Origin of the sequence: Acinetobacter sp. ANC 4654, assembly GCF_002135425.1 — a bacterium.
In the GTDB taxonomy this organism is placed as follows: Bacteria; Pseudomonadota; Gammaproteobacteria; order Pseudomonadales; family Moraxellaceae; genus Acinetobacter; species Acinetobacter kyonggiensis.
Genome location: NZ_NEGL01000006.1, coordinates 1 through 115,343, shown reverse-complemented (window position 1 = coordinate 115,343; position 115,343 = coordinate 1). Strand labels below are relative to the sequence as shown.

Sequence of the window (115,343 nt, the reverse complement as noted above, 5' to 3'; positions counted from 1 at the left end):
GGTTCAGGTTTGGGTCCATTGCACCTTGACTATGTACTTGGTATCACTAAAGCATATACAACACGTGTAGGCGCAGGTCCATTCCCAACAGAGTTGGTTTATGATGCTGCAAATGACGTAGGTGATGCGATTGGTAAACACCTTGGAACTAAAGGTTCTGAATTTGGTGCGTCTACTGGTCGTCAACGCCGTTGTGGTTGGTTTGATGCAGAAATTCTACGTCGCTCTGTAGATGTAAACTCACTTTCTGGTATTTGCTTAACTAAACTTGACGTTCTTGATGGTTTAGAAGAAGTGAAAATCTGTATCGGTTACGAAGCTGCTGATTCTGGTTGTGTTGGTTCTTCTGATGCACTTGCATTTGAAACGTTAAAACCAATCTATGAAACAATGCCAGGTTGGTCTGAGTCGACTTTCGGTGCAAAAAGCATGGAACAATTGCCAGCAAATGCAATTGCTTATGTAAAACGCATTGAGCAGTTAATTGAATGTTCAATCGACATCGTTTCAACTGGTCCAGACCGTGAAGAAACCATTGTATTACGTCATCCTTTTAATGCTTAATTTAAGCGCATAGAAAGATGGTAAAAAAAGCCTCGCAATATGTGAGGCTTTTTTATGTTCCCTTTTTTTAACAAGATGATAAGTGGATATATGCTGGTGAAAATTCTGCAAGACTAAAGTTGCATCAGAGAGTACTGTTTAAATCATTGGCAGTTGCTAAAATACAAAACATAAGATAAATAGCGGGTTGTGCGGATGCATAAAAATATTTCAGGAACGATTTTTTATTCCTTACTTTTTGCAATGGGTGGAGCACCGACCATTGCGATGCTGATTATTCAAGCACAAACTCAAGATCCTAATATTGTCTATGGGGTATTTATTGGTTTAAGTGTCATTATTGCGTGTATTTTGGTGCCATTAATTTTAATTCAAAATGCATTTTTATTTTTTAAACGAAAAAATGATCAACTTGAGCAAAAAATCAAACCACTTTGCCAAGTGTATTTGGTTCTGAATGCTTTATGTCTTATTTATTGGCTTAGTTTTCAGTTTCTTAAATAAGCGCGGTTACATAAATGATATGAATGTGGATTGAATAATAATTTAAAGCTGATCGACAATTCCATATAATCGCCTTAAAACAGATATCTATTTTTAAGGTGGAGATTATTATAATGAACAGCAAGTTTATTTTGAGTTTATGTGCAGCAAGTGTGATCACTATTTCGGGTTGTACCACTGTTGCGGAAATGGCAGGGGCGGATTCATCCACATTAAATGTAGCTGCGGCACAAGGCTTTAATAAAACAGTTCAAGAAGCAAGTGCAAATAAAACCTTAGATACTTCATCTGCGACGTATAAACGTATTAATGCTGTATTTTTGCGTTTAAAACCGTATGCAGATCAAGTGAATCAAACGGGTCAGAAGTTTAGTTGGCAACTGGCAGTTTTGAAATCTGATCAGGTCAATGCCTATGTCGCACCTGGTGGTAAAGTTGTGTTCTATACAGGTATTGTCAATAAGCTAAACCTGACAGATGCAGAAATTGCGGCAGTGATGGGGCATGAAATGGTACATGCTTTAGAGGAACATTCTAAAAATAAAATTGGTGCTCAAGCCTTAACTGATTTAGCTTTAAATATTGGTTTAAGTGCAGCAGGAAACAATGTTGGACAATTGGGTACAGCAGCAGCGCAGTTAGGGAGTCAAGTCGGGATAGGGTTGCCTTATTCACGTAGTCTTGAAAGTCGTGCCGACCAAGGTGGATTACTTCTTATGGCGCGTGCAGGTTATAACCCGCAAGCAGCAATTACGCTTTGGGAAAAAATGAATAAATTAGATGGTGCAGGTGGTTCATCATTCTTGTCTACTCACCCTTCAAATAGCCAGCGTATTGAAGCAATGCGTAAAAATTTGCCTACTGCTCAAGCAATTTATAATAAGCGTTAATAAATAGTTAGGTTTAAAAAAGGATGCGATAGGCATCCTTTTTTATATAATTTTTTGATTTTTGAGCATCATAAATTATTGATTTAAATACTGAATAAAGAATAAAGCAGCGCTTTATTCAGGGTGCAGGGTTGGGCTGTTGACGATGGATGTCTTCAATGCCTTGTAAAATGTCTACAGATAAATCAATGTCAAAAGCTTGGATGTTTTCTTTGAGTTGATCCAAATTTGTTGCACCAATAATAGTGCTGGTCACAAAGAATTGTTGCTTGATAAATGCCAATGCAAGCTGAGTGAGGGTTAAGCCATGTTGCTCCGCAAGTTGAGCATACTGTTCGGTTGCCCATTCACTTTCTGGATTGCTATAGCGGTTAAAACGCGAGAATAGTGTGACACGAGCATTGGCGGGACGCGCGCCATGACGGAGTTTACCCGTCAAATAACCAAAAGCTAAAGGGGAATAGGCCAGCAATCCTACATTTTCATAATGGGCAATTTCTGACATGCCAATTTCATAGGTACGGTTTAATAGGTTGTAGGGGTTTTGCACACTGACAAATTTTTCTAAACCTAATTTTTCTGCCAAGTTTAAAAATTTCATGGTTCCCCATGGCGTTTCATTGGACAGTCCAATATAACGAATGCGTCCTTTTTTAATTTCATCACTTAAAGCGGTCAGGGTTTCTTCTAAAGCTGTAATTTCGCTATTTTGCTGTGCTTCACTGTTGCCATAACCGAGTTTACCAAAGAAGTTGGTTGGTCGTTGTGGCCAATGCAGTTGATAGAGGTCGATATAATCGCTTTGCAGGCGTTGTAGGGAGTCATCAATGGCAGAAGCAATCTCTGCTGCTGTAAAGCGTGTTTGCCCATCACGGATCTGGCTGCCGCCTTGTGAGGGACCTGCTATTTTTGAGGCGATAAATAATTGATCTCGATTGCCACGTTGTGCAATCCAATTGCCCAATATTGTTTCAGTAGCACCTTGAGTTTCAGGTTTGGGTGGCACTGGATACATTTCAGCGGTATCCCAAAAGAACAAACCTTGATCTAAAGCATATTCAAGTTGTTGGAAGGCCTCTGCTTGGGTATTTTGCTCACCAAAAGTCATGGTTCCTAAACAAATTTCAGGAACCAATATTCCTGTATTGGCTAAAGGTTTCAGTTGCATCGAGGTTTATCCTTTAATTTTTATCATGGCATTTTAAGTTGTGTACAAGACTACCTGATTTAGTCATAAGAGTTAAATCATGAATAGTTTTAAAGTTGTCATAAATGTGACAAAAGAATAAAAAATGAAAGCATAAAAAAGCAAATCATAAGATCTGCTTTTTTATTGAATTGGCAAAGATAAAAAGCTTATTCTTCGTCGTCATCCTTCTCTGAAGAAACATCAGTTTCTTCAGGTGTAACATCAAAAATAAGAATGGCTTTACCATCTGTTTCGATCATGCCTTGTTCTTCAAGCGTTTTTAAAACGCGTCCAACCATTTCGCGAGAACAACCAACAATACGGCCAATTTCTTGACGAGTAATACGGATCTGGCGACCATTTGGAAGAATCATGGCTTCAGGTTGTGAAGAAAGATCAATTAAACAACGTGCAATACGACCAGATACATCTATAAATGCAAGGTCTGTGACTTTACGTGTGGTATTTTTTAAACGGCGCACCAGTTGAGCAAATACAGCATAGCTAAGATCTGGATATTGTTTGCTTAATTCATGAAAATTTTCATAGGTAATTTCAGCAATTTCACATACGTCACGTGTACGAACTTCTGCAGTACGTTGTGGATTTGCTTCAAATAAGCCCATTTCCCCAAAAAAGTCACCGGCATTCAAATATGCAACTACAATTTCGCGCTCATCATCTTCGCGTAAAATAATGGATACTGAACCTTTTAAAATCAAATAAAGAGACTTTGATTCAGTGCCTGCATCTATGATTGCAGTGCGTTTTGGGTAGCGGTTGATATATGCACGTTTTAGTAATGCTTTTACTGACTCTGGTAGCTGGCCAGGAGAAAGCGCATCAGTGCTAAGTTGTGAAAAGTTTGCAGTCATGCTAACGGTTCCGAATATGGATAAGTAATAGATCGCACAAGACCTAAAATGAACTTGTCACATAGAAGAGATGAAATTCCGTATCAACTCAATTTATGTTAGTGTACAGGTACGTCGTAAATTTATAGCTTTTTTCAGGTAGTTGCAATGCAAACAAGTGTTCATTGGCTAGAGAATGTTGCTTTTGAAGCCAAATCAGAGAGTGGTCATCAAATTGTCATGGATGGGGCTGAGGCATACGGTGGTGAAAACCGTGGCCCACGTCCTATGGAGCTTATATTAATGGGACTTGGTGGGTGTGCTTCCTTTGATATTGTGACTATTTTAAAGAAATCACGCCAAGATGTGACAGGGGTCGTATGTCAGTTGAAAGCGGATCGTGCTGATAGTATTCCTGCTGTGTTTACCAAAATCCATTTACATTTTGTGGTAACAGGTAAGGCAGTAAAAGAAAAACAGGTGGCTAAAGCCGTTGAGCTTTCTGCTGAAAAATACTGTTCAGCAAGTAAAATGTTGTCAGATGGTGGTGTTGAAATTACTCACGATTTTGAAATTATTGAAGCTGAGTAATGAAAAAATGGATGGTAATTCATACGTGAGTTGCCATTTTTATAAGTTATATAAGCTGTATCCTTTTTAAGTTAAAAATTTACAAAATTGAATAAAATAGTCTTAGCTCAATCCAAATTAAGAACTTTAATAACAACGTTAAGCAACCTTGTTCACGTGTTGCTTTATATTCATTAACTTTCTGGTCTTTAATGGCATTAAATTTTTTTATTGCTTAAATAAACTGCATAAATAAGTTTTTAAACCATCAAGTATGAACACATGGTGTTTTATGCTGTTGCTCAAAATGAGTCAGATAATATATTTTAAATAGAATTTGATACATAAGATATCAAATTGAACTTGAAAAACCTATGATATATACCCATATTATAACTGAGTTATATTTTTTGTCTTAATGACTTTAATTATTGAAAATTAAAAATATTTTTTAATAAAATTGTTGAAAAATATCAAACCATTCCCATCTATTATCCAAGTACAAAATTTGTTGTGAGGAAAATAAGAATGCGTTTTGAAAAATTTACAAATCGCTTACAGCAAGCCTTATCAGATGCCCAATCTTTAGCTATGGGTAAAGATAACACCGCAATTGAAGGTATTCACATTCTATCTGCACTATTAGAAGAATCATCTAATATCAGCTTGTTACAACAGGCAGGTGCAAATTTAAGAGACCTTCAAACCAAGTTGCAGCAGGCATTAAATAATGCCGCAACGATTGCTAACCCAACGGGCGATATCAATTTAAATCCAGAAGCTGTACGTGCATTGAATCTAGCGGATAGTTTTGCACAAAAAGCGGGAGATGAATTTTTATCTACGGATTGGGTTATTTTAGCGCTCGCTGAAACAGGTGCAACGAAAACACTACTCAATAGTGTAGGTGTGACGACAGATAAGCTGCGTAAAGCAATTGAAAATATACGAGGTGGTGACAAAGTTATGGCAAATAACCACGAAGATCAACGTGATTCTCTGAATAAGTATACGGTTGATTTAACTGAACGTGCCATGTCTGGCAAGCTTGATCCAGTTATTGGGCGAGATGAAGAAATTCGTCGAACGATTCAAGTTTTATCACGTCGTACTAAAAATAACCCTGTGCTTATTGGTGAACCAGGGGTGGGTAAAACTGCGATTGTAGAAGGCTTGGCACAACGTATTGTCAATGGTGAAGTGCCTGAAGGCTTAAAAGGTAAACGCGTTTTATCTTTAGACTTAGGGTCGTTATTGGCAGGTGCGAAATATCGTGGTGAGTTTGAAGAACGTTTAAAAGCCGTTCTAAAAGACCTTGCTAAATATGATGGCGAGATCATCTTATTTATTGATGAGCTACATACGCTTGTCGGTGCTGGTAAAGGTGATGGTGCGATGGATGCAGGGAATATGTTAAAACCTGCATTGGCGCGTGGTGAGCTTCGCTGTGTGGGTGCAACCACTTTAGATGAATATCGTCAGTTCATTGAAAAAGATGCAGCATTGGAACGTCGTTTCCAAAAAGTCTTGGTCGATGAACCGAGTGTAGAAGACACCATTGCAATTTTACGTGGTTTAAAAGAGAAGTATGCAACACATCATGGTGTGCAGATTCTTGATTCGGCAATTATTGCTGCTGCGAAAATGTCACATCGTTATATTACAGACCGTCAATTACCAGATAAAGCCATTGATTTAATTGATGAAGCTGCATCGCGGATTAAAATGGAAATTGACTCGAAACCTGAGCCACTTGACCGTTTAGACCGCCGTCTTATCCAGTTGAAAATGCAATTGGAAGCGGTAAAACAAGATGCTGACTCAGTCAGTAAAGCTGAAGTTGAATATTTGGAAAAGCAAATTGAAGAAGTTCAACGAGAATACAACAATTTAGAAGAAGTGTGGCGTGCTGAAAAAACCTTAGTTGAAGGGACGAATCAGGCGCAAGTCGAGTTAGATAAAGCTCGAACTGCTTTTGAAAAAGCACAGCGTGAAGGTGATTTGGCTGAAGCAAGCCGTTTGCAATACGGTGTGATTCCTGAATTGCAAAAACGCCTTGCAGCGGAAGAAGTGGCTGAAGAAAGTAGTGAAGAGCCAAAATTGATTCGTACTAAAGTGACCGAGAACGAAATTGCTGAAGTGGTCAGTGCTGCAACGGGTATTCCTGTGACAAAAATGTTGCAAGGTGAACGTGAAAAACTTCTTCATATGGAGGATTTTTTACATAACCGTGTGGTTGGACAAGATGAAGCGGTTGTTGCTGTATCGAATGCAGTCCGTCGTTCACGCGCCGGTTTATCTGATCCAAATCGACCAAGTGGTTCATTCTTATTCCTTGGGCCAACAGGTGTGGGTAAAACTGAATTGACCAAAGCTTTGGCGAATTTCTTGTTTGATAGTGACGATGCCATGGTTCGTATCGATATGAGTGAGTTCATGGAGAAACATTCTGTGAGCCGCTTGGTTGGTGCACCTCCGGGCTATGTTGGATATGAAGAAGGCGGTATCTTAACCGAAGCTGTGCGACGCAAACCATACAGTGTGGTGTTGTTTGATGAAGTGGAAAAAGCACATCCTGACGTGTTTAACATCTTATTACAGGTGCTTGATGATGGTCGTTTAACGGACTCTCAGGGACGTGTCGTTGATTTTAAAAATACAGTCATCGTGTTGACTTCAAACTTAGGTTCACAAGATGTACGTGAGTTAGGTGGAGGTGCTACAGAGGATGAAGTTCGTACGGTAGTGATGAATGCGGTATCGCAACATTTCCGTCCAGAATTCATTAACCGTATTGATGAATTGGTGGTTTTCCATTCATTGAAAAAAGAGCAAATTCGAGGTATTGCAGATATTCAGTTGGATCGTTTACGCTCACGCTTAAGCGAAAAAGACATGAGTCTTTCTGTCGAGGATAGTGCTTTTGATCAATTAATAGATGCTGGTTTTGATCCTATCTATGGTGCTCGACCACTGAAACGTGCAATTCAACAACAAGTCGAAAACTCGTTGGCACAAAAAATATTAAGTGGTGAGTTTCTCCCAGGCGATACTATTTTGATTAAAGCTGAACATGGTCATCTTGAGTTTGAGAAAATGAAATTGAGTTAAAAGTTTAATTCGTTTTCAATCGCAAAATAAAAAACCTAGCTTCGGCTAGGTTTTTTATTGAGGAATAGAAATGTTAAAAATGACATTTTAAAGTCAAAATGTGACGTAAGTTTTCACATTTTTGTGATGGAAATATCATCTAAGTGCTTTATTTGCAAAATAATTATCTTTATTTAATGATTCTCTTTATAATTTATTTTAATAACAAATAAACAACTTGAGATAGGGAAAATGACTAAATTAAAGTGGGGTATTGGAGGCGTACTTACGCTTACTGTGGTCGCAGTAGCAGGTAATCTTTATGCGGATAAAAGTTTGAAAACTTATTATCAGCAGGGCAGCAAGCAATCAAATAATTTGACTTTAGAGTATCAACAATTTCACATGGGGTCGTTAAAAGGCGATGCTAAATGGATTGCCGAATTAGTACTAGATCCATGTAAACCCAAAGAAGTGATTCAATTTAGTGGTCAGGATAATATTAAACGTAGTTGGAATGGATACGCTATTGATTCAGAGATTAAAATTATTCAAGCACCAGCTATGCTTAAGTCCTTATTAAAGGAACCTCTTAAAGTACAAACGACAGTCAATTGGTTGGGAAACATGAATACCACGTTGACTACGCCAGTCATTACACGAAATGAAGCCCAAATACAGTCTAGATTAGATCCGATAAAATTAAAATTTCGTGCAAAACCTGTGGATCAACAGTTGAATATACAAAACTTACAACTGGAAATTCCAAATTTGACAGTCACTGATACAGACATGAATTTTCAAATGGTTGGATTAAAGCTAGAAACCAACCAAGGGCTTAATGGTGAGTATCTGGAAGAGGGGAAAACCCAAATTCAGATGGACTTGCTAAAAATGTCAGATCGAGATATCAATAAACCAATAAATGTTGAACTTAAGAACTTTAGTGTCGAAACTGCAAGTAAATTGACGGATCGGGTTTTTAACACTGAAATGTTGTTGCGGTTAGATGAAATGAAAATGCCTTTTGTGCCAGCAATGCAGAAAGTGCAGTTTAATTTTAATGTGATTGATTTGAATCGACAAAAATTACAGAGTTTTTTTGATATCTTGGCGAAAGGTGAAAACAGTTGCGTGGCTAAAGAAGCACTGGTGAAAGATATAGAACCTGCTTTATTGGCGGTGATCAATGAAGGTTTTCGTTTTGAGTCAAAAGATAATCAGTTTGCTATAGGGCAAGGCGTTGCTCAGGGGAGTATGGCAGGGCGTATTATGCCGAGTCATCAATCCACCATGATGGGTATGGTCAAAATGATACCAAGTTTAATGGAATACAAAGCAGATGTTCAGTTTGATAAAAATATGATGTCGAGTGTAATGAATAATTATATGCAAAAGGGCGGAGCTACCATGTCTGATCAAAATATCGAAAATATGTTGTCTACTATGCAGCAGTCAGGGCAGGTGAAACGCGAAGGTGATATTTTGAAAATGTCAATTGAATACAAATATGGGCAGAAAAAGTTCCTGACTGAATAATGCTGTGTGATTAGGTGGGGCATAAAAATGGGACGAATTACGTCCCATTTTTATGCTTGAAAACTTTCCAAGGCAAATCTCAGCAGAGATGAAATGCGATGTCGTATTTCATCTCCAGTGCATTAGCTTTTTGGATGGGTAATTTTCCATGCGCGGTGAATTTTGGTATTGCGTTTGAAGTCAGTACCAATGGTTTCGTTGGTAATTTCTTCAACATCAAAGAAGGCCAAAATTTCATCATCCATTTCAAAACCACGATAGTTATTTGAAAAGTATAACGTACCTTCTGTGGTTAAGCGGTTCATTGCGCGTTTGAGTAATGACAAATGGTCACGTTGCACGTCAAAAGTACCGTGGAACTTTTTCGAGTTAGAGAATGTTGGCGGGTCAATGAAGATCAGGTCGTATTGTTCATGACCTTCTTTTAACCATTCAAAACAGTCGCTCGAGAAAAACTGATGTTGTTGGTCAGCATGATCGACAGTTAAGCCATTCAGTACAAAGTTTTCTTTAGACCAGTTTAAATAAGTATTCGATAAATCGACACTTGTAGTACTTGCAGCACCGCCTAAAGCAGCATGAACACTGGCAGTAGAGGTATAGCTATACAAGTTTAAGAAGTGTTTACCTTTCGATTCAGCCGCAATACGTAAACGCATTTGACGATGGTCAAGGAACAAGCCTGTATCTAAATAATCCGTTAAGTTGATTAAGAATTTTGCTTTGCCTTCTTGCACAATAAAACGTTTAGATGCCGTACTTTGTTTTTCATACTGCGTTTTACCTTCCTGACGTGCACGGGTTTTAATGAAGATCGCATCACGACCTAAACCTGTTACTGCACGAATAGAAGCAAGCGCTAAATTAAAACGTTTTTTTGCTTTTTCAGGATCAATGATTTTTGGTGGTGCATATTCTTGGACGTGTAAACGATCGCCATATAAATCCACTGCAACATTAAAATCAGGCAGATCGGCATCATATAAACGTAAGCAATAAATATTTTCTTTGACTGCCCACTTTTTCAATGCCTGCATATTTTTTTGCAAACGATTGGTAAAGTCTTCAGCACCTTCAATTTTTTCAAATTGTTGTGGCTGCCAAACAGCAAGGAAAGGTTGAGTTGCCGTAGCGGGTTTAATTTGACCCGAACGAATGTAAATTGGCAATTTACCATTCATTAAACGTAAAGTTTGTGGATCATTAAATGCTAAAACGTCCGCTTGCTCAATTTGAGAGGCAATAACGGCTGCTGTTTGATTTGGGAAGTGTTTTTGCAATAGAGCAGATAGACCTAGGTATAAAGCACGATTCGAAGCTTTTTCACCTAAACGCTCACCATAAGGTGGGTTAGTCACAATAAATGCTTTTTTACCCATTGCTGCAAAATCGGGCCAGTCAGCCAGAGTACGTTCTTCAATTTTGATGTGATCAAGCAATGACTCAAAACCTGCGGCAATAATATTTTGCTTGGTCGCTTTCACCGCTTCCCAGTCAGCATCATAAGCATAGAACTGAGGTAATGGTTTTTCTAATGCAGCTTGGTGACGTTCAGTGGCTTCTGCTTTGATTGACATCCATAAATCATGGTTATGACCATTCCAACCATTGAAACCAAAGCGACGCACTAAACCAGGTGCACGATCAGTCAACATCATCAGTGCTTCAATGATGAATGTACCTGAACCACACATTGGGTCTAAAATAATGTCTGGATTACATTGGAGTAATTTGGCTTTTTGCAGAATTGCTGCTGCAAGGTTTTCTTTAATTGGCGCATCGGTCATAAAGTGACGATAGCCACGTTTATGTAAGGAATCACCTGATAAATCTAAGCAATAAGTGTGCTGAGTTTTACCCGCAAGCACATATAAAGTAATTTCTGGTTGTTTAATATCAACACTTGGGCGTTTGCCGACAGCTTCCATAAAGGAATCGACCACACCATCTTTCACACGTAAGGTCGCAAATTGACTATTTACTTTAATGTCACGTTCTACGTGCAAACGAATGGCAAAGGTACTTTGTGGTGCAAAAATGAGAGACCAGTCAAAGTTCATTGCACCTTCATACAGCTCTTCTGCCACATCACGTGCATCATGCGTGAAGTCCAATTCATGGGTATGAATAGGCGTCAGTACACGAGATGCTAAACGCGACCAAATACAAATACGGTATGCATTTTCTAGCGTGCCTTGGAAAACTAAACGTCCTGGAAAGCGTTCAATATTTTGAACACCTAAACCTTCCAATTCTTCTTGGAGTAAGGTTTCAAGTCCATCTGCACAGGTAACCCAGTATGTAGAAAGACGTAGTTTCGAATTCATGCAAATTTCCAAAAGCAGCTAAGCAATCTAATATTTTAACGTATTTTAGGGCTTAAAAGTTTTTAAATTATGGTAAAGCCTAAGTCTGAGGCAAAAATATCGACTTTTTATCTGTTTGGCGCTCATATTTGGTATGTATTTTGCTGATCAATATATTGATTGGTGATCAGTCAGGTGTTTTGGCTGAAAGCGTAGTTTAAAATTGATTTGATGGGGGCATTCATGACGGATTTAGTTTATAAAGGTTTTAAGGAAAATGGCGATGCATTTTCAGTTGCAACACTTATTTATGCTCGATTGAGACGTGTGGCTGGGCGGGTAATTGATGTCATGTATTTGGTGCATAATAAGGATTATGCCCAATATGTTGTTGGGTTGGCGCAGGCGGAAAAAGATGCCGAATTAGACCGACATGCGGCACGTTTAAATGCTTTAATTCTTGCTGAACGTGAGCCTGAGATTGCAGTCATTCAGCCAGAAAAGAAAGTGGTTGTTGAAATTGTGCAAAATGAAGTTGAGGTTACAGAAGACGAAATTTATAGAGCGCAAGTTTCACATCATTATATTGGTGCATTGCGCTGATAAATAAGGCTCTAAATCATCGCATTCATTTAGAGCCTATTTTGTATACACAGGAGAGGTGGTGATTGTTTAATTAATACTAATCCTTTTACATCGCTAGAGCAGAATGATTCAATAGAGAGCTACAAATACTCAGCTTAAAAATTTTTAATGTTTTTATTGGGTTGATACTGCATAGAAATTTTATTTGCGCTGTGTTGGACGTATTTTCGTGAATAAGAGAAGCCAGATCAAAAATTTAAATTGACTAAAAATTGCTTGATCGTGCGCATTGGTCTCGGATTATGCAGAATAATATCTGTATAATAGTTCAACTTAACCGCAAGGGAATCTCTCATGCACTTGGCAGCATTGCATACTCCGAGCCAGATTCAACTCAATCAACAGGGTAATCTTAAACATTTCTTGACCATTGAAGGTCTTTCCAAAGAAACCCTGACAAAAATTCTTGATACCGCTAATTCTTTTTTCAATGAACAAAATCAATTGATTACGACTCCACTTTTGGAAGGTCGTACAGTCATGAACCTATTTTTTGAAAACTCAACACGTACACGTACTACTTTTGAAGCAGCAGCAAAGCGTTTGTCGGCAAATGTTTTGAATATTGATATTGCGCGCTCAAGTACATCGAAGGGTGAAACGCTACGTGATACGCTGTGGAATTTAGAAGCCATGGCGGCGGATATTTTCGTGGTGCGTCATTCATCTTCAGGTGCAGCACATTTTATTGCACAAACGGTCTCGCCACATGTTGCGATTATTAACGCGGGTGATGGTCGTCATGCGCATCCAACTCAAGCCATGTTGGACATGTTGACGATTCGCCGTGAAACGAAAAAGCCATTCGAAGCTTTAAGTGTTGCAATTATTGGCGATATTAAACATTCACGTGTGGCACGTTCAGATGTGGTGGCATTGCAAACCTTGGGCTGTAAAGACATTCGCGTTATTGCACCCAATACTTTGCTTCCATACGCTTTTGATGAATACGGTGAAGAGATTCGTCTATTTAATAACATGGAAGAAGGCATCAAAGACTGCGATGTGATTATTACCTTACGTATTCAAAATGAACGTATTGATTCGCCTGCACTCGCGTCGCAAGCTGAATTTTATAAAATGTATGGCTTGAATAAAGAACGTCTAGCAATGGCAAAACCAGATTGTATCGTGATGCATCCGGGGCCAATGAACCGTGGTGTAGAAATTGATTCCAGTATTGCCGACGGTCCACAAGCGGTTATTTTGCATCAAGTGACCAATGGTATTGCTGTACGTATGGCAGTGCTTGCCTTGTCTATGCAAGGTCAGTTGCAGGAAAAAGGTTTAATTGAAGCGATTGCGGGATAAGGAAAAGTCATGAGTATTGTAAAAATTGAAAATGTCCGTGTCCTCGATCCAATCAAGCAAACGGATAGCGTAGAAACAGTTTATTTAGAACAGGGTAAACGCGTTGCGGCAACAGATCATGTGAGCGAAATCATTGATGGACAAGGTAAATGGTTGATGCCAACCATGGTCGATTTATGTGCACGTATGCGTGAACCCGGTCAGCAACAGCATGGTACGTTAAAGTCTGAAGGTCGTGCAGCACGTAAAAATGGTATTCTACATATCTTTACACCACCGGATTCCAAACCAATCGTGCAGGACAATGGCGCATTGATTCACGGATTAGTAGAAAAAGCCATGTTAGATGGTGGAATTTACTTAAAAGTCATTGGAGCACAGACTCAAGGTTTGCAAGGCAAACAACCTGCAAATATGGCCAGTTTGAAAAAAGGGGGGTGTACAGCGGTATCTAATGCCAATGCTCCCTTTGCGGATGATGATGTTGTACTTCGTACGCTGGAATATGCAGCTGGTTTGGGTATGACCGTTGTGTTTTATGCAGAAGAACATCAAATTGCCAAAGATGGTTGTGTACATGAAGGTTTTGTTGCCTCACGCCAAGGTTTACCGATGATTCCAGCCTTGGCTGAAACAGTGGCGATTGCAAAGTACCTGTTGATGATTGAAGCCACTAAAGTTCGTGCCCATTTTGGTTTGTTGTCCTGTGGGGCTTCTGTTGAGCTCATTAAGATTGCCAAAGCTAAAGGCTTACCTGTCACTGCTGATGTTGCAATGCACCAACTGCATTTAACTGAAAGTTTAACCGATGGTTTTAACTCGTTGGCACATGTACGCCCGCCATTACGTGCTGAAAAAGATAAACAGCTATTACGTCAAGGCGTGAAAGATGGTGTGATTGATGCAATTTGTACCCATCATGAACCCCTGAGCAGTTCTGCAAAATTAGCGCCATTTGCTGAAACCGAACCAGGTCTGACCGCTTTTGATACTTATGTTGCTTTTGGTGTTCGGCTGGTTAACGAAGGTTTGTTTGAGCCTTTAGAATGGGTAGAAAAAGTCACACTGGCTCCAGCAAAAGTGGCCAATATGGTTGATCGTTGGGTGGACGAGTCTGGTTGGGCTTTGGTTGACCCTCAACTCGAATGGTTGGTCGCTAAAGATTCAATTCTTTCACAGGGTAAAAATACACCGCTTATTAATCAGAAAGTTGTGGGTAAGGTCGTTCAAACTTTTGCGGCTTAATTGATTTCACATTTTCTAAAAGTCAGCTTCGGCTGGCTTTTTTTGTCTTTGAAAAACAATTGTATTTTAAACAATACAATTATTTACACTGCTTAAAAAACGAACAGATAAACTAAAAATTAAGCATGATAAAACGAGAATAAAAGGAATAATGGATGAATATTAATCTGATTGACTTACTTAAGAAAAAAGTATCTGCGATTGTCCTTGAGGGTGAAACGGAATATCTTAGTGAAAAGAGTCAGGCATTAACTAGTTTTTTCCCAATCCTATTATCAATCTTTAAATCTCAGCCAGAGCTTATTGGACGTTTACAAAATCAATTAAATCCAAGATTAACCGATATTTTTACAAATAATCCTGCTTTAAAACATCAATTTTTAGAACAAATTTCAGGTACTGTCCCCACAGGGGCTATGGAATCTACCTTAAATCGCTCAATTGCATTAGTGCTTGGCGTGCTAGAGATTGAAGCGGGTTCTGCTGAGCCAAGTGCGATTGTACATCTGATTGAAACACACTGGTCAGCGGTGTCGAATGCCTTACCATATTGGGCTACGGCACTTTTAACTGCTTTAGGGGGTGGCGCTGTATCTGGACAAGCTTTGCACCAAGCTCCTGAAGTTGCATCTTCTCAAAATATTGAGGAAAAAAAGAAATCAGGTTTTTTATTACCCTTGATTGCTTTTATTATTTTAGCAGTGTTACTGGCGTTAATTTTTAGGGCGTGTTCGGGTAAAAAAGAAACTGAATCAGTAGGAGGTCTTGCTACACAAACAACCAGTAGTGAACCTGCTAAATTACAGCTAAGTACTGGCGCGGCAGGATATTTAACAACGTGTCAGTTATATTCTGGTAATGCGAATTATATCAATATTTTGCAACAGGAAATCAAACAAATTTTTAATCACACCATGGGTTGTGGTGTCGAGACCAATGCCAATTACCATACCGAATTTATTGATCAAGATGCTATTCCAAGCGTATTAAAACTGGTCAAGGGCGTGCCAAATACCTCATTAACTTGGATGGGAAATCAACTTTCTATTCAGACTGCTAATCCTATAGATGCACAACAACTGGCAGCTAAAATTCAACCACTGGTTAAAAATATGACCGTGATGGTGCAAGCAGCCACCAATAACGCTCCACCTGTAGACAGTCATGCTGTAATGAGTACGGGCAATAGCAATGCGGAAAAAGCTTTGGCGGAAATTAACCCAGATCATATTCGCGCCTTAGATATTGCCACAGCACTGAATATGCAAATTATTAATTTTGATACAGCACGTGCCAATATCCCTGAAGCAAATAAATCGATTTTAGATCAAGCCGCGGCTTTAATGAAACGTGCGCCACAAGTGAAGTTAACCGTTAAAGGTCATACGGATGCTGTAGGCAATGCTGCAACAAATAAGACCTTATCCCAAAAACGTGCGCAAGCTGTTGTGGATTATTTAGTGAAACAGGGTGTTGATCCTGCACAATTACAAGCAGTTGGTTATGGTCAAGAACAACCAATCGCGGATAATTCAACAGCGAATGGTCAGTTTAAAAATCGCCGTATTGAATTTGAAGTCCTCAATACTGAAACTGGAGTAACGCGTGAAGTGAATGAGCAAGGAATTAAAAAACAGTAAATTATCTGATAATTTAAGAAGAAAAAATCTCTGGCTAAAAGCGGAGATTTTTTTATTGGAACTCTCGCTAAATGGATCACTTTTTGCTTAAATACGCAGCGAAAATTATAAATAATGTGGTTAACAACATAATGATGAATAAAACAATACTTTGCAGCCTAATTGTCGCGACAACTTTAATTTCGGGTTGTGACTATTTTAAAAATAAGAAGAGTGAACCTGTTGAGGAAAAAGTTGAAACCTCAAATTGGAGTTGTACTGATGCAAAAAATATCGGACAAGTTGAAGCATATCTAAAAGCTGAATATTTAAAACAGTTAGATAAGCAATTACGTCATTCGAGCTATGACGCAGATCAAGAATTATTAAAGAAAATCACGCAAAACGTGAAGTTTAAAATTAAGAATGTCACCACAATCACGGATGATCCAAGCACCGTCAAAAACTTAGCCTGTAGCAGTGATCTGGTGGTTCAATTGCCTAAAGGCTTACAAAAACGTGCTGAAAATGCCTATTTAGAAGCACCTTGTGAAGATTGTGAAGGTGAAGAACAGGCATCGACATCAACTTTACGTGATTATTTGGAAAGTGGTGAATCTAATTTAACGCTTGGTGATGATCAACTGAGCGGTGCTTATAGTTATGATATTACCAAGACTGATAAAGAAGGTTTAACCATTAGCGCGGAAAACCAAAATGCAGTGATTGATGGTATTGTTTTTGTGACAGTGAAAGCGGTGGAATATGAATCCTATGTCAAACAAAATAGTGAAAACCGCGAATATTCAGAAAAGTATTCACAAGAACATGCAGCAGAAGTCGCTTTAGCACAAAAGGTGATGGATATTCGTCAAAAAGAATTAGATGCAGACAAAACTAAAGTGGTTGAACGCTTAAATCAGATTTGGGATCAATTCTCTGTTGAACAAAAGCAGCAGTTGCAACAAGATCAATCCGATTGGTTTGAAAAACGTGATGTAGATTGTAAAGTCATTGCACAAAAGAATGTAAATCAGCTCGCTGATAATGATAAAGAAATCTATCAAAAGAAATCTGATTATTGGAATGATGCAATGTATCAACAAAATGAAGCGATGCAATACAGCAAATGTTTTAATCAGAAAACCAGCGAGCGTATAATTTATTTAAATAACATTTTTAACTAAACTGCCCGATATAAACGCTATTAATAAAAAGGACGAATTGATTCGTCCTTTTTTTATTGGCATGCTGTGCTGAACAGTAAAGTGTGAAAGCGTATGCGAATTAGTTTTATGGGTGCAGGGCGGGTTGCGCATCATCTTGCTCATGTATTAAGCCAACATCATCAAATCGTTCAGATTTATAGTCGAACTTTAGCAACTGCACAAACTTTAGCGACACAAGTGAAGGCAACGGCAACTGCGAATATTGAAGAACTTAATCCCGAGATTGATTTGGTTGTTATTGCGGTGAGTGATCAGGCGATTGCTTCGGTTATTAGCAATGTCCATCAACAATTACCCAATGTTTTGATTGTGCATACTTCAGGCAGTACAGATATTGAAGTCTTGGCACATATCCATGCACGGGCAGGTGTATTTTATCCGTTGCAAACCTTTAGTTTGGATCGGGACATTCCGTGGTCGGATACGCCTATTTTTGTAGAAGCCAAGTCTGAAGATGATTTGGTGTTATTGGCGGAACTCGCTAATCAGTGCAGTACTCGCGTTTATTCATACACTTCCGCACAACGTTTAAGCTTACATTTGGCCGCCGTGTTTGCTTGTAATTTTAGCAATTATTGTTATGACATGGCACAGCAAATTGTGGATGCGCAGCAAGTGGATTTCTCCTTACTGTATCCGCTGATTTTAGAAACTGCCAATAAAGCCCTACATGGTGATCCGAAATTGATGCAAACTGGCCCAGCCATGCGCGGTGATCAAAATATTTTAAAGATGCACGAACAGATGTTGCAAAAGGGGCAACGTGAAGATTTAAAAAATATATATCACCTCATGAGTCAGCAAATTTTACAATCACATGAGACTCAATCTTAATTTTAAATCAGACTTAATTTTAAATCAGAATATTACTTTCTTAGATTAATATTTGAATAATCGATAAATAAGGGGGAGTAAAGCAATGGCAAAGGATTTTAACAGTCAGCATGTGGTTGATGGTTATGATGTACATATTCGTAAACTTATTCCAGGCTACGAAGTGGTGCATCAACAGATTCAAGCATTGCTAAAAACTTATGTCAATGAACATGCTCATGTCTTGATTGTAGGTTGTGGTACAGGCTATGAACTGGGTTATTTATTGCAATTGTTTCCAAATTGGTCTTTTACTGCCACTGATTTATCGGCAACCATGTTGGATAAAGCCAAACACTATATTCAGCCATTAGATGCAATGCATCGAGTGGAGTTCGTATTGGCTGATGTTGATCAGTTAAAAACAGATTCAATTTATGATGCAGCACTTTCCATTCTTGTTACACATTTTGTTCCTTATGCGCATAAACCAGAGTTCTTTAAAGCAATTGTTTCGCGCTTAAAGCAGCACGGTGTGTTTATTGGTTTTGATTTGACTGAAATGAATACCGATCAAGAGCGAGGCATGCTTCAGCATATCTGTGAGGCAAATGGCTTAAGTACAGCGCAATCTACGGCAATGTTAAATCGCTTGGCAGATGACTTTTACCCATTGTCGGAACAAGAAACATTTGAACAATTAAGCTTGGCAGGTTTTGGTTCTGTACAACGCTTTACCCAAATTTTATCTTATCAAGGTTTTATGGCGCTGAAGGTTTAATAGCTTGCATTAAAAATGGCTCATATCTGAATGAGCCATTTGTTAACTTATATTTAAAATTTACTTGATTTTCTTAAATAGAAAATCATTAATTTTATGACCTTCCTCTAAACCACGACGTTCAAATTTGGTTTGTGGACGCCAGTCTGGGCGTGGGTAGCTATTGCCTTGACCTGCCATGTTTTCAAGATTTGGACGATTATCCAATACGTCTAACATCCATTCAGCATACGGTTCCCAATCTGTAGCAGAATGGAATGTACCGCCCATTTCCAACTTTTGTTCAACCAATGGCATACGATCATGCGATACAAAACGACGTTTGAAATGACGTTTCTTTTGCCACGGATCTGGGAAATAAAGCTGTACCGCATTAATGCTATTGTCTGGCATTTCACGTAGTACTTGAATGGCATCTGCATCAAGTAAACGTAAGTTGGTTAAACCCGCCATACCTGCTTCATAAACGCATTGTGCGATACCGGGTACATGAACTTCAATACCGACATAGTTGCGTTCAGGATTCGCTTTTGCCATAAGCACTAGCGAACGTCCCATACCAAAACCAATTTCAACGGTCAAAGGGCGTTCTGGATGTTCAAAGTGCTGACGTAAATCGCCCACAGGATATTCCAAAATGAAGTGACCATATTGTTCAAGCGCAGTACGTTGAGAGGTATTCAGCGGAGATGAACGACGCATAAAAGTAACAATTTCGCGATGTTCATTCAAGTTGTCCAGTTCGACGACTTGCTGGTCTAATTGATCGTTCGACATAACTTTGGCAAATGTAAAAAATTCGAATGCGGTATTTTAAGTCTTAAGGGGTGTAAGTCAAATTTTTTACTGGGTTCAGTCCAATTTAATTGCTGAATAAAGTTGTGCCATATAAAAAAGCGCCTAAATAGATAATGCTGATCAGTTAAGAAATTGATAGGCTTTTTTATTTTAAATTCATAATGTTATTCGATACGCGGAAACGTCATCTGCAACTTGAGCAATAAATAAAGCACGGCTTTATTTTGCAGCGCAAGGTATGACTACATGGGTAACATATTGTTTTTGCAATTTCTTTGTTAATTTTCGGTAGTTGGCGAGTTTTGCGGATGACAAATGTTTTTGGTTCTTTTGGCGTAACAAAAGAACAAACGAGCTTCAAGTATTTGATTATGAAAGGTAAGACTCCACCGTGAACAACTAAAAAGCTAAGGGCTTTATTTCAAAAATCCTTAACTGACTGGCATTACCTAAATAGACGCTTTAAAAATGATCAAAACGAATTGGAACTGTAACGGTCAACTAAAGTGCTGCTCGCTTCATTTAAGCCAATAATATTGACTTCAATATTTTGCGCTTTAAATTTCTGCACCACATTATTGAGCATATTGACCGAGGTAATATCCCAGATGTGCGCATGGGTGAGATCAATTTCAACCTTGCTTATATTTTCTTTAAAGTCAAAAAACTGAAAAAATTTATCTGAACTGCTAAAGAAAATTTGCCCTGAAATGCTGTAGTAACGAATATTGTTGATCAGCTCAGATTGAACTTTGACTTCACGCTCTAATTTATTGATTAAAAATAGCGCTGAAAGTAATACACCAAGTAATACACCCAGTGCAAGGTTATGCGTTGCTAAAACGACAATCACCACAGCAAGCATAACAAGATTGCTTTGTTTGGGGTGTTTACTAAAATTGCGCACTGAATCCCAGTTAAAGGTGGTGAATGACACCATAATCATAATGGCAACCAAAGCGGCCATAGGAATATATGCCAGCCAATCTTTTAAAAAGACCACCAAACACAGTAAAAATACCCCAGCCGTTAAGGTGGATAACCGAGTACGCGCACCTGACGAGACATTAATAATTGATTGGCCAATCATGGCACAACCTGCCATGCCACCCATGAAACCGCTGACAATATTGGCATAACCCTGACCGCGGCATTCTTGATGACGATCACCTTCAGTTCCAGTGACTTCATTGACAATAGTCGTGGTCATCATGGTTTCTAATAAACCCACAGTCGCTAAAGTCACAGCGTAAGGGAAAATAATTCTGAGCGTTTCAAAGTTTAGTGGAATGTCAGGAATCAGGAAAATAGGCAGGGTGTCTGGGAAGTGACCTAAATCACTGACTGTACGCATATCGGCACCTAAAAAAAGTGCAACTAAACTTAGAACAATAATGCAAATCAGTGGAGAGGGAATGAGTTTGCCAATTTTAGGAATGTAAGGAAATAAATAAACGACAGCCAACCCTAGCCCGACAAATAAATAGCCTAAGCTATCCATTTTGTTCAGCTCAGGAAGTTGAGCGGCAAAAATCAAAATCGCGAGGGCATTTACAAAGCCGTAGACTACAGATTGAGAAATAAAGCGCATTAACTTTGCCACTTTAAAGTAACCAGCAATGACTTGAATGATTCCTGTAAGCACTGTGGTTGCTAATAAATATTGCAGACCATGATCTTTTACAAGGGTGATCATCAGTAAAGCCATAGCACCCGTGGCAGCAGAAATCATGGCGGATCTGCCGCCAAAAAATGCAATGGTGACCGCTATGCAAAATGAAGCATATAAGCCGACTTGTGGATCGACACCTGCAATAGCTGAAAAAGCGATTGATTCAGGAATTAGCGCTAAGCCAACCACCAAACCTGCTAAAACATCGGTACGGATATTGGAAAACCATTCTTCTTTTTTCAGGCTAATCACAACGTTAATTTTCATCAAACTTTAAAGTTGGCTATGTTAAAACATCTTTATAAAAAAAAGCACATTAGATTGACTTGAAAAAAGCGAGATTTTGGACAATATTCAGAAAGGTAAATATTTTTTATTCATTGATGCTTTTTTGCAATTTATAGGTTTGATCACTTGAAAGTTTGTTAGAAGAGATTTAAAACAGTTAATAGTTAGATAACAAGGATCAGATATGAAGCTTTATTATTCTCCAGGTGCATGCTCTTTGGCTGCTCATATTATTTTAAATGAAATTAACGTCGATTTTGATTTAGAACGTGTCAATTTAAAAACACATAAAACAGAAAAAGGGGCTGATTATTACGCTATTAACCCTAAGGGTTATGTTCCTGCTTTAGAAATTAATCCGGGCTTGATTCTAACTGAAAATGTGGCAATTTTACCGTTCCTTGCACAGCATGATCCAAAACAAGATTTAATTCCACCATCGGGTTTAGGGCGTGCCAAAGTGCTTGAATGGCTCGGTTATTTAAACTCTGAATTACACGATGCTTATGCCGTATTCTTTGGTGCACCATTATCTGCTGAAGCGAAAGAAAAAGCATATGCAGAAATTGATCGTTTATTAACTTATATTGATAAAGCAAAGGGTGAATCTGACAACGACTATTTGGTCGATGATAATTTTGGCCCAGCAGATGCCTATTTATTTGTACTGACAAATTGGTCAAATGGAATCGAACACGATTTAGCTCCTTATAAAAATATTATTGCATTACGTCATAAAGTGGCTGAACGCCAATCGGTGCAAATAGCTATGCGTGATGAAGGTTTGATTGCTTAAGTAAATTTGGATTCAATTTAAAAGTGCCTGAGGGTGCTTTTTTTATGTCTATTGAATTGGATTTTTGGTGTTTACTTTGCGTGCTGCATTTTGCACAACTATTTCCGATTATTGAGGTGGGATTTTAGATTAAGAAAAAATGATTTTGAAATGAATTTTTCTTATTGTTGATTTTTTATCAATAATATTTTGCAGTTTGATGAATTTTTATCAATAAAAATCTCAAGTATATTGCTTGCTGAAAATGAATCTTTTAAGGTTAAGTAATGAGTAATATCCTGATTATTAATGGCGCTAAACAATTTGCACATTCTAATGGAGAGTTAAATGACACTTTGACAGAGCTGGCAAATAAGGTACTTTGCGAACTTGGTCATACCGTTCAAATTTCACGTGCAGATAGTGACTATGAGATTCAGGCAGAAATACAAAAATATGTATGGGCCGATGTGGTGATTTATCAAATGCCTGGTTGGTGGATGGGCGCACCTTGGACGGTGAAAAAATATATCGATGATATTTTTACAGAAGGGCATGGAACTTTATATGCAAGTGATGGTCGATCACGCACAGATGCATCAAAAAAATATGGTTCTGGTGGTCTCATTCATGATAAAAAATATATGTTATCACTTACATGGAATGCACCTATGGCAGCATTTACTGAGCAAGACCAATTTTTCCATGGTGTTGGGGTAGATGGTGTGTATTTACCCTTTCATAAGGCAAATCAGTTCTTGGGTATGCAAAGCTTAGAAACTTTTATTGCCAATGATGTGATTAAAGCGCCTGAAGTTGAAGCCTATATGGCGCAGTACCGTGAACATTTAACGCAAGTTTTTGCTTAATTGGGAGACGTGACCATGTTAACTGTGATTGCTGAAATTATTTGTCATACTGAACAAGATTTCAAAACGGTACTTGATTCATTTCACAACATCCGTGAACAGGTATTACAAGAGTCTGGTTGTCATCTCTATGACGTGCATATTGATCACCCTGCAATTGAGAGTGCATTACAGACCAAAGTGCCATTTTCAATTATGATGTATGAAAAGTGGGAGAGCATGCCGCACTTAGAAACACATATGCACAGTGTCAATATGCAACAACATGCGAAAGCAACCGAAGGTGTGGTTGCTAACGTGAAAATTCGTATTTTAGAAGCACAGTAAGCTGCGCATCTGAGTTTAAAAGAGTCTTCAATGGCTAATTTTATTCAAACTCATGTGGTTCATTGAACTGAACCTGTTCGAGTTTCAATGCATAGCGACGTTTTAATGTCGACCATTGAACTTTGACAGGTTGCGTGCTTTCTGCAAACTCATTTTCACCTGTCGTAGTTTTCACTTTATTGGTCATAAAGTTAATACTTCGCGCTGTGATGTCGCCTGATGCACGATGGAAATCATTTACATCATAGCCAATCAGCTTAAATGTGCGGTCTTGGTATCGAAAGGCATAAATATGATTGGTCACATACCATGAACCACAGCTTAGCCAATAGTGCAGATGAATTTTGAGCACACCTTTTTGTATGCTCAAAGCTTCAGATTCACCGAGCGGGTCAGCCAGACAAGGGGACTCTACATCACCTTCAGTCGGCAAAGTGCTATTACTAGCTGCAAGTTGATAACCATTAGCTTGCTTCAATAGAATCAAAAGCTTTCGTTTATTGCTATTGAGTACGTCAGTACCTAAGCCTGCATTGGCAACGAAATTGTCTGGATTGGTGTCTTCAATAATCAGGGCAATATCCGCTTGCTCATCTTGGTTTAAATCGCCTTGTACTTTTTCCAAGATTTTCCAGTTTTTTGGAACAAAGGATTTGTAGTTTGCTTTGAGATTGGTTTTTATCTCTATTTCTGCCCAAGCACTGTTTGTTAGTGTGATGAAAAATAGGGTGTTGAGCATGAGTAAAGGTTTGATAAGTTTTAGCATGGGGTTAAATTCCTCTCATTTTTATATTGTTATAGATGGTCAAAGATAGAGGTTGTTGAGTTTATTTAGATGTGTTGATCGAGCGAATCTAAACATTGAATAATCATAAAGTACTGTTTTATATTTAGATGAATAAAAAGGACTCCGCAGAATCCTTTTTAATGCTTAGAGCAGATCAGGTCATTATTTAAAGAAATAGCCTGTTTCTGGCGAACTTGCATTGGCCATACGTTTACGGGGCATGCGACCTGCGAGGAACGCCTCACGACCTGCTTCAACCGCTTTTTTCATCGCAGAGGCCATTAAAATTGGATTTTGTGCAGCAGCAATGGCTGTATTCATCAACACGCCGTCACAACCCAGTTCCATCGCAATCGCAGCATCGCTGGCTGTACCGACACCAGCATCAACAAGTACAGGAACTTTAGCATTTTCTTTGATAATTGAAATGGTATGCGGATTTAAAATGCCTAGCCCAGAACCAATCAAACTACCTAAAGGCATAATGGCTACGCAGCCCATACTTTCAAGTTCTTGCGCCACAATCGGGTCGTCAGAGGTATAGACCATAATCTCAAAACCATCGTCAATCAGCGTGCGTGCTGCTTTTAAGGTTTCTGTGATATTTGGGTATAAGGTTTTTTCATCACCTAAGACTTCAAGTTTAACGAGGTTATGACCATCTAATAACTCGCGTGCAAGCATACAGGTGCGCACGGCACTATTGGCATCAAAACAACCTGCTGTATTTGGCAAAATCGTATATTTTTCAGGAGGGACAACAGAAAGTAAATTCGGTTGATCAGGATGCTGTCCAATGTTTACTCGGCGAATGGCAACAGTGACAATTTCTGCGCCACTGGCTTGAATTGCTAGATCAGTTTCAGTTAAATCTTTGTATTTACCTGTACCAACCAATAAGCGCGAATTAAATGTACGCGAACCAATTATAAGTGGGGTATCTTCCATGGGAGCTCCGAATTAGCCGCCACCGACGGCATGAATAATTTCGATATGATCTTCAGCACAAATCAGCGTTTGTGCCAATTTACTTTTGGAGATGATCATTTCATTCTGTTCTACAGCAAAGCGTTTGCCTTCAAGTGCTAACTCTTGAACCAATGCTAATAAATTGCTACATGACGTATTTTTTGATTCGCCATTTAAATAAATATGCATACTGATGTCCCTATTTTTACTTTATTTCGCGTATTTAAATGCATTCCAAGCAAGTAGCAGCCAACCTGCAATCATGAGTGCACCACCAATGGGTGTAATGGCACCTAAAATACGCGGTAAGCCTAACGCCATGACATATAAAGAGCCACAGAAAAATACAATCCCGATTTGAATGAGTAAAAAACTGGCTTTAATTGGAAGCTGAGGAATAACTCTGGTTAAAATGGCAAGTGCCAAAAGCCCAAGTGCATGATAGAAAAAATAATCAGTCGCTGTTTGCCACCATGCCAGTTGAGCTTCGGTCGCATGTGCTTTTAAGCCATGTGCACCAAATGCGCCAAGCATGACCGCAAGTGCTAAGTTAAGGGCTGAAATTGCAATCCACATAAGCAATTGTCATATGAGTAAATTTGCGCCTAACCTTAACATATTTTAGGCTTTACACGAAAGGCGAAAAGCAACAATGCTTATTGCTAAATATAAAGAAAGGGCACGCAGCCCTTTCTTTAATGATGGAATAAAATCAGTCCAATGGTTTAATTAGAAGACATTGCAACTTTAATTTTTTCCATTGCATTTTTTTCTAACTGACGAATACGTTCGGCAGAGACATTATATTCAGCAGCCAATTCATGTAGTGTCGATTTTTCATCGTCTAACCAGCGGCGCTGTAAAATGTTGCGTGAACGATCGTCAAGTTGGTCCATTGCACTATGAAGGGCGGAGCTACTTTGTTCCTCGTAGTCTTCTTCTTCGGCAAGACGCGCTGGATCATAGCGGTTATCTTCTAAATACAATGCGGGTGCAATATGCGTTGAACCTTCATCGTCATCATCACCTTGTGCTTCAAAGGCAGCATCGTAGGCAGTGAGTCGACCTTCCATTTCCAAGACTTGTTCAGGTGTCACATTTAAGTCATTGGCAATAGATTTTGCTTCATCGAGTGTGAGTTTTTTACTCGATTTTTTTAAGCTGCGTAAATTGAAGAAAAGTTTGCGCTGAGCTTTGGTCGTTGCAATTTTAACAATGCGCCAGTTACGAATCACATATTCATGAATTTCAGCTTTAATCCAATGCACTGCAAAAGAGACTAAACGCACGCCCATATTGGGGTCAAAGCGCTTAACGGCTTTCATTAGACCTAAGTTGCCTTCTTGGATTAAGTCGCCCTGCGGCAAACCATAGCCTGCATAACTACGGGCAATATGAACCACAAAACGCAAATGCGACATCACCAGCATTTTTGCTGCGTCTAAATCTTGCTCGTAATAATAGCGTTCAGCCAACTCTTTTTCTTGTTCAGCCGTTAAAATAGGAATCTGATTGACAGTACTGATATAAGCACCGAGATTTACCCCTGGCGCCGATAATGACAGGGGCATCAATTGATTGCTGCTGTCACTCATGTGTTCTCCTTTAAATGGGATGACATAACCAACTTAAATTTTATCTTAATCTAATATTTTTGTGAATTAAGGAAAATTGGGTAGAGAAATGTAATTTTTTATGCAAATTTGAAAAGCGATAGTCTAATTGAAAATAATTAAGATTCAATTAAGTAGTGATATTCCGAATCGGAAATTGTTGTCATGATGCATTTGAGCTGATGCATTTGGCAATAGCGCATGACATCTTGTTGACTATGTGGATCTGAAGATTTTAGCAAAAATAGATGATCTGATTTATTCTTGAGTGCTCGCTTCAGCATCAATAAGGGCATGGGGCAAGGTTTTCCCATTGCATCTATAATCATCGCTGTATTTGCTAGATCATTCATCTTATTTAATATCCAGTAAAACTTTCTTAAATGTTAGCAAATTTAGCGCCAAACAAAAATAAAATTATTGAATCACAACATCAAGATACTTTTATAAAAGTAAGAAATAATCAGTAAAAAAATAGCTGAATTAATAACGCAGATTAATCAAAAAAACAGTATGAATTGTTAGAAACCCGTGTTAAGCTCTTTGCGTATTCAAAATAATGACAACACTTAAATTTGTCTTAAAATTGAATACAGTAATGGATGTAACCGGGATTTTGTTAATAGTAATACAGAATGATTACAAGCTTAGAAATAATAAATATTTTTAAACCTTGTTTACTCTGCTGTTTGCAACACCGGGTGGTCCTTCTATTAAATACAATGAGGATTAACTTATGACAGCTCGTGAACAAGGCGTAGTTAAATGGTTCAACGACACTAAAGGCTTCGGCTTTATTCAACGTAATGGCGGCGACGACGTATTCGTTCATTTCCGCGCTATCCAAGGTGACGGTCACCGTTCACTTCGTGACGGTCAACGCGTTGAATTCAGCGTAGTTAAAGGTCAAAAAGGCTTCCAAGCTGAAGAAGTACAACCTTTAGACTAATCGCCTGATTATTCATGAGAACGCCCCAATGTAATTTGGGGCGTTTTTGTTTATAATAGGCTGCTATTTTCCTGATTATTAAGTTAGAGCACATTTTTATGTCATCTGGTTTTGAAACCTTAAATTTACATCCGAAACTTAAACAAGCTATTGATGCTTTAGGTTTTAAAGAAATGACGCCCATTCAGGAAAAGGTTTTAAAATTCACTTTGGCTGGACATGATGCGATTGGTCGTGCGCAGACGGGTACGGGTAAAACAGCTGCTTTTCTCGTCAGTGTAATTAATGATTTACTCAATAATCCGATTAAAGAACAACGCTTTCGCGGTGAAGCACGTGCACTTATTCTTGCACCAACGCGTGAGTTGGCTTTGCAGATTGAAAGTGATGCTAAAGATTTAACCAAATTTACAGATTTACATTTAGTTACTTTGTTGGGTGGTGTAGATTTTGATAAGCAAAAAGCACAACTTGATAAGCAATTCGTCGATATTATCGTGGCAACACCAGGTCGTTTAATTGATTTCGTTGAACAAAAAGAAGTTTGGTTAGACCAAATTGAATTTTTAGTGATTGATGAAGCAGACCGTTTATTGGATATGGGTTTCATCCCATCGGTAAAACGAATTGTTCGTTATTCACCGCGTAAAGAGCAGCGTCAAACGCTGATGTTTTCGGCAACCTTTAGTTATGATGTTTTAAATTTGGCACAACAATGGTTATTTGAACCAGTGACTGTGGAAATTGAGCCAGAAAAGAAAACTAATGCAGATGTTGAGCAGCGCGTTTATATGGTTGCAAAAACAGATAAATACAAGTTATTGCAAGAAATCTTGCGCGATGAACCGATTGAAAAAGTCATGATTTTTGCCAATCGTCGTGATCAAGTGCGTAAACTGTATGATCATTTAAAAAGAGATGGTTATAAAGTGGTGATGTTGTCTGGTGAAATTGCACAAGACAAACGTATAAAAATGTTAGATCAATTTAAAAATGGTCAGCATAATATTATGATTGCAACCGATGTTGCAGGTCGTGGTATTCATGTGGATGGTGTTTCACATGTAATTAACTTTACTTTGCCAGAACAGTCTGATGATTATGTGCACCGTATCGGTCGTACAGGTCGTGCAGGTTCAAGTGGTGTGAGTATTAGTTTCTTGTCTGAAGATGATGCGTTCTATCTTCCAGAAATTGAAAAAGCCATTGGTCAAAAATTACCTTTAACGCGTTTAGATGGTTATTGTTAATTTAAAAACCCAATCACATTAAATGTAAAAAGCTGCTTATTTAAAACTAAAGCCAGTCAGTTAAGAAATTGACTGGCTTTTTTTATTTAAATTTATGGTGCTGTTTTATGCGTGGAAATGTCATCCTTATCTTGCGAACTCACAATATATTTTAAGGCTTCTCATTTAAGTTTATTTAAGGTAATGAATTAAATTAAAAGATTTGATTTAAAATTATAAATAGACTTCTTTCATAATCCATTTTTTAAACAATAATAAATTCACAATGGATATTCCCTCTCCTTTTAAGGAGACTTGCGCGGAATACCGCTCAGGGAGGGGATTTTATTAAAAAACCCCCTCATCCTAACCTTCTCCCTGAGCCATATATGGCGCAAGATAAGGAGCTTTCAATATTAATTTCACTGCCAATTGATGATTATTTGTTGATTTATGAAAGAGGTCTAATAGCTGTGTTAAATAACTAAAAAAGCTAAGGAGTTTATTGTAAACCCCTTAGCTGATTAGTATTACTTAATTTAAAGCGGCTTTTTGAAATGCTTTAAGTATCATTGATGTCTTACTGGGGTTAAGTGGTTGTGCAATTGCTTAGTTTGTTCGACATTTAAAAGTGAGCGTGGTTTGATAGTCTTCATCTCGAGCAAGACTGCCATTTTTTCCTGCTAAAGTGCCTATAACACTCGCGGCAGCTTGAATCATTTGTCCAGTTTGTTCATCAACAACACCTTTTAATGCACCGTTATATTCAGTTTTTTCATCAACAATGACAGCAGTGGCTTTTTTACCACAGGTCGTGTTTGCGGCAGCAATCGCATTGTTTTTAGCAATTAAATTACTTTTCCCCACACCTGTGACTTCATATTGATTATTTTCTTTTTGAATCGCTAAGGATGCAGTTGGGTTTGATGCACAGGCAGTTAATACTAGAGTAGCGATAGCTGTAGAACATAGTGCGAAAAATTTATTCATTTTTTCCCCTTATTTATTTTCAAAACAATAAAAGGTATTTGAGCATAACTTTTTGGATGATTTTTGAAAGACTTGTATAAAATATGCAGTTTTATATGGGCACTCTGTGACTGATTAATTTGTAAGATTGGGGTTGAGTAGAGCACATTGGTTTATCGCTCTAGAGAATCTGAATAAGAGTGTGCTAATCTTATTGAAATATTTTAGTACATAGATATAGAAACCAATGACGGATTCAGTGGTAGATACGGTTCATTATAATATTCATCAACGTCAGTCGATTGGTCATTTGGTCGAGCCGGCACCGAATGCAGAGCAGTTAGAAAAAGCTTTTCAAGCGGCACTCACTGCGCCAGATCATCATCGTTTAAAGCCGACTCGTTTCATTGTTATTCCTAATGATCAGCGAGGCGCTTTTGGTGAGTTGTTATCTAAAGCTTTGGCAGATTTGGGTGAGACTGATCAGACTCAGTTAGAACGGGTTAAAAATCATCCATTTCGTGCGCCACTTTTGGTTTTGGCATTGACTCAGTTTCAGCCGCATCCGAAAGTTCCTAATTTTGAGCAAACCTTAAGTACAGGTGCCGCGATACAGAATTTTCTGTTGTCACTGCAAGTTCAAGGTTTTTCAACGATGTGGCGTAGTGGTGCTGTAGTTGAGTCTAATTTATTTAAACAACTTTTAGGCCTAACGAAAGATGATTTAATTTCTGGAATTATTTATATTGGAACGGCAGTTAAAGCTATTCCAGCACGTGCAGAAATAAATACACAAAATTATGTCAGTTATTGGAACAAATAACTTTATTGAAGAATGAGTTGAGATATAAAAATAATGTCAGAGTTAAAATTTTCAGATCTTGTTGAACCTGTTTCAGTGGATCAAAAAACTGCGTTACGTGTAACCGTTTTGGGTGGTGGTAGTTTCGGTACTGCAATGGCCAATACAGCAGCTCGAAACGGCTGCGATACCATGATTTGGATTCGGGATGAAGCGGCAGCCGCAGAAATTAATCAAACGCATATAAATAAACGCTATTTAGCTGATTTTACTTTAGAGTCTGGTTTAAAAGCGGTGACAGATTTAGAAACGGCAATTTGTAATCGCGATATTATTTTGGTGGCGATTCCAAGTCATTCTTTTCGTAATGTGCTTCAACAAATTAAGCCATTTATTACTTCTCAGGCGGTTGTGTCCTTAACCAAAGGGATTGAAGCTAAAACCTTTAGCTTTATGAGTGACATCATTCGTGAAGAATTACCTGAAGTTCCTTATGGTGTACTTTCAGGACCAAATTTAGCCAAAGAAATTATGGCAGGGCAGCCAGCGGGAACTGTGATTGCAAGTCAGTCGGAACTGGTGCGTTATGCAGTACAACAAGCTTTACACAGTGCATTATTCCGTGTCTTTGCCAGTGATGATGTGCATGGTGTGGAACTTGGTGGTGCTTTAAAAAATATCTATGCTGTTGCAATGGGGATGGCAGCTGCTTATAAAGTGGGTGAAAATACCAAAAGTATGATTTTAACCCGTGCACTGGCTGAAATGAGTCGTTTTGCGGTTAAATTGGGTGCCAATCCGCTGACATTCTTGGGTCTGTCTGGTGTGGGGGATTTATTTGCGACTTGTAGCAGTCCTTTAAGCCGTAACTATCAAGTGGGCTTTGCGCTAGGTTCAGGTAAAACATTGGAACAAGCAACCACTGAGTTAGGTCAAACGGCAGAGGGTATTAATACCATTGTACAGGTGCGAAGCCGTTCGGAAGAATTGGATGTGTATATGCCGATTACCAGTGCTTTATATAATGTGATTTTTGAAGGCGCACCACCTTTAACCATTGCACTTTCATTAATGAAAAATGGGCATCGTAGTGATGTAGAGTTTGTTTTGCCGCACAATGAAGTGTGATTTTTAATATAATTGAATAAATTCGCGCTGTCATAAAGCTCAGGTATAATCGCTACATCTTGAAAATAAGGAAATTTTAATGCAACTCACTTTAGTCCGTCATGGTGAGGCCTCTCCATCGGTCAATGGGAATGATGATAAACGTCCATTAACTGAGCGAGGGCATAGACAAGCACAGCAAGTTGCAGAGTATTTAAAGGATGTGATTCAGCCCGATGTATTTGTGGTCAGTCCTTTGTTGCGTGCACAAGAAACCTTGGCACATCTGCAACATTATTTTTATGATGTGCCTGTAATGTTGTGCGATAAAATTAAGCCTGAAGATGATGCGAAATTGGCGATTGAATGGTTGTCTCAATTGCCTTATGAATCTATTGTTGTGGTTTGTCATATGAATGTGGTTGCACATATTTCATCATTATTGACCGCGGAATCTTTTTATCCTTATGCTTTGGCTGAAGCGCGTATTTATGAGCAAGCAGTCATTACAACTGGGTTGTCTACGCAGTTAAAAAGTTTTATTCCAAACACATAAAATATTAATTAAAATGGCAGAAAAACATTAATGTTGTATTTATGGATGCCTGAAGCCAATGGGGTTTGGCAATGGTCGACTGGAGAGAGCTGGTATCAAGCCTCTAGTCTTGAGCATTTAATTCAAGAGACTCAAGCCTATCATGGTGAAGAAGCGGTCGCGTTTTTTCCAAGCCGTGATGTGCAAATGCTGCAACAAATCTTTGCCAAGCCACAATATAAAAAATTAGGTGTAGATGGGGTTAAATATCTACTTGAAGAATTTGTGGTTTTGCCCATTGATTCAATGAAGGTATTGCATCATTTTCAGAATCCAGACCAGCTCATTATTTTGGGTGTTGCAAATACGACGGTTGAAACACTACAACATGCCTTGACCTTGATTCCAGTTAAGGTCATTTCCTTATTGCCAGATTTTCTGATTTTGCCGAGCCCTGATGTGGGGCAAACAGTCATTGCCAATGTATCTGGACGTTTACTGGTACGTGAAAATGAATTTATGGGGAATTCCGTCGATGATCTGGCTTTATTTTTAGATTATCAGCTTCAAGGGCAGCGTTATAAGATTAGTAATTTTACGGCTGAGCAAATGCAGAGCCTTGAAGCTATGGTTGCATCTGATCAGATTGAAACGTTTCATTATGAAGTACCTGTATTAAAAAAAGCCAAGTCTCATCCATTTAATATTCTACCTAAAGCAAAAACTGAGACAGCTATCTCGGGCTATTGGAAGGCATGTGCTGTTGTGCTGGTTGCTGCACTTGTGGTTCAGTTTGGCTATGATGCGACACGTTGGTATAAATATAAGAAAGTGGCAGATCAGACTGCGCTGCAAGCGATTGATCAATACAAATATTGGTTCGGGCAGAGTAGCCGTGTGACTGAACAAAATTTAAAAAGTCAGTTTGAAAGTCATGTGCGCTTAAATAAAGGTGCCAATACGCAATCTTTACAATTATTAAGCCGTGTTGGTCCAGTGCTTATGCAAAATCAGATTGTCGCTAACCGTGTTAATTACGAGACCTCTATTTTAAATATGGAATTGAAAGCCAATTCTGCTGCTACATTACAGGGTTTGACTCAACAGCTTAACCAACAAGGCTTTAAGGTTGAATTAGGAAATATTCAGCCGAATGGCACGGGTGTCATTGGATTGGTGAAAATACAATAATGAAAACAGCAGAAACAATACATAACTCCATTGAAAAATTGATAGAAAGAATTACCGACTATCTTGAGCGTCTGTCTGTGCGTGAGCGCTATATGGTGATTTTTACCACGATTGTTGTGGTGGTTGCTACAGTAGGTTCCGCACTTTGGTATATGCATGCGGCAGCAGAAAAACAGCAAAACCGTGTCAATGATTTAAAAGACATGATGGTTTGGATGCAAAGTAATGCGGTGACCATGAAACCTGCTGATGATTTGCAATTAAGTGCATCGGATAAAGTTCAGCGTGTTGCTCAGCAGCAGGGTTTGTCGGTTGCATCGCAACAAGCAGGTGAGCAAATTCAGATTGTGGCGACACATGCGAATTATGCAATTTTAGCCAATTTTTTAACGCAATTAGCACAAATGGGACTAACTCTTGAAAAATTAGAATTAATTTCAGATGCGGGGCAGATTAAATTAACAGCGACAGTACAATAATGGGTGAAAATAAAGATCCGCTAAGCATGGTGTTTTCGATAGGCTATGCCTATAATATGGCGACTTAAAAAGCAGTAGACTTTTACAGATATGTTATATTCTCTTGCTCGCCCTTTGTTGTTTTCTTTAGCACCAGAGCGTGCACATGAGCTAACACTATCGTTATTGAAATCAGCTCATCGTATGGGCATGATGCGTCAAAGCATTGCCTCTAAACCCGTTACTTGTATGGGAATTCAATTCCCGAATCCAGTCGGTTTGGCGGCAGGTTTAGACAAAAATGGCGCTTATATTGATGCCTTAGCTGGACTAGGTTTTGGTTTTATTGAAATTGGAACCATTACACCACGTCCGCAAGTGGGTAATCCGCATCCTCGTTTATTCCGCTTAGTTGAAGCCAAAGCCATTATTAACCGTATGGGCTTTAATAATGATGGCGTAGATAAACTGGTTGAAAATGTTAAAGCTTCAAAATTCAAAGGAATTTTGGGGATTAATATTGGTAAAAATGCCGATACTCCAGTTGAAAATGCAGTCGATGATTATCTTATTTGTCTTGAAAAAGTCTATAATTACGCTTCTTATGTGACGGTGAATATTTCATCGCCAAATACCAAAAATTTGCGTAGCTTGCAAAGCGGTGATGCGCTGACAGAATTGTTAGAAACGCTTAGAAAGCGTCAGCTTGAATTGGCAGAAGAACATCAACATTACGTACCGCTTGTGCTTAAAGTTGCGCCAGATTTAACCGCTGAAGATATTGAATTTATTGCAAAGCAATTGCTCCAATTTAAAATTGATGGGTTGATTGTGACCAATACGACTTTGTCACGTGAAGGCGTGGAAAATCTTAAATATGCAGATGAAGCTGGTGGCTTATCTGGTGCGCCAGTGTTTGAGAAAAGCACAGCATGTTTAGCAGCATTTTCAAAAGCTTTGGATGGTCAAATTCCATTGATTGGTGTCGGTGGTATTTTGTCGGGTGAACAAGCTTTGGCTAAACAAAATGCAGGTGCAAACCTTGTACAAATCTATAGTGGCCTCATATATACAGGGCCAACACTGATTAAAGATTGTGTTGATGCTCTAAAACCATCATGAATACACTGGATATCTTTGTACTCATTATTTTGCTCATTGGAGGGCTAAACGGTTTGCGACAAGGATTGGTTACAGCCTTTGCGAACTTGGTAGGATGGATTTTTGCACTTATTATTGGTGCAAAATATGCAGTCATCTTAGCACCTTCGATGGTCTCATTGAGTCAAGATCCAGTGGTACAAAAAATAGCAGCTTTTGCATTTATTGTATTGGTGATTGTGGTTTTAACTTGGATTGTTACTGCATTACTCAATAAAATATTAAAGAGCTTGAAGCTAGGACCATTAAACCGTTTAGCGGGTGGTGCTTTTGGTTCTTTAAAAGGTTTATTGATTGTACTGATTACTATGCAGGGGATTGGTCCTTGGGTGGAAAGTTCGCCCCATTGGAAACAATCTAAACTTGTACAGCGCCTGATGCCTTATGCACCATGGGCAACCAAACTTTCAAAAGACGTGGCGCATGATGCGCTTGATCATATTAAGTCTGAAGATGCATCGAAATCTTCAGGCTCGTCATCTGATAAAACGCCGAAGCATGCAGCGCGTACAGATGAATCAACGAATAATCCTTTTTATTAATCCTAGCGTGTTTGCGAGGTTGCTATGTGTGGAGTAGTTGGTATAGCTGGTAAGTCACCTGTTAACCAAATGTTGTTTGATGCATTAACGATGTTACAGCATCGTGGTCAGGATGCAGCCGGAATAGTAACTTGTCATGAAGGGCGGTTGTTTTTACGTAAAGACAACGGTATGGTACGCGATGTTTTTCATACGCGTCATATGCGTGCATTGCTAGGTAATTATGGTATTGGTCATGTGCGTTATCCTACGGCGGGTTCATCAAGCAGTGCAGAAGCACAGCCATTTTATGTGAACTCACCTTATGGGATTACTTTGGCGCATAATGGTAACTTGACCAATGCTGAAGAAATTCACGATGATTTGTTTAAAACAGATCTTCGTCATATGAATACTGATTCAGATTCAGAAGTATTGTTAAACGTATTTGCACATGAAATGCAAAAAAATGGCAAGCTGAATCCAACTGCGGAAGATATTTTTAAAGTGGTTTCACGTGTCCATGAGCGTTGTAAAGGTGCTTATGGTGTTGTGGCAATGATCACTGGACATGGTCTGGTTGGCTTTCGCGATCCAAATGGTATTCGTCCACTGATTTATGGTTCACGCGAAACTGAACAGGGCATGGAATACATCATTGCCTCTGAATCTGTTGCGATTAGAGCCTTAGGTTTTAAAGTTGAACGTGATATTGAACCGGGTGAAGCAATCTTTATTTCATCAGAAGGTGAGATTTTTACCCAGCAATGTGCAACAAACCCAGAATATCGTCCATGTATTTTTGAATACGTTTATTTTGCGCGTCCAGATGCGATTATTGACGGTATTTCGGTATACAAAGCACGTTTAAAAATGGGTGAAAAACTGGCCTATAAAATTTCACGTGAATGGGGTGAGGAACACGATATTGATGTTGTGATTCCAATTCCAGATACATCACGTACTTCAGCTTTAGAGCTTGCCAATATTCTTGGTGTGAAGTTCCGTGAAGGCTTTATGAAGAACCGTTATATCGGACGTACCTTCATTATGCCGGGTCAGAAGCAGCGTGAAAAATCAGTTCGTCAAAAGTTAAATCCAGTAGAACTTGAGTTTAAAGGCAAAAATGTATTGCTGGTGGATGACTCGATTGTTCGTGGTACGACCTGTAACGAAATTATTCAAATGGCGCGTGATGCCGGTGCGAAAAAAGTATTTTTTGCTTCTGCTGCACCTATGGTGAAATATCCAAATGTATATGGTATTGATATGCCTGCGAAAGATGAGCTTATTGCATCAGGTCGTAGCGTTGAAGAGATCCGTGAAATTATTGGTGCAGACCGTTTGATTTTCCAAGATTTGGAAGATTTAAAAGGTGCAGTGCGTACCAGTAAAGTGCCAGCATTGCAGGAATTTGATTGCTCTGTATTTGATGGTGTGTACGTTGCAGGCGGAATCGATGAAGCTTATTTAGATGAGCTTGAACGTAAACGTAATGATTCTGCAAAAAAAGCGAAAGGTGGTTATATTGATGTGAATATTGATGCCGCATCAGTTGATCTTACTGGAGTAAAAGAAGAATAAAATTCTTCTTTAATTCGATGAAAAGCGGGAATTTCCCGCTTTTTTCATTTATGATAGTTCAATAAAGACAATGTAATAGAGGATCTTTACATTGAAGAGCGCGGGTTATTCTTTCATTAAAAATAAAAACATGGTTTGGTCTGCAAGTATTTGTATACTTGCGGTGCTGTTAACGCTATTCATTTTAAATACGATTTTGGGCTTGTTGGTCTTCTATCTTGATTCAACTCAGTCTATTTTTTGGCATGCTTTAAGTCCTTATCTCATTGTGTTGTTGCTTAGTGTGATGACCATTTCTGTGCTTTACGAATTCTATGTGTTTCGTTCAGGTGGGCATTCGCTTGCAAAACAGTTGGGCGCTCGTCGACTCAGTTTAATTGAAAGTATTCCTGAAGAAAGCGTTGCTTTAAGAGTAACGGAGCAATTGGCGAATACCTTTTTAATTGAGACACCCGCTGTGTATGTACTTCCTGATGAAGTTGGTGTAAATGCACTGACTGCTGGATTTTATCCGCGGGATATTGTGATTATTTTGACTTGGGGTGCTTTACAAAATTTAGATGAATTAGAGCTTTATGGGTTATTAAGTCATGAGTTTAATAAAATTTTATCAGGTGAAACAGCAGAAAATACGCGATTAAAAATTCTCTATAGTAGTTTGACTACTTTTAGCCAGTGGGGTAGTAAAATTGCCAAACTGGGTTTTACCAAGCACGGTCAAGCACATACGCATAAATTTGCGACTTCCTTTGTTGCAATGGGAGGTGTTATTTGGTTGATTGGGAGCCTTGGGATTTTGATTACCCGTTTTATCAAATATATATCTTTGGGTGGTCGAACTTTTAAAAATGATCAAAAAACCAAGCGCCTTATTCAAAATGACGCCAATGTTCAGACACTATTAAGAATTTATGTGCATCATTCAGGCTCGCAAATTCATAGTGAGTATGCTGAATCTATTTCGCATATGTGTTTTGCAAACTCTTTAAGTCCACAAAATTGGATGAATATCCATCCAGCGATTGAACAGCGTATTTATGAGCTAAATCCAGGTTTGGTACAAGATTTACAGCTCGAAAATTTAAAGAAGCTACGTAATCAACCATTATTTAGTTTATTTCGATCTCTAGAAGAAATGAATAGTGAAATATATTTGCCATGGAGTTCACCACAACCCTTACCACTATTGCGGTTATCACCCATAAGTTTTGCCATTAAGGATGCCATTAAGCCTTTAAATCCAGAAATACGACATAATATGCAGCGCCCAGAATTGATATTAAGGGCTTTGCAGACTGCGACGGGTTCGCGCGAAGTTATGGTAGCGATTTTAATGATTCGCCAATATCGTGAATTTATTCCAGCGGAAGCAGAGGTGAGTCGTGCAATTGTCGATTCTTTGCTGAATTTGGATGGTCGTGTGCATATTTCTATTTTTTATGATGCATGTAAAAACACTGGGGGTATGCCAGCCACAATTGCACGGCAATTTTTAACCAAATTGGCTCGGATTATTCAAGAAGATGGTGAAATTGGGCTGTTAGATGAATTGCTGCTTGAATATGTAAAATTTGAATTGAATCTTATGCCATTGCATATGCCAACCTCTTTGGGGGAAGTAAAACCCGATATTGTGCGTTTGATTGATGCCTTATTGCATGTGCAGCAGATTAATAGCCTAAATCAACTGGATGTACGTGAAAAAATTCTAAAGCGAGTATTGGGTGCGAAAGAACTGGAAATGTATACAGAAATTTCAGATGAACCCATTGATTTGGCTGAAATTTTGAATGATATCGCGGGTTTGCTATTACGTGACCGTTTAAGTATTTTGGGAATTGCAGAATTGTGTTTGTGGAGTGATCGCATTATTACCCAAGATGAATTAGACGTATTGCAATTGCTGTATTGGCGTTTTGGTTTTGAAACCGGTGAAATTGTTGAACAAATGCAGAAAAAAAATAGTTTGATGATTGTGTAAATAAGGTGAGAAAAAATTATAGATGAGTGATCATTAAACTAATCTGCAATAAAAGCACAGCAAAATATGGATATTATCGTTAGAATACCAAGCATTAAATTGGTGATGAAAAAAGATGATAGGGCATCAGCGTGACATATTGGCGACATTAGGAATTGATATTTGGATTCCTAAGGATGCTGCATGTCAGAATATGCCATCGTCATCGATTTGGCGAGATCAGGCTGCACCTGAATATCTGACTGAAATTGTCATTGCGAAATCTCAGCCTAAAATAGCAATAGTATCTCAGGTTGAGCAGCCTAAAATACTTGCTCGGACAGAGCCTTTAACAATACCCACATTGGTGATCAAAGAAGTGCCAACTGAAGTTGCACCTTTGGTTGTTGAAGAGCGTTCGCTTCTACAGATCGCACCCTTTCAATTGCAAGCTTTTGGCTTACCCGATTGTGTGATTGTTGTTGATGCTACGGCAATGACAGCCGAACAACAGCAGCTTTGGAATAATATTCAGCAGGCACTTCAGGCTGAATATTATGAGCTGCAATGGCCATTTCCTTTGATTGATTTCCAAGATAGTCGTGGTGTATGCAGTTATGTACACGGTTTCTTAGATGCCATTAGTGCAGATAAAAACATTATTTTAATTGGGCAGCTGCCTTATTTAACTGACCCTAAAAGTATAAATTTGGCTAGCTTGCAAGAAATGCTTGATCAGCCATTGTTGAAAAAACGCCTATGGCAATTTATGCAAAAAAAGTAATTAGAGCACGGATGGGATATGAATAAGAAAGTTGTTGTTTTTAGTCAGTTAGATCAAGCTGTACTTCAGCGCTTGCAAGCTCAGTATCATGTGGTGGTAATTAACCCGAAACAGGGTGATGTGAATGAGCAAATCCGTGAACAGGTCAAAGATGCGGATGCTATGATTGGTGCGGGGCGTTTACTGAATGAAGGTAATTTGGCGACGGCACAGCAGCTTAAAATTATTTCCAGTGTGAGTGTGGGTTATGATAATTATGATCTCGCTTATTTAAATCAGAAAAAAATTTGGTTAGCCAATACACCGCATGTCTTGACTGAAACCACGGCTGATTTGGCCTTTACTTTGCTGATGAGTGCTGGGCGGAAAGTACCTTATTTAGATCAATGGACCAAGCAAGGTCATTGGCAACGTACTGTAGGTGAAGCGCAATTTGGGCATGGTATTTTTGGTAAAACATTAGGTATTATTGGTCTAGGTAATATTGGTGCTGCTGTGGCACGTCGTGGTTTTTATGGTTTTAATATGAATATTCTTTACCATAATCGTCGTGAAAAATTAGAATTAGCACAGCCTTTAAATGCAAAATATTGCGGTTTAAATGAGTTGTTGCAACAGTCTGATTTTGTTGTTGTTGCTGTTGATTTAAATGCCGAATCTAAAGCATTAATCGGTCAATCTGAATTTGATAACATGCAACCACATGCTGTTTTTGTCAATATTGCCCGTGGTTCTGTTGTAGACCAACAGGCACTCATTGATACCCTAAAAGCAGGTAAAATTTTTGCTGCGGGACTTGATGTTTATTTGAAAGAACCTTTACAAGAATCAGAACTTTTTCATTTAAATAATGTGGTGACTTTGCCGCATGTCGGTTCTGCCACGGCAGAGACGCGTAAAAAAATGGCTGAACTCGCCTATCGTAATGTGGTGGATGCACTTGAAGGGCGAACGCCACCTTATCTCGTGAATCCTGTATTTTCTTAAAATTTGATAACACTTCATTGCAAATGTCTTCAATTTTCAATGCTATAGTCTGATAAATTGAAAAAAAGCAGTTTGAGTATATAGCATTGAAACGGTTTTTATTGGCTTGTAGTACAGCTTTGATTTCAGTCATGGGGACAACGCACAGTGCTAATTTGAATGCTGTGCCACAGTTTAGTGTTCCTGAAATTGGTAGTGGGATTGGTTTAATTGACCAGCAAAAAGAAAAAATGATTGGGGGAAAAGTCTTTCGTGAAGTACAAAGACACATGCCAGTAATGGAAAACCCATGGTTGGAAGATCAGTTATTCAATGTATTTTCACATATTTTAAGCCAAACTCAGCTTGGGCAGCCTATAGGTTTGGTGGTCATTAATGATGCTCAAATTAATGCTTTTGCTGTTCCCGGTGGATTGTTTGCCCTTAATGTAGGCTTAATTACCTCTGCTCGAAATATGGATGAAGTGGCTGGTGTAATGGCGCATGAGGTGGCGCATGTATCACAACGTCATTACAGTCGTTCACAAGAAGCTTTTAAGGGGCAAGGTTTACTGACTTTAGCTGGGCTTTTAGTCGGGGCTTTGGTTGCTTCGCAAGCGGACGGTGATGTTGGTACAGCCGTGATGCTAGGAACACAAGCCGCATTAATGGATAAGCAACTGAATTATAGCCGTAACCAAGAGCGTGAAGCAGATCGTATTGGTATGCAATATATGTATTCAGCGGGTTATAATCCACAGAGTATGGCTGATTTTTTTGAGGTAATGCATCGCGCGACCAGTCAAGTGTCTTTTTTACCTGATTTTTGGTTGACACATCCACTGAGTACGGAGCGTATGAGTGAAGCACGCTTACGGGCAAATCAACTGCCTCAAGTGAAGTCGAATTTGCATGATGAAGATTTTGAAATACTGAAATGGTACAGTATGGTGATCTCTAATCAGGCAACGGAACAACAATTACAGATTTTTGCAAATCGTAAAAATTTTGCGGGACAGTTGGCTTTATCGGTATTTTATTTAAAACAAGGCGACTATGTTCTCGCTCAGCAAGTTTTAGATCAGGCAAAGCTGCATCAGCGTTTAAATAATTTGATGATTCTCATGCAAACGGATGTTTATTTAGGGCAAAATAAAGTAGATGAGGCATACAAGGCGATTCAATCCACTGCACGCATTATGCCTGAAAATCGAGCTTTAGCTTTTAAGTTGGCAGAAGTGTTGATTCGTCAAAAGGAAGCGGGGCAAGCCTTAAGTTTGATTCAGCCCTTTGCAAATAAGAATCCGAGGGATATTTCTGCATGGCGTTTAATGCAGCAAGCTGCCAATATTGATCAACAATCACCTTTTAGAACAGTGAATGTATTACGTTATCGTGCAGAGGTTGAGTATTGGTCGGGTTGGGAAGAAAATGCGATTAAGTCATTGTTGCATGCAGAGCGTTTGGTTAAAAATAATGAGGTATTGTCTGCAAAACTTAAAATGCGACTGGGTGAGATGCAAAAAGAGCGACAGCTAAAAATTTAATTCAGGATAATTTTTTACAGCAAAGAGAATAAAAATAAGGAGGTTGGATGTGATTGAAGGACAATGTTTATGTGGCTTAGTAACGTACCGTTATCATGCGGATATTGAAAAAACAATCATCTGTTATTGTAAGCACTGCCAACATGCTCAAGGTTCTGTATTTGGCTGGAATAGCGCGTTGGATAAATCTAAATTCGAGATTAGTAGTGGTATTAAATTTCTAAAAGAATATTTTCGTAGTCCTTATAAAGCACGTGTTTTTTGCCAAGAGTGTGGTAGTCCTATTTATTCTTATCGAGTGGATTTGCCTGAGGTTATACGTTTACGCTTGGGAACGGTAACCAGTGGTGAATTGCCAGCACCAACGGAACAGGCTTACTTAGAATACAAACCATCTTTTTTGCATATAGATGAATGAAATCTACCGCTAAAGTTGCTAAGTATATGATAATCTTGGTTTGAATTTATATTTTTAACGATGAACAGTATTGATTGATTTATGAAAAAAATATTATTTTGCATGTTTATGCTGGGGTGTTCTGCATCTAATGGTGTCTTTGCGAGCGTAGAGCAATATGTAGCAGCGGTGGAAAAAATTTCTAACAAATATAAGCAGGAAACAAGGAATTTTTTTAGTGGCTTAGATGCGCGGCAGAGCAATTTCACAGCACAGCAGCAGGTACAATTCTGTGGAATTGTTGGGGATTATGTTGATCGGTTATATCAAGCGGCAGATCAGAATAGAGGGGCTTTAGATCGTCAATTTAGACAAATGACTAAGCAAGATGTAATTGATCAAGTAATGTCGTCAAAAGAGATGTTAATTTTGAAAAAATATAATGTTCAATGTGATCTGAAATAGAAAATAACAACTTTTGAACTGTCTCTGAAATAAAGGCAGTTCAACGTTAAAGAATAACTTTGATAAGCGTGGGATTACGCAAGTTTTGCTTTAATTTTTGCAGAAACTTGTGCAGGATCGGCACGTCCGGCTATGATCGGACGTAGAGAATTCATCACCTTACCCATATCTTTCATGCTAGTAGCTTCTTGCGCAGTAATCGTCTGTGCAATGATTGAATCAAGTTCTTCCTCAGTCATAGCTGCTGGTAGAAATTGAGAGATAATCTCAACCTCGGCTTGTTCCTTACTAGCTAAGTCTTGTCGATTAGCACCTTCAAAGGCTTTAATCGATTCTTTACGTTGTTTGATTTGTTTTTCAATGACCGCAAGAACTCGACTATCATCAAGCTCTACGCGCTCATCGATTTCAATTTGTTTGATTGCTGCCTGTAGACCACGAATTACCGTTAACTTAGACATTTCTTTAGCGCGCATAGCTGCTTTCAAAACTTCAGTTATTTGGTTTTTTAAAGTCGTCATCTATTTTTTTCCAGTTCAGTCAATCAGTCACAAATTAATTTTAGTAAAGGCGAGTAGTACGTACAGATTCACGCGCCAATTTCTTTTGGTAGCGTTTAACTGCAGCAGCTTTTTTGCGTTTACGTTCTTGAGTTGGTTTTTCATAGAATTCGCGTTTACGAACATCAGCTAAAACACCCGCTTTTTCGCATGAACGTTTGAAACGACGGATAGCTACGTCTACTGGTTCGCCTTCTTTCAATTTAACTTGTGGCATGAAGAATCCTCATTAAGTTATGGATAAGATCTAGACTGGATTGCCTAGATCACAAGTGAAGGACAGTATTTTACTCATTTACATCTCATATCACAAGTCTATAATAGCATTAGCAATATTTAGATACGGGTAAAAGGCAGTTTAATGATCGTTCTTGGCTTAGAAACTTCATGTGATGAAACAGGTTTAGCACTTTATGACAGTGAAGTTGGTTTAAGAGCACAGGTGCTATATAGCCAGATTAAATTGCATGCTGAATATGGTGGTGTTGTGCCAGAGTTGGCTTCGCGTGACCATGTCCGTAAGCTGATTCCTTTATTGAATCAATTGCTTGAAGAAAGTGAAATTCAAAAATCAGAAATTGATGCGATTGCTTATACCCGTGGCCCTGGCTTAATGGGTGCGTTAATGACGGGTGCATTATTTGGTCGTACCTTAGCATTTGCATTAAATAAACCTGCAATTGGTGTGCATCATATGGAAGGTCATATGCTGGCACCTTTATTGTCTGAGACCCCACCAGAATTTCCATTTGTCGCTTTATTGGTCTCTGGTGGGCATACCCAGCTTATGGCAGCACATGGCATTGGTCAATATGAACTCCTTGGCGAGTCAATTGATGATGCTGCGGGTGAAGCTTTTGATAAAGTTGCAAAAATGATGGGGCTTGCTTATCCAGGTGGGCCGAATGTTTCTAAATTAGCCTTACAAGGCAGTGCAACAGCTTTTGATTTTCCACGTCCGATGTTACATCAAGGGTTAGACTTTTCATTTAGTGGTTTAAAAACTGCGGTTTCAATTCAATTGAAAAAAGTTGCTGGTCAAAACCGCGAAGCAGATATTGCAGCGTCTTTTCAAGAAGCCTTGGTTGATACCTTGGTTAAAAAATCGGTTAAAGCGTTGAAGCAAACAGGTTTAAAACGTTTGGTGATTGCGGGTGGAGTCAGTGCCAATTCGCGTTTGCGTGAACGTTTAGAAGCGGATTTAGCGAAAATTAAAGCGACTGTTTACTATGCAGAACCTGCCTTATGTACCGATAATGGGGCAATGATTGCCTTTGCAGGTTATCAGCGTTTAAAAGCAGGGCAATGTGATGGTTTGTCGGTAACCACGACACCGCGTTGGCCAATGACGGAATTGAGTAATCCTGAGCAGGGATAAAGGTTAGATTTTTAAAAGAGGCGAAAGCTTCTTTTTTATTTTCATTTGTCGAAGTATTAATGGTCTTAAGTTGTGTATTGTTGAAAAGAGACTCGAAACAATAAAAAAAGAGTAATTTCTCAATGAGAAATTACTCTTTTAATGATGGTCTTCATGAATGCGTCAATTAATCTTGACGAATCAATGCATTGAATTGATCTTTAAGCTCAATATATTTTGGATTTAATTTTGCTTGATCACTTTTATCTTTAAAAATTTTCGCCACAGTCGCTTTGACTTCATCTGTATGGCTGCGTGGATGTTTTTCAGTTGTTACAGCATCATTAAGTAATACTTTAACTTTGGTTGTTGCACCTTTATTTTTTCGGCCGGTTTTAGATGTGCCTTTTTTATGGTTTGCATAACGACGCGCACGCGTATAACCCATGAGCAAAAATTTTCTTGCCATGTCTGCGCCAACAAAATCATTCTTCTCTAAATAATCTAAGAATAATGCAAAGATTTTTGTACTACTTTCAGTGGCTTGTGCTTCATTTTCAAATTGCCAAAAGGGTGAAATTTCGGATTTATACGGTTCAACCAATAAAACACCTTCTTCACCGCGCCCAATGCGATATAACGTCGGACGCTTTCTAAAATTAATCTTTTCAAAGTCGAGTGAAAAGTCAAAACTGCGTGAAAATGGTTTGGCATCAGACTTAGGCGTTAATGAAGCTTGTTCATTATCGGTCATGGGGGATTCCTTAAAATGTGTGATTTCTCTGAATAATAAACACTATTCATAAAGAGGTTGGATAGAGTTTAAGGCATTGTGATATGTCAAAACTGCAATGTATATAACTATGTATATCGTATATCACCACAGCTGTTTATATCGCCCAAATAAAAGGATTCAGTGTTTTGAGAGAGAAGATATTAAACAATCAATAATCTAGAATTTTTACAAATAGGAACGACTGAAATAACAATCTAAAATGATGGTGCATTTGATTTTAGATCATTATTTCAGAAATCATGCGAAATTAAAAGGCTACTAATCGTTGCGAGCCAATCCAATGTTTGGAAAATTGATAAGCGGCACGTCCAGAACGTTGACCACGTAATTGACACCATCTTAAAGACTCAGCTCGGACTTCATCAGTAAAGTGAATATCTGCTTTGGTTAAATAATGCTCTACGATTTCTAAATAGAGCTTCTGATCCATTGGATAAAAAGACAGCCATAAGCCAAAACGATCAGACAATGAAATTTTTTCTTCAATCGCTTCTTGAGGGTGTAATTCGTTGTATTGCGGGACATCCACGCGTGTCACAGGCGTATTTTCATGCATAAATTCAGGCAATAAGTGACGACGGTTACTGGTTGCATAAATAATAAAATTGCTTGAGCCTGACTGTAGGGAACCATCTAGCACACTTTTTAAACTGCGGTAATTTTCATCTTCTGCGTTAAAAGCCAAATCATCACAATACACAACAAATTTTTCAGGACGGTCTTGAATAAGCTGCTGAATTTCGGGTAAGTCTGATAAATCATCACGTTCTATTTCAATTAAACGTAAGCCTTTAGATTCATATTGAGTCAGTAAAGCACGGACAATAGAGGATTTTCCCGTACCACGCGAGCCTGTGAGTAGCACATCATTCGCTGGCAGACCTTGGAGAAATTGTAAGGTATTTTGGATTACTTTTTCTTTTTGCTTTTCAATACCTTTTAAATCATCTAAATAAATTTTCTTTGGTTGTTGAATGGCTTTCAATTGTTTGTCTTGCCATTTATAAGCAGATGCTGAAAAGTCAGTTTCTTGTTTCAGTTCTGGTAAGTTCTGCTGTAGTTGTTGGAGTACAGCAGAAAGAGCTTCTAAGATATGGTCAGGTAAATTAATTGTTGCCATGATTGTTCAGCTTGTACGTTTGAAAGATAAAAAAAGATAGTTTTGCTTAAGAACTGTATATCAATTAGTCGTGATTTGCCAATGGAATAGGCATTTTTTGTCATGATAATCCGCTGAGTTTTCTGTCAATGTCATGCTTGATGCCCTATCATGGATAGGGGATGAAAATGTTTGAGGGATAGGTATGTTATTTAAAGATTTCACACAAGATATTAATCCACATCAAGCGTATCGAATAAAAAAATTAAAAAGCCAACTTGGAACAGCCGAATCATATGAAGAATGGCAAAGTATCGCGCTGAAAATAGATGAAGAATCTGGCGCGCAAGAATGGAAATTTGATAACTGTTCACCTTATTTTGATGCTGAAATTATTGCCCATCGATTAGTTTTATTAAAACGCTATCGTTTCCAAAAACGTACCCGTGATCTGATGTATATATTACGTGAAGGTTTAACCTACGATATTGCGAATATTGCTCATCCCATGTTGTTTACTGCGACATATACGGGAACTAAAAAAATTATTGAAGATTATGTGGAAGAAGTTAGTGAAAGTCTGGCTTATATTGCTTCAACTGCTTGTCAGTGTTTGTCCTTGTCAGAAAAAATTGATTTTTTTCAGCATTGTAAAAAAGCATATGGGCAACCTGCCTTAATGTTTTCAGGAGGCGCAACCTTAGGCTTGTTTCATACGGGAGTATGTAAGGCTTTGCTTGAGCAAGATTTGATGCCCAAGGTGTTATCGGGTTCGAGTGCAGGGGCTATTATGACGGCAATGCTAGGGACTTCAAAACCCTCAGAAATTTCAGCGCGTTTAAATGGTGAAAACTTTTTTAGTGAAGCTTTCCATTTTCGTAAATTTAGTGAGCTTTTAAAGGGTAATGGTGGTCTTGCAGATGTGAAATACCTAAAAAAATTCCTTGTGGAAAATTTAGGTGATATTACTTTTGAAGAAGCATTTAAAATTTCTGGTTTGCACATCAATGTGGCTGTAGCCCCTTATGATGCTTCGCAAGAAGCGCGGATTATGAATGCCTACACATCACCAGATTTGTTGGTCTGGAGTGCTGTTTTAGCGTCTTGTGCAGTCCCGATATTATTTCCGCCAGTTAGACTCACCAGTAAACGCTACGATGGTGAATTAACGCCATACATGGCATCCACGCGTTGGGTCGATGGCAGTGTACGTAGTGATTTTCCTCAAGAGAAAATGGCACGCTTGTATAATTTAAATTACACCATTGCCAGTCAGGTGAATCCACATATTGTGCCATTTATGCAAAGTGATGCAGAGCGCTATCGCAAAGATATGTTAAGTTGGCCAGAACGGATTATTCGTCGTCAGGGCAAGGTCATTACCAAAGGAATTATGGACTTTGCCCGTGGTCGAGTTGGAAAAATCCCACCGATACGACGCTTGCTCGATCATGGCTATGGCGTGGTAGACCAAGGCTATTATGGTGATTTGAATATTGTGGGTAATTATAGTTCGCGGCACTATACTTATATGTTGCAAAACCCACGTCCATATTTGTTTAAATTATTACAGCGTGAGGGTGAGCAGGCGACATGGCCTAAAATGTCATCCATTGAAACGCATGCCCGCGTAGGTAAAACCATTCAACATTGTTTGGAGCTTTTAAATTATCAACAGGATCCAGAGCAAAAAGCCGCAGAATTTATTGCAGTTTAATGCTGAAGATATTTATCGTTTAAATTTAACGTTACAGACCAAGTCTACAAGTTTAGCTTTTGGGCGTGCTTTATATGCATTTGAATATGAGCAGCAACAGTATTGGTTGAAAACCCAAGCACCGAATGTGAATCCATATTATGAAGCTGGATTTTTAAATGAATTGGCTTTTTATCAACAATGTATAGAACAACAAAGCTGTACAGATTTTTTGTTACCCTTTCAAATTATGCCTGATGTCAACATTTTGGCTGAGCAACACGTGTCGGGGAGAGCTGCCTTGATTGTAAGGCATGCAGATGTATTACTTCATGATTGTTCTGCTCTGTCGATTCAAGAGATGCAAAAAATACTATTACAGGTACTCAATGCCGTTGATCAATTACATCAATTCGGTTGGATTCATGCTGATTTAAAAAGAGAGCATTTGGTTCAGTATCAACAAAAAGTGTGCTTGATTGATTTTGAACATGTACAAGAAATTAATTCACAGATCGTATTGCAAAGCTTAACTGCAACGCCACGTTATATGGCACCTGAACTTTTTCATGGTGCGGAAAAAACCGTTCAAACCGATATTTATGCATTAGGCGTCATTATTTATGAATGGCTTACAGGGCAGCGTCTGACTGCAAAAAATTATCAAGAGTGGGCTTATTTGCACTGTCAAAGGTTAACGATTGAACTTCCAGAACATTTTTTACTGTTTAAAAGGCTTTTAGATGGAATGCTGGCGAAGCAAAAAGAATACAGATTTGCCAATATTTACACGCTAAAACAGTGCTTAATGACTGAAATTGTTTAAGAAAAATACAGAAAAACTGTTTTTGTTTTTTATTTAAACAAACAAATAGATTTTTCATAAAAAGGTCTTGTCATCATGAATCGATCTCTATAATATACACAGCCATTGGGGACGTGGCGAAATTGGTAGACGCACTGGATTTAGGTTCCAGCGCCGCAAGGTGTGAGAGTTCGAGTCTCTCCGTCCCCACCAATTATTATCAAACTTGTTTGATAGTAAGGCTATAGAGGATTGGTGTAATGGTAGCATGACGGTCTCCAAAACCGTTCGTCAAGGTTCGAGTCCTTGATCCTCTGCCAAGTTTTTTAAAAATCCAACAAGATGTTGGTACCCTGATGGGGACGTGGCGAAATTGGTAGACGCACTGGATTTAGGTTCCAGCGCCGCAAGGTGTGAGAGTTCGAGTCTCTCCGTCCCCACCATCATATGAAAGCAAGGTTATTGACCTTGCTTTTTTATTGCCTGTATATAATGCAAAGTGAAATAAAAAGCCCTAAATAGGGCTTTTAATATATTGCAATACGTTATTCTTTTTATCTCGATCTAAAAGTGAACTCGTCTTTAAGCTTTTAAATGATCTTCAAATTCTTCACCCAGTTGCATTGCAAGTGAATTCCCCGCTAAATCACACGTCACAAGACCATATTCTTTTTTAAAGCTAAAAGTAAATCCGCGATTGTCGGTTAATGATTTTACTGAATAGCCTAATTTTTCTAACCAAATACGAAATGCAATTAAATTTTTTGCTTTCACAACTTTCTTCACGAGAGAACTCCTTGTCTATATTAAATACCTTGTGGGCACTCCATAATTAATAGGGGTGAAGTGGTTTTTTTTAAAGGGGAGATTTGTGCTGTTTTTTAGAAAAAAATTATTTGGTTGGTTTTTTATACAAAAATAGCGTAAATAATCGTTAAAATTTGCACTAAAAGTTAAATATAAGATAGCATTCTGGCTGATTGTTTGGGTTGTATTGAACTGATTTATATTAGTTTTATTGGTAATTGTATGTGTTGTAAAATAATGGAAATATTTATACACAATTTTTAAAGCATTACTCAATAATTTTTGTCGGACTTTGGCTGACTATTGTTCTAAATGTGCAGTAGAAGTACTAAAACTCATTTGATTGAGTCGTTTTGCACGTAGCTTGGATGTGCCTAAATCATCTTAAATGAGCTTTGAACACGATATGGCTGCTTAATGCTGATACTTTGGTAAGGTGATGAGATCGATTACAGCGGTAGAATGTATTGAGTCAAATTCAAAAGATGCAGCAACAAGATTTAGTTCTTATTGCTGCCATGTTGGGACATAAAGATTGCTGATTCAACTTGAGCTAGACGCTCATGCTTAGACGTATCAAATTTTATCAGCCAAATTTAAAAGTTATCTTTTAACTCTCTTAGCCATTGGAATTCTTCCACATTCTCGACTCTTAAAAATGGGTTGGTTTCTAATTCTAATTCAATCGTACTGGGGAGTGTACATTGACTGAGCATGCGCTTAGCTTCAACTTCATCAAAGCGCTGTTGAATCGCTAAATTGTCTGGTTCTACATGCAATGCAAATTTTGCATTTGCAAGGGTGTATTCATGAGTGCAGTAAACTTTTGTACGCGCAGGTAGAGCAGCCAAACGATTGAGCGAATGATACATTTGCTCGTATGTCCCTTCAAAGACCCGACCACATCCCATTGCAAAGAGTGTATCACCGCAAAAAACAAGTTCTAAAGCTTCGATAAAATAGACAATATGACCCAATGTGTGACCCGGCACTGCAATAATCTCAACGTCCAAATCATGAAATTTAATTTGTGCTTGGTCTTGTAGCGGGTGAGTAATAAAGGGAACTTTCGTTAATTCTTCACGTGGGCCATAAACTGGAATATTGCGATTAAGTAACAGCTCTGGTACGCCACCAGTATGGTCTTTATGCCAATGTGTGAGCCAAATTTGCGTTAAGTTTAAGTTATTTTCCGTACAGTAAGCTTCCACTAAATGTGCTTCGGTTGGGTCAATCGCAACAACATCCTTACTTGGTTGATGCTCTAATAACCAAATATAGTTTTGTAATTGGTTTTTGACATCAATCATATGAATTTGAAAAGTCATGAGATACAAGACCCGTAAGATAGATATGAATAAGCTATCGTTAAAGTCGATTTTTTTCTAGTCGTAGAGCGCAAAAACATAATATTCAAGTCGATTGCCTAGTCTGAGTTGAGAGTCTAAAACTTGATAAAAGCTGTGAAGTTTCGGCTCGGCTATTTAAAGTGTCTACTCATGATTTGATGAAAACTTAATAAAGCTGTATGAACTTTATTGTTATAGATTATTGATCATAACGGCTTTGATTTTTTGCATAAGCAATGGTGGTCATGCTAAAAGCTGAATTTTTAATTCATTGAGACGAATAAATGTACGAAGGATATTAAGGTGTTAAAAGCAGCATTAAGTTTTGCTTTATAATAGAGACAGATTATCCTAAGGGAAGAAATATGAATATACCCTTGATATTGAATGTTATCGCATTTTTTGTCTTATTACTTTTATTAACCCAAACACGAAAAACAGACTGGAGCTTAGCGAAAAAAGTTTTAGTCGGTTTATGTTTAGGTGTCGCTTTTGGTTTGGTTTTGCACCTCATCTATGGTGAAAACTCATCTATATTGAAAGACACCACTCAATGGTTTAATTTGATTGGTAATGGTTATGTAAAACTTTTACAAATGGTTGTTATGCCTTTGGTTTTCGTCTCGATCTTGGGCGCAGTCATTCGATTACATGATGCAGGGTCATTGGGAAAAATTAGTTTCCTCAGCATTGGGACGCTATTGTTTACTACGGCAATAGCTGCTTCGGTGGGTATTTTAGTGACCCACTTATTTGGATTAAGTGCGATTGGCTTGGTTCAAGGGACTGCTGAAACAGAACGACTCAATACGATTCAAACGGACTATGCAGATAAAGTATCCGACCTAAATATACCTGATTTATTTTTATCATTTATTCCGAGTAATCCCTTTGCAGAACTGACAGGTGCTCATCCGACCTCAATTATTAGTGTGGTTATTTTTGCGGTGCTTTTAGGCATGGCTGGTTTAAACTTGATTAAAACCGATCCTGAAAAAGGTCAAAAAGTACTGGCTGCGATACAGGTTCTACAAGCTTGGGTCATGAAGTTGGTACGTTTAATTATGACCTTGACACCTTATGGTGTTTTTGCACTGATGGCAAAAGTCGTTGTTAGCTCTAAAATGGCAGATATTCTAAATTTAGGCGGTTTCTTAGTGGCATCCTATGCGGGCTTAGCCATTATGTTTGCTGTACATGCGGTCATTCTATTGCTTACAGGTGTGAATCCGATTCAGTTCTTTAAAAAGGTTTGGCCAGTACTGAGCTTTGCATTTACCAGTCGTTCAAGTGCTGCGAGTATTCCTTTAAATATTGAAGCGCAAACTAGACGTTTAGGTGTGCCAGAGTCGATTGCGAGTTTTTCAGCATCTTTTGGAACTACAATTGGGCAAAATGGTTGTGCAGGCTTATATCCTGCCATGTTGGCAGTGATGGTTGCTCCAACGGTGGGGATTAATCCTTTTGATCCGATTTGGATGATTACCTTAGTTTGTGTGGTGACTTTAAGTTCCGTTGGCGTTGCGGGTGTCGGTGGTGGTGCAACATTTGCGGCACTGATTGTGTTGCCTATGCTCGGTTTACCCGTGACATTGGTGGCATTGCTGATTTCAATTGAACCGTTAATTGATATGGGGCGTACGGCATTGAATGTGGATGGATCTATGACGGCAGGTATGGTCACGAGTCAGTTGTTAGGTCAAACAGATAAATCAATATTTGAACAAGACGCAGCCGATTTAAAAGAAATTTAAATCATCAGTTTTGCTTGGCGTGTCCATATGATGCGTTTATGTAAAGCCAATAGTAATCTATTGGCTTTTTTTTATTCAAAATAATCTGTATCAATTATTTTTTAAAATCTGTCGCTGTTTTGAGGTGATGGGTTGCGTAAAATGATGAAAAAATACAGTAAGGTCAATGAATATGAAAATGTATCAGGTCGATGCTTTTACCAATGCGTTATTTAAAGGCAATCCAGCCGCGGTGATTGTGACCGAACAATGGTTGGATGAAGCATTGATGCAAAATTTGGCTTTGGAAAATAATTTGTCTGAAACGGCATTTGTAAAAGTCATTGATACAGAAAATTATGAAATTCGTTGGTTTACTCCAACAACAGAAGTCGATTTTTGTGGACATGCGACTTTGGCCAGCAGCTTTGTACTGTTTAAGGATTTTACCTCGGCTAAAGTAATTCAATTTCATGTGAAAAATTTGGGTATTTTTGTGGTCAGTCAAGAGGCAGATGGCAAAATCAAAATGAATTTTCCAATTCGCCGTGCAGAGAAGATTACAGACTACCCTGAAATACTCGATCAAGCTTTAAGCAAGCCATTTAAAAATGTGTATTTGAATAGCCAAGCTTATATTGTGGAATATGAAAATCCACAACATGTCATAGATGAAACGCCAAATTTAGAACTGTTAAAACAATTGGGGAAAATTCGCACGGCAATTACAGCACAAGGAACATGGGTTGATTTGGCTTTAACGGCGCAAGCTGAGCAATATGATTGTATTTCGCGTTATTTTGCCCCAGCCAATGGTATTAATGAAGATCCAGTTACAGGTTCAATTCATACCGCGATTGCACCGCTTTGGGCTGAAAAGTTAGGTAAGAGTCAAATTTTGGCGTATCAAGCCTCACAGCGTGGAGGTGAGTTGTATTGTGTGGTGCTTGAAAATGAACGTATTGAAATTTCAGGTTATGCAAAATTGTATATGCAGGCAGAATTGTATTTGTAAAATACTCACTGATTTTACGCACTGCACTCATTAAAGGGCTGGTTGCACTGCCTTATATGTATTGCAAAGTTTAAATGACCTTTATATAGGCATTATTTCTACTTTTGAAAGGTCAAAAGTAGACAAAAATCTTTTGTTGGTCTGAGCGAACATCCTTGTACGCCAGCCCAACGGGTGGCATCCATGCCACCTGTCCGCGGAATTAATTTTTTCTATAATTTAGTCTGGCAGATTTAAGCGGCTGCGTAACATCAGACACTAATCAAGATGAGCGACAAAGTCGTTGCAATAAACGACTATTTTTTTCAAAAAACCACTATTAAAACTAAAAATCATTTCCTAAGATGTCAGGGTTATAAAAATTCATACGATTGAATAAATTAGGATAATTATGTTAATGCGGTTTAAACAACTTACCATCTCCTTATTATTAGTAGGCTTAAGTGCCACTGCTTGGTCACAACCGATTTTGGTTAAATCTCAACAAAAGATTGAGGAATATAAATTAGAGAATGGTTTTCGTGTGATTCTTGCGCAAAATAATAAAGAAAATAAAGTGTTTATGAATACGGTTTATTTAACGGGTTCATTGAACGATCCGCAGGGTAAAGGCGGTTTAGCGCATTTATTGGAACATTTAGCGTTTAAAGGGACACAGAATATTAAAGGCGAAGAGTTTCAACGCCGTCTGGATCAATATACGTTAATGACCAATGCCAGTACGGATTATTATTCGACTAAATATACCAATGTCATTCGCCCAGAACAGAATGTGATTAATGAAGTGATTCATCTTGAAGCTGAGCGGATGGATAAATTGGTTCTGCAAGAAAAATTTGTCCCTTCAGAAATTTCGATTGTGAAACGTGAACGTGAAGTTCGTATGGATCAACCTTTTTCTGTAATGATGGATCAAATGTGGAAGTCGGCTTATGGTAATCAATATTTAGGGCGCTTACCGATTGGTGATTTAAACGAATTACAATCCATTAAAATGGATGAGCTGAATAAGTTTTATCGCACATGGTATGCACCTAACAATGCCGTCATGGTGATTTCAGGTAAATTTGATAAAGCTGAAGTTCTAAAACAGATTGATCAAAAGTTCAGTCCAATTGCAGCACGCCAAGTTCCAGCACAGACTAAAGTTCCAGTGCTTGATTCATCTAAAATGAAACAGCGCAATTTTCTGGTGCAAAAGGGCAGTGATTTGGCGAAATTCAATATTTATTTGAATGGTAAAAATGAAAAAATCAAACCTGAACTTGCCTTAGCACCCTATTTATATACGATGCAGCCGAGTGGGCACCTTTATCAAAGTATCGTGGAAACAGGTTTAAGTACAGCAGTTCAATCAACGACATGGTTGGATCAAGACTTTAATTTGGTTTTTATCGGTGCAATTTATGCACCTAATCATGATGCTAAGAAAGTTGAATCGGCATTAATTTCAGGGGTAGAGAAAAATCAACCCTTCAATGAAACTGAACTTAATCGGGTAAAAAACCTGATTCAAAATCAGTCTGATAGCGTATTAAGCAATGCCGCAGCATTGGGCGGGCGTTTGAGTGATTATTATGTGTCTTATCAGGGCGATTGGTCGCAGTATTTTACCGATTTGGAAAATGTCAAAAAACTTAAACTGGCCGATGTTAATCAAACCCTAACCCAGTTTTTAGTCCCACAACATCGTATTTCAGGCGATATTCAACCGACACCTGAAGAGCAGAAAAAAGCATTAAAGCAAAAGCAAGCAGCTGAACCCGCTAAAACCTTAGCGCAAACTGATATTCAAGCAGAGCCACTGAAAGATAGTCGTATCTACCAGCAGGAGGTTGCTGACTATGTTAAAGCCTCTAAGCAGTCCTTAGTCAATACTGAAAAGAAAATTCAGCGTGGTACATTGAAGAATGGTATTGCTTACGCTTTATATCCAACATCGACACGTGATGATAAAACTTATGCCACGATTTCGATTGATTTTGGTACTGAAAAATCATTGTTTAATCAAGGTGAAACTTTAGATTTGATGGCGTATTTATTATTACGTGGTTCAGATCAATATAGCTTGCAAGATATTGCCGATAAATCCATTGAAGCGGGTGGTGGTGCGGCTGCAAATGCAGCAGGCAATAGTATTACCATTCAAATTGTTGCGAAAAAAGAAAAGTTCGAAGACTACTTTAAATTTATATTAGACGTTTTGAAAAAACCGAAGTTTGAACAATCACAATTTGATTTGATTAAATCACAAAGTTTATCTGCTTTAGATCGACCTTATACCGAGCCAGAAACAGTGGCTGCGCTGACCATGACACGTTTGTTAGAGACCTATCAACCGGGGGATTTACGTTACCATTTTGAACCTGATCTGGCAAAGCAGCAGATTAAGGCTGCAACAGTTGAGCAAGTGAAGACGTTGTATCAGAACTTCTTTGTTAGCAATCATGCACAAATTGCGATTACTGGCGATTACCAAGCCAAAACGATGCTCAAAATCTTGCAAAAGGAATTTGGCAGTTGGAAAGCGCAATTGCCATATCAACGACTCAGTTCAGATTATCAAGTTTATCCTGCACAGAAGGTACATGCTTTATCGGAACAACGTGAATTTGGCAATTACCAATCTATTTTGACTTTCCCTGTCGGTGCGGATCATCCTGATACACCAGCTTTAATGGTGTTTAGTTATATTTTGGGCGACTCACAACTTTCTTCACATCTTGCACAAGAACTGCGTGAAAAAAATGCTTTGGTGTATGGTTTTGGCAGTAGTTTAGACTTAGATGATTGGATTGATTCAGGTGCTTTAACCATTGAAGCCAATTATACAGCAGGTAAGTCGGCACAAGTTTCACAGAGCGTGCATAAAGTTCTCAATAATTTGCTAAGCAAAGGTGTGACCGAGCAAGAGTTGGAGGCTGCCAAAGCCAATATCTTGAAAAAACGAGTCACCGCTTTGGAAGATGAACGTAATATTCATCGTATGTTAATGCCACAACTTGAACATCATCGAGATTTATTGTTCCGTGAAAAACGTGATCAAGCATTGGCAAAATTAACGAAAGCCGATGTCGATGCCGTCATTCAGAAATATATCAAGCTGGATCAATTCGTGGAAGTCATGGCTGACCAATATGGTAAAGCAGAAAAGTAATTTTATCTTTCCTTTGTGTTAAGACCATCAAACTTAAAAAAGTGCGTGGTCTTCATCCTTATAAACCTCCCTTGATTAAAGTAATGCCAGTCAGTTAAGAAATTGACTGGTTTTTTTATTCTAAATTCATGATGTTATTCGATACGCGGAAACGTCATCCGCAACTGTTCGAGGCAAAACCATTTTAAAAATGGTAAGGTTTCTGCGATTAATTAATCAATAAAATGTATTTAGCGAGTTTTGCGGTGAGGCGCACTGCGCCGTAAGATGCCTTTCTTGCGAAGCTCTGCTTCTCATTTAGGCTTATCCAAAGTAATAGATGAACTCCAAGTATTTGATTTAAAAATATAAGACTCCGTCGTGAATAACTAAAAAGCTAAGGACTTTATTTCTAAAACCCTTAACTGACTGGTATTATCTTTATTAAAGGGAGGTTCTTTTTTATAACGAATAAAACTGCTTGGCAGTGTGATGAAAAACTTGTTGTAATGCATTTGGATCATAAGCCACCACGGCATCACTAAAAGCATCAATAATATTCACCAATGATGTACTCACCCGATCCATCGGGAAATTAGAAGCAAACATGACTCGATAAGGACCAAAGCTTTTCAGCACGTGAGTAATGAGTGGCATGGCTAAATCATAAACTTCTTGTTTACTGGCTACGCGACCTTGCTTGTGAAATTGATGACCCAATACAGGCATAAATAAACCTGACATTTTAGTATAGACGTTTGGACATAAGGCAAGCTCAGCCATATCTTCCTGCCAACGAAATAAAATATTTTCACGGGCAATTTTAGTCAGTCCCGTCAGTGTACCAACCTGACCAAAAAGCCCTGCGGGTGTGCCAAAATGATCCAGCACAATGGATGTTTCAGGAAATTGTTTGGCTAACGCAATCACATCATTTAATTGGGTGGAATATACCCAAGCATCAAATGTGAGGTTGTAATGTGCTAAGGTTTCAAAACCTTTTAGAAATTTTTTATTACGATATAAGTGCGGTTCATCTGCCCAAGCATAAATGTCTTGATCTTCATGCACTGCGGCCATTTTACGAATGCCTTTAAAGCGTGGCGAAGCTTTGCGGTGTAACTGCAAGATCTTTTTAAAATTACTGTCTCGTGGGTCTGCTGTTGCGACAATGCCACCGAGTTTTACCGTTTCTTGGTTAAAAGATAAAGATTCAATAAAATGGGTTTCAGCCACAACGCCTTTGCCTTTGTTTTTATGCCAACGGGCTTCAACATGCACGACTTGTTCGACGGGGTAATGTCCAATATCTTGTAGATAGTTTTCAGGTAAATAAGGTGCAGTAATGTGATTGGTTAACCCAAGCGTTTCGATCAGGTCATTGGATTTAACCAGACGCACAAGCTTATCTAGTAAGTAAGGATGCTTACCCAATAATTTAACTGCTAAAGCGGCTGAATAGGACATGTGATAAGCATCCCATTGGTGAATATGCGCGTCAATCATTGCAAAATTTAGTTGTTGCATATGTATCCCTAATTCAGCATGTTCTGACTATTTACCATACTGCAAAGTATGATTGCTTTGAATGACCTTTTATCCAAAAAATGAAGACCTAAAAAAAGCCCTGAAGGGCTTTTAATCGAATGATCAATGTTTGTGATCATGGTCATGCTTATTGGCATGAAATTCTTCGTTATGACGGAAGCGAAGATAGTTTTCAAACTGTTCGCAATATTCATCATAGTTATCTTCAAGCATCATTTGAAATTGTTGCATGATGTAAGACATGACTTGATCTTTAGCATCACGCATTTCATTGCCATCTTTAAAGTTATTGGCTGCGACCCACGTATTAAAACGCGCTGTACCAAATAACATTGCAGCACTGACTTGCCCACGTATTTCCGGTGGCTTTACTTGCGAACCTTTTTCAATGCGGCAAAAGTCATTGGCATGTTTAATAAATTCATCAGCACGTTCAAAAAAAGCAGCATTTAACGCTTCTTCTTCGGTTACATCTGTTGCTTCAATCTTTTGAACCATGAACTTTTCCTGCAAAAACGATCTAATGCCATATTATAGGCAAAGGCTTGCAGAAACTAAACCTTTGGCTTAATCTAAAAATAGCCTAAGTATAAAAATGGATAATGTAATGCAAGATGCTATTGCGGTACAAAGTTTAAAAAGTGACATCGCCTTATTGCGTCAAAATATTTGGCCGCCGGTAAATTTAGCCAATGTTGAAGGCTTGCCTATTTATTATGGTTCCAAGGTCGAAGTTGAAGAATATTATCGACAATGGACAGGACTTATTGAAAGGGCACAGGATTTATTTCAACCTTTTATGCAGGATGAGGTGGTGGATGCAATTCACTTACCCAGTCATTTGAACTTGCCTTTATTTTATTTTCATGTGGATCGGATTCGAATTAATAAAACCCGTGCCAAAGAGTCGAAGACTTTTCGAGGTATTGCCAGTTTAATAGACAAATGCGGACAATATGAAGCTGAACAGATTCAGGCGATGCAAGCTTGGTTAGAAAGTGATGATACTGCTGCCTTAGTTGCACACCGTGAATTTATTGACCTACGTACCTATGTGTTTCAGCATGGGCAAAGTGAATATACGCGGACGCGATTTTATGTGAATGGTATTGTACTTAGTACAGAGCCACACTTTGAATTGGTCGATGCACGAGATAAGCCACGTAAACAGCGTAACGATAGCTATAGCGACCCGTTGGCTGATAATAATACATGGAAAATTTTCGGCAAATATCGCTAATTGATGGTGATATTTGATTCTCTTTTATGACCAAAAAGTATTCGTTTTGGAAAATGTTACTAAATGCTGCTCTGACTGTTGCAGCATGTATTGTTTTTCATTGCTAATCCAACCGAGTATAAACCAGACTTTTTGTTTCTGTTTAACAATGCCTTGAAATAGTGCTTCAGCGACAAGTAAGTCATTATATTGTCCTAAACTTTCTTGTAGTGGTTTTAAGTCTTTGAGATACTTTTTAACGGCTTTATTTGGATAGAGCGAGGCAATAAACTCGACACAATAACGCAAGCGTTTGACTCGTTTGCGGGTGCGATGTTGTGACGCAATATCCAGTTCTAGAAATTGGTCGGCATCCTTGCAAATTTGCTGATGCAATTTCTGGAGTTTTTTGGCGATATCTTTTTTTAAGACCGTCTTTTTTTGCTTTTTAGTGGGTTGATGCACGAATTGCAGTAACGCCAACATCAATTGAACAGCATCTAAAGCACGTAAAGACGCATCAATGGGAACATTATTTTCCTCGGTAACGGAGGGAAGTTGAGTGAAGGGAGCACCTGCTTGTTGTAAGCGTGGGATGAGTCCTTCATTTAAGGCATCATAGTCTCGTGTTGAACCGAGTTGACGAAACAGTGTGGTGAGTTGTTGTTGCCAGTTTGGATCAACATCATTTGACCAATTGCCAAAAATGCGTAAAGCACTTCTTAGGCGGCGGATCGCGACACGCGTCTGGTGTACATGTTCATGCGTATAGTGTTCAGAAGCAATGGCTGTGGCATTGGGCAATAGATGTTGTAAGCTATTATTTATAATCTGTTTTAATGCGGTATCGGTAGAGTCTTGGCGATTAAGTTGCAGTGGAGCTGAAAATTGCACAGTTGTAGTCTTTAGGTTTTGGGTTAGACAATCACCACGCTGTGCTTTACTTCTTACATCTAACCATAAATCATATTGTTTAATCCACGGTTGGATAAATTGAATAAAGTTGGGGATTGCACCTTTTTTAAGTTCAAATTCAAGCTCATAAATGGCTAGTTTCTGTTTGTCATGACGAATTTCACCCCGATCCAAACTGACTTCAATTTCTGCATGATTATAATGCACAACATAAACAAGGCGATTTACATCTGTTTCAAATTGCATGCTTAAATTTTTAGCCTGTTTGCCTAAAGCATGCTTTAGTATTTTTTTTGCCTGTGGATGTGATTGATAAATTTCGAGATTTAAAGCGGGATGCTCAACTGCTCCTAAATCAATTTCTAATTCAAAGCGTTCTAAATGATGCTCACTCGATGCTTTTAAGGTTTGTATCCAGTGCGTATCTTCAAGGCGTTGTCGCAATGAAATATGCTGTCGGGCTAAATGCCGTTCGGGGGTGTCGTAGTATTGTGCAAATAGTGAGCGAGGCTGCGCATTTTTAGCCAAAAACAATTGATAGAGTTTTTTTTGATGTTGCGAGGGGATCTGAAATTTTAATTCAACTTCTAGCATATCAAAACTCCTGACATTTTATTATCGATGTCGTTCTATCTTAATTGTAAGCCAGACTGAATAAAATAGTAGTCATGTTATGCTGAAAAAGTAGATCAAGCGTATAGTCCAAAATATCGAAAATGATGCGAATAGGGGACAATACGCTTTTGATGGCTTACTTAATAAATTTTCGACTGACTAAAAATTGTTCAGTCGCTTCAAGTAAATGCTGCGCATAAACCTCTTGTTTCGCGGTAAGCCAACCCAAAACAAACCAGTCACTGGCTTCAAGTTCAGTGTGTTGAATATAAGCTGCGGAAGAAGCCAGAATTTGATATTCACTGGCGGCAAGCTGAGCATCATTTAAAGCTTTGCTGTATTTTTGCAAATTTTTAACATCATAAATTGAGGTTAAAATAGGGAAGCTAAATTTTAACTCATGAATTTTAGTGGATAATTTATCGAGGCTTTCAAAGTCAGCAATATTTGCACTGGCCAAACTGTCTTGTAATTGCTTGTATTGATTTTGCAATGTGTTTTGAGCAAACCATTTTAAATCATGGGTTTGAGGCTTTTCCTCATGCTCTAAACTAAACATCAAGAGTTCCAAATAGTGATGTACGTTTTGTGTTGAGCGAACTAAATTGGACAGCTTTTCTTTGGCATACAAAATATCTTTGGTCAGATTGGATGCGGTATTGGGGTTTTGCAAGAAAGCTCCCAAAGTGGTTTGCATGTGTTCCAAATACTGTAAATGATCAAACTGCTGTTTAAATGCACCCAGTTGCATGGCCCATTTATCTGAAACAGCGTCATTCCAATCTTTAAATAAAGATAGCGTTAAATTTAAATGATCTAAGGCAATTTGGGCTTGTTGAACATGTTCTTTTTCCGCCACAATCGCTGAAATAGCGGCAATATTTGGCAGTAAATGTTGTAATTGTTGAGCAATTAGAAGTCGTAAGTTTTTGTTGGCAGAATCTTTTTTACTTAAAGTAAATTCTTTTGCTAATTTTGCCGAACTGACTTTTTGATGGGTGGCTAAAAGATGACCTATTTCAGCTTTACTACGAACATCTAACCAAAGTTGGTATTTTTTTACCCATTCAAAACTAAAGGCTAAAAGGGATTGGATTGGGCCTGCTTTAAGCTCGAATTCAACTTCATGAACTTCACGTTGTGCAGTTTCAGTACGGACTTCACCGACATCTAAGCTGATCTCAATGTCGGTTTCTTCAAATTGAAGAACGCGAAAAGTGCGCTGAATATCCGTTTCAAATTGTAATTTAAGCTGCGCTTGTGCGTTGCCCAAAGCATTGCTGAGGATTTGCTGTGCTTCAGCATCGTTATTATAAATAGTTAAATCAAGCTCTGGTGCTTGTTCTTGTTCACCAAGGTCATAATTGTGCTCAAAGCGGTGTAAATGGCTTTTTCCAGCAGCTTTTAAGGTTTGAATCCAACGTGTACCTTCTAGTCGTTGTCTTAAGGCAACACCATGTTGTGAAAGTAAGCGTTCTTCAGTGTCATAATATTTTGCTTTAAGTTGAATGATTTCTGATTTTTTAGGATCTAATGCTTTGCGTAAAGCATTACGTCGTGCTTCAGGAATTTGAAATTTTAATTCAACTTCGACCATGATCTTTCATCCTAATTTTTTGACGCTATGTTAGACATAAAAAGCGTCATCTTTACGGTACAAATGCGTTATGAAAAAATGATTCTTAATAGCGCTTGAATTGTATTCTTTCTTTTAAGCTTTCAATTGTAGCGAAAATGATTTTTCATGTAAGACTTGACGACGCGATTCTTCAGTCATTGTATTTGAAATGAACAAAAAGTTATCGTCAGGAATACTTTTGTTTGTATGGAAAATACGCTAACGTAAAGAAAAATAAATAGGATGATAAAAATGAATGCACCCGTAGAGCTTAAATTGGAACTTAACCCACAACCAGAGTTTCAGCTTCCTATTCAAAATTATCATGAATTTTATCGATTTTATTTAACTGAGCATCGAAATATCATGAGTCGCCGTTTACACGTATTGGGAAGTAGTGTTGGGGGGTATTTTTTGAGTAAAGCCATTCTTCAAAGAAAGCCAAAGTATTTTATCTATGGTTTATTATCGGGCTATGCTTGTGCATGGGTCGGGCATTTCGTTTTTGAGAAAAATAAACCAGCCAGTTTTAAACAACCGATCTATAGTTTTATTTCAGATTGGCGTATGTTTTCCGATGTATTACGTGGAAATTTAAGTTTAAAAGATCGCTCATTGGATAAAATTTCAAGCCAATGAGTGCGCGGAAGCATGATTTAGCCATCATAATAATGATGGTATGAAAACCAAGTCGCACTTTGATCAAAAATTTAAACTGCTTAGGGCTTGCAAAAATAGAATGAATATTCTATTAATAGTTATATGTTGAATTGTTGATCTTTTAGATTAAACAAAAATACAAATTTAAAGCTTTCCAAGCCTAGAGCGACCTTTCTCTGGGCTTTTTTTATGGATAAATTTATACAGGGGATTTACAGTATTCTATCGTTTGGATATATATTTTATTATGGTAGTGCATTGAATTAAAACATCTTTTATATAAAATAGTTGACTCTCTAATTCTTTGTCCGCTTCCCCAAGCGCGTTTTATGACAAAGCATTAGAAAGTCAATTCGTTGTTTTATTCCAAGTTACTATTTTTTTGTTTATGGTTATTCTGTTGTTGTATTAAACCGTTTAAATGTGTCTTCGATCTATCCCTGAAAATAGGTATTTCTTGTTGCAGGATGGAAAATGTGGGATTGATTACAATTCTCTAAGTTTTTTCATCTGTATATCGTTAGCAATCAATTGGTATTTGCCTGAAATGCACTGAATCTGGTTAATCTTGTGCATATAATAGAGTCAGTTTTAATTTTGGCAGTTTTTTATGCGCGGTTTATATCTTATTACCAATGATGATCCTTTAGAAGTTTTACTTGCAAAGTTGGAAGGTGCTTTTGCAAATGGTGGCATAGCCGTATTGCAATATCGCCGTAAGAAAGTCACAAAAGAAGATCAAATTTACGAAGTGGAATATATGAAAGCCTTGTGTGCTGAATATGCTGTTCCTTTTGTGATTAATGATGATCTAGAAATGGCAGTTAAATATGGTGTGGGTGTACATTTGGGGCAAGATGATGGCTCAATTGCCGATGCTGCCGCACAATTACCTCAAGGTGTACTGATTGGTTGTAGTTGTAATAATTCACTCGAACTGGCTGAACAAGCCATTGCAGAAGGTGCAAATTATGTGGCATTTGGTGCAATTTATGCCACTGATACTAAACCTGAAGCAGGCAATATTGGTCTGGAAACATTAAAGCAAGCAAAAGCCAAGTTGAATGTACCGATTTGTGCCATTGGTGGTTTAACGGTTGAAAATTCCGATGTTGTGATTACAGCAGGCGCAGACTTATGCGCGGTGATCAGTGATATTTTAGGTCGTCCAATGAACCATATTCCTGAACGTTTAGATGAGTGGTCTGAACTTTTTAGTGCGACGGTTTAAGCAGTTTTTTTAGTTTGTAGTTGAATTTTTAGTTGAGTAAATTGATGAGCTTATCTCCAAAGCAAGAACAATTGTTTAAACAAGCCAGTAAACATATTCCAGGTGGGGTGAATTCACCAGTACGTGCTTTTAATGGGGTGGGTGGTACGCCTGTATTTATTGAAAAAGCCAAAGGTGCGTATTTGTACGATGTCGATGGTAAGCGTTATGTCGATTACGTGGGTTCATGGGGGCCGATGATTTTAGGGCATGCGCATCCAGCCATCATTAAAGCAGTTCAAGATGCTGCTGTGGACGGTTTAAGTTTTGGTGCACCTACGGTGCATGAAACCACTTTGGCGGATATTATTTGTGAAATTATGCCGTCGATTGAATTGGTTCGTATGACCAATTCGGGGACTGAAGCGACCATGACTGCCATTCGTCTAGCGCGTGGTTATACGGGGCGTGACAAAATTGTAAAATTTGAAGGTTGTTACCACGGTCATTCAGACTCGCTTTTGGTTAAAGCAGGCTCGGGTATGTTGACCAATGGTGAAGGTGAGGCGACTTCTGCTGGTGTTCCTGCTGATTTTGCGAAGCATACTTTAACCCTTCCATACAATGATATTGCAATGCTTAAAGAATGCTTTACTAAATTTGGTCATGAAATTGCTGGGGTGATTGTTGAACCTGTAGCGGGTAACATGAACTTGGTTATACCCATTGATGGTTTCTTACAAGCAATTCGTGATGTATGTGATGAACATGGTTCAGTGTTTATTATTGATGAAGTAATGACGGGTTTCCGTGTCGGTCTAGGTGGTGCTCAGGCGCATTATGGCGTAACACCTGACTTGACGACTTTAGGTAAAATTATTGGTGCAGGCTTACCCGTCGGTGCATTTGGTGGTAAACGTGAAGTGATGGAATGCATTGCACCACTGGGTAAAGTTTATCAGGCGGGGACATTGTCAGGTAATCCATTAGCAATGCGTGCTGGTATTGAAATGTTTAAACATTTACGTGTCGAAGGTTTCTATGAAAAATTAACCGCACAATTAGCCAAATTGTTGGCGGGTTTACAAATTGCTGCGGATGAAGCAGGTATTGCATTTAAAACTCAACAAGTGGGCGGGATGTTTGGTTTGTACTTTACTGACCAAGAAGACATTACCAGTTTTGATTCAATGTTGAAATGTGATGTAGGTGCCTTCCGTAAATTCTTCCACGGTATGTTAAAACGTGGGGTAAACCTTGCCCCATCAGCATTTGAAGCTGGCTTTATCTCGAGTGCACATTCGGATGAAGATATTGAATTTACTCTTCAAGTCGCACGTGAAACTTTTGCTGAAATGAACGCTTCTTAAACAAAGAGCGTTCAACTTAATTGATTGATTATAAAGCTCGTGGTTGAAGGACTACGGGCTTTTTATTGTTATATGATCTCATCTGGATATAAACGTGAAAACCAAACATTACTTAATGCTGGAAGATGCTGAGTTACTATTAAATCACGCCCATCAATATGCAATACAACATGCATTTAATGTCAGCATTGCTGTTGTGGATGAAACAGGTTCTTTATTGGCTATGAAGCGTATGGATGGTGCCTCACCTATGACGGCACACCTTTGTTTAGAAAAAGCCAAATGTTCAGCTATTAGCCGTCGTCCATCAAAAGCCTTTGAAGATCTGATTAAAAATGGTCAAATGGGTTTTCTGACCATGGAAAGTTTCTTTGGCATGTTAGAGGGTGGCGAGCCGATTATATATCAAGGGCAATTGGTCGGAGCGATGGGTATTTCTGGAGTCAAATCTTTTCAGGATGCAGAAATTGCGCAACATGCAATTCAGGCTTTTTTGACAAATCTGCCTGAGTAAGGGATATATATAGAATCGATACAATCTGGGTGCAGAGATTAACTGTAAAGATTTCTTGATGCTTCTTCTTATGCGGGGACAGATTTTGACTAGGGTGTTTAGACCCCCAATTCTATTTTTCAACCAATTGAAATAATTTTGAGTCAAAATCGGAAAAACCGTCGTCAATTCTAGCATTGAGCATTGTAATTCTGTGGCAAGCTTTCTATTATTGCTGGCTTGTTTTCGCGATCAGCTTGGAATTGAACATTGAGTAATTTTCTAACCGAACACCTGATACATCGTGATGAAGATTTTATGGTGATCCATAAACCTGCGGGTGTACTCACCGTTCCCGGCAAAACTGAAGATTTACAAGATTGTGTCATCAACCGATTACTTAAAATAGAACCTAAAACCTTACTGATTCACCGTTTAGATCGTGATACTTCAGGTATTTTGGTTTTTGGCTTGACCAAATGGGGACAAAAAACCATTTCCCGTCAGTTCCAAGAACGTCAAACATCAAAAACATATCAAGCTGTTGTGGCTGGACATTTGGTGGGTGAGGGTACAGTTGATGTACCTGTGGTTTACGACCCTGAACATCCGCCATTACATATTGCCGATATTCATCATAACAAGCCTGCATTAACGCATTGGCAAGCCATTGAACATTTTGAAATTCAAGGGCAGGCGGTCACACGTGTCAAACTTACCCCTATTACAGGCCGCTCACATCAGCTCCGCGTACATATGCAGTATCTGGGGCATCCTATAGTGGGGGATACTTTATATGCGACACTGGAACAGCAACAGTTGATTCCCCGTCTATGCTTACATGCGGAACACTTGGGTTTTTACCATCCTCAAACAGAGGAACTTGTGGAGTTTTATTATCCTGTTCCTTTTTAAGATAAAAACTTTTTAATCGTCATCGAATTTGCTCACTTTTTAGTGGGCTTTATGTCAAAATATATTGCTTAAAGACCTATTTTTTTGCTCAAATACTAATCAGGTTTTGAGTTTAAAATTAGTGTCCTCATTTTTAGATAAAGGTGGAAAAATTGCATCAGTTTGCTATTGGTCAGCGTTGGTTATCAGATACAGAAACAGAGCTTGGTTTAGGGGTTCTTATTGATGTAGATGAACGATCGGTTAGCATTTTATTCCCGAAAAGTGATGAAACACGTGTGTACGCACGTAATAATGCACCTTTATCGCGTATTGTTTTTAACATTAAAGATGAATTACAAGATCAAGAAGGCACCAAGTGGAATGTTGAGTCTTTTGAAGATCGTCATGGTGTGGTGCGTTATAACGTGGTGCGTACTTTAGAAGACGGGACTGAAGAGCGTAAATCATTAAATGAAACTCGCGTGGGTGCTCATATTCAGCTGTCTAAACCACTTGATCGTTTGCTTGCCAGTCAAATTGATTATAAAGAATGGTATGACCTTCGTATTGAAGCTTTGCTTATGCAAGCCAATATGAAAGCAAGCCCATTACGAGGCATGGTCGGTGCGCGTGTCGGTCTGATTCCGCATCAGCTGTATATTGCCCATGAAGTAGGGCAGCGTTTTGCACCCCGTGTTTTACTTGCCGATGAAGTGGGTTTGGGTAAAACTATTGAAGCGGGCTTGATTATTCATCAGCAGCTTAAAACAGGTCGCTCAGAACGTATCCTGATTTTAGTACCCGATTCACTGCAATATCAGTGGATGATTGAAATGCGCCGCCGTTTTAATCTACAGTTTTCTTTATTTGATTTAACCCGTACAGCATCCATTAAAGAACATGATCCCGATTTAAATCCATTCTTGACTGAGCAATGCATCATTGCTAGCGTGGATTTAATGGTCGATCACGATGATTTACGTGAACAGGCATTAGAAGCTGGTTTTGACCTGCTTGTGGTTGATGAAGCACACCATTTGATGTGGAGTGAAGAAGAAGGTGGTAATGACCGTTACGACCTTGTTGAAGAATTGGCTGAAAAAACCCCAGGTGTTTTACTGCTCACAGCAACACCTGAACAATTGGGCGTAGAAAGCCATTTCGCACGTTTACGTTTACTTGATCCACAGCGTTTTAGTTCACTTGAGCGTTTCTTGGATGAAGAAGCACAATATCATCACACTGCAAAAATTGCAGAAGTGTTGATGTCAGATATGCCTTTAGAACAAGGTCATTTATCTGCGATTGAAGGCTTGCTTGGTCATAGCATTCAGGATGAACCAGAGCAACGCTTCCGTGCCATTCATGAGTTATTAGACCGTCATGGTACAGGTCGTATTTTATTCCGTAATACTCGTGAAGCAATTCAAGGTTTCCCAGGTCGTGACTGCCAACCTGCTGCATTACCTGCACCAGCACACTGGTCTAAAGATGGCAAGCTACGTGAACAAATGTGGCCTGAAGAAGCACAGCTTGATGGTGCTTGGATGGAACACGATCCACGTGTCATGTGGTTGATGGAAATGCTTCGCACAGGGTTGAAACACAAAAAAGTATTGCTGATTGCACGTACTGGTCCTGTGGTTGAAGCTTTGGAAAATGTACTGCGTTTACATGCGGGTATTCGTACTGCCATGTTCCATGAAGGCATGAGCTTACTTGAGCGTGACCAAGCGGCTGCTTATTTCGCTGAAGATTCTTACGGTGCACAAATTTTGCTCTGTTCAGAAATTGGTTCTGAAGGACGTAACTTCCAGTTTGCTTCTGACCTGATTTTGTTTGACTTACCTGCAAATCCAGACATTTTAGAACAACGTATTGGTCGTTTAGACCGTATTGGTCAAGAAAACCGTATTCAAATTCATGTGCCCTATTTAGTCGGTACAGCGCAAGAGCGTATGTTCCGTTGGTACAACGAAGGTTTAAATATTTTCAGCAATATTTCACCTACGGCACAAACGCTGCAAGAAAACTTTATTCTTAAATTAAAAGATTGTTTATTGACTGATTTGGGTCAACAGTTTGAAGATTTACTTGAGGAAGTCTGTGTTCAGCGCGAAGCTTTAGAAATTGAATTGCAAGAAGGTCGTGACCGTTTGCTGGAATACAACTCTTGCCGTCCGATTGTGGCGCAAGAAATTGTCAAAGCGCTTGAAGATTATGATGACAACACCACGTTGCCAATGTTCATGAAGCGCTTCATGGCATCGACCAATATCGACTTTGATGAGCAAAGTAATGGTACGGTGATTATTAAACCAACGGATCAAATGCAGGTTCAAGGTTTAACGCTGGATGAAGAAGGCATGACAGCCACTTTCTACCGTGATCAAGCACAAACCCGTGAAGATGCGCAGTATTTAACGCTTGAACATCCATTCACAGAAAGCGTAATGGAAATGATTAATACACAAGGCTTTGGTAGTACCAACGTTGCTGTGTTGAAATCTGCGGCATTACCACAAGGTTCGGTGTTGTTGGAAGTGTGGTTTAAAGTTGATGTGGTTGCACCGAAAGCCTTGAACTTACCGTCAAGCCTGCCGCAGCAACTGATTCGTGTTCTATTGAGTGAAAAAGGTCAGGATTTATCGAATAAGATTGCCCCTGATATTTTGAAACCTTATCTACATCATTTGGACAGTAATAGCTGCCGTCAGGTGGTGAAAGCGCGCCGTGATGTGATTGAACAACGTTATGTACAAGCTTTGGATCTTGCGAAAGCAGCATTACCAAGCTTTAAACAACAAGCCAAAGAAGTGTATGGCAATAAATGGCAATATGAAATTGACCGTTTAACTTATCTTAAGCAATTTAATCCAAGTATTCGTGAAGATGAAATTGTACGTTTACAGAAATTGCAAAAAGAAGGTATTAGCTTACTCGATGGCTTGTCTGTTACACCTGAAGCGATTCAAGTCCTTGTGGTCGTTAAACCTTAAGTTTTAAATGAAAGAAAAAGCACCTTCGGGTGCTTTTTTATTGTCTTATATTTTCAAGAATAAGGGATTCTAGCGTTTAGAATTCAGCTCATGTTAAAATAGGGCATAAATTTTAAAAACATATAAGAACAATTATGGCTAAATCTTTAGTGACGATGGGGTCTTCAACGACACATGGCGGCATGGTATCTGAATGTGAAAACACATTTGTTATCAATGGTATTGCAGTTCATTTGCATGGAATGAAACATTATTGTCCCCAATGCCAAGGTATGGTGTCATCCATTGCAGCAGATCAGTCAACACTGGTAAAAGGGCGAGGGGTGGTACTTGCTGGAGATAAAACCACCTGTGGTGCAACTTTTTTGGCCAATCAAGCTTTGGTGGTTTCACAAAAATAATCGTTCTATTAAGTATTGCTGCATTAAGAGCAAAATTGACTTTGAAGTCAGCCTATTGATGATTTATTGATTTAATCTCCGTATATTTTTACGTAAGCTAGCAATTCGCTTAATCACTTTATCAAAAGAAGAGCACAGTCGAATGGCTGATGAATTATTTATGAAAACAGAAATTCATTTTACTCATGCCAATGGAATTCCTGCGCAAAGTTATCAAAAATTCTTTACTTATTTTCAAGATGATTTTGATTTAAAGTCCATCCCCATGATTGGAATGAATCCACAGTACCCCATTACTCATGATTGGCGTTACTTGGTCGACCAAATTATTGATGATGTTGAACAACAGTTTCAGGGTAGAAAGGTGGTTGGTCTGGGGCATTCCTTTGGTTCGTTATTAACACTCATGAGCGCTTATAAACGTCCTGATTTATTTTCACAATTGGTGATTATGGATCCGCCTTTTGTGATTGGTTCTAAATCAGCCATGTTTGAGATTGCAAAGAAATTAAAACTCAAAGCCATTGATCAATTTACACCGGCAGGCATTACCTTGAAACGCACAGATCATTGGAAAGATCATGCGCATGCATATACCTCAATGCGGCATAATCAATTATTCCGCCATTTTGATGAAACCTGTTTTCAAGATTTTCTAAACCATGGCCTGCAAGAAGATGCTGAGCGCGGTGGTTTAACTTTAGCTGTACCGAAGGTCGTTGAAGCTGAAATTTTTCGAACTGTCCCTGCGTGGTGGTGGCGTACACCAAGAAAAGCACCCGTTGTACCTGTACATTTAATTAGTGCAAACAAGAGTCCATTTTATAAACAAGGTTTTCCACAAGGCATACAAAAGACGTATCAGATTAATTATAGTTTGATGCAAGGCGGGCATATGTTCCCTTTAGAACAGCCTGAAAAAACAGCCGAATTGGTTAAACACATTATTGCTCAGCAAAAAAAAGTCATGAAAAAATGATGCTAAAGCCTAAGTTATTAGCTTATTTTGGCTTCATCCAAATGACGTGCACCTTCTAAAATCATGCGAATCATGATCATGGTTTGTTCTGCCACTTCTTTACGTTCATTGATTGGGATGTCGATGAGCTTAGCACCCATATTAAACACCAATTGAGTAATGGCTTTTGCTACCAACTCAGGATGGCACAGTCTACTGTTATTTAAGCGTTCTAACAGAATTAGATCGTCTTTAAGTTCTTGCTGAAAATAATTTAATTGACGTTCAACGGCTAATTTGTATGAGGTAGATCCAGTATAGGCCTCACGAAGTAATAGACTTAGATTACCTTCATCTGCATCCAATTGTTCAATAAAAACCTCAACAGAACTGCGAATGATACTGTTTTGTTTCGAGGCTTTTAAACGTGCTTCAAGTAGAATTTGGCGTAATACATTGCCTGAGCGATCAATCAATTCAATTGCAAGCTCATCTATATCTTTGAAATGTCGATAAAAACTGTTCGGTGCAATGCCAGCTTCTCGGGCAACTTCACGTAAGCTTAGGGATGAAATACTTTTTTGAGGACCAATTAAATTGAGTGCAGCTTGAAACAGTTCTTCTTTGGTAATCGTTGCTTTTCGACCAACTGTGCGGACAACAACTGGCTCATGCACAAAATTTTGCGCATCAATTGTGGCAGTAACATTTTTTTTAATTGAAGACTGGTTCATATTTTTCAAGAGATTAAAGACACTCAAACATTATAGCGGTTGCTTGGTCACATGGGAAATGAATAGAAATAATACAAGTGTATATACAAATATATATACATGTGTATAATAATACAAATTCAATCGCGTGGTATCTGACTATGCATGTTTTAGAAAAAACCAAATCTCCCTTCGGTTCACTTGCTGAAATTGTTATTGATCAGCATGCAGCTAATTTTTGGTTGCAAAAATTTAACTCCCTTTGGTCTCTCAATCAAGCATTGGGCAAAATTGTTCAAAAAGAAAATTCTGCTCAAAATATGGTGAGTTTAACCGTTCAGTTCAATCGTCATTTCGATGTAGGGCAAGCTGGACAGCATCATCCGATCTTTGTGAGTGTCAATGGTACTCGCTATGAACGTAGCTACAGTTTGACTCAACTAGATGCACAACATGTGTTATTAACCGTTAAAAAAGTCGATCAGGGTAAAGTCAGTTCTTGGTTAGCTGAACAGTCTAAAGTCGGCGATATCCTTGAATTCGGTCAGCCTTATGGCGATATGCTGTTACCTGAACAAGCTCAAGCGATGGTATTGCTGGCTGCGGGGAGTGGTATTACGCCAATGTTTAGTTTACTTAAAGCATTATCCAAGACCAATCGGATGGCTCAAGCACCAATAAAATTATTGTATTGGGTGAGAGAATATGCCGATGTTGCATTTAAAGCACATTTTGAGAAGCTCGCTGAACAGTATCCTAATTTTACATTTCAAGTTTTTTATACTCAAGAAGATGATGCAGGTGAGCGTTTAAATGTAGCGCATACCGCATTAATTTCAAATATCGAAAATAACGTGGTCTATGCTTGTGGTCCATCTGGATTTGTAGCGCAAGCTGAACAGTTATTTGCACATGCTCAAAGTTTTAACAGTGAAGCTTTTAGTATGACACCGATAGAGAGTTCTGATATTGGCTTTGTCAATGTAACTTTATTGAAATCTAAAAAAGTCATTACGATTCCAAAAGGTCAGTCCATTTTAACCAGTTTGGAACAGCAAAATATCAAACCCACTCATGGTTGTCGTATGGGTATTTGTAATAAATGCGTCTGCAATAAAGTTGAAGGTTCAACCAAAAATATGGTGAATGGTAGTCAAAATGCAGAACCTGGTAATGTATTGAAAATATGTGTCAACTCAGCTCAGTCTGACCTTGTTATTGATTTATAAGTGAGTCCAATATTATGAATATGCCCGTTAAAATGCAATATTTTAAAAACCCTAAAAATGGCGAGCTTACTCAATCTCAACTCGATGCTTTAGCACGTGAGCTAGATGCGATTAAACAAGAAGTCTTAGATGATATTGGTGAAAAAGATGCCAAATATATTCGCCGTGTTTATTCAACCGTGCGTTATTCATCAATCGCGGGTCGTGCCTGTTTATTTGCAGGATGGTTTCCGCCAGCATGGCTTTTAGGTACAGGTTTACTTGGTTTTTCTAAAATCATGGAAAACATGGAGTTGGGTCATAATGTCATGCACGGTCAATATGACTGGATGAATGATCCAAAATTCCATGGTTCAACTTATGAGTGGGATATTGTTGGTACAGCGGATAATTGGCGTCAAACCCACAACTATAAACATCATACTTATACCAACATTAAAGGTATGGATGATGACATTGGTTATGGATTATTACGTCTTTTCCCTGAACAGCGTTGGAAACCCGGCTTTCTTTTACAACCTATTTATGCCATTCCATTTTGTTTGTTATTCCAATGGGGAGTTGCAATTCAAAACCTTGAAATTGGCAAAGTGTGGTTTGGTCGTAAGACGAAACAGGAACTAAAAGAAGAGTGGAAACCTTTACAAACTAAAATTACCAAACAGCTGTTTAAAGATTATGTATTTTTTCCCTTAATTGCAGGTCCAGCGGCTTTGCCTGTATTAGCGGGTAACTTTGTTGCGAATGGTATTCGTAATATTTGGACATTTAGTATTATTTTTTGTGGTCACTTCACTAAAGACGTTGAAGTGTTTCCAAAAACAGTACTGGAAAATGAAAGTCGCGGTCATTGGTATATGCGTCAGATTCGCGGTTCATCGAACTTAACGGGTTCAGACGCATTCCATATTTTGACGGGGCATTTAAGTCATCAAATCGAACATCATTTATACCCTGATATTCCAGCACGTCGCTATCGTAAAATGGCACCGAAGGTACAGGCTGTATGTGAAAAGTATGGCTTGAATTACAACAATGCCAGCCTATTGAAACAATATGGTAGTGTGATTAAACGTATAGCAAAATATGCATTTCCATTTAAGAAATAAATGAAATATTGCACCAAGAAACCACTTTAAATGAAGTGGTTTTTTTAATGGTGGATATGCGCTCTAAGTGTTTTAACTAAATGTGCATAATTGCCTTTTTTTGCCTTATCCAATACGTGTGTAATTTCTTGCTGACTCCAATTCTGGTGTTTAGCCTGCCGAAAAAATAAGGATAATAATACAAATGGATTTTCACCAAAATGAATATGTAGATCTTTTACTCGTTTTGGAGGATTAAATAAATTCACCATACATTTACCTTTATTTATTATTTGTTGTGCACTATATTTTTTATATATGTGGATACTATCACAGTATTTTTTAGCAATAAAACATTAGTTTAATTTGAATTTTTGTTCAATTTTTAGAGTTTGATTTGTTGTTTAGATTGGGGCGGGAAGCCACTGAATATATTGAGGTTAAATAGCAACTTGAATGTTGCTTGGCAATGGTGGCAGTGTTTTATTGACACCGATCATATAGGCATGGTGTGCAAGAGCCAGCATTTCTTTATCTTCATGACTGTTGCCATAAGCATAAATCGCAGCGTAATTCTCTAAAGGGTAATTTTCTAAAATACGTAGCCTTTTTTGTTCTGAACTACAATCTGGCGTTGTGTATTGTCCCGTATATAAATTATTTATTTTTTCAGTCTGCGTGCAAATTAAATCAATATTTAATAAGTGACAGAGCGGTTCTAGATAGATATCTACCGACGCTGAAACCAGTACAATATCGTGACCTAAAGCTTGATGTTGCTTCAGTTGTTTAAGTAATGCAGGATTTAGTTGAGACATTAAGCTGGTTGCATATTCTAGAGCAACTTGTTGTAACTCTAGCGCATCTGCATGCGTAAACATTGCACGAAATAATTTAGAACGCATCGCATGTGCAGGGTAGGCATTTAAATAATAGGCTTGGATCCACGGTAGGATTTTAATCCCTTGTTTGACGATATGCCGTTTAGATAGCGCATAAAATATAAACCCCGTGAAACTATCCTTTGTACACAGGGTTCCATCAAAATCGAAGAGCGCTAAATTTTTATTCTTTTTGCTCGTTGCATACATGATTGGTATCTTCCATTTACGCGTGTTGCAAACCAGTTGGTATTATAGTCACGGCTAAGTTTAGGGCCAGAAATAACGACCTCAGGCATGATGGCATAGATAGGTTTTTTACCCGTTTTCTCTTTGTAGAGCTTGGTTACTGCACGATATGTTGCTGTATCTTCAAAATTTTTAGATTTTTCTTTCTTTAAGTCTGTACGAATTTGACGTGGTGTGACCAAGATATTATTGGCTGCGAAAACACTGATCAGTTCACGTTCGGATTGACTGCTGATAGAGCGAATTGAACCATCTTTGTTATAAAGTAACAGGTCTCCATCTAAGTCTAATTCAGCGACTGTAAGATCATTGAGCATACTTTGGAATGCTGCATTACGGCTTGAATACATCCCTGAGTTATAGTCTGCAAAACGATAAATCGCTTTATCATAATCCGCAGGATACATCATTAAACGATGTATGCCGTAATATAAACCGCCATATTGGCTATATAAGTCAGTGCGTAATTCTGCAATATTGCCACCTTGGCGTTTGTGTTCTTTAGCATATCCAATATGAACCTGCATTGAACCCAATGTGGTAATTGGATTTAACTTTTCACCAATGTCTTGTCCCACTAATTTTGCTGCGCCCGTTAATGCACTGACATGGTAGTGCTTGGACATATAAGCAAAAATTTCTCGATATAGTTCATCCAGTTCACGTTCAGTTTTCACACGACGCATTTGACTTAAATAGTTATCTTCAGGACTTGGCTGATTTTTTAAAACTTCTTGAAAATAACCCGCAACTGTTCCGCCCAAACCATCGCCTAATTTATCTTTAAATTTTTCTTCTAAACGGTCTTGGACTTCTTTCACCGCTTTTTCACCTAAACCCGGAACTTGTGGGTCAGCGACAAAGTTAGATTCTTGATCTACAACAGCGACAATACTGCAAATATTTTCTTTGGTTTGAGGGATATCAAGCTGATTGGTAATACTAAAAATATCTTTAGCCCATGAACTACGATTGTTCACCCGTGGTGGGATTAGGCGTTTAATTTGATCTTCTTCTAAAGTCGGTTCATTATTTTTTGACCACCAAGAACCATCACCACATGCCACTAAACTTAGCGACAATGCAAGGATACTCAAGGATTTAAGATGAGATGAAATAAAAAGAGTTTTTTTCATAAGGATGAAAACATGTTCCAAAAGGATGAGCCAATACAGTAGATGCAGTATACTATGTCGGTCGAAAAAGTGATGAATTTATATGTATATTGGTCCATATCAACTGTCAAATAATTTAATTGTCGCTCCTATGGCAGGTGGGATAGATATATTATAAATATTTATTATTATCATTATCTTATGTGGTATTGAGTGGTGCAAGGTGCAAATACGGTGCAACCACTCAGGGCTTTTATCAATAACTTACGTTCAGTCATGCATTGCTTGCCAGTCTTTCCTAGACTCTTTCTGAATCGAATTCAACCAAAAAGCAACATCACCTAAATGTACATAAAAAGGTGAGTTACGTCCATCCGATTTAAAAGCAGGAAATGGCAGGGTGCATTTATTTGCACGCTTATTTGCCTGCTCAAGAGTAAGGTGGGGTAAATAGTCCGGTAATAATTCAGAAAGTGAAATTACTGGTTTACGATACTTCATTAGCAACATAAAACTAATGTCTATCGGCTCCTCAATTTTCTTAACGGCTCCCATCAAGACACCTCCTTCAAACTTTTCATAACCGAACCCGATAAAATCGATTTATGGTTAATTTCTAAAATCTCATCAAGACTTACGAAAAATGATTGCTTACTTTCAATATCATTACCAACGATTGCGCTTAAGCTATCAATACGTCGAACAACACCAGTTACCACAATCACTTGACCTAAAAAGTTTTCAAATCGAGCTTTGATCGTATCGCCAATTTTTGGAACAGGTTTTTCAATCATAACTTCTCTCCCAAACTCACATCAAACGGCAACTGCACATCAACACTTGCATCATCATTACGCACGATGTAATCGTTAAAAATTTCATACGCCAATTCAACTTCTTCACTGCTCATGATGTAATGTGCACCGCCAATTTTTCGAGCTGACAGTGATTCACGAATGTCTTTTGCTAATTCAATGTTGATCATTGGCTGGCTCCTTTAATTACTTTAAATTCAACCACCCATACCCAAGGATTTTGATCCCACGAATTCGGGCCGTAAATCTCTTGCCATGTATGACGGAAATTGGTTCTCGCACCAATTGCATAACCCATTTTTATTGCGGATGGATGGGTTGAATAGTCAAAGCCTTCTGCTTTTGCGTCTTCACTTGAAATTTCATTTAGGCGCTCAACACGAATTTGGGTAATTTCAAGAAGAATGCGTGATGCTGAACGTGGCATGTGTATTGATGGTTTCCATCTAACTTCTTCATGCTCAATACCATCTTCAATTACATGTTGCTTGTAGATTGGGTACACTGGTAAACCACAATAAGCACCAGAGTCATCAACGTATAAATATCTTGCTGCTGGTTCTGTTGAGTCAAATTCATCAATTCGGCCGTAGCAGAATGTTTCGCGAACCCAAAGCTGATCACCGACATTGAATTCACTAAACGGGGTTTTATAAGTTGCATCAGCTGACCAACCGCTTGCACAATTTTTAAACCCTTTTGGATTGTTGTAACAACGCAAAATTGCATGTTTAGCATCAGTGTTAGTGGTTGCTTCACCTCTCTTAAAATACTCAACCGCATCAGGTTGACGACGCATAATCCGACGAGTCTGCGTTTTACTACCATCAAGAATAGCTTTAACCATTTCGGTATTAAAAAGAATAGGGCGCTCAGTCTTAGTATTTTCAATCATGACTCTGCTCCTTGTTTAATACGGTTGCCTGACTTAATTTCCTCATCTGTAGCAGAATCTTTCAGCTGAACAACAATAGGGCCATTTCGAAAATCTCTTGAAACCAACTGGCCATCTAATTGTTTGCGCTCTTTAGCTGTAAGATTCCGCCATTTGGCAATAGTCCAATTTCCTTTAAGAATCCCAATCGGCATATCCATGCACATTGAGCCGTAGCTATAGCCTTGTTCTCTCAGCCAAGCTCTAGCTGCACCAACCACCACGAAGTCACCAGTCTGATCAAATGTCATCTCAGTCATGACTTTGCTCCTGTGCCTCAACTGGTGCAAGCAACCCCTCTCTAATCATTCTGAGGGATACGGCTTCCGGTAATTGATCATTTGATTTGATAAGCTTGTATCCACCTGCTTCAACAGTGCAACACCAATACATATCGCCTTCTTCCGACATAAGCTGAAAAGGGTTTGTATTCACAACATATGCATATGGGTAGCGTTCACAACCACTGGCTAGTGTGTATCGATGGTCTATAGGCTCAACTAGATCACCAAGTTTTAAAGGTGCCGGCTCCTGTGCTTCGATCATTGCCTTGTAAATATCTTGAACTTTGAACGATCGAGTATTTCTTCCGCGATGGCACATTTCTAAAGTTGGCTCTTTCGGCACCAAAACAAAATCACCACTTCCTAATTTCTTAACAGCATCTACAGCAGCACTAAGCAGGGCATTGGATTCAGGCACTTGAGCTTTGGTGAAATTGATAGCCTTTTTCCACATGGCCCAGCCAGTGTTCACACGATGCCAAATTTCAGTTGCATCATCTTCGCTATAGTGTTCTGGTAAAACATCACGAACTTCGTAATTACCACCTTCCATATCAAATTCAAGCAATTCAAAATGACTTGGCAACCAATATTTGGATTCAAAGTTAGGCAACTGCTCAGCCCAAAATGCCTGTTTTTCTGCCAGTGTTGGCTTGTTTTTAATTTCCATCACGCCACCTTCAACATAATTGCTTGAGCTTTAAGGCGCAGAACAAAGTCTTTGCCATGCTTTAACCATAATTCCAAGAACAACTTGAAACGCTTTTGAGCCGCTTCATTCATCTGCCCAAGCCTGTCAACTTTCAGACTTGGTTTATTTGCTTTGGTGAAAATTGCTACACCTTTGCCTCTGTTAACCATGCAGAGATAGTCATCATTTGCATTAAAGATGGTGAATACCGGGATGAGATGTTTAGGGCAGATCATAGAGGCGCTCCCACTGGACCAGCCCCATTTTCCAACTCAAAGCGACGTTTCTTCACATAGCCCATCAAACTCGGTTGAATATCCGGGTGACGACTACCTACATCGATTTCCAAAACATCTAATGCGGTGAGATCTGGTGCATTTTGGATTTGAACCATTAAAGAAGGTGTTTCTTCGGACTTAGGTTCTTCCATCGCTTTGAGTTCAATCAAGCGTTTGTTAATGGCCTGCATTACTGGCTTGCGCTGTTCTTGAGTCCAAGATTTTGTGTATTTGATCTGGGCATTTGCTTCAATCGGTGTCTTAGCTAAAGCAATATCATTGAGCAATATTTCCAAATGTTCTTGATGCTCGTGGACAGGTTCGGCTTGTTGATCAATACCATTGATAAGGTTTTCAGCTTCAACCTGTAGTCGCTGAAGCTCCTTGATTTTTAGATCCCCGTCTTCATCAACGGAATCGGTCAATGTTGCGATACGTTTTTCACCTAACTTATTCAGCTCAATGATTTGTCCGCGAACCATATGGCCATTTGCGCTTAATTTATAGCGGATCTGCATAACCGCATCTACAGTTTCAGCAGCATTAATTTCTGCCGTGAATTTTTCAACCAGTTTCACCGCATCGGTTTCAACAAATTCTTCTACTAAGCTTTCTTTTACTTCAGTGATAGGGCCTTGTTCAGTAATTTGAATTTCAGACTTCTCTGATGTCTTTTTTTCTACAGGAACTGAGGCATCATTTGCCGCAGCTGGTACAGGTGTATCAGTTTTTTTGGCAGTATTACGTTTTTTAGGTTTGTCGTCACCCAGTCGAACTACTAAGCAATCACCGATTAATTCACGCCCCAAAACTTTAGCCATTGCCTGAAACTGTAATTTGGCATTTACTTCATCGCGCTGAGCAAACCCATTGCGAATAGAGTCACGTAGGGCACCTGTAGTCATTTTCCCAAATTCACTAATGTAAATCGATTGGCCATGGGTGTTGATCGTATACACATCTTGCCCATCTTGAATATCTTCAAGCATCAAAGGCTTGGTAAACGTAATACCAGCCAGTTCCATCGTTTCAATCTTGATGCAAAACTCATAATCCGATTTAGCAAAAACTGTGGCAGGGAATTGATCAAGATCATTAAAATCAATTAAGTCACCAACAGCACGACACAGAATATTTTTACCAGCCATCAATGCCGCAAAAGCTTCGTTACCATTTAAAATTTTCATGCGATTGCCGCTCCCTGACCTTGAGTTGTGTTGATGATGTGGGCTTTAACTGCTTCAAAATGAGCAGCCTCAATACCCATTAAGCTTTCTATTCCTTGATCTTCACAGAAGGTCATAACATCTAAGTTTGCTTGTGCAAGTAGATTTTGAAGTTCATCGCGCTGTGCATCGGTAATGCCATTGAACTCTGGTGGCTCTATCCATGTTTCACGCGGAATATCGAAAGTGCATCCCAAAACCTTGGCGCGAGCTAGCATTGCTTGACGCATGTTGTGGTAATAAATATGCTCTTTGTCTAACTTTAAGGTTTCAGTCAGGTGATTTAAATCACTCGGATAAACTGCCTCTTCACAGCTTTGCTTCCAGTTTTCCAAGTCTTCAACTGCCTTAGCTAAAGCTAACTGGGCAGGCGTTAGAGTGTTGATGTGAGCTTTGGATTGAGCAATTAAGTCAGCTAAAAAAGTAGGGTGTGACTTCAAATCTGGCACCCATACTTCACCAGTCTCACCACCCAATGCGCCAGAATTTTTAGCATGATGTGTAGGCGATGGCTTGAAATTAATGACACGAGCATTTTTACCTTCACCAGTGGTGACGGTTGTCATGTAGCCCATGATGTCGGCTATGCGGTACAACTCATTTCGGTTTTTACCACCAAGCTCTGGGCGGTAAATAACTTGATCACCATTCTGATCCTCAGATGCGTGGGCAATAAATACAACATCTTTACCGAAGCTCAGCAGGGTATTGATGTACTGCTTAAACTTCAGGTTAGCCAAGCCTTGGGCCTTTAACTTGAGTGCACCATCTTGCTGGCGGTTATTTGCTGTCTTGAGCAAATGAGTTTTAATGGCTTCTAACATTGCACCAACAGTATCAATGACAACTGTGTTGTAGGGCGCTAAATCTTGCTCTTTGATATTTTCAATATCAGACCATTGTTGAACAGGAACCACTGCGCCACGACGAAGTTCACCAGTACGATGAGCACCGCGGTCAAAGTCAAAGGAGATAGCTTTGTCGCCAGTGAAGCCCAATGATGTTTTACCCAGACCAGGATCGGCATAGATGTAAGTAATAATTGCACTAACATTCAATGCTTGATCAGCAGAAATAATATTTAAACTCATGATAATTCCCCTTAAGCCCCAACCCAGCCCATGCGTTTTTTGTACGCACGACGTTCATGTAAAGGAATGTGTGAGCTTTGCATACCGCGTGCAAAAGCTTTACGACGTTGACGTGCGCGTTCTTCTTCAAAGTTTCTACGAATCCAAGTCTTAGCAACTTGTTCTTCTAGAGTTACTTTTTCGAGTTCACCGGTTTTACGATCTTGAATGAAGATGTCTTTACCTTGCTCAACGTAAACAGTGTGACCAAGACGCATAGAAATGCTGTTTTGTTCATAGCCGCCAAGATATTCAGCGAAATCATTTTTTGAAGTAGTCATTAGCGTGCTCCTTCACTTGAAGCAGAAAACTGCAATTGATGTTTAAGCGCTTGAGCATGCTGACGATCTACGTCATTTGAACAACTGCGAACAGTTAATACCGTCGATGCAACAGTGATACCGATTAAAGCAATGGCTGCCATTTCTTTAATTACAGGTTTTGCTTTGGACCAGAAAGAAAGACGAACTTCTTCAGGTTTAGGTGGTTGAAACAGAACAGAAGTCGTTTGACTTTTGTTAGCGTCAAACTCTGGGGTTTGACTATGGGATGCGGTTTGATTCATAATTGCCTCGTAAGCTTGCAAGTGTTTACAAATGGCCCGCCTGATTTGCTGTCTGCGGGCTTTTTACTGTCTACGAGATTTATAGTAAGTTAACTTACCTTTATGGTCAAGTGTATTGGTAATTAAAGTTACTTTATTTTTTTAAAAACTTACTATTTATGTTTTAATAGACAAAAGAAAACCCATCACAGGGATGGGTTGTTTGGAGTTTGTTATGAATAAAAGCCAAGAAGATATAAAGATGGATTTAACCTTAGCTTTAATTGATAAGGGTGTTCAGGATTCTGATCTAATCAATAAATTAGTAAACAGTCTTTATCTAAATATCATCAAGAAAAGTCAACCTTCATAGTTTCTTAAGACTACGGTTTTGATGCATTTTGCATAAAGTCTTAAATAATATTCACGCGGGACTTCCTGTCCTTGCGGCTGTTTACTTTCAGCATTAGCAATAATCTTCATTAATTCAAGAGCAACGCTTTCAGCAGGGGTGCTTTTTAAGCTATCAAGATCTGCTAATTCTTTAGCGATTTTTTCATCAATCATTCTTTTCTCCAATATTTGTGGGTTTAAGATCAATGTTGGCACAGAGTCTTAACCCATAATATCAGGGAAAATATGTTCGGTTTTAAAAGGTTAAAAAAGAAAACCCACAGAATAGTGGGTTAATTGATGCTGCTTAGTTATTACAGGTCGAACCTTAGACTTCGACCTTGAGCAAAGAATATCAATAGTATATTTCAAAAATAAGAATCCCACCGAAGTGGGGATGTGCGACCAAATACTGTCCGTAGTATTTGCGCGTTAAGATAGGCTTAATATATTACTGTTTTATTTAACATTGATTAACGACTAAGCGGATAGAGCTTTTAATTTCATTTTTTCTGATTATAAAATATGACCAATAGGATCATAACTATGATCAGTATCACAACAATTACATACCTCTCCATAGTTTTACCTGCTTCTCTCAATTCGAGCATTTAATTTTAAAATTATTTTTATAGTAATTTAGAGTGGCTTCTAAATTAGCTAACAACTTCGCCTCAGTATACTTATCTGGTGATGACTTCAGTAAAGCTGGCATATATTTTGTCTTATACTCTACTGGGTAGTCTCTGCATAAAATCTGAATACGAGTATCTTGTGTTGTTCTTGGGCAGTAGAGTTTATTTAAATATTTATCGATTTTTTTATCAGATTGATTTAGTTGAGCTGTGATAGTTGGATTTTTTGGTGGGTTAGATTGCTTATTACAACCAGTAAGTGGAGTGAAGAAGAGGGTAGTTATGAGGATTTTTATTTTCATGATCAGTTTTCTTTTGGTTATTTTTAGATCGATTATAGCGATGAATTTTGAAAAGAAAACCCACTAAAAAAGTGGGTTATGTTTCAGAAGGCTGCGTTGGGTTCGTAGTTTTTCTAATTCAGCCAGCAAAATTGATCAGGGTTATTTATAACTCAGAATACTTTTCTAGAAATTCATCTATCCATCCTTGTGCCACTTCAAGATTGGTTATGTCGGCCAGCTTTAGATTTGTCTCTTCTGCTTCGTTAAAGCCCTCAATAATGGCTTCAAAGATATTTGCTTCACTAATGACCTCACGTGCCATTTCCGCAGCGTCATAGCTTTGTTTGGCTTTTTTAAGCGAGACTATTTGTTTATCAATTCCTGCGCCAATTTTATCTAATGCCAATTTAAATTCTTGACGATTAATCGTTAGTGCAGTTTGGGATTTATTAAGTGTTGCAATCATTATGTTTTCCTTCTTCGAGGGTTTTCATCATATTCAACATCTTGGTTTACATCGTATTGAGTTTTTTTGCTCATGATGATTTCCCGTCTTGTGTTAGCGTCGAATACGCTTTACAACTTGTTTCCACCAATACTGACCTAATATAGATACACCCTCTGATTCAATTCGATCAGGGGAATAATACTCATCAGGGAATTGATTTTTATCTGAATTCGCTGAGACAGCCTTAAATCCACCTTTACCTTCATTATTCCAATTGAACAGGTATTTAATTTTCGTGTCATCTCCAACCTGAAAAGCATAAATTTCACCGTCATAAATAGTTCTGGCAGACATATCAATTGATATGGCTTGTCCATCCTTCAATTTAGGAAACATACTTTCCCCACGAACGTGAATTACTTTAGTGGTGGATGGTTCGACATTACACTCTCTAATCAAGTCAACAGGAAATAACATTTTATTATTACTTGGTTTTTCTAGATTTAAGTAACCATTTCCAGCACTAACATACACATCGTCATAATAATCAATAGCAACATAGCCTTCTGGAACGGGATCGCCATCTTGGTATATACCTACTTCCATTTGAGCTATATCTGCATTGCTTTTTTCAGGAATCGGAACTCCAGACAGAAGCCACTGTGAGGTTGTTTTAAGCACCTTTGCTAACGCCATTAAGCTTTCATGCTTTGGCAGATTCTCATCTTTTTCCCAATAGATCACAGAAGTTTTAGATACACCAATTGCGTCAGCAAGTTGTTGCTGAGTAAGTCTATTGTCTTTGCGCAATTGCTTAAGACGTGTGCCTAAAGTTTCCATGATAGCCCCAGTTATTTTACGTAAGTTATCTTACCAATTGATTAGGTAAGTTTTATGTGTTTTAATAAGGTAAGTTAAATTACTTTAAGGTAAGTTAGATGACTAAATCTGAAGCTTTAGTCTCATTGGGTTGCACTGTTACACAGCTTGCAGAAAAACTTGGGATTTCCCATAACGCCATTAGTCAATGGGATGAAAATAAAATTCCTGTAATGCGCGAGTATCAAATTCGTGACCTGAAAAACGGCAAAAAACCCATAAAAAGCAAAATCGAAGTCGCTTGAACTGATTATCAGTTAGTAAGTAACTAAAGGAAACGTGAACTTAATCAAAGGATTCACATGGATATATCAAAAGAGACGAAAGCCGCTTTGTACAAGATGGTGCATCAATCCAACGGTATTACGCCGAAAGAAATTGCTGATGTTGCTGGTGTGTCGCACAACACAATTTTGAACTACGCCAATCCAAATATGGAAAACCATTTGCCGAGTCTAAAGGCATTTGAAGCAATGCTGACCTACACCGAAAACCCAGCAGTTCTAAAGACATGGGCGCACAAAATAGGTTTGATGTTAATGCCTGTAAATGGCGCGGAAGGTAAAGACCATCAATTGGGTGTTCTTGAATCACTACTAGGTATGAATGTTGGGAATGGCGCAGCAAATAAGCAGGTTTTATCTGCTTTGGAAGATGGTGTGGTTACACCTGCGGAAATGGATGAGACGGATCGAATTCTGGAGGAAATAGAACACAAAATTCAGTCTTTGCGTAAAGCCATGAAAGGCGAATGTGCAAAGTATTTGTCAGCTCTACAAATAGAAAAAGCCTGATCTCAGAAATCAGGCTTTTCAATTCAAAACACTTGCGGGAGTTTTAAATATGCAAATGAATTTAGCACAACAATCAAACAATGACAATTCGGATTTTTTACCGGGTGATGTCGTTGTGTATATGAATCACATCAAGATCGATGCCCTAAAAACCGTAGAGGCCTTTCAACCTAATGAGTATTACTGGTTGGTGTGTGGGCAGCTTGTGCATCGGGATGATATTCGTTCTGCGAGTGCTGCGGAGTTAAGCGCAGAGATGCGTCTAGGGGGTGGGGTATGACAGCACTCAGAAAACACGAGGACAATATAGTTCCGTTCGCCAAAGGTAAAAAAATGGTAGACAAATTCGAGAAAGGTTACGTGCCTTCGAGTCGTCTTTACCGCTATGAGGTTCGCCCATTCTTAACTGATGCAGCCAGAAATGTGTATGCGGAACTTGAAGATCGTATCAATGGCTACAAAGACAAGCAGACCGATCATGTTAGTTACTCGCAACTACAGGGCGGTAAGCTTGAAGGCGCTAAAAAAATTAGTGCGATGACTGTGCGCAAGGGACTTAAAGAACTTATAGATTTAGGTGTTATTTCGGTAGTTAGTGAGAGCAGCCGAAAGGGTAATGAGTACCAAATTAATGAGGTTTCTTTGGTTGAGCACTTCAAAAAATGTAGTACCACTACAAAATCTGTAGTACTACAAAATTTGGATAGCACCACTACAGATAATGTAGCGCTAGGTACTACAGAATCTGTAGACACAATAGAATTAATTTATAGAATTACTTTTATAGAATTATTAAATAATACCCTTCGGGCTAAAAATCCTCTCCAAGTTCATTTTTTTGAATATCAAGAAACTCAAAAACAAATTCTTGCTGATCAACAAAAAATTGAAGCTGAAAAAAAAGCGAAAGCTGAATCGGAGCGTAAAGAAAAAACACGCAAATTATCTTTTGACGAAGTGATGGATTTAACCAAAACCAATATTCAAAATCTTTGTTCACCAAATCTTTGGGAACAGTTTGTCATCAACCGTTCTCAATACAAAAAAACTGCATTGACCAAAAATGCGCTCAAGGCCATCCATGATGATTTTAAAACATGGGGAATTGAGAAATCTGATATTTCTTTGAAAACCGCAATCAAGGGCAACCACCAAGGATTATTTGAACCTCGTATTTCAACAAGTGGCAACTTTGGAAATCAAACCCAAGCATCAACCAGATGGCAAGAAATTCAAGAACTCAAAGCATTAGAGGAGAGCGGCAATGACAGCTATGGTTTCTAATCAGCAAAATATTTTACAGCCAATCAAATCATTAGATTTGGTTGAAATATTTAAAGCAATTGCGCCTCGTTCATTTGAAAAAACCTTTGAGGGTGTACCAACAAGAGCTATCGCTCACTCTATGAAAATCTGCATTGATGGCTTAACGCGAGATCAAATTAACACAGGTTTGGCTCAAGTTCGTGATAGTGGCTTTTGTCCAGATCTAGCGATGTTCCGCAAGTGGTGTTTGGGTATCACTGGTTTTGGTACTGAGCAACAGCGCCTACAAGATTCATTCAAGGGTAAGCATGCAGCATTGGCCAATATCATTAAATGGGTGAGTGATAACAACCACGCCATCACCAATGCTGAAAAAGAATCATATGACCGATGCTATGAAATGTTCACAGCCATTGAGTGGGCTAAAAATACGGATCGTGCAATGTATTTGGCTTATGAGGCATTCAAAGACAACTACGCTGATGTGGTTCAAGAATTTGCTTTGAGTGGTGTTAAGCAAGCGATTTGGGCTAAGCCTAAGGTGATCGAAAGCAAACCTATCGCTTTGGTTGCTAAACCTAAATCAATGCTTCCTGTGCAATCCCCTGAAGAAAAAGCATGTATTGAAAATCGTACTCGTGAATTACAAGCGACAGGATTGAGTTTTCCGAAAGCATTACTTGAAGCTGGAAAAGAGTTCAAGTGTTTAGGGGGTGGGGTGTGAAGCATTATCACGGTTTGCCGATTACTCCTGCAACAGCAGCTTATGAAGCGGTGAAGCAAGGCCACGCATTTGTAAGTTTTGCTCATAAGCAACAACTCGGTGTAGCGATTGAGGTTTGCCAGTCTTTTGCAATTGATAATGGAGCTTTTAGCGCATGGAAGTCAGGAAATCCGGTTCAGGATTGGACTGAGTTTTATAACTTTGCTTTGGATTGCATGAAATACCCACATTGCGATTGGATTGTTATTCCCGATGTTATTGATGGCAATGAAGCAGATAACGATGCATTGCTTGCTGAATGCCCAATTTCAAAGAATCAAGCAGTACCGGTTTATCACATGCATGAGTCGCTTGAACGATTAGAGCGCATAGCTTCTGATTATCAACGCATAGCTCTTGGTTCAAGCGGTGAGTTTTCAGCGATTGGTACAAACGAGTGGTGGGAACGCATGAATCAAATAATGAATATTGTTTGTGATAAAGATGGGTATCCATTGGTAAAGATGCATGGTTTGCGCATGCTAAATCCTGCCATCTTCTCAAAAATACCATTGGAATCAGCAGACTCAACAAACATCGCTCGCAATATCGGAATCGATCAGGCATGGAAAGGCAACTACATGCCACCAACCAAAGAAATGCGAGCTGCTGTTATGCGCTCAAGAATTGAATCAGTTAATTCAGCGAATCAATACATTGCTCAACCAGTATCTAAGCAACTTTGTATTTTTGGTGGTGCAGCATGAAGGAGCGTCAAGCGAATTACGCAAAAGCCGCCGTATTGAATCGGGGTATAGACACATTGTTGGCCATTAAGAATACGTCAGTTGCGACAACCACTGAAATACAGATTCAAGTCATGCCTGATTTGTCACGCCGTGCAGTACAGCGATATTTAAAAACACTTGCTGACATAGGTTTGGTCTACATCGTGGGTAATGGAGATCGGGAGTACCGGTATTACTTAAGCGGTAAAGCAAAACAGCTATTTGGGGTGAATGCATGAACTTAATCGAAAAATTGGGGTTGGAAAAGTGTCAGGCGATTGTTGATGCAGTACCTGATGGTGGTACACATTTTAAGCTTTCATTCGGATTATCAATATTTTACCTACTCTCATCGGGCGATGGTGCTGACTTAGCAGGTCTTTGGATTGATGATGGTGATGATTCCTACTGGGGTCTTAGTTCATATAAAAACTTTGAGTTGTTTATGCCTGAAAATCGGTTTATTTCGATTGAAGACCTCCGCACCGCAATTGCTGAGCATAGCAAATGCCACCATGACTGGAATGAAACCACCAGTAATGGTGATGCTTATAGATTCTTTGTCTGCAAGCATTGTGATAGCACACGGAATTATGTGCCTTTCGAGGCTGACCATTGCACCGACATCCGCAACCACATTAGCCCTTTGACTGGAGTGATTGAGCGATGAATGAAGATTATGAAGAAGAATATGGAAAAGGCAAACGATCTTGGGAGATTCAACAGGATCAAAAAGAACATATTCTTACGTTGAAAAAGCAGATGGATGCTGTCTGTGAATCAATAGATTCATTCTTTGACAATCAAGTTGGCACACCAACACAGCGAGAATATTGCAACTTCATAGTTGAGATTAAACAAGCCTTGCGAGGTGGTGACCAAAACACCAAAAATAAAGCTCAAAGTATTGAAAACATTGGGTATGAAGGTGGTGATCAAAAAGCCCAACAAAGTGAAACAGCACCAGTACCTAAATGGTCAACAATCAAGGTGGTTTGCCATAGATGTGGGCATTACCTAAATGGCTGTCATTGCAATCACTTTGGTAATCAGTGTCCACACCTTAATACTTCAATGTTTGGCGATGATGGTTTTGCTGAATGCTTTAACTGCAAAAAAATTATTAATAAGGATCGTGAAGTAGTTGGGGGTGTAGATGACATCAATCCCACTCGCTGAGTACAAGAAAATCAATAAGCCGAAACGCAGGGCCAAGCGTCCTGCATCGGTCAAGACAGAACGTGTGGTGAGTGAGGGTGAGGCGGTTTTATCTCAGCACCTAAGGGCACACAAGATCAAGTTTGAACAGGAGTTTCAATTTAATGCAGATCGGAAGTGGAGAGCCGATTTTCACCTTGTTGGTAAAAAGATATTGGTTGAGGTTGAAGGCGGGATCTGGAGTGGTGGCCGGCACACAAGGGGTAAAGGGTATTTAGGGGATATGGAAAAATATAACTCAGCTACAGGACTGGGTTATCAAGTATATCGGTACAGCACTGAACAAGTAAAAAGCGGTTTAGCACTTGAAGAAATTTTAAAGAGAATAGGGTGATTGGGATGAATGCAGTAGCAGAAGTAAATTATGAAAAACATCAAGATTTAATGATTGTTCATGATCTAAGACGATTACTGTTTAAGCCAAGTGTGAATAAAGTTGATTTCACTCTTCTTGATCTTGCACAAAAAACAATGGATGGCTTTAAGGATAGTGTTGGTGGGGCACCAACCTATGGGAGTAAAGCTAATAGCGCAGCTCTAATGATGCAAGATATGAGAACAGAAGATCATGCAATGTTGTGGGCTTTGGTGAGATCTATTACTCCAAGTGATAGACATTTCGCTTTATTGCATAATCTATTAACAAGTGAAATTCGATTAAAATTTCAATCAGATGGTTTTAAAACCAAGCAAATCACATCCAAAGAGGCAGCCAAGGCGGTTGCTAGATCGGCTCTAATTCAATTCCTATTTAAGCGTGGACTATGCACTAAATGTAGTGGCAAGGGTTTTATATTCTCAAAGCAAGATCAGAAGCATATTGATTGCAGCAAATGTGAAGGTAGAAAAGAAAATTCATACAATCAATCTGAACGGCATCGAATCTCCGGGATGCAAATATCTCGAAAGAATTACTTAAAAATCTATGATCAATATGAAAAACATGCCTTAGAAGTACTTGGTGAGTGGCGTGTTGATTTAGATTCACATTTGCGTGGATTTTTCTTTAAGGTGGCTGAGGAGTATGATTTGTGATTGCATAGGTGCAGAAAATCATATATATTTTTCCATACTGGTCATATTAAGGTTTGACCAAAACAAATTTAATAGGTTCGTATCGCTTGCTTTGGCTTTAGGTCTAGTGAGCAAGGTAGATTTTTACAATCCTGTATCGTTACTCGTGTCTGGTATCCAATTCGCTTCACTGATGTTAACCCTTAATGATTTAACAAAAATGCTGCTAATGAGAGAAAAGATGATGGTTAGAAATAATGTTATTTGGTTCGGTCAAGGGTTATTGGCGGATTGGATCCAGATAACGGGAAAGTTGGGCAAAATGAAATCTACCCTATGGTGCTAGCAGTAACTCTCAAGGTTCAACTCCTTGGTCCGCCACCAAATTTTAAGAAGCTCATCGAAAGGTGGGCTTTTTTAGAATTCAAAGTTTATATACCCGTCTTCCCATGAGATGGGTATTTTTTTGTTTATTAAATCCCATCCTTAATTTGAGTGTGGGATTTTTTATTGCCTGAAAATTTATAAAGGTGCTTGTGACATGCACAAGTGATTTATTTGGAGAGTAGTCATGCCAGCATATGCATAAGGGTAGTGCGCCACCCATAAGGGCGATTTTGATTTGTGACGCTGTGCATTGTTCAGCTATAAGCACAAACGGTGAGATGCGGAAACCAGCCGTATAAATTGGTTTGAATCCAGTGTGACTTCGTCAAGCACTGAGTTAGCCACAGAGCCATTGGGGTGACTCCTAAAACTCAAAAAGAACGAAAGACATAAAAGCAAATTCAATAGCTAACTTTGAAATGTGAGTCGTGTTGAGTAGCGGTAGATCGGTTGCCGAGCTGATTAATATCGAATCTATAGGCAGGGTGTGGCAGATCACCACATCCTTTTTTTATGCGCCATTAGCTCAGATGGATAGAGCATCCGCCTTCTAAGCGGATGGTCACAGGTTCAAGTCCTGTATGGCGCACCAAATTCTAATTAATTGGAATTACATCAAAATCAGATCGGTTGTGAATTAAACGTGATATTTATCAAAATATTACGAAATAAAATAATTGATTGGATAGCAAATTCCGAGTAATTTTTCTATTAGTTAGATAGAAGTTATACATCATCTAACTAAGTGAATCGATTGACACTCGGAAAGACGAGAAGTACCACAAATGCTCACAGAAATGTGAGGATTGTAAAATGCCCCGATAAATGTTTTCTGTGTAAGTAATATCGGGGCGCCAAATTCTAATTATGGCGAATCTGCCAGTTTTAAATGGTACGAAATCGAGCCTTTTAAACCTTTCGAATTCGAAACCTTTAAAATGGTGGAAATCCACCAGATATAACAACGAAAGATTGGTCATTGATCAGGCTTTTTATTTGCTCTAAACAATAGGTTAAGAATAGCTAATAATTTGATTTATTTAGCATTATTTTAATGTTTGATATATTTCGCCACTGTAAGTTGTCGGGCTGATGTGGAAAATAGCCATCAGAAACTAGCTGTGGTTTCTGACCTTCCAAGGTCCTTAGTTATGGTTCACATGATCATTTTTGTGTGGGCTTTTTTTTTGCATGGAGAAACAATATGCTCCAACTCCTGTTCTGTTTGTTTGGTTTACATGGTGCAACTGAGGTTGAATACCCGATTAGCGACAAAGAAACTAATGTTTGTCGAGATTGTTTGAAAGAAGTTTCTAAATAGCCGAACGTATTACGGCACATAAAAGCCCCTCGCATTCTAGATGTTGAGGGGTTTTTCTTTTCTATTCGAGGTAATCATGACAGATCGTGTACAAGCTAAAAAAGATTTGCAGTTCTGTTGTGATGAACTGAGTAAGTATCAGAATTTGAGTCGGGCAGGCTTAAGACATGGTGAATTGGTCGCTATGGACAATATTATGATTCGCTTGAAAGAGCAGATTAAGAATTTGCGGCAGACTTTATATATCTGATTTATTTCACAGAACTCTTGAATAGTATGAATTAATCCCAAAGTATCAATTTCATAATTAATACTTTAGAAAATCGCTAGGCGTAGGGTGGATCTGTGGAAGCTATAATTCTTGAGGCATTTAAAGAAAGTAATGGTCAATTCCAATTAGTCTTTGAAGAAAAACCAAAGGACGCTGATTTAAGTCCTTTAAATTTTACAAGAACTAAATTGAATCAAGTCACAGGTGAGGTAGAGAAGGAAATATTCTATTTGCATCATATTGATCGTGATGACGTACGTTATTTAATTTACTATAACGGTAAGATTGATGGGACAGAGGTTGAGGAATTAGAAAAAGGCCTAACCCGATATATTGAAAAAAATGCTAATTAAGTTTTACATAAACCACCTAGGGGTGGTTTTTTTATGAGTGAAATTTATGGATGCTGATAGCTACTTCTGGAAAACAAAGAAACGCCCACCCAAAACAAAAGCTCGTGCCAAACCACTACCGAAGGCAAAAGAAGTGTACTTAGAAGCAGAAGAAACCTTATTTCAAGAATTAGAAGAACATTCGATCGGCTATGAACGCAAATTTCAATTTGAACCTACTAAGCACTGGCGCTTTGATTTTCATATCGTGAAGTTAAGACTTCTTATCGAAATAGCTGGTAGTCCTTGGTCTGTCGGTCGTGGTGGAAAAAAGATAGCAAACGCATTTTATAAATATGATCTTGCTGAAGAGATGGGATACACATTTGTGCGTTTTGAACCAGATCATATTGAATCTGGGTATGCGATTCGCTGGATTCAGGGTCAATTAAAGAGATTAGAAGATGGAACAGGTCAGACCATTTCCACCGATGAACCTGATTGATCAGGCAGGGGAAGAAGAAACAATACGCCTTGCACCCGCCGTGGAATTAAAAGAATGGGTCATTAAAAATTGGCTGACCATTGGTGGTGAACTTCATAACCCTGACCATGACCACATTGCAGAGCTGCTGCATGATGATGAAACATTTTTAGCATTTGCTTGGGCATCATCTGCATGTATGGCAAAAAAACGTATGGTATTGGGCCAATGTGAAAAAGTTATGTTTAACCAGGGCGGTTGGAAGAAGGCGCGACAAGAACAGCAGATGCGAGATTGGTTTGGTGCTGTACCTGTTTATCTCATCACGATTGATGCCAGTTATTGTGAAAACACAACTGACCGTGAATTCTGCCGGCTCATCGAGCATGAGCTGTATCACATTGGCGTAGAACGTGATGCAGATGGTGAACCGATCTATAGTGATAACACTGGTCTGCCTAAACACTATTTAGCTGGTCACGATGTTGAGGTGTTCTTCGGTGAAACAAAACGATGGGGTGCTGACGAGTCAGTAAAACGACTTTTAGAAATTGCGAAGAATGCGCCGTTTGTTTCAGAAACTAATATTGCTGCGTGTTGTGGAACGTGTGTGATTAATTGAGCCTAATGGCTCTTTTTTTTGCCTATTTAGTCTTACGTAGTCTTACAAAGAGGCATTTATGGCAACACTAAAGGAGCCTGTAAAAATCTTTATAGTTCAGTCTCTTGCTTGCTTTGATACCCCTCAACAGGTTGTAGATGATGTAAGACAAGAATTTGGCATAGAAATTGAGCGACAACAGGTCGCTTCATATGATCCGACAAAAGCAACTTGTAGGAATATGAGTAAAAAATTAAAGGATCTCTTTACTCGAACTAGGAAAGATTTTCAAACCAATATTCATGACATTCCTCTGGCCAATAAAGCTGTTCGTCTTACTGAATTACAGAAAATGTATGACGGTCTTACTGGTAATCGCGTCATGAAAACCAAACTGATAAAGCAAATCAAAGATGAGATGCAGGGTTATGAAATTCAATTATTAGATGCTCAGCTGAAGCAACTTGAAATTGACAAGATTAAAAACGGTGATGGTGAAGGGGCTGATGATCCTACTCCAGTCAAAGTGACCATTCAGGTCGTAGATGCGAGTAAAGAAAATGCCGAACATCAATCCGACCCTGAATGTACCTCAGGCTAATTTTTTACAGCTTGAAAATAAGTTTCGTGCATTTGTCGCTGGATTTGGATCAGGAAAAACGTGGGTAGGTTGTTCAAGTCTTTGCGATAAATCTTGGGAATTCCCTAAAGTGCCACTAGGTTACTTTGCACCAACCTATCCGCAGATTCGGGATATCTTCTTTCCGACTATTGATGAGGTGGCATTTGACTGGGGTTTGAAGACTAAGATTTACGAATCAAATAAAGAAGTTGATATCTACTATGGTCGTCAGTATCGAAGCACAATTATTTGTCGATCTATGGAAAAGCCTCAAACGATTGTAGGTTTTAAGATTGGCCACGCTTTGATTGATGAGCTGGATGTTATGCCTACCGTAAAGGCCCAGCAAGCATGGCGGAAAATTATCGCTCGTATGCGTGTGAAACATCCCGGTCTTATAAATGGTATTGATGTTGCAACTACACCTGAGGGATTTAAGTTCACACATCAGCAGTTTGTAAAAGAGGCGAATTTAACCCCTGCAAAGCGTGCGCTGTATGGAATGATTCAGGCTTCTACTTATGACAATGAAGCCAATTTACCCGATGATTATATTTCATCGTTATATGAATCCTACCCACCTCAGTTGATTTCAGCGTATTTGCGTGGGCAGTTTGTCAATTTAACCAGTGGTGCTGTATATCCAGACTTTGATCGAAAACTAAATCATACCGATGAAGAAATTAAATCAGGTGAACATCTGATCATCGGGATGGACTTCAACGTCTTAAAAATGGCTGCCGTGGTTTATGTTATTCGTGAGGGTAAGCCATTGGCGTTAGATGAAATGGTTGGTGTACGTGATACACCGACGATGGCCACATTACTTATTGAGCGTTTTCCATTTCATGAAATGACGGTAATACCAGATGCCGCAGGGCAATCGACTTCATCAAAAAATAGTAGTGAGTCGGATCATCAAATTTTACGTGATAAAGGATTTACAGTTGAGGTTGATGGAATAAACCCAGCCATTAAAGATCGTATCAATGCGGTGAATGCACTCATTCTAAATGGTGATAATGAACGTACGCTATTGGTGAATACGAATAAATGTCCACGTTTTACTGAAACCTTAGAGCAACAGGTTTACGACGATTTTGGTATGCCAGATAAGAAATCTGGGCTTGATCACGTTGGTGATGCTGGTGGTTACCCATTAGCTAAGCGTTTCCCAATTATTAAACCAGTCACCCGACTTGATATCCCTATTTTTGGAAGAAGAAGATGAAAGGCATTACATCTAAACATGCTGATTATCTCAAGCACATCGATCTTTGGACAAAAGTAGATGATGTTTGTGAAGGTCAGAAAGCAGTTAAGGCAAAAGGTAAAACCTATTTACCCGTTCCTATTACTTTTGGGGATGGGGATAAGGATCGGTATGAAGAGTATTTAGATCGTGCTGTATTTTATGGTGTGACTGGACGAACTTTGAATAGTCATGTTGGATCGGCATTTAATAAACTGCCTGATTTTAAGCGTCCAGATGATTTGGAATATCTAGATCGAAATGCAGATGGTTCAGGTCGAAGTATTTATCAAGCATCACAGCACTCACTGCGACTTATCTCAAAGCATTATCGCTGTGGTGTTTATGTAGATTATCCACAAGTTGCACCTTCTCGAAACCGTGCTGAGGACAAGTTAAAAAATGCTTTCCCGATGATTCATATTTTGAAAGCAGCTTCGGTTGAAGACTGGGACCATATTATTGTCGGGAATCAGAAAAAGACTTCGTTTGTAAAGATTCGAGAATCTGTAGCTACTCGAAGTGCCGATGGTTTTGGTCGTGAAATTAAAGATCAGTATCGTGTATTACGTTTAGAAGAAACTGAAACGGGTCATGTGTATACAGTTCAAATCTATACGCAGAATGAAAAGGGCGAATGGATAGAAGGGGCCAAATACACTCCTACCGATTATCATGGTAAAACATGGTCATACATTCCATTCACATTTCTTGGTGCTGTAGACAATACAGATGAGATTGGAAATGCACCCTTATTAGAACTTGCTGATATCAATTTGGCACATTATCGCAATAGTGCCGATGTTGAAGAATCAGGTTTTATTGTGGGTCAGCCAATCATTTCAATGCCAAATATCAGTACTGAGCAATATAAGATTATCAAAGAGGATGGCTTGGCTATTGGTGGACGTTCGGGATTCCCAACAAAGGTTGAGATTGTTCAAGCAAAAGAAAATAACCTTGCCAAAACCCTCATGACTGATAAATGGGCACAGATGAAAGAAATGGGTGCTCGACTTATTGAGGTTGGATCGGCAAATAAGACTGCGACTCAAGCCGATAATGAAGACTCTGTGCAACATTCAGTTTTATCACTCGCCGTATCAAATATCAGTGAAGCCTTTCAAATGGCTTTACGGTGGTGCGCAAAGTTCTCATTACCAAATCATGATTTAAGTCCTGATGAACTGAACTATGTCATTTCGCAAGACTTCAACAAGCCTAAATTCAGTGAGGAACGCGCTAAGCGTCTTTATGAGGCCTGTGTGGGTGGAAACTTGCCTTGGGAAGTTTGGTATCAGTACGAACAGACTGGGATCTTCTCGGAAGAAAAATGGGAAGAAATTGAGAAGAAAATAGAGCAACGTAATGATGGCTCTAATAATATGGATGAATAAAGATGAGTGATTCAGCGCAAAAAGCCTTACTTGATGCGCTGAGCCAACATCAAGCGTATCTATATCGGGCATCCTCTCAGAGCGTAAATGATCTGATCAAAGTCTTTGATCAATTATCCAATGAGCAGTTGCTTAAATTGGGTGAGCTGTTTGAAGATCTAACCGATTCAGAGCGTAAAGCATTACAGGGTCTTAACTTTTCAAGCAGAGCAAAAGCCAGTCGGAATATTGAGGAAATCAAAGCCACTTTAAACGAGTGGTTTTCTTCATTAAGTACAGAGCTACCTGCAATATTTGAGCAATCAGCTATTGCCTTGGCAGTTTATGAGGCTGGTTATACCGTTGCTCTGATGGGCGAAACGCTTAAAACCGATGGTGAAAAGATATATCAAAAAGCTAAAAAGACACCTTTCTCGGGTGGTCAATTGGTTGATTATCTTTTTGCTGATATTGCCGCCAATTTGCGTAAGAAGGTGGAGTACGTCATTCGTGATGGCTTTTCACAGGGTCAGACGAATCAGCAGATTATCAATCGAATTAAAGGGCGAAAGTCACTTGATTATAAGGATGGCTTACTTCAGTCAGAGCGCCATGTCATTGAGCGGCAAGTCAGGACTGCGCGTAGTCATGTATCGAATGCTGCTTATATCGATGTATATAAAGCGCTTGGATATGAGTATGTGAAAGTTGTGGCCACATTAGATGGTCGCACCTGTAAGTACTGTGCCTCAGTTGATGGCCGTGTTTATCACATTGATGATCCGACTAGACCGCGTTTTCCAGTACACCCCCATAACCGTACAACTTATGTTGGTTGTGATAAGGACGGAAACATTGGTGGTGTACGTCCATTTGTGATGGATGAGCGCAAGGTTAAGGATATTCCAAAAGAGGAGCGTAAGCACTTAATTGGACAGCTGGATGCAAACACATCATTCAAAGAGTTTTTTGAACAATCAGATGAGTTCTTTCAGCGCACTTGGTTGGGTAAATCGAAGTATGAGCTTTATAAAAAAGGCGAGTACAGCATTGATAAGTTTGCCGATCCGCTGAATAAACGTGGTTATACGCTGGCTGAGCTTAAGGCTTTAGATGAAAGTGTATTTAAAGAACTAGGATTGTGAGAAAACCATACATACCCAAGTATATGTAAAAATTACCTATTATTTATACCTCTCAGTATTGTGTAATAAATATTCTCTTTTTAGACTAGTGTATAGAAGGCTTTACTAACTAGGAAAATTTGAAGAGGTATTCTTTGAGAAAGAGAAGCACATATAACGAAGAGGATGATGACTTTAATGATTGGAATGACTATAAACTCGTAGCTCAATGGCATGACACAACACAAAATATGTTATCTGATAAAAAATGGCTATATTTAGGAGCTGACACTAGAAGTCCTAATTTTACAAAAGTTGGCATAACAGGTGGGGATTTAAGATCTAGATCTTATAGTTCAGCTAATCCAACTTACTATTTATTTTGTGCTTTTCAGTTTTTATATAATGTATCCAAAAAGGAAATGGAGTCTGTTGAAAATGATGTCTTATCTAGACTAGATAAATATTGGTGTGATGAGAGTGGGAGATCCATGAGATTAAACCACTATGAATCAGGGGTACTTTCAGAGTGTTTTGATAATGTGAACTTTTGGAAATTCTATAAGGATTTACACTATTTAATTTATACTTATCATCGAAATAAATTTTTGATTAGTGGTTATGAAGCACATGAATTTGATGAGAGTAATTCAGAATATGTATATTGTATTTTTAATAAGCGTTTACCTAAAGAAGAGTACAAATATATAGAGATGATTCTCCAATATTAAAAAACAAAATCTTTATACAAATCACAGCACCCAACCGGGTGCTTTTTTATTGCCTGCTGAAAGCGGATGCCTACAGCGTAACGAGCGGATGCTCACTAAAAAGGGTCGGATGACTTATGAAACTTAAAACAGTAACTATCGAAGGCAAGACTTATGCCGAAGTGGCTGGTGATCAACCTATTTACATTCATGAAGATGGGAAGGAAGCACCACATGATGCAGCCCACACCGTGGCAACAATCAGCCGTTTAAATGGCGAGGCCAAAACTCATCGTGAAGCCAAAGAGCAATTTGAAGCGCAGGCCAAAGCTTTTGAAGGGCTTGATCCTGTAAAAGTAAAAGAAGCGTTAAATATTGTTCAAAACTTGGATGCTAAAAAACTTGTGGATGCAGGTGAAGTAGACAAGGTGAAAGCCGAAATTACTGATGCCCTTAAAAAGACCTACGAACCGCAAATTCAACAATTAACCACTGAACGTGATGCTGTGCAACAGCAATTACATGGTGAATTGATTGGCGGTGGCTTCGCTCGTTCTAAGTTTATTCAAGACAACATTGCAGTGCCAGTAGACATGATTCAGGCCACGTTTGGAAAAAACTTCCAAATCGAAAATGGCAAAGTCGTGGCCGTTGGTGCCGATGGTCAAAAAATCTATTCACGCACCCGCCCCGGTGAAGTCGCTGACTTTGATGAAGCTTTAGAAACTTTGGTTGGTGGATACCAGCATAAAGATTCGATCTTAAAAGGTGGTCAAGGTTCGGGTGGTGGATTCACAAACAATGGTGGTCAAGGTGGTGGTAAATCCATGTCACGCCAACAGTTTGAACAATTACCGCCAAGTGACCGCTCTGGCTTCATGCGTGATGGCGGAAAAATTACAGATTAATTTTTAAAAGGAAAATTAGTAAATGGCTAATACTCTTACAGGTTTAATTCCTGATATTTATGAAGCACTAGACCAAGTCTCGCGAGAATTAACAGGTTATATTCCTGCTGTTTCACGTGACTCAGGTATTGAACGTGCAGCAGTAGGTCAAAACGTTCGTGTACCAGTGACCACTGAAGTTACAGCGCAGGACACAGTGCCGGGGGCAAATGCTCCAAATACTGGCGATACCAATATCGACCATGTGGACGCACAAATCACCAAATCGCGCCACGTACCAGTGCGCTGGAATGGTGAAGAAACCAAAGGTCTTTCAAATGCTGGTACGTTCAGCACAATTCAGGCTGATCGCTTCTACCAAGCAATGCGCACACTGGTGAATGAAATTGAATCAGATGTGCATTTAGAAGCATATAAAAATGCATCTCGTGCATACGGGACTGCTGGATCTACGCCTTTTGGCACAGCTGCTGACCTATCTGATTTCTCGGGGGTATTACGTATTCTGGAAGAAAACGGTTCGCCTCGAACTGATCTTCAGTTGGTGTTGGGTCATGCTTCTATTGGCAACTTGCGCGGTAAGCAATCTGGTTTATTTAAAGTAAATGAAGCGGGTTCAGCCGACATGCTCCGCAATGGTATGACTGATCGTGTGATGAACATGGCAATTCGTCACTCTCATGCATCTGGTCTACACGTGAATGGGTCGGGTGCTGATTATTTGGTTAATGGTGCAAAAGATACTAAATCAACAGCTATTGCGGTTGATGGTGGCACAGGCACAATTTTAGCTGGTGATATTGTCACTTTTGCAGGTGATGGCAATAAGTATGTATCAGGTGGTCTAGTTGGTACAGAGTTGACCCTGAATAAGTCTGGATTGCTTTTACCTGCTGCCGATAATGTAGCGATTACTCGTGGTAATGCTTATACCGCTAACGTTGCATTTGCTCGTTCAGCGATTGCATTAGCAACTCGTGCACCAGCTCTACCTGAAGGCGGTGACTCTGCTGATGATGTAATTCAAGTGGTTGATCCATTAACTGGCCTAGCCTTTGAAATCGCCGTGTATCGTCAGTTCATGCAGGTTGTTTACCATGTCCGTCTAGCTTGGGGTGTGAAGGCAATTAAGCAAGATCATATTGCCTTGTTGTTAGGTTAATAAGACCTAGATTGAGCGCTTTACGCGCTCTTTCTTTTGGAGAATTACATGTCGCAAGTTAAAACAGTAAAAATTAAAGATGGCGATGATTTTCGAGTCATTAATGAATCTGATTTCAAATATGGCCAACATGAATTGTATGAAGGTGAAAAGTTTTCAACGGATTCTGTAGTAGTCAATTTGGAAGTAGGTATTACACCTGAACTACAAGCCACCATTGATGAAGCAAAAGCTGAATGCGAAAAGGTTGTTGCTGAAAGTGTGGAACTAAAAACCAAACTTCAAGGTGCTGAAGTTGAACATGATGCATTATCTACCAAGATTAAAGAGCTTGATTTACAGTCAGTTGAGCTTGCTGAGCAGCTCAATAAAGAACGCGAAGCAGTTAAAAAGCTAACGTCTGATAATGAAGCCCTAAATGCTCAAGTGAAAAACCTTGAAGCAAAAGCCAAAAAACTTACCGCTGCTGAAGCCAAAACAGCAAAGGCTGAGGAAGTAGCCGCTAAAGTAGAACTGCCAAAGGAATAACCCATGAGCTTTATTACTATTGCCGAAGCTGAATCTATCCTTGGGGCAGACTTTGCCGATGATGGTGATAAGGCTCGTTTAATTAAGTTAGCAAATACATGGATGAAGAATGAAGTTGGCTTTGTTCCTGATCCGATTGATTCGCTATTAAAAGATGCTGCATGTGAAATCATCAAAGGTATTCAGGCAGGTGTGATCTATGCCGGCATAGCCCGTCAGACGACAAGTGAGAGTGTTAAGGCTGATACGGTACAAGTGACTGAAAGCTTTGCTGAAGGTAGTGTGGAAATATCAGAATTTGAGCAAATTGCTCGGGCCTTTATTGACTCACTTGGCTTGAAGTCTAAAGGTTTTACGTTTGAGGTGTTTCGAGCATGATCAACACCAACTATGTGCCAGAGTGGTACATCTCACCATTTGAGCACGTGAAATACACCTTGGCACGCAACCAACTTCATATGGATCTGCTGTTTGATGATATGGATGACTCGGATGAGTTTTTATCGATGGGCGCAGGTGCTCAGGTAGATTTTTATCAGGATAGTGCTTATGCCATTGTCCAGATCGGTGACACATCGGAGCGAACATCTATAGAGATTCATGGATTGCTACTACATGAAGCTGTTCATGTGTGGCAAAGAATCAAAAAGCGGATGGGTGAAAGTAATCCAAGCACTGAATTTGAAGCCTATTCAATTCAATCAATTGCTCAAGACTTATTTGCTATGTTTGAAGAGAGTGAGCAATCATGATCAAAAATAAAATTCAATCCAAGCTAGCTAAAGCATTTGATAAAAATCTTGCTGATGCTGTTGATAGCTTCACATGCTCAAAAGAAATCCAGTCAGGTGAGCTTGATTTTGTAACGCAGACTTATCCAATAATTAGTGTAGAAGCCTATAGCGGTAGAGGTGTGTTGTTCGGATCGTACCTAAAAGATATGGTCAAACCGACTGATTACCAAGTGACAGATTCAAAGGCTGTCGTGCTGCAAAATGAAGTGACTCAGGTGCCACAGATTACTGATGTCTGGAATACAAGCAAAGGCCGGTTTAAGGTGGTGAATATTGGTGCTGATCCAACCGGAAGTATTTGGACTTGCCAGTTAAGAAAAGTCTAGTAATATCCCTTTAAAACTAGGAGGATTTATGACTAAAAAGACTTTAGAAGAAAAGATAAAAAGAGTTTGCTTGTGGGCTGCAGGATTAACAATTCTATATTTTCTAATTGGTGGATGGTTGACAAGTGATGGGCCTAATTTTGATCCATCTAAAACATATGACCTACTCAAAGATGCCTTGACTCTAACTGCCGCTTTTCTTGCACCAGTCGCTGCATTTGTTCTTTTTAGTGATTGGCGGATTCAACATAGAAATCTCTCAAATGAAAAGCAGGCTTTAAATTTGTATCATGCTTTAGAATCTCTCAACTTTAATTTTCTAATGGTTGCAATCACACTTCAAACCAAGCGACCTAGATCAAAAGAAGTGTATGAAGAAATTGATAAACAAACTGCTGATATTAATAAAGAAATTCAAAAAATTATTATTGAGAGTAATACTAGTCACTCTGATGATAGAAACATGAAAGAGTTTCTAGAGTGCTATTATAATCTTATTAAACAAGACTTTTTAGAGCTTTATGGTACTTTTGGGATGGTAATCCAGCATTGTAAGATTTTAGATTTCCCAGAGGATTATCCCAACTTATTTTTAGAAAGTGAAACAAGTGATCAATTTATTGAGAGACAAAAGAGAGAATTCTTGGGTGTTGATGAGTTGACTTTATTTGAACATTTAAAAGAATTTAGAACGAATTTAGATGTCGTACACGAAAAACTGCAGAAAGTAAAAGTTTAGTAGAACCCACCTCGGTGGGTTTTTTAATGAGTGAAATTTATGATTTATCTTGATGATCAAAATCTAATCCACCAAGCCATGCACATGGATGGTGTTTATCATGTTGATGTAGAGCAATCTGAGCCTAAGGTTAAAGGTGTTTTACTGGATGGCATTAAAATACAGCATGTGATGTTTTGCGATACAAATAAAGGTTATCTCGTAAAGCACAAGCAGGCAGTAGATGGGAGCCTTATCGTAGAAAATGGCGCTCTTATTTATGAAATAAAAGCAGGTAGGGTTGAGGTGGTGTTAAGTGTCATGGAAAAACAAACCGACTAATCTTGTTTTAGGTGTTTTGAGAGATGTGGATACTCACCATAAAAAGATCATTGGTGAGGTTATTCAACAGGTCATAGTCCGCTCGCCTGTAATGGATGGTGAATTTCGAGCATCCCATAAAGTCACGCTTGATTCGCCGCAGAATACGTATGAGAAAGGTTTTGACCTATCAGGCGGTACAACTCTAGCGGAAGGCTTAAAGGTTGCATCTACAGCGAAAATAGGCGGTCTTGTTTATGTACAGACATTAAGTCCATACGGCACACGTTTGGAAAATGGGTGGAGTCAGCAAGCGCCCAACGGTGTTTATGCCTTGTCTTACCAATCAGTTGCGAGTAAATACAAATGATGACCAATACCGAAGCATTACAAGCCATTCTTGCACGTGTTGGTACATTCACTGGAATGCCTAAGGCAAATATTCAGCTGGCCAATAATCCTTTGAAAGACGGTAAGACCTATGAACCACCGGAAAAAGAAATCTGGGCAAGGGTCACCGTAAGTAATGCAGGATCATTTATCACCGGTATTGGTGATAAACCATGTAAGCGCACAGTTGGTATTATCTTTATTCAACTATTTGCACCACTTCATTCTGGAACACTTGAATTATCTGAACTTGCAGATTTATGGGCATCACACCTAGAGTTTTACAAAGTAGGTGATTTAGAATTAAGAGAAGCAAGTATTATTGATGCAGGGCATTCGTCAGCGATTGGTGACCAGTCTGCTATGAGCTTTTATCAATACAATGTAAGTGTATCTTACCGGGTGAATTAGAATGGAAATGCTACCAGAAGAACTATATGAATATGCGTTGCATACATGTGATTATGGGGAATCGAGAAACCATAATTACAAATTCATTAAGGCCTTTGATAGTCATCAGGATGCACTTGATTATGTTTGTAATGTCCTAGGACTAAAAAAGAATCATGAAAATTATGAGTTTGAAATTACGAAGAGAATTAATACTGAAAAGGTTAGAGCTCTTTATGAAGGTGCTGACTACCTAAGATACAAAACCGAGCGACAAGAATTATTAAATCAAATTAAGCTACTTAGCTCTGATCCAAGCACGCTTGAGCATCTGCAAAGTAAAACCATAACAGAGCTTATGCGTATCTATTATGCAGGTTTTGATAATCATTGTGCTCAATGTGGTGGTGAGGTAAAAGTAGCGCCATTCAAATCAATATATCGAAGTAATGCTTCATAGAATTTAAGTGAACCACACCGCCTACATGGCGGTTTTTTTATACCTAAATTTTCCACATAGCATCCATTTGGGTGCTTTTTATGCATCAAAGGAGCGAATGCCATGTCCAAAGGCACTGATGTGGTTATCCACATTGCGAAAGAAGAAACACCGAATACATTACCGGCATTACCTGTTTGGCATACCTTGCGCCGTAATTCAGATTCACTGAAAAAGACAGTATCACTAACCCAATCAGATGAAATTGTTGATACACGATTCGAGCAAGGGTCGATTGCCACATCTGGTGAAGCGGTTGGTAATATTGAATACGATCTGTCAGCTCTAAGCCAAGACATGTTTTTTGAAGGCGTGGCAGGGAATCTTTTTGTTGATTCAGGCACACCATCCGTTTCGACATTGGAAATCGGTGGTGATACGCTACCAACCTATACAATTGTGAAGCACGATAAAAAGGTTGGGCTCATTCAGGTGTTCTCGGGTTGTCGTATTGGCGAACTGACTATTCAAGGTGATACTGAAGGCAAAATTACCGGAAGCGCAACCGTCAATGCCACAGGCTATTCAACACCATTAGCTACACCTGTTGTTTCACCACTGGCGCCAACAGAAACACCATTCATGTCATCAATCAATGTGAACACCTTTAAAATTAATGGTGCAAGTACTGCTGGAACTGCATGTGCTGAGTCATTCACCATTACGATCAACAACAACTTGACAGCGAAGCCCTGCTTAGGCAGTGAAAGTCTTATTCCTAATCGCTACACAGAAGGAAAGGTATTTATCACTTTGAATGTAACCCTAGCATTAACAGTGGCTTCAAAAGCATGGATTCCTTACGTTGAAACTCGTGAAACCATGACTGCGGAAATTGGTATTGAAGATACTCTCGGTAATGCTTATGGTTTCGACTTCACCAAGCTGGAACTAGACAATGATGGTCTTTCTGATACCAATGCTAACGATGATCACACCCTAAGCATGGAATTCCGTCACGTAAAAGAAGCACCGACAATCACACGCACCACAGCTTAAACATGGCCCCGAAAGGGGCTTTATTTTTAGGATAAAAAAATGGCTTTAAAAGTAGCAATTCAGAAAAGTAGAGAAGTAGCACTTTGGAAAGAATACAAAGATGTTGATGGTAATGTATTGGCTGAATTTAAAATTCGTGGTGATGGATACAAGCCTTTTCGTGTGGCCAATGAGCGAGCACAAAACCAAGTTGCCTCTAAAGGCTATAATGTTTCTACAGCAAATGCAGAAGATAAGCTGTATCACGAACTGCTTTTGGAAGCTGCGGCATGTCACCTGATTGCAGACTGGAAAGGCGTTGTATTTGTCGAAGATGGCAAAGAGATCGAGCCTCCTTGCACACCTGAAAATGCAACCAAGTTATTTAATATGGGCGATATTGGTTTGGCAATTTGGGTGTTCGTTAAAGCGAATGCGGAAAAAATTCAGATTGATGCAGATACTGCACAGGCCGAAATAATGGGAAAGTCATCAGGCTCTATCAGTGGCACACAGGGGATGGGGGACTAACCGACCACCAGAAGAAGATCCGTGACAAGCTTGGTCGCAAATTAGATGAAGCACCAGAGCATAGTTATACAGCCAACGTTATTTTATCTGCATATAACACGATTGCTAGATCTAGGAAATATGAGCAAAGTGTTTCGATGCCATTGGATGCGAATGCAATCAAAGCTTACCTTGAGATATATGATGCCCCGTGTGAGCTTTATATCTTTGTAGAATGTGTTTTTGCGCTGGATAATTTATTTATTGATGATGCAAGAAAGCGGATGAGTAAAAAATAAGCCACTTTCAGGAGGTTTCTTTTTATCCAGTAAATTAGTATCTTGTGAATACTTATAAGGGGGTATTCACTTGAAAAAATTATTAGCGGTTGGGGTTTTAGGGTTTGGATTGGTTTTGGGTGGGTGTGTATCACCAGCATATAATTATCAAGCAACACCTAAGCATATTAGTAAACCTCCAATAAATACGATCAATACCGCTTTTGTTGGGGATAAGATGCTTGAGCAAGGACTATTGATTGATAGAGATATGTTGCAAGTACCCGCAAACACAAAGCTTAACCTTGCATACACACTAACAGCTGGTTATTACTTAAAAACTGGTCAAAATGAAAAGGGAAATTATTACCAACCAGTCAATAATATCCCGAATGGGGGTATGGTTCAGAAAAACCCATTCGCCGACCCGTTTAAAGTCGTTATGCTTGGCATAGATGGAAAACTATGCGTTGTCACTGTATTTAATGCTAAAAGTTGCTCTAGTGAACATCAAGCAAAACAAACTGTCATAGGTATAGCTTCAGATAACTCATTCCAGCAAACTTTGATATATAGCGGCAAAGTTGGAAATAAAATAAATGTGGGCTATCGCGAATTCTCTAGCAACCTAGCGCGCCCAGCTTTTAATAATGATGTTGAATATGATTTAAATGAATCAAAAACTATTGGCTATAAGGGTGCATTGCTGGAAGTTATTGATGCGAATAATCAGAGCATTAGGTATAAAGTTTTAAAGAACTTCAACAAGGCTGACTAAGATGAAGAATATTATTTTAATGTGCTTTGTTGTTAGGCTCAGACAAGCATAAATCAACCAACTTCGGTGGATTTATTTTTTCCTATAAAATTAGTATCTTGTTCTCTGGATAAAAAGGGTGGATATGGATAATATAAAATCACCATTGAATGGTGATGAGTTGCTTAAAATTGACAACTATATCTTGGAGAATAAAGACGAGCTTATGTCTCTTGATTTTGAGGTGTATTCCAATCTAAAGAGTTTTCAATCTAAGGTTTCTGACTTTAATAAATATATAGTTGATTTAACAGTAAATGATAAAACAAGAGCATGGTTTTATTTGTTTTCTAATGCTAAAAAGGAACGAGAAGGTTTTAAAAAACAAAAAGTAACCCCTGAAGTAAATCCTAACTACAAGTTTACAGTGTCAGATCCTATAAATTCGAAACTAAGCGGTAAAAAAACCTTTGGTGGTATAGTTTTTCTGACTGCCATTATGTTTGTTTTTTATATGTTTTTCACTAAAGATAATGAGTACGATAAGTGTGTTGCTAGTGGAGTCCAGTATTACAAGGATATTGGCTCATATCCAATGCTTAGTTCTGAAAATATTTTAGCTAGCGAGAAAGCAAAAAATAACTGTAAGAGAAATAGTGGTGCTTTTGGAGAAAATCACTAAATGCTTAACAGGTTGCCAAATTCTCTTTAGGAATGTGGTAATGAGCTTAGGTAAATAAAACCGACCCAATAAGAGGTCGGTTTTTTATTGTCTGCAATGCGCCTTTAGGCGCTTTTTTATTGCCTAAAGGAAAGTGAAATGGCTCAAGAATCTGTACTGCGAATCGTCATTGATTCACGTAATGCTGAACGCAATGCACAAAATATAGCGCGAGAACTTCAAAGCATAGAACGCAATGGCGATCATGCATCACGATCTATGGACTCTATGTCTGTAGCGACCCGTCAATTAGTTGGCTACATGGGTGGGCTTGTAACTATTGGTGCTGCTATTAACAAGATGGACACCTACACAGGCCTTACCAATAAACTAAAACTGGTTACAGTTAATCAAAATGAACTAAATAAAGCCATGGGTGATACTTTTAAGATTGCCCAAAATACTGCACAAGCATGGGATAGCGTCGCTCAAATCTACCAGCGTTTTTCTGATAATGCGAAACGTTTAAATATTACACAAGCAGAAACCGCATCCCTAACCGAAACTGTAGCTAAGGCGATTTCAATTAGTGGTGGGTCTGCTGCCTCTGCTGAAGCTGCATTAATTCAATTTTCACAAGCCTTAGCTTCGAATGTATTACGTGGCGAAGAGCTGAATTCTGTTATGGAGCAAGCTCCCGGACTTGCTAAGGCTATTGCTCAAGGTATGGGTATTACTGTTGGTCAATTGCGCTCAGTGGCAGCTGAGGGGAAAATTACAGGTGATGTGCTTGTTGAGGCATTAGGTAAGGCCAAGGCTTCAGTGGATGATTTATTTTCTAAAACAGATTTTACGATCGCTCAATCATTCACCCAGCTTTCAAACGAAGTAACGAAATTTGTAGGTGAAGCAGGCAAGAGTAGTGGTGCTGCAAATGCGCTATCAGGTTCAATTAAAGTATTGGCAGAAAACCTTGAGTTGATTGCTAATGGTGCTTTCGTTATTGGTATTGGTTATGCAACCAAAGCAATAGCAGCTAAAACAGTCGCTATTTACAGCTCTATAGTAGCCACCACAGCAAGTATTGAAACTGAAAAGGTGTCGGCTGCTCAAGCCTTACGCTCAGCCTTAGCGGAAAAGACTGCGGCAGAGGCAGAATTGACACGTGCGCGAGATGCGGTAGTTTCAGCAGAAATGCAGGTTCAAGCAGATCGTAAGGTAATCGCATCTGAAATGCAGCGAATTGAATCAAGTTTGGCGCAGGTAGCTACCGAAAAACAATTGGAAATTCAGCGCTTAAAAAGCCAAATCAATGATCAGGGGCGAATTGCCACATCGACACGTATGGCCGAACTCCAGCAAGTCCAAGCATCAATGACGGCAGAACTAACAGTATTGGAGCGACAACTTGGAGCTACAACAGTTGCATCTTCAGCCCAATTTGTTGCAGCACGAGAAGCTCAGGTTGTAGCGACTGGAAATTTAGCAGCCACGACAGAAGTAGCAACATTAGCACAAGCGCAAAACAATGCGGTGCAAAGAGCGGGCTTGTTAACGAGCACCAGCTTGGTCGGTGCTCTTGGCGGACCTTTGGGTTTGGGTATAACTGTGGCAGCTCTTGCTGCGACCTATTTAATGTTCAAAGATAGCAGCGATGATGTAAATGATAGCCTTTCAAGTCAAATTGAGGTTGTTTCAGAGTTGGCTCAAAAGTATCAGGAATTAACACTGGCTAAATTGATCAGTGAACAAGATATGCTTGAGAAAAAGCTCAAAAATTCTGAGTCTCAATCTAATAAAGCTATTGCATCATTAATGGGTATAGCTACCGCAACTGAACATTCAACTGATAAGCAAAAAAAGCAATCAGAGGAAATGAACAGAATTGCTACCGGTCTTAGAGATGGGGCCATCACTACCGGTAAGGCATTAATCCAAATGCGCGAGAGCGGTTTTACTGAAGATCAAATTAAAAAAGCATCTGCATTTTTTGAGGAGTTTGATAAGGGTAAAGCAGGAGCTAATGAGGCTGGTCGTCAGATTGACTATGTATCCCAACAAACAGGTATTTATGGCGACAAGTTAGACACATCTACCAAAAAGATTGCTGACCAAAAGGTGATAGTTAATGCCCTATCGGGTGACTATAAAAATCTATCCGATGAAATGAGTAAAACCATTGACTGGTTGTTGCAACAGGATGGTGCCTTAAATGCCACTACGGAACAGCAAAAAAAGGTCACTGATGCTGTTGATGCTTGGAAAAAAGGAACTATTGATGCAACAAGTGTTGCAAAGATTTTTAAAGCTAACCTTCTTATCGATTCAAGTTTGCTTTCCGGTCTGGATGGCCTTGCCACCAAAACAGATAAGGCAAAAAAAGAACTCAACATTGCAAATAGCGAATTAAAGCAGGTTCAGGCTAATGGGCCAAAAGCGAAGCAAGGTTTTTCTGATGCAGCGCAAGGTGCTAAGGATGCAAAAGGCGAAGTTGATAAGCTTAACGAAAAATTAAAGGACTTTAATAAAACCCTTTATGACCGTGACTTTGATGCTAATTTTAAAAAAATGGCATTAGAGCGCACAAAGCTTTCAGAGAAACAAATTCAAGCCGTAATGGAAGTAACTCAAGAGTTGCGTAAGAAAGGGGTTGCACTTGATTCGGATGCTGCAAAACAACTTTATGCTGAAACATTACGAATAACCAAAATAGAGGAGCAAGGCAATAAAATAATTGATGCCAGAAATGAAGCCGAAAAGAAAATTACCAAGGAGAAAGAAAAACAATATCAGTACAGTAATAGTGAACTTAAGATGCTGCAAAATGTTGCTAGCTTATCCGCTAAGCATGATTTAGATGGGATTGGTGCTAAGTACGGTATTCCTAAAAACTACCTTGCTGGATTAATGGCTCAAGAGTCGGGCGGCAATCCAAATGCTGTTAGTACGACCGGTGCTATTGGTTATTACCAAACTACCAGTGATTATCGTAAAGATAATGGAATTAGTGTTGCTGACTCTAAAAACCTTCCTGTAATTGCTGAGGTGGTGGCAAAAAATCTAGCTAAAGCATATAAGGAACTTGGAAGCTGGGAGGCTGCGATTCGCTCGCATAATGCAGGTCTTTCAGGTTCTGCACAGTTTGCGAAAAGCGGCAAGGTTAAAGGTGGTGCTGCACGAAACAAGGAGGTTGCCAACTTTGCACCATCGGTAAACAAGTGGATTGTTGGTCTTGGTGGCTCTGGTTTAAAAAACAAAGGGGCAGCGGATGCAATTGATGACCTTAAGCAATATTTCGAATTTTTGGAGGAGCAAGCCAAGCTAAGAAAATCACTTGAGCTTAATGTTGCAAATGAAGTAACCAAAATCCGCGAAAATCTTAAAGATAAACTTGAGGAGATTGATAAAGCTGGTTTCTCAAGTGAACGCACCAAGGAGCTTAAAGCTGAATACCAAGCGCGTGCTGATAACGATATTGCAATCGCGCAATATGCCTTAAAAACCAAGCTTAATGATTATGAATCTTTCAGAAAGTCTGAAGAGGAACTTTTAAAAGAGAGTTTCGATCAGAAAAAGTTTTATGCAGCGCGTGATTTGGAGTTGTCGAAAGAAGATCGGGAAAAAGCTGTTGCATTACTTGAGAGCCAATATCAACAAGAACTCGCTTTAGTTAAGTTGGCAAAAGAGCAGCGTATGTTCCAGATGCGGGAACAATTCTTATCTGAAACTGCAGCAATGGAGGAGCGTTATCGAATTGAACATTTGCGACTTGTTGAGACTAATAATCTTGAAGAGCGTAATTTTAAACAGCAAATGCTTCGACTTCAAAAACAGGAGGAAGTTAGAAACCGTTTAAATGGTGCAGTTCAGAGCTGGGGTCAAACTGAAGCTGAAATGAATGGCACAGGTGACCAATGGCAATTAGAGCAGACACGATTCAGCCGTTATGGTCAATCCCAAGAATTATTTGATTCTCAGATGTCTAATCTTGATCAACAAGAGCAAGATCCGACAGCCGATCTAAATGAAATTGCATTGCTTCGGGAACAAGCATGGTTTGCCCATCATGATAGATTGAAGAAAATCGAAACTGATTACCAAGTCTCATCAATGCAGCTTCAGCTCAGCTATGGTGAACAAATGGCATCCAGTATGACAACAATGATGGGAGCTATTTTTGGTGAAAAATCTAGGGCCTATGCCGCAGCCTTTGCAATTGAAAAAGGCTTTGCTGTAGCGCAAGCTGCTTTAGCCATGGGGCAGAACATTGCTGAAGCCTCAAAAGCAGGATTTCCTTATAACATTCCGCTAATTGCCGGTGCTATGGCTCAGGGTGCTCAGATTGCTTCAATTATCAGCTCGGTTGCCGCACCTACTGGCTACGCAACTGGCGGTTTGATACGTGGCCCCGGAACAGGAACAAGCGACAGCATCCCGATCATGGCTTCAGATAAAGAATTTATGATTCGTGCTGCATCTGTAAGAAAAATTGGTGCTGAAAATCTTGATTACATCAATAAGTATGGTGAGTTGCCACAGAATACTAAACGAGTTGGTATGGGAGCACTTGATGCGATTAATAACAGTGGAACCATTCAGGCTGAGAAGCAGGCACAGGCTAATGCGAAGGTTTATGCTCAAGCAGCCCCAAACGTTAACTTGAACCCTAACTTTGTGATTGTAGATGAGCGCCAAAGTTTAGGCGACTACCTATATGGTCCAGATGGCAAGAAAGCCTTTGTGAAGTTCTTTAAACAGAATCGCAGAGAGTTAGGATTTGCATAAGCCCACTTCGGTGGGTTTTCTTATATCAATTTTAGGAATTTAAAAGTGAAAATATTGATTGCTTTAGGTGTCGGCATTGCGCTTGGGTTTGCTTTTAAAAAGTCCGAGAAAATCAAAGGGCCTAATTTTGT

Annotated in this window: 126 protein-coding genes, 5 tRNA genes and 1 pseudogene (1 of these 132 running past the window's edge); 91 read left to right on the top strand and 41 right to left on the bottom strand. The window is 38.9% G+C overall.

Features of this window, described 5'->3' with window-relative positions; all coding sequences use genetic code 11:
* The 3 genes from B9T24_RS10550 to B9T24_RS10540 all read left to right on the top strand — a co-directional run.
* Positions 1–564, top strand: partial view of an adenylosuccinate synthase gene (locus tag B9T24_RS10550; RefSeq protein WP_086165727.1) — the 3' portion only. 756 nt of this gene lie to the left of the window's left edge; the window shows 564 of its 1,320 coding nt (coding positions 757–1,320); its start codon lies off the left edge, out of view; it ends in the stop codon at positions 562–564.
* A 195-nt stretch (positions 565–759) separates the two neighbouring features.
* Entirely contained in the window at positions 760–1,068 is a 309-nt protein-coding gene (locus B9T24_RS10545; RefSeq protein WP_086165726.1) for a hypothetical protein, read from the top strand.
* 113 nt (positions 1,069–1,181) lie between these two features.
* Positions 1,182–1,958, top strand: a complete 777-nt coding sequence (locus B9T24_RS10540) for a M48 family metallopeptidase (protein WP_086165725.1) — start codon at positions 1,182–1,184, stop codon at positions 1,956–1,958.
* A gap of 118 nt (positions 1,959–2,076) precedes the next feature.
* On the opposite strand, the gene B9T24_RS10535 is transcribed toward B9T24_RS10540, so the two are convergent.
* The gene (locus tag B9T24_RS10535; protein WP_086165724.1) at positions 2,077–3,126 is read right to left on the bottom strand and encodes an NADP(H)-dependent aldo-keto reductase; all 1,050 of its coding nucleotides are present in this window, start codon (positions 3,124–3,126) and stop codon (positions 2,077–2,079) included.
* A 188-nt stretch (positions 3,127–3,314) separates the two neighbouring features.
* On the bottom strand, positions 3,315–4,022 hold the full coding sequence (crp, locus tag B9T24_RS10530) for a cAMP-activated global transcriptional regulator CRP (protein WP_086165723.1): 708 nt from the start codon (positions 4,020–4,022) through the stop codon (positions 3,315–3,317).
* Between the two features lie 147 nt (positions 4,023–4,169).
* On the opposite strand from crp, the gene B9T24_RS10525 reads away from it, so the two are divergent.
* The 3 genes from B9T24_RS10525 (at position 4,170) to B9T24_RS10515 (ending at position 9,200) form a co-directional block, all read left to right on the top strand.
* Positions 4,170–4,592: an OsmC family protein gene (locus B9T24_RS10525; protein WP_004648615.1), complete on the top strand. Its 423-nt coding sequence runs from the start codon at positions 4,170–4,172 to the stop codon at positions 4,590–4,592.
* 507 nt (positions 4,593–5,099) lie between these two features.
* Entirely contained in the window at positions 5,100–7,682 is a 2,583-nt protein-coding gene (gene clpB / locus B9T24_RS10520) for an ATP-dependent chaperone ClpB (RefSeq protein WP_086165722.1), read from the top strand.
* A 231-nt stretch (positions 7,683–7,913) separates the two neighbouring features.
* Positions 7,914–9,200: a DUF945 family protein gene (locus B9T24_RS10515; protein WP_086165721.1), complete on the top strand. Its 1,287-nt coding sequence runs from the start codon at positions 7,914–7,916 to the stop codon at positions 9,198–9,200.
* Between the two features lie 122 nt (positions 9,201–9,322).
* Here the strand turns inward: B9T24_RS10515 and rlmKL are convergent, their stop codons facing one another.
* Positions 9,323–11,527, bottom strand: coding sequence for a bifunctional 23S rRNA (guanine(2069)-N(7))-methyltransferase RlmK/23S rRNA (guanine(2445)-N(2))-methyltransferase RlmL (gene rlmKL, locus B9T24_RS10510; RefSeq protein ID WP_086165720.1), 2,205 nt, complete (start codon positions 11,525–11,527; stop codon positions 9,323–9,325).
* A gap of 222 nt (positions 11,528–11,749) precedes the next feature.
* Here rlmKL and B9T24_RS10505 point away from each other — a divergent pair, with 222 nt between their 5' ends.
* The 7 genes from B9T24_RS10505 (at position 11,750) to B9T24_RS10475 (ending at position 19,149) form a co-directional block, all read left to right on the top strand.
* Positions 11,750–12,109 (top strand): hypothetical protein, encoded by a 360-nt coding sequence (locus tag B9T24_RS10505; RefSeq protein WP_086165719.1) that lies wholly within the window; start codon positions 11,750–11,752, stop codon positions 12,107–12,109.
* 336 nt (positions 12,110–12,445) lie between these two features.
* On the top strand, positions 12,446–13,462 hold the full coding sequence (locus B9T24_RS10500) for an aspartate carbamoyltransferase catalytic subunit (RefSeq protein WP_086165718.1): 1,017 nt from the start codon (positions 12,446–12,448) through the stop codon (positions 13,460–13,462).
* Positions 13,463–13,471: 9 nt separating this feature from the next.
* Positions 13,472–14,707 (top strand): dihydroorotase, encoded by a 1,236-nt coding sequence (locus B9T24_RS10495; protein ID WP_086165717.1) that lies wholly within the window; start codon positions 13,472–13,474, stop codon positions 14,705–14,707.
* A 155-nt stretch (positions 14,708–14,862) separates the two neighbouring features.
* On the top strand, positions 14,863–16,347 hold the full coding sequence (locus B9T24_RS10490; RefSeq protein WP_086165716.1) for an OmpA family protein: 1,485 nt from the start codon (positions 14,863–14,865) through the stop codon (positions 16,345–16,347).
* A 134-nt stretch (positions 16,348–16,481) separates the two neighbouring features.
* Entirely contained in the window at positions 16,482–17,513 is a 1,032-nt protein-coding gene (locus B9T24_RS10485; RefSeq protein ID WP_086165902.1) for a lysozyme inhibitor LprI family protein, read from the top strand.
* A gap of 93 nt (positions 17,514–17,606) precedes the next feature.
* Positions 17,607–18,389 carry a Rossmann-like and DUF2520 domain-containing protein gene (locus B9T24_RS10480; RefSeq protein ID WP_086165715.1) on the top strand — a complete coding sequence of 261 codons (783 nt, stop codon included), beginning with the start codon at positions 17,607–17,609 and terminating at the stop codon, positions 18,387–18,389.
* 85 nt (positions 18,390–18,474) lie between these two features.
* Entirely contained in the window at positions 18,475–19,149 is a 675-nt protein-coding gene (locus B9T24_RS10475) for a class I SAM-dependent methyltransferase (RefSeq protein WP_086165714.1), read from the top strand.
* A 60-nt stretch (positions 19,150–19,209) separates the two neighbouring features.
* On the opposite strand, the gene trmB is transcribed toward B9T24_RS10475, so the two are convergent.
* On the bottom strand, positions 19,210–19,926 hold the full coding sequence (gene trmB, locus B9T24_RS10470) for a tRNA (guanosine(46)-N7)-methyltransferase TrmB (RefSeq protein ID WP_086165713.1): 717 nt from the start codon (positions 19,924–19,926) through the stop codon (positions 19,210–19,212).
* Positions 19,927–20,419: 493 nt separating this feature from the next.
* Complete coding sequence (locus tag B9T24_RS10465; RefSeq protein ID WP_086165901.1) at positions 20,420–21,871, bottom strand: SulP family inorganic anion transporter; 1,452 nt, start codon at positions 21,869–21,871, stop codon at positions 20,420–20,422.
* Between the two features lie 220 nt (positions 21,872–22,091).
* Between B9T24_RS10465 and B9T24_RS10460 the strand changes: the two genes are divergently transcribed.
* From B9T24_RS10460 to B9T24_RS10450, 3 genes are all read left to right on the top strand, one after another.
* Entirely contained in the window at positions 22,092–22,703 is a 612-nt protein-coding gene (locus B9T24_RS10460; RefSeq protein ID WP_086165712.1) for a glutathione binding-like protein, read from the top strand.
* Positions 22,704–22,969: 266 nt separating this feature from the next.
* Positions 22,970–23,551 (top strand): NAD(P)H-dependent oxidoreductase, encoded by a 582-nt coding sequence (locus B9T24_RS10455; RefSeq protein WP_086165711.1) that lies wholly within the window; start codon positions 22,970–22,972, stop codon positions 23,549–23,551.
* A 15-nt stretch (positions 23,552–23,566) separates the two neighbouring features.
* A complete protein-coding gene (locus B9T24_RS10450) occupies positions 23,567–23,878 on the top strand; it encodes a putative quinol monooxygenase (protein WP_086165710.1) in 312 nt (103 codons plus the stop codon).
* A 40-nt stretch (positions 23,879–23,918) separates the two neighbouring features.
* Here the strand turns inward: B9T24_RS10450 and B9T24_RS10445 are convergent, their stop codons facing one another.
* The 6 genes from B9T24_RS10445 to B9T24_RS10420 all read right to left on the bottom strand — a co-directional run bounded on the left by B9T24_RS10445 (position 23,919) and on the right by B9T24_RS10420 (position 27,600).
* Positions 23,919–24,644 (bottom strand): hypothetical protein, encoded by a 726-nt coding sequence (locus B9T24_RS10445; RefSeq protein WP_086165709.1) that lies wholly within the window; start codon positions 24,642–24,644, stop codon positions 23,919–23,921.
* 183 nt (positions 24,645–24,827) lie between these two features.
* Positions 24,828–25,613, bottom strand: coding sequence for a thiazole synthase (locus tag B9T24_RS10440; RefSeq protein ID WP_086165708.1), 786 nt, complete (start codon positions 25,611–25,613; stop codon positions 24,828–24,830).
* A gap of 12 nt (positions 25,614–25,625) precedes the next feature.
* Complete coding sequence (gene thiS / locus B9T24_RS10435; protein WP_086165707.1) at positions 25,626–25,823, bottom strand: sulfur carrier protein ThiS; 198 nt, start codon at positions 25,821–25,823, stop codon at positions 25,626–25,628.
* A gap of 21 nt (positions 25,824–25,844) precedes the next feature.
* The gene (locus B9T24_RS10430) at positions 25,845–26,210 is read right to left on the bottom strand and encodes a DUF423 domain-containing protein (protein ID WP_004648639.1); all 366 of its coding nucleotides are present in this window, start codon (positions 26,208–26,210) and stop codon (positions 25,845–25,847) included.
* Positions 26,211–26,359: 149 nt separating this feature from the next.
* Positions 26,360–27,229 (bottom strand): RNA polymerase sigma factor RpoH, encoded by an 870-nt coding sequence (gene rpoH / locus B9T24_RS10425; protein WP_086165706.1) that lies wholly within the window; start codon positions 27,227–27,229, stop codon positions 26,360–26,362.
* Between the two features lie 137 nt (positions 27,230–27,366).
* A complete protein-coding gene (locus tag B9T24_RS10420) occupies positions 27,367–27,600 on the bottom strand; it encodes a sulfurtransferase TusA family protein (RefSeq protein WP_086165705.1) in 234 nt (77 codons plus the stop codon).
* 383 nt (positions 27,601–27,983) lie between these two features.
* Between B9T24_RS10420 and B9T24_RS10415 the strand changes: the two genes are divergently transcribed.
* Together B9T24_RS10415 and rhlB are read left to right on the top strand one after the other, a co-directional pair.
* Positions 27,984–28,196, top strand: a complete 213-nt coding sequence (locus B9T24_RS10415; protein WP_004648643.1) for a cold-shock protein — start codon at positions 27,984–27,986, stop codon at positions 28,194–28,196.
* Positions 28,197–28,294: 98 nt separating this feature from the next.
* Positions 28,295–29,446 carry an ATP-dependent RNA helicase RhlB gene (rhlB, locus tag B9T24_RS10410; RefSeq protein WP_074945237.1) on the top strand — a complete coding sequence of 384 codons (1,152 nt, stop codon included), beginning with the start codon at positions 28,295–28,297 and terminating at the stop codon, positions 29,444–29,446.
* A 588-nt stretch (positions 29,447–30,034) separates the two neighbouring features.
* Here the strand turns inward: rhlB and B9T24_RS10405 are convergent.
* Positions 30,035–30,415, bottom strand: coding sequence for a hypothetical protein (locus B9T24_RS10405; protein ID WP_086165704.1), 381 nt, complete (start codon positions 30,413–30,415; stop codon positions 30,035–30,037).
* Between the two features lie 226 nt (positions 30,416–30,641).
* Here B9T24_RS10405 and B9T24_RS10400 point away from each other — a divergent pair, with 226 nt between their 5' ends.
* The 14 genes from B9T24_RS10400 (at position 30,642) to B9T24_RS10335 (ending at position 43,872) form a co-directional block, all read left to right on the top strand.
* On the top strand, positions 30,642–31,217 hold the full coding sequence (locus B9T24_RS10400; RefSeq protein WP_086165703.1) for a nitroreductase: 576 nt from the start codon (positions 30,642–30,644) through the stop codon (positions 31,215–31,217).
* A gap of 33 nt (positions 31,218–31,250) precedes the next feature.
* Complete coding sequence (locus B9T24_RS10395) at positions 31,251–32,324, top strand: NAD(P)H-dependent glycerol-3-phosphate dehydrogenase (protein ID WP_086165702.1); 1,074 nt, start codon at positions 31,251–31,253, stop codon at positions 32,322–32,324.
* Between the two features lie 79 nt (positions 32,325–32,403).
* Positions 32,404–32,859, top strand: a complete 456-nt coding sequence (locus tag B9T24_RS10390) for a SixA phosphatase family protein (RefSeq protein WP_086165701.1) — start codon at positions 32,404–32,406, stop codon at positions 32,857–32,859.
* Between the two features lie 30 nt (positions 32,860–32,889).
* Complete coding sequence (gspL, locus tag B9T24_RS10385) at positions 32,890–34,029, top strand: type II secretion system protein GspL (RefSeq protein WP_086165700.1); 1,140 nt, start codon at positions 32,890–32,892, stop codon at positions 34,027–34,029.
* Positions 34,029–34,508, top strand: coding sequence for a type II secretion system protein GspM (gene gspM / locus B9T24_RS10380; RefSeq protein ID WP_086165699.1), 480 nt, complete (start codon positions 34,029–34,031; stop codon positions 34,506–34,508). The genes gspL and gspM overlap by 1 nt, the downstream gene beginning before the upstream one ends.
* 90 nt (positions 34,509–34,598) lie before the next feature.
* Entirely contained in the window at positions 34,599–35,609 is a 1,011-nt protein-coding gene (locus B9T24_RS10375) for a quinone-dependent dihydroorotate dehydrogenase (protein ID WP_086165698.1), read from the top strand.
* Complete coding sequence (locus tag B9T24_RS10370; RefSeq protein ID WP_086165697.1) at positions 35,606–36,190, top strand: CvpA family protein; 585 nt, start codon at positions 35,606–35,608, stop codon at positions 36,188–36,190. The genes B9T24_RS10375 and B9T24_RS10370 overlap by 4 nt, the downstream gene beginning before the upstream one ends.
* Before the next feature lie 24 nt (positions 36,191–36,214).
* The gene (purF, locus tag B9T24_RS10365; RefSeq protein WP_086165696.1) at positions 36,215–37,753 is read left to right on the top strand and encodes an amidophosphoribosyltransferase; all 1,539 of its coding nucleotides are present in this window, start codon (positions 36,215–36,217) and stop codon (positions 37,751–37,753) included.
* Positions 37,754–37,883: 130 nt separating this feature from the next.
* A complete protein-coding gene (locus tag B9T24_RS10360) occupies positions 37,884–39,734 on the top strand; it encodes a M48 family metalloprotease (protein WP_171264891.1) in 1,851 nt (616 codons plus the stop codon).
* Between the two features lie 115 nt (positions 39,735–39,849).
* A complete protein-coding gene (locus tag B9T24_RS10355) occupies positions 39,850–40,497 on the top strand; it encodes a hypothetical protein (RefSeq protein ID WP_086165694.1) in 648 nt (215 codons plus the stop codon).
* A gap of 18 nt (positions 40,498–40,515) precedes the next feature.
* Complete coding sequence (locus tag B9T24_RS10350) at positions 40,516–41,484, top strand: 2-hydroxyacid dehydrogenase (protein ID WP_086165693.1); 969 nt, start codon at positions 40,516–40,518, stop codon at positions 41,482–41,484.
* Between the two features lie 86 nt (positions 41,485–41,570).
* Entirely contained in the window at positions 41,571–43,010 is a 1,440-nt protein-coding gene (locus B9T24_RS10345; RefSeq protein ID WP_086165692.1) for a M48 family metalloprotease, read from the top strand.
* A gap of 49 nt (positions 43,011–43,059) precedes the next feature.
* Positions 43,060–43,428 carry a GFA family protein gene (locus B9T24_RS10340; protein WP_086165691.1) on the top strand — a complete coding sequence of 123 codons (369 nt, stop codon included), beginning with the start codon at positions 43,060–43,062 and terminating at the stop codon, positions 43,426–43,428.
* A gap of 81 nt (positions 43,429–43,509) precedes the next feature.
* Complete coding sequence (locus B9T24_RS10335; RefSeq protein ID WP_086165690.1) at positions 43,510–43,872, top strand: hypothetical protein; 363 nt, start codon at positions 43,510–43,512, stop codon at positions 43,870–43,872.
* A gap of 74 nt (positions 43,873–43,946) precedes the next feature.
* Here B9T24_RS10335 and B9T24_RS10330 read toward each other — a convergent pair whose 3' ends face one another.
* On the bottom strand, positions 43,947–44,393 hold the full coding sequence (locus tag B9T24_RS10330; protein WP_004648662.1) for a GatB/YqeY domain-containing protein: 447 nt from the start codon (positions 44,391–44,393) through the stop codon (positions 43,947–43,949).
* Between the two features lie 40 nt (positions 44,394–44,433).
* Positions 44,434–44,649 (bottom strand): 30S ribosomal protein S21, encoded by a 216-nt coding sequence (gene rpsU / locus B9T24_RS10325; protein WP_001136722.1) that lies wholly within the window; start codon positions 44,647–44,649, stop codon positions 44,434–44,436.
* A 144-nt stretch (positions 44,650–44,793) separates the two neighbouring features.
* On the opposite strand from rpsU, the gene tsaD reads away from it, so the two are divergent.
* Complete coding sequence (tsaD, locus tag B9T24_RS10320; protein ID WP_086165689.1) at positions 44,794–45,810, top strand: tRNA (adenosine(37)-N6)-threonylcarbamoyltransferase complex transferase subunit TsaD; 1,017 nt, start codon at positions 44,794–44,796, stop codon at positions 45,808–45,810.
* A gap of 166 nt (positions 45,811–45,976) precedes the next feature.
* Here the strand turns inward: tsaD and B9T24_RS10315 are convergent, their stop codons facing one another.
* Positions 45,977–46,543 (bottom strand): DUF4385 domain-containing protein, encoded by a 567-nt coding sequence (locus B9T24_RS10315; protein WP_086165688.1) that lies wholly within the window; start codon positions 46,541–46,543, stop codon positions 45,977–45,979.
* 289 nt (positions 46,544–46,832) lie between these two features.
* Positions 46,833–47,705, bottom strand: a complete 873-nt coding sequence (locus B9T24_RS10310) for an ATP-binding protein (RefSeq protein WP_086165687.1) — start codon at positions 47,703–47,705, stop codon at positions 46,833–46,835.
* A gap of 184 nt (positions 47,706–47,889) precedes the next feature.
* On the opposite strand from B9T24_RS10310, the gene B9T24_RS10305 reads away from it, so the two are divergent.
* The 5 genes from B9T24_RS10305 to B9T24_RS10285 all read left to right on the top strand — a co-directional run bounded on the left by B9T24_RS10305 (position 47,890) and on the right by B9T24_RS10285 (position 50,628).
* Positions 47,890–49,401 (top strand): DUF3336 domain-containing protein, encoded by a 1,512-nt coding sequence (locus tag B9T24_RS10305; protein ID WP_086165686.1) that lies wholly within the window; start codon positions 47,890–47,892, stop codon positions 49,399–49,401.
* Positions 49,391–50,206: a serine/threonine protein kinase gene (locus B9T24_RS10300; protein WP_228145705.1), complete on the top strand. Its 816-nt coding sequence runs from the start codon at positions 49,391–49,393 to the stop codon at positions 50,204–50,206. The genes B9T24_RS10305 and B9T24_RS10300 overlap by 11 nt, the downstream gene beginning before the upstream one ends.
* A gap of 107 nt (positions 50,207–50,313) precedes the next feature.
* Positions 50,314–50,398: transfer RNA gene (locus B9T24_RS10295), tRNA-Leu, on the top strand.
* Positions 50,399–50,431: 33 nt separating this feature from the next.
* Positions 50,432–50,505: transfer RNA gene (locus tag B9T24_RS10290), tRNA-Trp, on the top strand.
* Between the two features lie 38 nt (positions 50,506–50,543).
* Positions 50,544–50,628 (top strand) — tRNA-Leu (locus B9T24_RS10285).
* A 139-nt stretch (positions 50,629–50,767) separates the two neighbouring features.
* On the opposite strand, the gene B9T24_RS10280 is transcribed toward B9T24_RS10285, so the two are convergent.
* Positions 50,768–50,971, bottom strand: coding sequence for a hypothetical protein (locus B9T24_RS10280; RefSeq protein ID WP_004648669.1), 204 nt, complete (start codon positions 50,969–50,971; stop codon positions 50,768–50,770).
* Between the two features lie 617 nt (positions 50,972–51,588).
* Complete coding sequence (gloB, locus tag B9T24_RS10275; RefSeq protein ID WP_086165684.1) at positions 51,589–52,320, bottom strand: hydroxyacylglutathione hydrolase; 732 nt, start codon at positions 52,318–52,320, stop codon at positions 51,589–51,591.
* A 386-nt stretch (positions 52,321–52,706) separates the two neighbouring features.
* Here gloB and B9T24_RS10270 point away from each other — a divergent pair, with 386 nt between their 5' ends.
* The 3 genes from B9T24_RS10270 to B9T24_RS10260 all read left to right on the top strand — a co-directional run bounded on the left by B9T24_RS10270 (position 52,707) and on the right by B9T24_RS10260 (position 58,246).
* Complete coding sequence (locus B9T24_RS10270; RefSeq protein WP_086165683.1) at positions 52,707–54,095, top strand: L-cystine transporter; 1,389 nt, start codon at positions 52,707–52,709, stop codon at positions 54,093–54,095.
* A gap of 172 nt (positions 54,096–54,267) precedes the next feature.
* Complete coding sequence (locus B9T24_RS10265) at positions 54,268–55,089, top strand: PhzF family phenazine biosynthesis protein (protein ID WP_086165682.1); 822 nt, start codon at positions 54,268–54,270, stop codon at positions 55,087–55,089.
* A gap of 391 nt (positions 55,090–55,480) precedes the next feature.
* Positions 55,481–58,246 (top strand): M16 family metallopeptidase, encoded by a 2,766-nt coding sequence (locus B9T24_RS10260; protein WP_086165681.1) that lies wholly within the window; start codon positions 55,481–55,483, stop codon positions 58,244–58,246.
* Positions 58,247–58,687: 441 nt separating this feature from the next.
* Here the strand turns inward: B9T24_RS10260 and B9T24_RS10255 are convergent, their stop codons facing one another.
* Positions 58,688–59,752: an amidohydrolase family protein gene (locus tag B9T24_RS10255; RefSeq protein WP_086165680.1), complete on the bottom strand. Its 1,065-nt coding sequence runs from the start codon at positions 59,750–59,752 to the stop codon at positions 58,688–58,690.
* Positions 59,753–59,875: 123 nt separating this feature from the next.
* Positions 59,876–60,271: a DUF3144 domain-containing protein gene (locus B9T24_RS10250; RefSeq protein ID WP_004648676.1), complete on the bottom strand. Its 396-nt coding sequence runs from the start codon at positions 60,269–60,271 to the stop codon at positions 59,876–59,878.
* Between the two features lie 109 nt (positions 60,272–60,380).
* Here B9T24_RS10250 and B9T24_RS10245 point away from each other — a divergent pair, with 109 nt between their 5' ends.
* On the top strand, positions 60,381–61,013 hold the full coding sequence (locus B9T24_RS10245) for a hypothetical protein (RefSeq protein WP_086165679.1): 633 nt from the start codon (positions 60,381–60,383) through the stop codon (positions 61,011–61,013).
* A 24-nt stretch (positions 61,014–61,037) separates the two neighbouring features.
* Here the strand turns inward: B9T24_RS10245 and B9T24_RS10240 are convergent, their stop codons facing one another.
* Together B9T24_RS10240 and B9T24_RS10235 are read right to left on the bottom strand one after the other, a co-directional pair.
* A complete protein-coding gene (locus B9T24_RS10240) occupies positions 61,038–62,501 on the bottom strand; it encodes a CHAD domain-containing protein (protein WP_086165678.1) in 1,464 nt (487 codons plus the stop codon).
* 157 nt (positions 62,502–62,658) lie between these two features.
* Positions 62,659–64,119: an inorganic triphosphatase gene (locus tag B9T24_RS10235; protein WP_086165677.1), complete on the bottom strand. Its 1,461-nt coding sequence runs from the start codon at positions 64,117–64,119 to the stop codon at positions 62,659–62,661.
* A 273-nt stretch (positions 64,120–64,392) separates the two neighbouring features.
* Here B9T24_RS10235 and B9T24_RS10230 point away from each other — a divergent pair, with 273 nt between their 5' ends.
* The 8 genes from B9T24_RS10230 to B9T24_RS10195 all read left to right on the top strand — a co-directional run bounded on the left by B9T24_RS10230 (position 64,393) and on the right by B9T24_RS10195 (position 73,149).
* Positions 64,393–64,779 carry a DUF962 domain-containing protein gene (locus B9T24_RS10230; protein WP_086165676.1) on the top strand — a complete coding sequence of 129 codons (387 nt, stop codon included), beginning with the start codon at positions 64,393–64,395 and terminating at the stop codon, positions 64,777–64,779.
* A gap of 631 nt (positions 64,780–65,410) precedes the next feature.
* Positions 65,411–66,031 carry a thiamine phosphate synthase gene (gene thiE, locus B9T24_RS10225; RefSeq protein WP_086165675.1) on the top strand — a complete coding sequence of 207 codons (621 nt, stop codon included), beginning with the start codon at positions 65,411–65,413 and terminating at the stop codon, positions 66,029–66,031.
* Positions 66,032–66,075: 44 nt separating this feature from the next.
* Positions 66,076–67,380: a glutamate-1-semialdehyde 2,1-aminomutase gene (gene hemL / locus B9T24_RS10220; RefSeq protein WP_086165674.1), complete on the top strand. Its 1,305-nt coding sequence runs from the start codon at positions 66,076–66,078 to the stop codon at positions 67,378–67,380.
* 94 nt (positions 67,381–67,474) lie between these two features.
* Positions 67,475–67,894 (top strand): GlcG/HbpS family heme-binding protein, encoded by a 420-nt coding sequence (locus B9T24_RS10215; protein WP_086165673.1) that lies wholly within the window; start codon positions 67,475–67,477, stop codon positions 67,892–67,894.
* A gap of 249 nt (positions 67,895–68,143) precedes the next feature.
* Positions 68,144–68,788: an RluA family pseudouridine synthase gene (locus B9T24_RS10210; protein ID WP_171264890.1), complete on the top strand. Its 645-nt coding sequence runs from the start codon at positions 68,144–68,146 to the stop codon at positions 68,786–68,788.
* Positions 68,789–68,931: 143 nt separating this feature from the next.
* The gene (gene rapA / locus B9T24_RS10205) at positions 68,932–71,769 is read left to right on the top strand and encodes an RNA polymerase-associated protein RapA (protein WP_086165672.1); all 2,838 of its coding nucleotides are present in this window, start codon (positions 68,932–68,934) and stop codon (positions 71,767–71,769) included.
* Positions 71,770–71,903: 134 nt separating this feature from the next.
* Complete coding sequence (locus B9T24_RS10200) at positions 71,904–72,170, top strand: PAAR domain-containing protein (RefSeq protein WP_086165671.1); 267 nt, start codon at positions 71,904–71,906, stop codon at positions 72,168–72,170.
* Between the two features lie 160 nt (positions 72,171–72,330).
* Positions 72,331–73,149 carry an alpha/beta fold hydrolase gene (locus tag B9T24_RS10195; protein ID WP_086165899.1) on the top strand — a complete coding sequence of 273 codons (819 nt, stop codon included), beginning with the start codon at positions 72,331–72,333 and terminating at the stop codon, positions 73,147–73,149.
* A 17-nt stretch (positions 73,150–73,166) separates the two neighbouring features.
* Here B9T24_RS10195 and fabR read toward each other — a convergent pair whose 3' ends face one another.
* Entirely contained in the window at positions 73,167–73,862 is a 696-nt protein-coding gene (gene fabR, locus B9T24_RS10190; RefSeq protein WP_143223744.1) for an HTH-type transcriptional repressor FabR, read from the bottom strand.
* 140 nt (positions 73,863–74,002) lie between these two features.
* Between fabR and B9T24_RS10185 the strand changes: the two genes are divergently transcribed.
* Together B9T24_RS10185 and B9T24_RS10180 are read left to right on the top strand one after the other, a co-directional pair.
* A complete protein-coding gene (locus B9T24_RS10185) occupies positions 74,003–75,070 on the top strand; it encodes a ferredoxin reductase (protein ID WP_086165670.1) in 1,068 nt (355 codons plus the stop codon).
* 14 nt (positions 75,071–75,084) lie between these two features.
* A complete protein-coding gene (locus B9T24_RS10180; RefSeq protein ID WP_086165669.1) occupies positions 75,085–76,179 on the top strand; it encodes a fatty acid desaturase family protein in 1,095 nt (364 codons plus the stop codon).
* A 44-nt stretch (positions 76,180–76,223) separates the two neighbouring features.
* Here the strand turns inward: B9T24_RS10180 and B9T24_RS10175 are convergent, their stop codons facing one another.
* From B9T24_RS10175 to B9T24_RS10165, 3 genes are all read right to left on the bottom strand, one after another.
* Positions 76,224–76,430, bottom strand: coding sequence for a hypothetical protein (locus B9T24_RS10175; protein WP_228145704.1), 207 nt, complete (start codon positions 76,428–76,430; stop codon positions 76,224–76,226).
* 168 nt (positions 76,431–76,598) lie between these two features.
* Positions 76,599–77,249: an HAD-IB family hydrolase gene (locus B9T24_RS10170; protein ID WP_086165668.1), complete on the bottom strand. Its 651-nt coding sequence runs from the start codon at positions 77,247–77,249 to the stop codon at positions 76,599–76,601.
* Positions 77,216–78,424, bottom strand: a complete 1,209-nt coding sequence (locus B9T24_RS10165; RefSeq protein ID WP_086165667.1) for a DUF1615 family protein — start codon at positions 78,422–78,424, stop codon at positions 77,216–77,218. The genes B9T24_RS10170 and B9T24_RS10165 overlap by 34 nt, the downstream gene beginning before the upstream one ends.
* An 82-nt stretch (positions 78,425–78,506) precedes the next feature.
* Between B9T24_RS10165 and B9T24_RS17370 the strand changes: the two are divergent.
* Positions 78,507–78,572: pseudogene (locus B9T24_RS17370) on the top strand (hypothetical protein); the annotation flags it as partial.
* A 101-nt stretch (positions 78,573–78,673) separates the two neighbouring features.
* Here B9T24_RS17370 and B9T24_RS10160 read toward each other — a convergent pair.
* From B9T24_RS10160 to B9T24_RS10090, 15 genes are all read right to left on the bottom strand, one after another.
* Entirely contained in the window at positions 78,674–78,958 is a 285-nt protein-coding gene (locus B9T24_RS10160; protein ID WP_086165666.1) for a pyocin activator PrtN family protein, read from the bottom strand.
* Positions 78,958–79,197 carry a hypothetical protein gene (locus B9T24_RS10155; protein WP_086165665.1) on the bottom strand — a complete coding sequence of 80 codons (240 nt, stop codon included), beginning with the start codon at positions 79,195–79,197 and terminating at the stop codon, positions 78,958–78,960. Before B9T24_RS10155 ends, B9T24_RS10160 begins: the two co-directional genes overlap by 1 nt.
* Positions 79,194–79,388, bottom strand: a complete 195-nt coding sequence (locus B9T24_RS10150; RefSeq protein ID WP_086165664.1) for a hypothetical protein — start codon at positions 79,386–79,388, stop codon at positions 79,194–79,196. The genes B9T24_RS10155 and B9T24_RS10150 overlap by 4 nt, the downstream gene beginning before the upstream one ends.
* The gene (locus B9T24_RS10145; protein ID WP_086165663.1) at positions 79,385–80,113 is read right to left on the bottom strand and encodes a hypothetical protein; all 729 of its coding nucleotides are present in this window, start codon (positions 80,111–80,113) and stop codon (positions 79,385–79,387) included. The genes B9T24_RS10150 and B9T24_RS10145 overlap by 4 nt, the downstream gene beginning before the upstream one ends.
* Complete coding sequence (locus tag B9T24_RS10140; protein ID WP_086165662.1) at positions 80,110–80,412, bottom strand: hypothetical protein; 303 nt, start codon at positions 80,410–80,412, stop codon at positions 80,110–80,112. Before B9T24_RS10140 ends, B9T24_RS10145 begins: the two co-directional genes overlap by 4 nt.
* Positions 80,405–81,106 carry a hypothetical protein gene (locus B9T24_RS10135; RefSeq protein ID WP_086165661.1) on the bottom strand — a complete coding sequence of 234 codons (702 nt, stop codon included), beginning with the start codon at positions 81,104–81,106 and terminating at the stop codon, positions 80,405–80,407. Before B9T24_RS10135 ends, B9T24_RS10140 begins: the two co-directional genes overlap by 8 nt.
* Complete coding sequence (locus B9T24_RS10130; RefSeq protein ID WP_074947475.1) at positions 81,106–81,363, bottom strand: hypothetical protein; 258 nt, start codon at positions 81,361–81,363, stop codon at positions 81,106–81,108. Before B9T24_RS10130 ends, B9T24_RS10135 begins: the two co-directional genes overlap by 1 nt.
* A complete protein-coding gene (locus B9T24_RS10125) occupies positions 81,360–82,592 on the bottom strand; it encodes a hypothetical protein (protein ID WP_086165660.1) in 1,233 nt (410 codons plus the stop codon). Before B9T24_RS10125 ends, B9T24_RS10130 begins: the two co-directional genes overlap by 4 nt.
* Entirely contained in the window at positions 82,589–83,722 is a 1,134-nt protein-coding gene (locus B9T24_RS10120; RefSeq protein WP_086165659.1) for an ATP-binding protein, read from the bottom strand. Before B9T24_RS10120 ends, B9T24_RS10125 begins: the two co-directional genes overlap by 4 nt.
* Before the next feature lie 11 nt (positions 83,723–83,733).
* Complete coding sequence (locus B9T24_RS10115; RefSeq protein ID WP_086165658.1) at positions 83,734–84,042, bottom strand: hypothetical protein; 309 nt, start codon at positions 84,040–84,042, stop codon at positions 83,734–83,736.
* Positions 84,042–84,326 carry a hypothetical protein gene (locus tag B9T24_RS10110; RefSeq protein WP_086165657.1) on the bottom strand — a complete coding sequence of 95 codons (285 nt, stop codon included), beginning with the start codon at positions 84,324–84,326 and terminating at the stop codon, positions 84,042–84,044. Before B9T24_RS10110 ends, B9T24_RS10115 begins: the two co-directional genes overlap by 1 nt.
* 339 nt (positions 84,327–84,665) lie before the next feature.
* Positions 84,666–84,872, bottom strand: coding sequence for a hypothetical protein (locus B9T24_RS10105; RefSeq protein WP_086165656.1), 207 nt, complete (start codon positions 84,870–84,872; stop codon positions 84,666–84,668).
* Positions 84,873–85,296: 424 nt separating this feature from the next.
* Positions 85,297–85,635 carry a hypothetical protein gene (locus B9T24_RS10100; protein ID WP_086165655.1) on the bottom strand — a complete coding sequence of 113 codons (339 nt, stop codon included), beginning with the start codon at positions 85,633–85,635 and terminating at the stop codon, positions 85,297–85,299.
* A gap of 145 nt (positions 85,636–85,780) precedes the next feature.
* Complete coding sequence (locus B9T24_RS10095; protein WP_086165654.1) at positions 85,781–86,083, bottom strand: hypothetical protein; 303 nt, start codon at positions 86,081–86,083, stop codon at positions 85,781–85,783.
* A 93-nt stretch (positions 86,084–86,176) separates the two neighbouring features.
* A complete protein-coding gene (locus tag B9T24_RS10090) occupies positions 86,177–86,905 on the bottom strand; it encodes a helix-turn-helix domain-containing protein (RefSeq protein ID WP_086165653.1) in 729 nt (242 codons plus the stop codon).
* Between the two features lie 98 nt (positions 86,906–87,003).
* Here B9T24_RS10090 and B9T24_RS10085 point away from each other — a divergent pair, with 98 nt between their 5' ends.
* From B9T24_RS10085 to B9T24_RS09900, 38 genes are all read left to right on the top strand, one after another.
* Positions 87,004–87,189 carry a Cro/CI family transcriptional regulator gene (locus tag B9T24_RS10085; protein ID WP_086165652.1) on the top strand — a complete coding sequence of 62 codons (186 nt, stop codon included), beginning with the start codon at positions 87,004–87,006 and terminating at the stop codon, positions 87,187–87,189.
* 57 nt (positions 87,190–87,246) lie between these two features.
* Complete coding sequence (locus tag B9T24_RS10080) at positions 87,247–87,738, top strand: phage regulatory CII family protein (protein WP_086165651.1); 492 nt, start codon at positions 87,247–87,249, stop codon at positions 87,736–87,738.
* 49 nt (positions 87,739–87,787) lie between these two features.
* A complete protein-coding gene (locus B9T24_RS10075) occupies positions 87,788–88,018 on the top strand; it encodes a hypothetical protein (RefSeq protein WP_086165650.1) in 231 nt (76 codons plus the stop codon).
* Complete coding sequence (locus tag B9T24_RS10070) at positions 88,015–89,022, top strand: hypothetical protein (RefSeq protein WP_086165649.1); 1,008 nt, start codon at positions 88,015–88,017, stop codon at positions 89,020–89,022. Before B9T24_RS10075 ends, B9T24_RS10070 begins: the two co-directional genes overlap by 4 nt.
* Positions 89,003–89,728: a hypothetical protein gene (locus B9T24_RS10065; RefSeq protein ID WP_086165648.1), complete on the top strand. Its 726-nt coding sequence runs from the start codon at positions 89,003–89,005 to the stop codon at positions 89,726–89,728. Before B9T24_RS10070 ends, B9T24_RS10065 begins: the two co-directional genes overlap by 20 nt.
* Positions 89,725–90,474: a hypothetical protein gene (locus tag B9T24_RS10060; RefSeq protein WP_086165647.1), complete on the top strand. Its 750-nt coding sequence runs from the start codon at positions 89,725–89,727 to the stop codon at positions 90,472–90,474. Before B9T24_RS10065 ends, B9T24_RS10060 begins: the two co-directional genes overlap by 4 nt.
* Positions 90,471–90,734, top strand: a complete 264-nt coding sequence (locus B9T24_RS10055; RefSeq protein WP_086165646.1) for a hypothetical protein — start codon at positions 90,471–90,473, stop codon at positions 90,732–90,734. The genes B9T24_RS10060 and B9T24_RS10055 overlap by 4 nt, the downstream gene beginning before the upstream one ends.
* Positions 90,731–91,165, top strand: a complete 435-nt coding sequence (locus tag B9T24_RS10050) for a hypothetical protein (RefSeq protein WP_086165645.1) — start codon at positions 90,731–90,733, stop codon at positions 91,163–91,165. The genes B9T24_RS10055 and B9T24_RS10050 overlap by 4 nt, the downstream gene beginning before the upstream one ends.
* The gene (locus B9T24_RS10045) at positions 91,162–91,674 is read left to right on the top strand and encodes a hypothetical protein (protein ID WP_086165644.1); all 513 of its coding nucleotides are present in this window, start codon (positions 91,162–91,164) and stop codon (positions 91,672–91,674) included. Before B9T24_RS10050 ends, B9T24_RS10045 begins: the two co-directional genes overlap by 4 nt.
* A complete protein-coding gene (locus B9T24_RS10040; protein WP_086165643.1) occupies positions 91,652–92,047 on the top strand; it encodes a DUF559 domain-containing protein in 396 nt (131 codons plus the stop codon). The genes B9T24_RS10045 and B9T24_RS10040 overlap by 23 nt, the downstream gene beginning before the upstream one ends.
* Before the next feature lie 5 nt (positions 92,048–92,052).
* Positions 92,053–92,748: a hypothetical protein gene (locus B9T24_RS10035; protein WP_086165896.1), complete on the top strand. Its 696-nt coding sequence runs from the start codon at positions 92,053–92,055 to the stop codon at positions 92,746–92,748.
* A 264-nt stretch (positions 92,749–93,012) separates the two neighbouring features.
* Positions 93,013–93,111 (top strand) — tRNA-OTHER (locus B9T24_RS16915).
* Between the two features lie 518 nt (positions 93,112–93,629).
* Positions 93,630–93,706: transfer RNA gene (locus B9T24_RS10025), tRNA-Arg, on the top strand.
* Between the two features lie 805 nt (positions 93,707–94,511).
* The gene (locus tag B9T24_RS16910) at positions 94,512–94,685 is read left to right on the top strand and encodes a hypothetical protein (RefSeq protein WP_171264889.1); all 174 of its coding nucleotides are present in this window, start codon (positions 94,512–94,514) and stop codon (positions 94,683–94,685) included.
* A 95-nt stretch (positions 94,686–94,780) separates the two neighbouring features.
* A complete protein-coding gene (locus B9T24_RS10020; protein ID WP_086165641.1) occupies positions 94,781–95,059 on the top strand; it encodes a hypothetical protein in 279 nt (92 codons plus the stop codon).
* Between the two features lie 46 nt (positions 95,060–95,105).
* A complete protein-coding gene (locus B9T24_RS10015) occupies positions 95,106–95,543 on the top strand; it encodes a hypothetical protein (protein ID WP_086165640.1) in 438 nt (145 codons plus the stop codon).
* On the top strand, positions 95,503–96,144 hold the full coding sequence (locus tag B9T24_RS10010; RefSeq protein ID WP_086165639.1) for a putative metallopeptidase: 642 nt from the start codon (positions 95,503–95,505) through the stop codon (positions 96,142–96,144). The genes B9T24_RS10015 and B9T24_RS10010 overlap by 41 nt, the downstream gene beginning before the upstream one ends.
* Before the next feature lie 58 nt (positions 96,145–96,202).
* Positions 96,203–96,724, top strand: a complete 522-nt coding sequence (locus B9T24_RS10005; RefSeq protein WP_086165638.1) for a DUF2280 domain-containing protein — start codon at positions 96,203–96,205, stop codon at positions 96,722–96,724.
* The gene (locus B9T24_RS10000; protein WP_068887934.1) at positions 96,684–97,976 is read left to right on the top strand and encodes a terminase large subunit domain-containing protein; all 1,293 of its coding nucleotides are present in this window, start codon (positions 96,684–96,686) and stop codon (positions 97,974–97,976) included. Before B9T24_RS10005 ends, B9T24_RS10000 begins: the two co-directional genes overlap by 41 nt.
* Positions 97,973–99,394, top strand: a complete 1,422-nt coding sequence (locus B9T24_RS09995) for a DUF4055 domain-containing protein (RefSeq protein WP_086165637.1) — start codon at positions 97,973–97,975, stop codon at positions 99,392–99,394. The genes B9T24_RS10000 and B9T24_RS09995 overlap by 4 nt, the downstream gene beginning before the upstream one ends.
* Before the next feature lie 2 nt (positions 99,395–99,396).
* Entirely contained in the window at positions 99,397–100,518 is a 1,122-nt protein-coding gene (locus B9T24_RS09990; RefSeq protein ID WP_086165636.1) for a minor capsid protein, read from the top strand.
* 134 nt (positions 100,519–100,652) lie between these two features.
* On the top strand, positions 100,653–101,228 hold the full coding sequence (locus B9T24_RS09985) for a hypothetical protein (RefSeq protein ID WP_086165635.1): 576 nt from the start codon (positions 100,653–100,655) through the stop codon (positions 101,226–101,228).
* A gap of 116 nt (positions 101,229–101,344) precedes the next feature.
* Positions 101,345–102,115: a DUF6651 domain-containing protein gene (locus B9T24_RS09980; RefSeq protein WP_086165634.1), complete on the top strand. Its 771-nt coding sequence runs from the start codon at positions 101,345–101,347 to the stop codon at positions 102,113–102,115.
* A 22-nt stretch (positions 102,116–102,137) separates the two neighbouring features.
* Positions 102,138–103,277 carry a P22 phage major capsid protein family protein gene (locus B9T24_RS09975; protein WP_086165633.1) on the top strand — a complete coding sequence of 380 codons (1,140 nt, stop codon included), beginning with the start codon at positions 102,138–102,140 and terminating at the stop codon, positions 103,275–103,277.
* A 48-nt stretch (positions 103,278–103,325) separates the two neighbouring features.
* Positions 103,326–103,805, top strand: a complete 480-nt coding sequence (locus B9T24_RS09970) for a hypothetical protein (RefSeq protein ID WP_228145703.1) — start codon at positions 103,326–103,328, stop codon at positions 103,803–103,805.
* Between the two features lie 3 nt (positions 103,806–103,808).
* On the top strand, positions 103,809–104,183 hold the full coding sequence (locus tag B9T24_RS09965) for a hypothetical protein (RefSeq protein WP_086165632.1): 375 nt from the start codon (positions 103,809–103,811) through the stop codon (positions 104,181–104,183).
* The gene (locus B9T24_RS09960) at positions 104,180–104,557 is read left to right on the top strand and encodes a hypothetical protein (RefSeq protein WP_086165631.1); all 378 of its coding nucleotides are present in this window, start codon (positions 104,180–104,182) and stop codon (positions 104,555–104,557) included. The genes B9T24_RS09965 and B9T24_RS09960 overlap by 4 nt, the downstream gene beginning before the upstream one ends.
* The gene (locus B9T24_RS09955; RefSeq protein ID WP_416224358.1) at positions 104,554–104,925 is read left to right on the top strand and encodes a glutamate 5-kinase; all 372 of its coding nucleotides are present in this window, start codon (positions 104,554–104,556) and stop codon (positions 104,923–104,925) included. The genes B9T24_RS09960 and B9T24_RS09955 overlap by 4 nt, the downstream gene beginning before the upstream one ends.
* Positions 104,926–104,953: 28 nt before the next feature.
* Entirely contained in the window at positions 104,954–105,664 is a 711-nt protein-coding gene (locus tag B9T24_RS09950) for a hypothetical protein (protein ID WP_086165630.1), read from the top strand.
* Between the two features lie 39 nt (positions 105,665–105,703).
* Positions 105,704–105,985, top strand: coding sequence for a hypothetical protein (locus B9T24_RS09945; protein WP_086165629.1), 282 nt, complete (start codon positions 105,704–105,706; stop codon positions 105,983–105,985).
* Complete coding sequence (locus B9T24_RS09940; RefSeq protein ID WP_086165628.1) at positions 105,960–106,334, top strand: hypothetical protein; 375 nt, start codon at positions 105,960–105,962, stop codon at positions 106,332–106,334. Before B9T24_RS09945 ends, B9T24_RS09940 begins: the two co-directional genes overlap by 26 nt.
* Positions 106,331–106,765: a phage tail terminator-like protein gene (locus tag B9T24_RS09935; RefSeq protein ID WP_086165627.1), complete on the top strand. Its 435-nt coding sequence runs from the start codon at positions 106,331–106,333 to the stop codon at positions 106,763–106,765. The genes B9T24_RS09940 and B9T24_RS09935 overlap by 4 nt, the downstream gene beginning before the upstream one ends.
* Before the next feature lies 1 nt (position 106,766).
* A complete protein-coding gene (locus B9T24_RS09930; protein WP_086165626.1) occupies positions 106,767–107,204 on the top strand; it encodes a hypothetical protein in 438 nt (145 codons plus the stop codon).
* A gap of 102 nt (positions 107,205–107,306) precedes the next feature.
* Positions 107,307–108,242, top strand: a complete 936-nt coding sequence (locus tag B9T24_RS09925) for a phage tail tube protein (protein WP_086165625.1) — start codon at positions 107,307–107,309, stop codon at positions 108,240–108,242.
* Between the two features lie 39 nt (positions 108,243–108,281).
* Positions 108,282–108,752, top strand: coding sequence for a hypothetical protein (locus tag B9T24_RS09920; RefSeq protein WP_086165624.1), 471 nt, complete (start codon positions 108,282–108,284; stop codon positions 108,750–108,752).
* A gap of 348 nt (positions 108,753–109,100) precedes the next feature.
* Positions 109,101–109,787 (top strand): hypothetical protein, encoded by a 687-nt coding sequence (locus tag B9T24_RS09910; protein WP_086165622.1) that lies wholly within the window; start codon positions 109,101–109,103, stop codon positions 109,785–109,787.
* A 118-nt stretch (positions 109,788–109,905) separates the two neighbouring features.
* Positions 109,906–110,448: a hypothetical protein gene (locus B9T24_RS09905; protein ID WP_143223743.1), complete on the top strand. Its 543-nt coding sequence runs from the start codon at positions 109,906–109,908 to the stop codon at positions 110,446–110,448.
* 138 nt (positions 110,449–110,586) lie between these two features.
* Positions 110,587–115,212, top strand: coding sequence for a tape measure protein (locus B9T24_RS09900; RefSeq protein WP_086165620.1), 4,626 nt, complete (start codon positions 110,587–110,589; stop codon positions 115,210–115,212).
* Positions 115,213–115,343: the final 131 nt, after the last annotated feature.

Coding starts and splice junctions, on each gene's coding strand:
- B9T24_RS10545 (WP_086165726.1), top strand. CDS start 760: ATGCATAAAAATATTTCAGGAACGATTTTTTATTCCTTACTTTTTGCA.
- B9T24_RS10540 (WP_086165725.1), top strand. CDS start 1,182: ATGAACAGCAAGTTTATTTTGAGTTTATGTGCAGCAAGTGTGATCACT.
- B9T24_RS10535 (WP_086165724.1), bottom strand. CDS start 3,126: ATGCAACTGAAACCTTTAGCCAATACAGGAATATTGGTTCCTGAAATT.
- crp (WP_086165723.1), bottom strand. CDS start 4,022: ATGACTGCAAACTTTTCACAACTTAGCACTGATGCGCTTTCTCCTGGC.
- B9T24_RS10525 (WP_004648615.1), top strand. CDS start 4,170: ATGCAAACAAGTGTTCATTGGCTAGAGAATGTTGCTTTTGAAGCCAAA.
- clpB (WP_086165722.1), top strand. CDS start 5,100: ATGCGTTTTGAAAAATTTACAAATCGCTTACAGCAAGCCTTATCAGAT.
- B9T24_RS10515 (WP_086165721.1), top strand. CDS start 7,914: ATGACTAAATTAAAGTGGGGTATTGGAGGCGTACTTACGCTTACTGTG.
- rlmKL (WP_086165720.1), bottom strand. CDS start 11,527: ATGAATTCGAAACTACGTCTTTCTACATACTGGGTTACCTGTGCAGAT.
- B9T24_RS10505 (WP_086165719.1), top strand. CDS start 11,750: ATGACGGATTTAGTTTATAAAGGTTTTAAGGAAAATGGCGATGCATTT.
- B9T24_RS10500 (WP_086165718.1), top strand. CDS start 12,446: ATGCACTTGGCAGCATTGCATACTCCGAGCCAGATTCAACTCAATCAA.
- B9T24_RS10495 (WP_086165717.1), top strand. CDS start 13,472: ATGAGTATTGTAAAAATTGAAAATGTCCGTGTCCTCGATCCAATCAAG.
- B9T24_RS10490 (WP_086165716.1), top strand. CDS start 14,863: ATGAATATTAATCTGATTGACTTACTTAAGAAAAAAGTATCTGCGATT.
- B9T24_RS10485 (WP_086165902.1), top strand. CDS start 16,482: ATGAATAAAACAATACTTTGCAGCCTAATTGTCGCGACAACTTTAATT.
- B9T24_RS10480 (WP_086165715.1), top strand. CDS start 17,607: ATGCGAATTAGTTTTATGGGTGCAGGGCGGGTTGCGCATCATCTTGCT.
- B9T24_RS10475 (WP_086165714.1), top strand. CDS start 18,475: ATGGCAAAGGATTTTAACAGTCAGCATGTGGTTGATGGTTATGATGTA.
- trmB (WP_086165713.1), bottom strand. CDS start 19,926: ATGTCGAACGATCAATTAGACCAGCAAGTCGTCGAACTGGACAACTTG.
- B9T24_RS10460 (WP_086165712.1), top strand. CDS start 22,092: ATGAAGCTTTATTATTCTCCAGGTGCATGCTCTTTGGCTGCTCATATT.
- B9T24_RS10455 (WP_086165711.1), top strand. CDS start 22,970: ATGAGTAATATCCTGATTATTAATGGCGCTAAACAATTTGCACATTCT.
- B9T24_RS10450 (WP_086165710.1), top strand. CDS start 23,567: ATGTTAACTGTGATTGCTGAAATTATTTGTCATACTGAACAAGATTTC.
- B9T24_RS10445 (WP_086165709.1), bottom strand. CDS start 24,644: ATGCTAAAACTTATCAAACCTTTACTCATGCTCAACACCCTATTTTTC.
- B9T24_RS10440 (WP_086165708.1), bottom strand. CDS start 25,613: ATGGAAGATACCCCACTTATAATTGGTTCGCGTACATTTAATTCGCGC.
- thiS (WP_086165707.1), bottom strand. CDS start 25,823: ATGCATATTTATTTAAATGGCGAATCAAAAAATACGTCATGTAGCAAT.
- B9T24_RS10430 (WP_004648639.1), bottom strand. CDS start 26,210: ATGTGGATTGCAATTTCAGCCCTTAACTTAGCACTTGCGGTCATGCTT.
- rpoH (WP_086165706.1), bottom strand. CDS start 27,229: ATGAGTGACAGCAGCAATCAATTGATGCCCCTGTCATTATCGGCGCCA.
- B9T24_RS10420 (WP_086165705.1), bottom strand. CDS start 27,600: ATGAATGATCTAGCAAATACAGCGATGATTATAGATGCAATGGGAAAA.
- B9T24_RS10415 (WP_004648643.1), top strand. CDS start 27,984: ATGACAGCTCGTGAACAAGGCGTAGTTAAATGGTTCAACGACACTAAA.
- rhlB (WP_074945237.1), top strand. CDS start 28,295: ATGTCATCTGGTTTTGAAACCTTAAATTTACATCCGAAACTTAAACAA.
- B9T24_RS10405 (WP_086165704.1), bottom strand. CDS start 30,415: ATGAATAAATTTTTCGCACTATGTTCTACAGCTATCGCTACTCTAGTA.
- B9T24_RS10400 (WP_086165703.1), top strand. CDS start 30,642: ATGACGGATTCAGTGGTAGATACGGTTCATTATAATATTCATCAACGT.
- B9T24_RS10395 (WP_086165702.1), top strand. CDS start 31,251: ATGTCAGAGTTAAAATTTTCAGATCTTGTTGAACCTGTTTCAGTGGAT.
- B9T24_RS10390 (WP_086165701.1), top strand. CDS start 32,404: ATGCAACTCACTTTAGTCCGTCATGGTGAGGCCTCTCCATCGGTCAAT.
- gspL (WP_086165700.1), top strand. CDS start 32,890: ATGTTGTATTTATGGATGCCTGAAGCCAATGGGGTTTGGCAATGGTCG.
- gspM (WP_086165699.1), top strand. CDS start 34,029: ATGAAAACAGCAGAAACAATACATAACTCCATTGAAAAATTGATAGAA.
- B9T24_RS10375 (WP_086165698.1), top strand. CDS start 34,599: ATGTTATATTCTCTTGCTCGCCCTTTGTTGTTTTCTTTAGCACCAGAG.
- B9T24_RS10370 (WP_086165697.1), top strand. CDS start 35,606: ATGAATACACTGGATATCTTTGTACTCATTATTTTGCTCATTGGAGGG.
- purF (WP_086165696.1), top strand. CDS start 36,215: ATGTGTGGAGTAGTTGGTATAGCTGGTAAGTCACCTGTTAACCAAATG.
- B9T24_RS10360 (WP_171264891.1), top strand. CDS start 37,884: ATGGTTTGGTCTGCAAGTATTTGTATACTTGCGGTGCTGTTAACGCTA.
- B9T24_RS10355 (WP_086165694.1), top strand. CDS start 39,850: ATGATAGGGCATCAGCGTGACATATTGGCGACATTAGGAATTGATATT.
- B9T24_RS10350 (WP_086165693.1), top strand. CDS start 40,516: ATGAATAAGAAAGTTGTTGTTTTTAGTCAGTTAGATCAAGCTGTACTT.
- B9T24_RS10335 (WP_086165690.1), top strand. CDS start 43,510: ATGAAAAAAATATTATTTTGCATGTTTATGCTGGGGTGTTCTGCATCT.
- B9T24_RS10330 (WP_004648662.1), bottom strand. CDS start 44,393: ATGACGACTTTAAAAAACCAAATAACTGAAGTTTTGAAAGCAGCTATG.
- rpsU (WP_001136722.1), bottom strand. CDS start 44,649: ATGCCACAAGTTAAATTGAAAGAAGGCGAACCAGTAGACGTAGCTATC.
- tsaD (WP_086165689.1), top strand. CDS start 44,794: ATGATCGTTCTTGGCTTAGAAACTTCATGTGATGAAACAGGTTTAGCA.
- B9T24_RS10315 (WP_086165688.1), bottom strand. CDS start 46,543: ATGACCGATAATGAACAAGCTTCATTAACGCCTAAGTCTGATGCCAAA.
- B9T24_RS10310 (WP_086165687.1), bottom strand. CDS start 47,705: ATGGCAACAATTAATTTACCTGACCATATCTTAGAAGCTCTTTCTGCT.
- B9T24_RS10305 (WP_086165686.1), top strand. CDS start 47,890: ATGTTATTTAAAGATTTCACACAAGATATTAATCCACATCAAGCGTAT.
- gloB (WP_086165684.1), bottom strand. CDS start 52,320: ATGACTTTTCAAATTCATATGATTGATGTCAAAAACCAATTACAAAAC.
- B9T24_RS10270 (WP_086165683.1), top strand. CDS start 52,707: ATGAATATACCCTTGATATTGAATGTTATCGCATTTTTTGTCTTATTA.
- B9T24_RS10265 (WP_086165682.1), top strand. CDS start 54,268: ATGAAAATGTATCAGGTCGATGCTTTTACCAATGCGTTATTTAAAGGC.
- B9T24_RS10260 (WP_086165681.1), top strand. CDS start 55,481: ATGTTAATGCGGTTTAAACAACTTACCATCTCCTTATTATTAGTAGGC.
- B9T24_RS10255 (WP_086165680.1), bottom strand. CDS start 59,752: ATGCAACAACTAAATTTTGCAATGATTGACGCGCATATTCACCAATGG.
- B9T24_RS10250 (WP_004648676.1), bottom strand. CDS start 60,271: ATGGTTCAAAAGATTGAAGCAACAGATGTAACCGAAGAAGAAGCGTTA.
- B9T24_RS10245 (WP_086165679.1), top strand. CDS start 60,381: ATGCAAGATGCTATTGCGGTACAAAGTTTAAAAAGTGACATCGCCTTA.
- B9T24_RS10240 (WP_086165678.1), bottom strand. CDS start 62,501: ATGCTAGAAGTTGAATTAAAATTTCAGATCCCCTCGCAACATCAAAAA.
- B9T24_RS10235 (WP_086165677.1), bottom strand. CDS start 64,119: ATGGTCGAAGTTGAATTAAAATTTCAAATTCCTGAAGCACGACGTAAT.
- B9T24_RS10230 (WP_086165676.1), top strand. CDS start 64,393: ATGAATGCACCCGTAGAGCTTAAATTGGAACTTAACCCACAACCAGAG.
- thiE (WP_086165675.1), top strand. CDS start 65,411: ATGCGCGGTTTATATCTTATTACCAATGATGATCCTTTAGAAGTTTTA.
- hemL (WP_086165674.1), top strand. CDS start 66,076: ATGAGCTTATCTCCAAAGCAAGAACAATTGTTTAAACAAGCCAGTAAA.
- B9T24_RS10200 (WP_086165671.1), top strand. CDS start 71,904: ATGGCTAAATCTTTAGTGACGATGGGGTCTTCAACGACACATGGCGGC.
- B9T24_RS10195 (WP_086165899.1), top strand. CDS start 72,331: ATGAAAACAGAAATTCATTTTACTCATGCCAATGGAATTCCTGCGCAA.
- fabR (WP_143223744.1), bottom strand. CDS start 73,862: ATGAACCAGTCTTCAATTAAAAAAAATGTTACTGCCACAATTGATGCG.
- B9T24_RS10185 (WP_086165670.1), top strand. CDS start 74,003: ATGCATGTTTTAGAAAAAACCAAATCTCCCTTCGGTTCACTTGCTGAA.
- B9T24_RS10180 (WP_086165669.1), top strand. CDS start 75,085: ATGAATATGCCCGTTAAAATGCAATATTTTAAAAACCCTAAAAATGGC.
- B9T24_RS10175 (WP_228145704.1), bottom strand. CDS start 76,430: ATGGTGAATTTATTTAATCCTCCAAAACGAGTAAAAGATCTACATATT.
- B9T24_RS10170 (WP_086165668.1), bottom strand. CDS start 77,249: ATGTATGCAACGAGCAAAAAGAATAAAAATTTAGCGCTCTTCGATTTT.
- B9T24_RS10165 (WP_086165667.1), bottom strand. CDS start 78,424: ATGAAAAAAACTCTTTTTATTTCATCTCATCTTAAATCCTTGAGTATC.
- B9T24_RS10160 (WP_086165666.1), bottom strand. CDS start 78,958: ATGGGAGCCGTTAAGAAAATTGAGGAGCCGATAGACATTAGTTTTATG.
- B9T24_RS10155 (WP_086165665.1), bottom strand. CDS start 79,197: ATGATTGAAAAACCTGTTCCAAAAATTGGCGATACGATCAAAGCTCGA.
- B9T24_RS10150 (WP_086165664.1), bottom strand. CDS start 79,388: ATGATCAACATTGAATTAGCAAAAGACATTCGTGAATCACTGTCAGCT.
- B9T24_RS10145 (WP_086165663.1), bottom strand. CDS start 80,113: ATGATTGAAAATACTAAGACTGAGCGCCCTATTCTTTTTAATACCGAA.
- B9T24_RS10140 (WP_086165662.1), bottom strand. CDS start 80,412: ATGACTGAGATGACATTTGATCAGACTGGTGACTTCGTGGTGGTTGGT.
- B9T24_RS10135 (WP_086165661.1), bottom strand. CDS start 81,106: ATGGAAATTAAAAACAAGCCAACACTGGCAGAAAAACAGGCATTTTGG.
- B9T24_RS10130 (WP_074947475.1), bottom strand. CDS start 81,363: ATGATCTGCCCTAAACATCTCATCCCGGTATTCACCATCTTTAATGCA.
- B9T24_RS10125 (WP_086165660.1), bottom strand. CDS start 82,592: ATGAAAATTTTAAATGGTAACGAAGCTTTTGCGGCATTGATGGCTGGT.
- B9T24_RS10120 (WP_086165659.1), bottom strand. CDS start 83,722: ATGAGTTTAAATATTATTTCTGCTGATCAAGCATTGAATGTTAGTGCA.
- B9T24_RS10115 (WP_086165658.1), bottom strand. CDS start 84,042: ATGACTACTTCAAAAAATGATTTCGCTGAATATCTTGGCGGCTATGAA.
- B9T24_RS10110 (WP_086165657.1), bottom strand. CDS start 84,326: ATGAATCAAACCGCATCCCATAGTCAAACCCCAGAGTTTGACGCTAAC.
- B9T24_RS10105 (WP_086165656.1), bottom strand. CDS start 84,872: ATGATTGATGAAAAAATCGCTAAAGAATTAGCAGATCTTGATAGCTTA.
- B9T24_RS10100 (WP_086165655.1), bottom strand. CDS start 85,635: ATGAAAATAAAAATCCTCATAACTACCCTCTTCTTCACTCCACTTACT.
- B9T24_RS10095 (WP_086165654.1), bottom strand. CDS start 86,083: ATGATTGCAACACTTAATAAATCCCAAACTGCACTAACGATTAATCGT.
- B9T24_RS10090 (WP_086165653.1), bottom strand. CDS start 86,905: ATGGAAACTTTAGGCACACGTCTTAAGCAATTGCGCAAAGACAATAGA.
- B9T24_RS10085 (WP_086165652.1), top strand. CDS start 87,004: ATGACTAAATCTGAAGCTTTAGTCTCATTGGGTTGCACTGTTACACAG.
- B9T24_RS10080 (WP_086165651.1), top strand. CDS start 87,247: ATGGATATATCAAAAGAGACGAAAGCCGCTTTGTACAAGATGGTGCAT.
- B9T24_RS10075 (WP_086165650.1), top strand. CDS start 87,788: ATGCAAATGAATTTAGCACAACAATCAAACAATGACAATTCGGATTTT.
- B9T24_RS10070 (WP_086165649.1), top strand. CDS start 88,015: ATGACAGCACTCAGAAAACACGAGGACAATATAGTTCCGTTCGCCAAA.
- B9T24_RS10065 (WP_086165648.1), top strand. CDS start 89,003: ATGACAGCTATGGTTTCTAATCAGCAAAATATTTTACAGCCAATCAAA.
- B9T24_RS10055 (WP_086165646.1), top strand. CDS start 90,471: ATGAAGGAGCGTCAAGCGAATTACGCAAAAGCCGCCGTATTGAATCGG.
- B9T24_RS10050 (WP_086165645.1), top strand. CDS start 90,731: ATGAACTTAATCGAAAAATTGGGGTTGGAAAAGTGTCAGGCGATTGTT.
- B9T24_RS10045 (WP_086165644.1), top strand. CDS start 91,162: ATGAATGAAGATTATGAAGAAGAATATGGAAAAGGCAAACGATCTTGG.
- B9T24_RS10040 (WP_086165643.1), top strand. CDS start 91,652: ATGACATCAATCCCACTCGCTGAGTACAAGAAAATCAATAAGCCGAAA.
- B9T24_RS10035 (WP_086165896.1), top strand. CDS start 92,053: ATGAATGCAGTAGCAGAAGTAAATTATGAAAAACATCAAGATTTAATG.
- B9T24_RS16910 (WP_171264889.1), top strand. CDS start 94,512: ATGACAGATCGTGTACAAGCTAAAAAAGATTTGCAGTTCTGTTGTGAT.
- B9T24_RS10015 (WP_086165640.1), top strand. CDS start 95,106: ATGGATGCTGATAGCTACTTCTGGAAAACAAAGAAACGCCCACCCAAA.
- B9T24_RS10010 (WP_086165639.1), top strand. CDS start 95,503: ATGGAACAGGTCAGACCATTTCCACCGATGAACCTGATTGATCAGGCA.
- B9T24_RS10005 (WP_086165638.1), top strand. CDS start 96,203: ATGGCAACACTAAAGGAGCCTGTAAAAATCTTTATAGTTCAGTCTCTT.
- B9T24_RS10000 (WP_068887934.1), top strand. CDS start 96,684: ATGCCGAACATCAATCCGACCCTGAATGTACCTCAGGCTAATTTTTTA.
- B9T24_RS09995 (WP_086165637.1), top strand. CDS start 97,973: ATGAAAGGCATTACATCTAAACATGCTGATTATCTCAAGCACATCGAT.
- B9T24_RS09990 (WP_086165636.1), top strand. CDS start 99,397: ATGAGTGATTCAGCGCAAAAAGCCTTACTTGATGCGCTGAGCCAACAT.
- B9T24_RS09980 (WP_086165634.1), top strand. CDS start 101,345: ATGAAACTTAAAACAGTAACTATCGAAGGCAAGACTTATGCCGAAGTG.
- B9T24_RS09975 (WP_086165633.1), top strand. CDS start 102,138: ATGGCTAATACTCTTACAGGTTTAATTCCTGATATTTATGAAGCACTA.
- B9T24_RS09970 (WP_228145703.1), top strand. CDS start 103,326: ATGTCGCAAGTTAAAACAGTAAAAATTAAAGATGGCGATGATTTTCGA.
- B9T24_RS09965 (WP_086165632.1), top strand. CDS start 103,809: ATGAGCTTTATTACTATTGCCGAAGCTGAATCTATCCTTGGGGCAGAC.
- B9T24_RS09960 (WP_086165631.1), top strand. CDS start 104,180: ATGATCAACACCAACTATGTGCCAGAGTGGTACATCTCACCATTTGAG.
- B9T24_RS09955 (WP_416224358.1), top strand. CDS start 104,554: ATGATCAAAAATAAAATTCAATCCAAGCTAGCTAAAGCATTTGATAAA.
- B9T24_RS09950 (WP_086165630.1), top strand. CDS start 104,954: ATGACTAAAAAGACTTTAGAAGAAAAGATAAAAAGAGTTTGCTTGTGG.
- B9T24_RS09945 (WP_086165629.1), top strand. CDS start 105,704: ATGATTTATCTTGATGATCAAAATCTAATCCACCAAGCCATGCACATG.
- B9T24_RS09935 (WP_086165627.1), top strand. CDS start 106,331: ATGATGACCAATACCGAAGCATTACAAGCCATTCTTGCACGTGTTGGT.
- B9T24_RS09930 (WP_086165626.1), top strand. CDS start 106,767: ATGGAAATGCTACCAGAAGAACTATATGAATATGCGTTGCATACATGT.
- B9T24_RS09925 (WP_086165625.1), top strand. CDS start 107,307: ATGTCCAAAGGCACTGATGTGGTTATCCACATTGCGAAAGAAGAAACA.
- B9T24_RS09920 (WP_086165624.1), top strand. CDS start 108,282: ATGGCTTTAAAAGTAGCAATTCAGAAAAGTAGAGAAGTAGCACTTTGG.
- B9T24_RS09900 (WP_086165620.1), top strand. CDS start 110,587: ATGGCTCAAGAATCTGTACTGCGAATCGTCATTGATTCACGTAATGCT.